At 55.9% G+C, this 97,490-nt stretch carries 82 protein-coding genes and 4 pseudogenes; 29 read left to right on the top strand and 57 right to left on the bottom strand.

Going from position 1 to position 97,490, the window contains the following annotated elements:
• The 5 genes from LI337_RS19805 to LI337_RS19785 all read left to right on the top strand — a co-directional run.
• A partial coding sequence (locus LI337_RS19805) for a hypothetical protein (protein ID WP_227231661.1) occupies nucleotides 1–3,165 on the top strand: 3,165 nt, incomplete at its 5' end.
• Complete coding sequence (locus LI337_RS19800; RefSeq protein ID WP_227231660.1) at nucleotides 3,162–3,788, top strand: BREX protein BrxB domain-containing protein; 627 nt, start codon at nucleotides 3,162–3,164, stop codon at nucleotides 3,786–3,788. The genes LI337_RS19805 and LI337_RS19800, both read left to right, overlap by 4 nt.
• Complete coding sequence (locus LI337_RS19795) at nucleotides 3,781–7,476, top strand: hypothetical protein (protein ID WP_227231659.1); 3,696 nt, start codon at nucleotides 3,781–3,783, stop codon at nucleotides 7,474–7,476. The genes LI337_RS19800 and LI337_RS19795 overlap by 8 nt, the downstream gene beginning before the upstream one ends.
• Nucleotides 7,473–9,599 carry a BREX-5 system phosphatase PglZ gene (pglZ, locus tag LI337_RS19790; protein ID WP_227231658.1) on the top strand — a complete coding sequence of 709 codons (2,127 nt, stop codon included), beginning with the start codon at nucleotides 7,473–7,475 and terminating at the stop codon, nucleotides 9,597–9,599. The genes LI337_RS19795 and pglZ overlap by 4 nt, the downstream gene beginning before the upstream one ends.
• Before the next feature lie 64 nt (nucleotides 9,600–9,663).
• On the top strand, nucleotides 9,664–10,539 hold the full coding sequence (locus tag LI337_RS19785; RefSeq protein WP_227231657.1) for a DUF8172 family protein: 876 nt from the start codon (nucleotides 9,664–9,666) through the stop codon (nucleotides 10,537–10,539).
• A gap of 325 nt (nucleotides 10,540–10,864) precedes the next feature.
• On the opposite strand, the gene LI337_RS19780 is transcribed toward LI337_RS19785, so the two are convergent.
• The 4 genes from LI337_RS19780 to LI337_RS19765 are packed head-to-tail and all read right to left on the bottom strand — an operon-like array spanning nucleotide 10,865 to nucleotide 19,221.
• A complete protein-coding gene (locus tag LI337_RS19780) occupies nucleotides 10,865–13,726 on the bottom strand; it encodes a UvrD-helicase domain-containing protein (protein ID WP_227231656.1) in 2,862 nt (953 codons plus the stop codon).
• Entirely contained in the window at nucleotides 13,723–16,311 is a 2,589-nt protein-coding gene (locus LI337_RS19775; RefSeq protein WP_227231655.1) for a PD-(D/E)XK nuclease family protein, read from the bottom strand. Before LI337_RS19775 ends, LI337_RS19780 begins: the two co-directional genes overlap by 4 nt.
• A gap of 51 nt (nucleotides 16,312–16,362) precedes the next feature.
• Nucleotides 16,363–18,195: an AI-2E family transporter gene (locus LI337_RS19770; protein ID WP_227231654.1), complete on the bottom strand. Its 1,833-nt coding sequence runs from the start codon at nucleotides 18,193–18,195 to the stop codon at nucleotides 16,363–16,365.
• A 9-nt stretch (nucleotides 18,196–18,204) separates the two neighbouring features.
• On the bottom strand, nucleotides 18,205–19,221 hold the full coding sequence (locus tag LI337_RS19765) for a hypothetical protein (RefSeq protein ID WP_227231653.1): 1,017 nt from the start codon (nucleotides 19,219–19,221) through the stop codon (nucleotides 18,205–18,207).
• 528 nt (nucleotides 19,222–19,749) lie between these two features.
• Between LI337_RS19765 and LI337_RS19760 the strand changes: the two genes are divergently transcribed.
• The 12 genes and pseudogenes from LI337_RS19760 to LI337_RS19700 all read left to right on the top strand — a co-directional run bounded on the left by LI337_RS19760 (nucleotide 19,750) and on the right by LI337_RS19700 (nucleotide 33,577).
• Nucleotides 19,750–20,322 (top strand): hypothetical protein, encoded by a 573-nt coding sequence (locus LI337_RS19760; RefSeq protein ID WP_227231652.1) that lies wholly within the window; start codon nucleotides 19,750–19,752, stop codon nucleotides 20,320–20,322.
• Nucleotides 20,323–20,778 (top strand): hypothetical protein, encoded by a 456-nt coding sequence (locus LI337_RS19755; protein ID WP_227231651.1) that lies wholly within the window; start codon nucleotides 20,323–20,325, stop codon nucleotides 20,776–20,778. It begins immediately after the preceding gene.
• A gap of 54 nt (nucleotides 20,779–20,832) precedes the next feature.
• Nucleotides 20,833–21,300 carry a hypothetical protein gene (locus tag LI337_RS19750; protein ID WP_227231650.1) on the top strand — a complete coding sequence of 156 codons (468 nt, stop codon included), beginning with the start codon at nucleotides 20,833–20,835 and terminating at the stop codon, nucleotides 21,298–21,300.
• 704 nt (nucleotides 21,301–22,004) lie between these two features.
• On the top strand, nucleotides 22,005–23,594 hold the full coding sequence (locus LI337_RS19745; protein ID WP_227231649.1) for a transposase: 1,590 nt from the start codon (nucleotides 22,005–22,007) through the stop codon (nucleotides 23,592–23,594).
• 443 nt (nucleotides 23,595–24,037) lie between these two features.
• Nucleotides 24,038–25,345: a tyrosine-type recombinase/integrase gene (locus LI337_RS19740; RefSeq protein WP_227231648.1), complete on the top strand. Its 1,308-nt coding sequence runs from the start codon at nucleotides 24,038–24,040 to the stop codon at nucleotides 25,343–25,345.
• A gap of 453 nt (nucleotides 25,346–25,798) precedes the next feature.
• The gene (locus LI337_RS19735; protein ID WP_227231647.1) at nucleotides 25,799–26,710 is read left to right on the top strand and encodes a ParA family protein; all 912 of its coding nucleotides are present in this window, start codon (nucleotides 25,799–25,801) and stop codon (nucleotides 26,708–26,710) included.
• A 14-nt stretch (nucleotides 26,711–26,724) separates the two neighbouring features.
• Nucleotides 26,725–27,165, top strand: coding sequence for a DUF8160 family protein (locus LI337_RS19730; protein WP_193569536.1), 441 nt, complete (start codon nucleotides 26,725–26,727; stop codon nucleotides 27,163–27,165).
• A 221-nt stretch (nucleotides 27,166–27,386) separates the two neighbouring features.
• Complete coding sequence (locus LI337_RS19725) at nucleotides 27,387–27,884, top strand: zinc ribbon domain-containing protein (protein WP_227231646.1); 498 nt, start codon at nucleotides 27,387–27,389, stop codon at nucleotides 27,882–27,884.
• A 182-nt stretch (nucleotides 27,885–28,066) separates the two neighbouring features.
• Nucleotides 28,067–30,001 (top strand): hypothetical protein, encoded by a 1,935-nt coding sequence (locus LI337_RS19720; protein ID WP_227231645.1) that lies wholly within the window; start codon nucleotides 28,067–28,069, stop codon nucleotides 29,999–30,001.
• A gap of 442 nt (nucleotides 30,002–30,443) precedes the next feature.
• Entirely contained in the window at nucleotides 30,444–30,818 is a 375-nt protein-coding gene (locus tag LI337_RS19715; protein WP_227231644.1) for a hypothetical protein, read from the top strand.
• A gap of 96 nt (nucleotides 30,819–30,914) precedes the next feature.
• A pseudogene (locus LI337_RS19705) lies at nucleotides 30,915–31,174 on the top strand (type B DNA-directed DNA polymerase); the annotation flags it as partial.
• 996 nt (nucleotides 31,175–32,170) lie between these two features.
• On the top strand, nucleotides 32,171–33,577 hold the full coding sequence (locus LI337_RS19700; RefSeq protein ID WP_345777783.1) for a Cdc6/Cdc18 family protein: 1,407 nt from the start codon (nucleotides 32,171–32,173) through the stop codon (nucleotides 33,575–33,577).
• A gap of 551 nt (nucleotides 33,578–34,128) precedes the next feature.
• On the opposite strand, the gene LI337_RS19695 is transcribed toward LI337_RS19700, so the two are convergent.
• A complete protein-coding gene (locus tag LI337_RS19695) occupies nucleotides 34,129–34,452 on the bottom strand; it encodes a DUF6788 family protein (protein WP_227231642.1) in 324 nt (107 codons plus the stop codon).
• A gap of 138 nt (nucleotides 34,453–34,590) precedes the next feature.
• Here LI337_RS19695 and LI337_RS19690 point away from each other — a divergent pair, with 138 nt between their 5' ends.
• Nucleotides 34,591–35,511: a MarR family transcriptional regulator gene (locus tag LI337_RS19690; protein ID WP_227231641.1), complete on the top strand. Its 921-nt coding sequence runs from the start codon at nucleotides 34,591–34,593 to the stop codon at nucleotides 35,509–35,511.
• Nucleotides 35,512–35,618: 107 nt separating this feature from the next.
• Here LI337_RS19690 and LI337_RS19685 read toward each other — a convergent pair whose 3' ends face one another.
• From LI337_RS19685 to LI337_RS19640, 10 genes are all read right to left on the bottom strand, one after another.
• Nucleotides 35,619–36,449, bottom strand: a complete 831-nt coding sequence (locus tag LI337_RS19685) for a hypothetical protein (protein ID WP_227231664.1) — start codon at nucleotides 36,447–36,449, stop codon at nucleotides 35,619–35,621.
• Nucleotides 36,450–36,555: 106 nt separating this feature from the next.
• Nucleotides 36,556–37,482 carry an ImmA/IrrE family metallo-endopeptidase gene (locus LI337_RS19680; RefSeq protein ID WP_227231640.1) on the bottom strand — a complete coding sequence of 309 codons (927 nt, stop codon included), beginning with the start codon at nucleotides 37,480–37,482 and terminating at the stop codon, nucleotides 36,556–36,558.
• A gap of 87 nt (nucleotides 37,483–37,569) precedes the next feature.
• Entirely contained in the window at nucleotides 37,570–37,917 is a 348-nt protein-coding gene (locus tag LI337_RS19675) for a DUF8013 domain-containing protein (RefSeq protein ID WP_227231639.1), read from the bottom strand.
• A gap of 71 nt (nucleotides 37,918–37,988) precedes the next feature.
• Nucleotides 37,989–38,990 carry a DUF6610 family protein gene (locus LI337_RS19670; protein WP_227231638.1) on the bottom strand — a complete coding sequence of 334 codons (1,002 nt, stop codon included), beginning with the start codon at nucleotides 38,988–38,990 and terminating at the stop codon, nucleotides 37,989–37,991.
• Nucleotides 38,991–39,167: 177 nt separating this feature from the next.
• Entirely contained in the window at nucleotides 39,168–39,587 is a 420-nt protein-coding gene (locus tag LI337_RS19665) for a hypothetical protein (RefSeq protein ID WP_227231637.1), read from the bottom strand.
• Between the two features lie 82 nt (nucleotides 39,588–39,669).
• Entirely contained in the window at nucleotides 39,670–41,085 is a 1,416-nt protein-coding gene (locus LI337_RS19660) for an ATP-binding protein (protein ID WP_227231636.1), read from the bottom strand.
• Nucleotides 41,086–41,238: 153 nt separating this feature from the next.
• Nucleotides 41,239–41,460 (bottom strand): DUF8129 domain-containing protein, encoded by a 222-nt coding sequence (locus LI337_RS19655; protein ID WP_227231635.1) that lies wholly within the window; start codon nucleotides 41,458–41,460, stop codon nucleotides 41,239–41,241.
• Nucleotides 41,461–41,545: 85 nt separating this feature from the next.
• The gene (locus LI337_RS19650) at nucleotides 41,546–42,205 is read right to left on the bottom strand and encodes a helix-turn-helix domain-containing protein (RefSeq protein ID WP_227231634.1); all 660 of its coding nucleotides are present in this window, start codon (nucleotides 42,203–42,205) and stop codon (nucleotides 41,546–41,548) included.
• Nucleotides 42,206–42,245: 40 nt separating this feature from the next.
• Nucleotides 42,246–42,524 (bottom strand): DUF7389 domain-containing protein, encoded by a 279-nt coding sequence (locus LI337_RS19645; protein WP_227231633.1) that lies wholly within the window; start codon nucleotides 42,522–42,524, stop codon nucleotides 42,246–42,248.
• Nucleotides 42,525–42,543: 19 nt separating this feature from the next.
• On the bottom strand, nucleotides 42,544–42,948 hold the full coding sequence (locus tag LI337_RS19640; protein ID WP_227231632.1) for a DUF6166 domain-containing protein: 405 nt from the start codon (nucleotides 42,946–42,948) through the stop codon (nucleotides 42,544–42,546).
• 122 nt (nucleotides 42,949–43,070) lie between these two features.
• Here LI337_RS19640 and LI337_RS19635 point away from each other — a divergent pair, with 122 nt between their 5' ends.
• Nucleotides 43,071–44,435, top strand: a complete 1,365-nt coding sequence (locus LI337_RS19635; RefSeq protein WP_227231631.1) for a restriction endonuclease — start codon at nucleotides 43,071–43,073, stop codon at nucleotides 44,433–44,435.
• Nucleotides 44,436–44,448: 13 nt separating this feature from the next.
• Here LI337_RS19635 and LI337_RS19630 read toward each other — a convergent pair.
• Nucleotides 44,449–45,020: pseudogene (locus LI337_RS19630) on the bottom strand (hypothetical protein).
• 207 nt (nucleotides 45,021–45,227) lie between these two features.
• Between LI337_RS19630 and LI337_RS19625 the strand changes: the two are divergent.
• Nucleotides 45,228–46,091, top strand: a complete 864-nt coding sequence (locus LI337_RS19625) for a hypothetical protein (RefSeq protein WP_227231629.1) — start codon at nucleotides 45,228–45,230, stop codon at nucleotides 46,089–46,091.
• A gap of 22 nt (nucleotides 46,092–46,113) precedes the next feature.
• Here the strand turns inward: LI337_RS19625 and LI337_RS19620 are convergent, their stop codons facing one another.
• The 4 genes from LI337_RS19620 to LI337_RS19605 form a co-directional block, all read right to left on the bottom strand.
• Nucleotides 46,114–46,509 (bottom strand): DUF7567 family protein, encoded by a 396-nt coding sequence (locus tag LI337_RS19620; protein ID WP_227231628.1) that lies wholly within the window; start codon nucleotides 46,507–46,509, stop codon nucleotides 46,114–46,116.
• 69 nt (nucleotides 46,510–46,578) lie between these two features.
• Entirely contained in the window at nucleotides 46,579–46,944 is a 366-nt protein-coding gene (locus tag LI337_RS19615; protein WP_227231627.1) for a DUF7568 family protein, read from the bottom strand.
• 3 nt (nucleotides 46,945–46,947) lie between these two features.
• Complete coding sequence (locus LI337_RS19610) at nucleotides 46,948–47,439, bottom strand: DUF7995 family protein (RefSeq protein ID WP_227231663.1); 492 nt, start codon at nucleotides 47,437–47,439, stop codon at nucleotides 46,948–46,950.
• Nucleotides 47,440–47,547: 108 nt separating this feature from the next.
• Nucleotides 47,548–47,964: a DUF8025 family protein gene (locus LI337_RS19605; RefSeq protein WP_227231626.1), complete on the bottom strand. Its 417-nt coding sequence runs from the start codon at nucleotides 47,962–47,964 to the stop codon at nucleotides 47,548–47,550.
• A gap of 406 nt (nucleotides 47,965–48,370) precedes the next feature.
• On the opposite strand from LI337_RS19605, the gene LI337_RS19600 reads away from it, so the two are divergent.
• Nucleotides 48,371–48,718 (top strand): helix-turn-helix domain-containing protein, encoded by a 348-nt coding sequence (locus tag LI337_RS19600; RefSeq protein WP_227231625.1) that lies wholly within the window; start codon nucleotides 48,371–48,373, stop codon nucleotides 48,716–48,718.
• Between the two features lie 165 nt (nucleotides 48,719–48,883).
• Here LI337_RS19600 and LI337_RS19595 read toward each other — a convergent pair whose 3' ends face one another.
• From LI337_RS19595 to LI337_RS20380, 4 genes and pseudogenes are all read right to left on the bottom strand, one after another.
• Entirely contained in the window at nucleotides 48,884–49,546 is a 663-nt protein-coding gene (locus LI337_RS19595) for a DUF6735 family protein (RefSeq protein WP_227231624.1), read from the bottom strand.
• A gap of 69 nt (nucleotides 49,547–49,615) precedes the next feature.
• Entirely contained in the window at nucleotides 49,616–49,996 is a 381-nt protein-coding gene (locus LI337_RS19590; RefSeq protein WP_227231623.1) for a hypothetical protein, read from the bottom strand.
• Nucleotides 49,997–50,083: 87 nt separating this feature from the next.
• Nucleotides 50,084–50,272, bottom strand: coding sequence for a DUF8012 family protein (locus LI337_RS19585; RefSeq protein ID WP_050048121.1), 189 nt, complete (start codon nucleotides 50,270–50,272; stop codon nucleotides 50,084–50,086).
• Nucleotides 50,273–50,322: 50 nt separating this feature from the next.
• Nucleotides 50,323–50,473: pseudogene (locus tag LI337_RS20380) on the bottom strand (biosurfactant protein 1); the annotation flags it as partial.
• A 136-nt stretch (nucleotides 50,474–50,609) separates the two neighbouring features.
• Here LI337_RS20380 and LI337_RS19580 point away from each other — a divergent pair.
• Both LI337_RS19580 and LI337_RS20265 read left to right on the top strand, forming a co-directional pair.
• Nucleotides 50,610–51,161, top strand: a complete 552-nt coding sequence (locus LI337_RS19580) for a DUF7342 family protein (protein WP_227231662.1) — start codon at nucleotides 50,610–50,612, stop codon at nucleotides 51,159–51,161.
• A gap of 17 nt (nucleotides 51,162–51,178) precedes the next feature.
• Nucleotides 51,179–51,667 carry a hypothetical protein gene (locus tag LI337_RS20265; protein WP_345777782.1) on the top strand — a complete coding sequence of 163 codons (489 nt, stop codon included), beginning with the start codon at nucleotides 51,179–51,181 and terminating at the stop codon, nucleotides 51,665–51,667.
• 250 nt (nucleotides 51,668–51,917) lie between these two features.
• On the opposite strand, the gene LI337_RS19570 is transcribed toward LI337_RS20265, so the two are convergent.
• The 7 genes from LI337_RS19570 to LI337_RS19540 all read right to left on the bottom strand — a co-directional run bounded on the left by LI337_RS19570 (nucleotide 51,918) and on the right by LI337_RS19540 (nucleotide 58,211).
• Nucleotides 51,918–52,787 carry a biosurfactant protein 1 gene (locus tag LI337_RS19570; RefSeq protein ID WP_227231621.1) on the bottom strand — a complete coding sequence of 290 codons (870 nt, stop codon included), beginning with the start codon at nucleotides 52,785–52,787 and terminating at the stop codon, nucleotides 51,918–51,920.
• Between the two features lie 263 nt (nucleotides 52,788–53,050).
• Entirely contained in the window at nucleotides 53,051–53,971 is a 921-nt protein-coding gene (locus LI337_RS19565) for a transcription initiation factor IIB (protein WP_227231620.1), read from the bottom strand.
• Between the two features lie 92 nt (nucleotides 53,972–54,063).
• Nucleotides 54,064–54,927: a hypothetical protein gene (locus LI337_RS19560; RefSeq protein WP_227231619.1), complete on the bottom strand. Its 864-nt coding sequence runs from the start codon at nucleotides 54,925–54,927 to the stop codon at nucleotides 54,064–54,066.
• Nucleotides 54,920–55,765, bottom strand: coding sequence for a hypothetical protein (locus tag LI337_RS19555; protein WP_227231618.1), 846 nt, complete (start codon nucleotides 55,763–55,765; stop codon nucleotides 54,920–54,922). Before LI337_RS19555 ends, LI337_RS19560 begins: the two co-directional genes overlap by 8 nt.
• A complete protein-coding gene (locus LI337_RS19550; RefSeq protein WP_227231617.1) occupies nucleotides 55,758–56,576 on the bottom strand; it encodes a hypothetical protein in 819 nt (272 codons plus the stop codon). The genes LI337_RS19555 and LI337_RS19550 overlap by 8 nt, the downstream gene beginning before the upstream one ends.
• Nucleotides 56,569–57,405 carry a hypothetical protein gene (locus tag LI337_RS19545; RefSeq protein ID WP_227231616.1) on the bottom strand — a complete coding sequence of 279 codons (837 nt, stop codon included), beginning with the start codon at nucleotides 57,403–57,405 and terminating at the stop codon, nucleotides 56,569–56,571. Before LI337_RS19545 ends, LI337_RS19550 begins: the two co-directional genes overlap by 8 nt.
• Nucleotides 57,402–58,211, bottom strand: a complete 810-nt coding sequence (locus tag LI337_RS19540; protein WP_227231615.1) for a hypothetical protein — start codon at nucleotides 58,209–58,211, stop codon at nucleotides 57,402–57,404. Before LI337_RS19540 ends, LI337_RS19545 begins: the two co-directional genes overlap by 4 nt.
• Nucleotides 58,212–58,493: 282 nt before the next feature.
• On the opposite strand from LI337_RS19540, the gene LI337_RS19535 reads away from it, so the two are divergent.
• Entirely contained in the window at nucleotides 58,494–60,179 is a 1,686-nt protein-coding gene (locus tag LI337_RS19535) for a DEAD/DEAH box helicase family protein (protein ID WP_227231614.1), read from the top strand.
• 121 nt (nucleotides 60,180–60,300) lie between these two features.
• On the opposite strand, the gene LI337_RS19530 is transcribed toward LI337_RS19535, so the two are convergent.
• Nucleotides 60,301–61,161, bottom strand: a complete 861-nt coding sequence (locus LI337_RS19530) for a DNA-binding protein (protein WP_227231613.1) — start codon at nucleotides 61,159–61,161, stop codon at nucleotides 60,301–60,303.
• A gap of 1,132 nt (nucleotides 61,162–62,293) precedes the next feature.
• On the opposite strand from LI337_RS19530, the gene LI337_RS19525 reads away from it, so the two are divergent.
• Entirely contained in the window at nucleotides 62,294–62,845 is a 552-nt protein-coding gene (locus LI337_RS19525; protein ID WP_345777781.1) for a DUF5518 domain-containing protein, read from the top strand.
• 232 nt (nucleotides 62,846–63,077) lie between these two features.
• Here the strand turns inward: LI337_RS19525 and LI337_RS19520 are convergent, their stop codons facing one another.
• The gene (locus tag LI337_RS19520) at nucleotides 63,078–63,389 is read right to left on the bottom strand and encodes a hypothetical protein (RefSeq protein WP_227231611.1); all 312 of its coding nucleotides are present in this window, start codon (nucleotides 63,387–63,389) and stop codon (nucleotides 63,078–63,080) included.
• A gap of 140 nt (nucleotides 63,390–63,529) precedes the next feature.
• Nucleotides 63,530–63,814, bottom strand: coding sequence for a hypothetical protein (locus LI337_RS19515; RefSeq protein WP_227231610.1), 285 nt, complete (start codon nucleotides 63,812–63,814; stop codon nucleotides 63,530–63,532).
• A 266-nt stretch (nucleotides 63,815–64,080) separates the two neighbouring features.
• Between LI337_RS19515 and LI337_RS19510 the strand changes: the two genes are divergently transcribed.
• Nucleotides 64,081–64,920 (top strand): hypothetical protein, encoded by an 840-nt coding sequence (locus LI337_RS19510; protein WP_227231609.1) that lies wholly within the window; start codon nucleotides 64,081–64,083, stop codon nucleotides 64,918–64,920.
• 237 nt (nucleotides 64,921–65,157) lie between these two features.
• A complete protein-coding gene (locus tag LI337_RS19505; RefSeq protein ID WP_227231608.1) occupies nucleotides 65,158–65,517 on the top strand; it encodes a hypothetical protein in 360 nt (119 codons plus the stop codon).
• A 490-nt stretch (nucleotides 65,518–66,007) separates the two neighbouring features.
• On the opposite strand, the gene LI337_RS19500 is transcribed toward LI337_RS19505, so the two are convergent.
• The 23 genes from LI337_RS19500 to pglX form a co-directional block, all read right to left on the bottom strand.
• Nucleotides 66,008–67,222 carry a transposase gene (locus tag LI337_RS19500; RefSeq protein WP_227231607.1) on the bottom strand — a complete coding sequence of 405 codons (1,215 nt, stop codon included), beginning with the start codon at nucleotides 67,220–67,222 and terminating at the stop codon, nucleotides 66,008–66,010.
• Nucleotides 67,223–67,307: 85 nt separating this feature from the next.
• Nucleotides 67,308–67,484 carry a hypothetical protein gene (locus tag LI337_RS19495; protein ID WP_170076559.1) on the bottom strand — a complete coding sequence of 59 codons (177 nt, stop codon included), beginning with the start codon at nucleotides 67,482–67,484 and terminating at the stop codon, nucleotides 67,308–67,310.
• Nucleotides 67,485–68,881: 1,397 nt separating this feature from the next.
• Complete coding sequence (locus LI337_RS19490) at nucleotides 68,882–69,391, bottom strand: PIN domain-containing protein (RefSeq protein ID WP_227231606.1); 510 nt, start codon at nucleotides 69,389–69,391, stop codon at nucleotides 68,882–68,884.
• Nucleotides 69,388–69,984 carry a DUF7437 domain-containing protein gene (locus tag LI337_RS19485; protein WP_227231605.1) on the bottom strand — a complete coding sequence of 199 codons (597 nt, stop codon included), beginning with the start codon at nucleotides 69,982–69,984 and terminating at the stop codon, nucleotides 69,388–69,390. Before LI337_RS19485 ends, LI337_RS19490 begins: the two co-directional genes overlap by 4 nt.
• Before the next feature lie 48 nt (nucleotides 69,985–70,032).
• Entirely contained in the window at nucleotides 70,033–70,368 is a 336-nt protein-coding gene (locus LI337_RS19480; protein ID WP_227231604.1) for a DUF7558 family protein, read from the bottom strand.
• The gene (locus LI337_RS19475) at nucleotides 70,368–70,658 is read right to left on the bottom strand and encodes a DUF8069 family protein (RefSeq protein ID WP_227231603.1); all 291 of its coding nucleotides are present in this window, start codon (nucleotides 70,656–70,658) and stop codon (nucleotides 70,368–70,370) included. Before LI337_RS19475 ends, LI337_RS19480 begins: the two co-directional genes overlap by 1 nt.
• A 78-nt stretch (nucleotides 70,659–70,736) precedes the next feature.
• Nucleotides 70,737–71,171, bottom strand: coding sequence for a toxin-antitoxin system TumE family protein (locus LI337_RS19470; RefSeq protein ID WP_227231602.1), 435 nt, complete (start codon nucleotides 71,169–71,171; stop codon nucleotides 70,737–70,739).
• An 8-nt stretch (nucleotides 71,172–71,179) separates the two neighbouring features.
• A complete protein-coding gene (locus LI337_RS19465; RefSeq protein ID WP_227231601.1) occupies nucleotides 71,180–71,713 on the bottom strand; it encodes a DUF7342 family protein in 534 nt (177 codons plus the stop codon).
• Between the two features lie 137 nt (nucleotides 71,714–71,850).
• Nucleotides 71,851–72,294, bottom strand: a complete 444-nt coding sequence (locus LI337_RS19460; RefSeq protein ID WP_227231600.1) for a DUF8030 family protein — start codon at nucleotides 72,292–72,294, stop codon at nucleotides 71,851–71,853.
• A gap of 546 nt (nucleotides 72,295–72,840) precedes the next feature.
• Nucleotides 72,841–74,352 (bottom strand): primase-associated protein, encoded by a 1,512-nt coding sequence (locus LI337_RS19455; RefSeq protein WP_227231599.1) that lies wholly within the window; start codon nucleotides 74,350–74,352, stop codon nucleotides 72,841–72,843.
• On the bottom strand, nucleotides 74,349–75,233 hold the full coding sequence (locus LI337_RS19450; protein ID WP_227231598.1) for a bifunctional DNA primase/polymerase: 885 nt from the start codon (nucleotides 75,231–75,233) through the stop codon (nucleotides 74,349–74,351). The genes LI337_RS19455 and LI337_RS19450 overlap by 4 nt, the downstream gene beginning before the upstream one ends.
• The gene (locus tag LI337_RS19445) at nucleotides 75,230–79,045 is read right to left on the bottom strand and encodes an ATP-binding protein (RefSeq protein WP_227231597.1); all 3,816 of its coding nucleotides are present in this window, start codon (nucleotides 79,043–79,045) and stop codon (nucleotides 75,230–75,232) included. The genes LI337_RS19450 and LI337_RS19445 overlap by 4 nt, the downstream gene beginning before the upstream one ends.
• Entirely contained in the window at nucleotides 79,038–81,254 is a 2,217-nt protein-coding gene (locus LI337_RS19440; RefSeq protein WP_303645312.1) for a VirB4 family type IV secretion system protein, read from the bottom strand. The genes LI337_RS19445 and LI337_RS19440 overlap by 8 nt, the downstream gene beginning before the upstream one ends.
• The gene (locus LI337_RS19435; protein WP_303645311.1) at nucleotides 81,238–82,359 is read right to left on the bottom strand and encodes a TraC-like domain-containing protein; all 1,122 of its coding nucleotides are present in this window, start codon (nucleotides 82,357–82,359) and stop codon (nucleotides 81,238–81,240) included. The genes LI337_RS19440 and LI337_RS19435 overlap by 17 nt, the downstream gene beginning before the upstream one ends.
• Nucleotides 82,360–82,361: 2 nt before the next feature.
• Nucleotides 82,362–83,477 carry a TrbL/VirB6 family protein gene (locus LI337_RS19430; RefSeq protein WP_227231594.1) on the bottom strand — a complete coding sequence of 372 codons (1,116 nt, stop codon included), beginning with the start codon at nucleotides 83,475–83,477 and terminating at the stop codon, nucleotides 82,362–82,364.
• 2 nt (nucleotides 83,478–83,479) lie between these two features.
• A complete protein-coding gene (locus tag LI337_RS19425; protein ID WP_227231593.1) occupies nucleotides 83,480–84,343 on the bottom strand; it encodes a hypothetical protein in 864 nt (287 codons plus the stop codon).
• Nucleotides 84,344–84,346: 3 nt separating this feature from the next.
• Nucleotides 84,347–86,083, bottom strand: coding sequence for a DUF8186 domain-containing protein (locus tag LI337_RS19420; protein ID WP_227231592.1), 1,737 nt, complete (start codon nucleotides 86,081–86,083; stop codon nucleotides 84,347–84,349).
• Between the two features lie 30 nt (nucleotides 86,084–86,113).
• A complete protein-coding gene (locus LI337_RS20135) occupies nucleotides 86,114–86,536 on the bottom strand; it encodes a DUF7985 family protein (protein ID WP_224338379.1) in 423 nt (140 codons plus the stop codon).
• 6 nt (nucleotides 86,537–86,542) lie between these two features.
• Nucleotides 86,543–86,791 (bottom strand): hypothetical protein, encoded by a 249-nt coding sequence (locus LI337_RS19410; RefSeq protein ID WP_227231590.1) that lies wholly within the window; start codon nucleotides 86,789–86,791, stop codon nucleotides 86,543–86,545.
• 290 nt (nucleotides 86,792–87,081) lie between these two features.
• Entirely contained in the window at nucleotides 87,082–88,041 is a 960-nt protein-coding gene (locus LI337_RS19405; RefSeq protein WP_227231589.1) for a Kiwa anti-phage protein KwaB-like domain-containing protein, read from the bottom strand.
• A gap of 4 nt (nucleotides 88,042–88,045) precedes the next feature.
• Nucleotides 88,046–88,630, bottom strand: coding sequence for a hypothetical protein (locus LI337_RS19400; RefSeq protein WP_227231588.1), 585 nt, complete (start codon nucleotides 88,628–88,630; stop codon nucleotides 88,046–88,048).
• A 77-nt stretch (nucleotides 88,631–88,707) separates the two neighbouring features.
• Nucleotides 88,708–91,617: a helicase-related protein gene (locus LI337_RS19395; RefSeq protein WP_227231587.1), complete on the bottom strand. Its 2,910-nt coding sequence runs from the start codon at nucleotides 91,615–91,617 to the stop codon at nucleotides 88,708–88,710.
• A gap of 15 nt (nucleotides 91,618–91,632) precedes the next feature.
• Nucleotides 91,633–95,868 carry a BREX-5 system adenine-specific DNA-methyltransferase PglX gene (gene pglX / locus LI337_RS19390; RefSeq protein ID WP_227231586.1) on the bottom strand — a complete coding sequence of 1,412 codons (4,236 nt, stop codon included), beginning with the start codon at nucleotides 95,866–95,868 and terminating at the stop codon, nucleotides 91,633–91,635.
• A 122-nt stretch (nucleotides 95,869–95,990) separates the two neighbouring features.
• On the opposite strand from pglX, the gene LI337_RS19385 reads away from it, so the two are divergent.
• Entirely contained in the window at nucleotides 95,991–96,830 is an 840-nt protein-coding gene (locus tag LI337_RS19385) for a BrxA family protein (protein WP_227231585.1), read from the top strand.
• Nucleotides 96,827–97,490 (top strand): annotated as a pseudogene (locus LI337_RS19380) (hypothetical protein); the annotation flags it as partial. The gene LI337_RS19385 and the pseudogene LI337_RS19380, both read left to right, overlap by 4 nt.

Genomic DNA, 97,490 nt, shown 5'->3' with positions numbered 1-97,490 from the left:
TGGTACCAGAATCAGGGAACGTGGGATCAGCGTGACGAACTCACGAAAGAGGTCCTCAGAGACGAAGGCGTTCCCAACGCGGATCAGTACTCGTGGGACGACGTCCAACAGTACCGAACCCTCTCTGATCTCGTCCTAGAGGAGCTCGTCGAACGAGAGACAGGAACTGCAGATGGGTTGGCGGACATCCAACGCCAGGATATCGGGCAGCGGATGGCTGTCGAAGCCGTCGAGTCGTATCGGCAAGACCTCGAGGCAGAGTCTGAGAAGCCGGTAAAGATCGTCCTCCTCGTCGACGAAGTGACACTCTTCATTGGTGGGGACTACCAGCGTCTCTCGGAACTCAACGCGCTCGCGGAGAGTATCGATACGATCGGCGAGGGGAACATCCAGATGGTCGCGACGGCACAGTCCCAAATCGAGGACGTCCGACCAGGACTTGCTGCGAAGCAACTCGACTTCGGGATTCTCAAAGACCGGTTCCCCCACCAGTACCACCTGCCAAGTCATCACGTCGGGGAAATCGTTCAGCGTCGCCTCCTCGAGAAGACCGAAGAAGGAACAGACTGGGTTGAGTCAGAAGCACTGACGGCGCGGGTACATCCAACATCTACGTTCGTCTACTCAGAGGTCGGGCAGAATACGGAGCCACCTCTCAATCGAGTCAAAGAAAAGGAGTTCGTACAGTTCTATCCGCTCCTGCCCTACCAGCCGGCGCTCTTTTTGGAGATACTCTCGAACCTTCGGAACGAGTTGGCCGACTCGACGAAGTCGATCTTCTCTGGGACAGCGAGAGCGATTCTCGCCATCGTTGCCGGACTCCGAGACCGATGGATGCGCGACGAAAGCAAAGACGAGCTGTCCCTCATCAGCCTTGTCGATTTCTATGACCTGATTCGGTACGAGCTCGAGGACATCATCCCCAACGAGATTGAGGTCCTGGAGGAGATCGAAGCCGACGAAGACACGACTGACTTCGATCTCAAGGTCGCAAAAGCGGTCTTGCTCCTCTCGTACGTGCCCGACTCAGTCCCACAGAACGACGCCAACATCGCGGTGGCGGTGATGGACGACCTTAACGGGCAGCCGCGGACGACCGTCCGAAACCAGGTCCAGAATTCACTGGAGAACCTCGACAAGTACATCAGGCCGAACACTGCTGAGGACGGTCCTCTCCTTCGAATCACGGATCGAGAGGAACGAGAGATCATCGAAGAGGCACGCAAGAACCACAAGAACCCAGATTGGGACGAGATTATCACCGCTTTCGACAATGAACTCTGGGCGGACATCAGCCCTCGTGTGAATCTCCCAACGTCGGTTCCCTACGGTGGGGACGGCGACAACTACCCCATCTCATACAACTTCTCCATCGATGGACAACCACTAGATGGGGCGGACGAACACGAGGGTGCCCTCGAAGCCACTGTGGTTATCCGGGGTGTGCGACCTGATGTCGACTCGAAGAAAGTCAACGAGGGAACGATCTACTGGTCGGTCAAGGAGGATGGGTTAGATGATCTCCGAAGCCAGCTCATCGAGTGGTGGTCGTTCCACGAAGCGACGGCCGAGACGGAAACACCCGATACGATAGCCCGCGACGTCGACGATGCAGCGGACAGGGTGAAAAGTAAGCTCGCGAGCGCGCTCAAAGATGGCTCGTACAAGGTTGAATCTCAGGAACCACGTGGTCTCGAGTCTGCGGTCAAAGAATGCATCAACCGTGCCTACCCCTCGTTCTTCCATCCCATCATGCTCGAGGTGGACCAGAGCTACCTCTCGGAGCTAAAGCGACTCAATGACGACGAGGAGTACCCGGAGTGGGCACAGAAAATCGATGTTCCAACGCCAGATGCGGAGGTGTCCACGATGGGGACGATTGCGAAAGAGATTCGAGGCGCCGTCGGTCGAACGCTGGTCGACCATGATAACGAGATGGGTCTGCCAGCGCTCTTCGAAAACATCACCGAGGAGACGCCGTTCTACGGAGAGGTCAAACCGGCAGTAACGGCGGTCCTGTGGGGACTGTGTCGCGCGGGAGAGTTCCGTCCCGTCGCAGAGGACGGAGAGGCTCTCTCCGCGGATGAACTGCTGACGCTCTCTCAGCAGATGGAGATCAAGCTGCGTACGGCAGCGTCGTCGACGTCTCTCAAGGAACAGTTCATCGATGCTGGAATCATCGATCCGATTCAAACGGTCGACGAGGGAATCGTCGCCCTCGAAGAGTTGAACGAGTCGGTCAAGAGGCAAGCGCGCACGCTTGCAGAGACGACAGAAGTCAGTACAGAGACGGAATTAGAGAGCGATGCACTCGTCTCTCTGGTTGCGTCATTCAGCAATGCGCTCTCTGAACTGGCGGATAGCGCAGAATCTCGCGCCGACGCAATCGCTGCTGACGATACGGACTGGGAAGAGATAATCGATCAAGTGGCGAGTGACGAAGAGTGGTTGACTGCGGTTGAGGATCGATGGGACTCCAGAGAATCCTACCTGTTACAACTCGACGGGCTACTGCGGTTCAGAGAGCTGGAGATTGACTGGCTTAGCCAATCGTTCTACGACGCACTGGACCAGCTAAGCCAACAGCTCGAAAACGAGTCTGGTCGGGAGTGGTGGACGCAGGAGGGCTGGCAGTCCTTCGATCAGTCACTGGATGCCCGGTTGACCGCAATCTCAGCGCTTGAAGAGGATTGGTCGGCTCAAGTGGCTGAAACCAACGCGAAATCACTAGTGACGGAACTCGAGGGACACCAATGGCTGATCCCGCCCCTACAGCTCCCTGAGCACAGCGTTCACGATGGATTCCAGTCCGGATATCTCCGCCCACTTCGGCACTTCAGAGATACCCACGAAAGCATCCAAGTCTGTATTAGTGCGTTAACAAACCGGGAACCAGGAACTCACGACGAGCGTACATTGAAACGAGCGCTCGGGACGGTATCCTCAACGACGGATTGGGACAGCCTCACTGAGGACCGAGTCGACACGTATCGAGAAAAGTACGAGACTGTAGAGCAGTTGGTCGGTGGGACTCAACCCGAGGAAATCGAAGGCGTAGGTGTGCTATTCGGCGATGAATCTGCACTCAAGGGCCAATTTGAGCGTCTCGTGAAGTCGAGGAAGCCGACGATCGAACAGATCAATGGAGGTGTGATTATCAAATGACGTCGACGCGAAACCCGCTCAAGAGATTCACCGAGGAATTGGTCGACTTTGCAAGTGGCGAACGGCGGGGAATTCGAAATCCCTTCGTCATGGTGCCAGTCGAACCATCTGTTGAACACCGAGTGACGGAACGGTTGGTTCAGTGGGCAGACCCCGAAACACCAGATACACTGACGAACTGGGCTGGTATCGAGAACCAGGCCGGCAACGAACTCACAGTCGAGTGTGTTCGGCTCGATCACCTGATGCCCGAGACGCGTGTTTTCGAAACCACACTCGATCTCGGGCCTCTTGAGCGGACCACCACGAACGCAGTAACGGAGACGCTCGAGACGAGTCTGGCTGACGAACTCATCGAGAAACTCGTCGAAGGACAACTCAAAGGCGAGAATGCGCAGCAGCATATCCTTCTGCTGGTGAACCTCGGAAGCCTCTATCCGTTCACCCGCGCATCAGAGTTGCTCGATGAGATGGACCGCCGAAACGTGAATACTACAATCGGAATCCCGTTCCCTGGTTCGATTAGAGGAGGGAAATTGAGCTTCTTCAACGAGGACGCACGCCACTACTACCCGACCCATCGAATTGACGAGAAAATCACTGAGGTGTATCTCGATGACTGATACGACACTTGAATCACTGTTTGCTCGCTCGCCGACGCGAGAACTCGAAGAAGTACAGAAAGTCAACGAAGTCGGCCAAGCCGAACGCGACATCGACGAGTTCTACGAGACTGATAGCGCTCGAAAGGTACTCACAGAACTTGGAGAAGTCGTCAACAGTACAGGATCACAGCCACGCTTCCGGTATGTCCATGCCACCTTCGGATCCGGGAAAACGCACCTTCTGAAGCTGATCGGAATCGCGACCGGCGAGATCGAGGGGCTCGAAACGGTCGCTCCGAAGCTGTCGAGCCAATTCTCTGGGTTCAAGGAATTTAGAGATCGACTCAATTCGTCCCACATCGATCACCTGGTCCCCCTGTTCATGAACCTCCTCGACCGGGACAAGGTTCGTGACTCAACGCTCTCGCTCCTGATCTACGAGGAGCTGGGGAATCAGCTCAACTACCCGACTGACCCACTCTGGTTACTCGAGTGGGCGTGGACCTTAGAGATCGAGCATGGGCTCTGGGAAGCCGTATGCTCTGTAGAATACGATGGAATGTCGATACAGGAGGCAGCACAAGACAAGCCTGCGCTCCGCCCATGGCTCTATGAAGCACTTCCCGAGATGGACGAGACTGACGGCACGCCTTATGCAACAAAAGATGGCGTCAGGGAATCAATCGAGCAAGCCACGGGACGGATCAGTACTGAGGCGTTCACACCCGATGAACTCGTAGAACGGCTGGACCGAACGAAGCGCTACTTACAGGAATCAGGCGAAACGTACGAGTTCCTCATCGGGCTCGACGAAGTCGCCATTTACGTCGGTGACCAGCAACACCGCTATCGAGAGTTTCTGGAGACGGTCGACACACTCATCGCCGACATTAACCCCCCAATTTTGGGAACAGGACAGTGGTCGCTGCGGGACATGCAGCAGGATTTCATGGGAGAGGTCGATCCTGAGGCGTGGTACACGAACGAAATTCCGCTCCGGGGTGCCGATACAGAGATCATAGTCAGAAAGCGGTGGCTCCGAAAGTCAGATTCCGGGGCGAACACGGTACACGACCTGCTCGAACGGGCTCCTGACTTCGAGTTAGAACTTGCCGACGCTTCAGAATACACCGACGTCGGAGAGCCCGTAGAGGCGTATCCCTTCCGTGAACACGACCTCTGGTTGCTCCGCGAGGTCATGCAGAGTCTCAAGAAAGAAGACTTGGAAGTGGACAGAGAGTATGTTCAGGGACGAGCGCTGCTGATTCTCGTTCGTTCTCTCTTCACCAGCTTTGATTGGTCCCAGAAAGAGCCTGGAGCGGTCGTTGCGTGGGATGAAATCTATGACTTGATTGAGCGCGAAACAACGGACATTCCGGGGTGGGCAAAGGACCAGATCCAGAAAGTCGAGAACACGACTGACGAGATGGGGGTGAGTGTCGCGAAAGTTCTCTATCTCCTTGGCCAGGTCGACGCCGTCCCAACAACGAAGGAGAACATCACACGGCTGCTGGTTAGCTCAGTAGATACTGACATCGATCAGCTCGAAAGCGATGTTGAGGAAGCCCTCAAAGCGCTGATGGAGGACAACTTCGTTCGAACCGACGAGAGTGTCCAACCGCAGACGTATAGAATCCTGTCGAAGGAGATTGTCGAGTTCTGGGATCAGATTCACCGGGAGGCAGCAGGGCTTCCTCAACATCAAGTTCGGTACAATATTGAGGACCTTCTTCGGGAGGCGGATCGTGGTCGGTTGACAGCGGATGATTCACTCCGAACGCGGAATATCGATGGGATCTCCGACGCCCCGTATACGTTCCGCTACACTGTATTAGACCAAGTCGACTCCTCACCGGAACCTCGTTTCGATGGTGTAGTTGCCAGGGTACTAGCGGCTGACCCGGATACAATAGAAGAGTCACGAACAAGATGGCAGGAGGCGAACGTTGGTGACCAAGGCGTTGAAGATGTCCTTATCGTTATTGAGCTTTCAGAGGGCCTTCGCGAGAGTATTCGGCATCTGATTGCGTTGGATAAGTTATTGGAGCCGGGGGCTAGCGCAGAACTCCGTATCGAGCAACAACAGGAGGAGGAGACCGTCGAAGACGAGATCGAGGAACTCCTCTATGGCGCGAAGCTCTATACGCCGGACCATAACACGACGCGAGGGACGTATCTAAGCAACATCGATAGTGTGCTCGCTGATGCTGTCAGAGAGAAATTCGAGAACAGGAAAACACTCGATACACGGCTGCAGGAGGTTGACGACGCTCGGACCCTCTTCGAGTTCTTCAACGGGAATGGTACGTGGCCGTTCTCAAGCGACGACGCAGAAATGCTCGGGGTCAAGACAGTTCCGAGAGAGATTAGTGACGGGTGGGCTGAAGAGTTCCTCAACGATTACGCTGGAGAGGAATTAGTGAGTGGAGAGACTGTCCTCGAAGAAATCGCTGGTCGACGGGGGAAATATCTCGGGACGCCACGCGAGGCACTGGCGGCGCTTCTGATCACGCTTGCCGCAGCAAACAAAATCGAGATCAGACGTGATGGGGTCCGTATCGAAGACCCGGGCGAAATCGGTCGCGTGATGCGACGTCTTTCCGATATCCGTGACATCGATATTGGATTCGATCCCGTGGACATTGAGGGAAGTAGCAATCTAAAAGCGGTCTATCAGTCTCTCCGAGGATTTGCTCCACAAGGGAACGATCCGACCGCTTGGCTCTCCAATCTCGCATCATGGGCAGAAAAGAATAGTTCGGGTATTCGGAACATCTGTGCTCGTGTGGGTCTCGAGTTTGACGAAGAAATCACACTGGATGCGCTCCGTGACGTATTAGAACCAGGGATGGCAGGTGGCGAACTTGACGATGCAGTACTGACAGAATCGCCAGTACCAACGCAGGCAGAGTGGTTCCACAAAGCTGAACCATTATTCGAGGGCGAGGAGCCGCTCTGGGATGAGTTCAACAGTACACTCGAGACGATGCGATCACTGTACCCAGATGCTGCGATTACCTACAAGATGGAGGACGCCGTCGATGGGTCGCGCATCCCATCCAAGGAGAGCCTGACTAAGCACCAGACAGAGGCTCAGGACTTCCGTACCTCACAGATTAGTGAACTCTACCACCTTCTCACGGGAACCGCACCTGAAGCGGATTCGATCTCGGAGCTCTGTTCAGCGGTCGAGCAAGCGTTACTGGATCAAGACATAATCGTGGAAATCGACACCGTCACCGAGACGATTCCAGGAGTGAATTTCGAGTCACTCAGAGAACTCGATGAGATCGCTGAATCCGCGGCTGACATCTCCGAATCCGATATCGCATCCGGGAACGCAGTCAGCGAAGCTAGCCAGCTTGAGGAGGCACGAGGACTACTTGAGGATCAACCAGATGGTCCACTCTACAACCAGCTCGAATCTCGGTACGAGGAACTCAACTCAGAACATTCTGAGGCGTTCATCACGAAGCAGGTGAAGCGTGCGCTAAGTGGACCAGACCTCGTCACACCGTCTCGAGCAGAAGCGTTGGTGAAACAGGCCGATGCAAAGCTCCAGTCAACGGACGATGATGACGACGATGATGAAGACGATGATGACCAAGATGACGACGGACCATCTGTCGACGAGCTCTGGGCAGATGTGACCGAACCAGGTGACGGTACTATTGTGGTTATCGATACAGAGGAGGGAGACCGATGAAATCGCAACCGACGACGACACTCGAAGACCAGGCGAAAGCTCATCTAGAAGATGAATTTCCTGACGACTACGCGACAGCTGTTCGAGTCGTCTGGTGGGACGACGGAGGACATCTCCGAGAGGTCGTCCGTGCTGCTGCAGACCGGATCGGCGTAGGGTTCTCGGAGGCAGAACAGTTCCCTCTCGAATTGAGAAGAAACGCAATCGACGAACCGGAGACTCCCCACGTCTGGTACATCCCGCAAGCGAAGGAGAATCGTGACTGGTTCAGAGACATCCGTGAAACTGGCGGTGAAATCGAACTCACGATCGAACAGCTAACTGCCGAGCTGTATGAGGTCAATCCCTGGGATATCTATGATGTTGAGCGAGGGACGGAGTCTGACCGCGAAACTGCGGCGAATGTAATCAAAACTCAGTTCGCAAGCGGTGGAATTCCACGCTACGGGGACCTGATCGGTGAGATAATCACAAAGGGAGAGGGCCAGATTTTAGAACACCTCCTCGAGGGTGGATGGCCAGAAATCGACAAGGATGATGAAACGATTGCCCGAGTGCAAAAGTCGCTAAAAGACAGGCACGTCGCTCCCGCAGACAATGCTGAAACACCAGAGGAGATCGAGGACGTCGTCTGGAAGTGGGCCGTTGCTCGCTGGCTCGTCGCTGAGGGATTGGATGTCGACGCCTTCCCCGAGGGATATGGAAACGTGGGTAGCACCCTTGGCGACATCAATCCACTCAAACGAATTGTCGATTCCCGACATAGCAAGCGGTTGGCAGAGCGCTATCTGAGTGAGAGCTACTGGGGGGACGTAATCGAATCATCCGACGATGCGTGGGAGCTCGCGGCCTGTCCGGTTGATGGGGCCCTTGATGCCGCTCTGTGGAATGCTTGGCTCGAATCATTAGAAGAGGGGAAGTACACGGAGTGTGTCGAAAGGGCGAACGAACGCCAAGAAGCTCTTGGAGTGTATCCGGACGATATTCCCTGGACGACGCTCTGGGAACAAGCCGAACAAGTAGCCGAGTTGGAATTGCGGTTTGCAGCCTGGGAAGAGCGGTCCCAGTCGTTCGACCCCTTCGACCAGTATGCCGATCAGGAAGACGGAACCTGGAAGATCGACTATGGGGTGTTGGAACTCGAGATCACAGGTGAACCCGAGCAAGATAGACTGCTCAACTCTCACCCGGCGACGGAATCGCTCCCTGAGATTCGCGCCGAGCTCTTAGAGACGCGGTATATGAACTATCTTGAGAAGATGAGCGAGGCAGTAGTCAGTTCGTTCAGTACTGGATCGCCTCTGGCGGGGAAAGACGCTGCCTACGAGTGGTGGACTGACAACGAGCAGGATCTCGCAACAGGAGAAACAGTCGCCCTATTTCTGATTGATGCGCTGCGATTAGACCTCGCTCGGGAGCTAGCCAACCGCCTTCGAGAAGACTATTCGATCGCCGAAGAGACCAGAGTTAGCACACTTCCATCGGAGACCAAGTTCGGGATGGCTGCACTCACACCGGGGCGAGCCCACAGGTTCCGTGTCAAACTCCGGAACGGGAAGCTCTCTGTCGAACGAGGTGGCCAGCGTCTCGACAACAAAGGAAACCGAGTGAAAGTCCTTGAACGAGAGGGATGGGACGTACCGAACGATCGCGATTCAGGGTGGCAACACCACCAAATCGCCTACTACGACAAGGACATCGACGACATCGGTGAGAATGAACTCGACAATCCAGAGAGTCACTTCACCAGTTACATCGACGAACTCTACGATCTGATTACAGAGAAGCTAGAGAACGAACACTGGGATCGAATCTACGTCGTGACGGATCACGGATTCGTCCTGCTCCCGAAGGGGACTACAATGGAATCGATTTCTAGCTACGACGGAGATGGGGAGGTCAAATATCGGCGAATCGCTGGAGACGACATCGAGGACGCCGGAACAGGCGTCCGAGTCACGGGTCAGACACCCGGGACAGAATATCTGAAAACGTCAGTTCGATTGCTTGCCAAACCCCGACAGTACAACAGCAAAAGCGGACTTACCGACGCCCGTTATTACCATGGTGGGATCCTCCCGCAGGAATGCATGCTGAACTTCCTCCGAGTCGAGAAAGAATAGTACACGGCGAGACAATCCGCTCGTGAACTTGATTAATAAGCGCAGATGAGTACTGTGTACGCAGATGGGCCACGTCTACTACCACCATCCCGGTGACAAGCAATTCTCTCTTGACTTCGTACATCCGGACCCTGTTGAAATCGTCTCGCAGATCGTCGGTTACGATGACGACGTCGCAGTGAAGGTCCAGGTATACGATATCGACGAAGAATTCTACGTCATCTATACGTCCCGCGTCGGCGGTGGGCCTGTTCGTGAGATCGATTTTAACCTGAATGAGTCACTCGCGAAGATGAGCGAGGACAACAGCACCATCGTCGTTCGTCTGCTCGAGATCTACCGCGCCCTCATCGCTCAGAACGAGGAGGAAGAAGGCGTTCCTGTCGAGGCATACAAGAAAATCGACGTCGAGGCGCTGCCGGACGTGCTTGATCGGACGTCGTGGGAGGGCTCAGCAACAGCCGTTGCAGGCCGACTCGCCTCGAACCTGATTCTGAAACACGCACTTCCGAACGCCAACCACCGGACGGCTGTCGCACTGATTCAGTTCTACCTCCGGCGTCTGAATCCGAACTTCTCCATGCCGGAAACGTCTATAGAAGTCGATTCAGAGACGTACGACTGGCGGGAGTGGGTTAATGAGTACATCAACGAATCGAAGCGGCTGTTGACCGTTCGACGGAAGAACGTCCTCTTCAAGCACCTGTACCGCTTCGGCGCGAGAACACTTGAGCGGAAACACGCGGTCGAAATCGACTTGACCGCATACGAGCTGGATATGTACCCGAGTGAGGCGAAGATCGTCTATGCGGAGCAGCACGAAGAACTCTGGATTGAGTTCGTCGAGGAGGCCGTCGAACGGGCAGGATATCCAGAGCTGAAGGAAACGCCAGGGCTATCGAAGACAGAGTTCGCTGAAAAGATTCGGAACCTCGAATAAGTGCCGCTGTTAGTCTTGGAGCGTGGCGACTGTTCGGCCCGTTTCTTCGGCCTCTTCGCTGCGCGACATATTGTACGTCGCGAGCGCTTCGTCAACCGCCTCATCAAGACTCATTGGTCAACCTAATCTTGGCTCTTCTACCGTATAAACGCTTGCATGGCTCCAGACAAGTATCAAACAGCCTTAGTTCACCTCGATCAGTGCTGAGTGCGCAGATGTTCTTCTCTACTCTGAAGAATCCGTTTTTGTCAAACAATTTGTCCCCGAACAAAGTCCAACCATGTTCGAAGACGTTGTGTAGAGGATATCTGAATTTGCGGTAAGACTACTCGACAACGCTGGCTTCCGAACGCTGTTCTTGTCCAATCAGTGCGGCTAGGTCCGCTTTCGTGAGTGGATCGATGTTAACGCGATCCCCTTCGGCGGTATAGAAGATACCTGCAGTCACGTCTCGGCCAGGGAACCATTCAGACAACACATGATAGTACACGCTGAGTTGCTTCCGATACTCATCCTCAGCGTGCCGTCCGAGGTCAGTCTTGAAGTCGATGATCTCGACGGTATCGGGACGAATGTGAACGAGGTCGACGATTCCTGAGATGGTGACCTGTTCGCCATCGACAGTGAGCGGGAGATAGGCGTCCTCCTCGACTCGGAGTTCTCCATCGAGGGAGTCCAGGAACGACTTGATGTGACGCTCGTCGTCGTTCGAGGATTCGACGTCCCCCTCAAGTACGTACCGCTCAGCGAATTCGTGGGTCTGCGTTCCGAACGCGGTCCCTCTTCCGTCGTCGACATCCTCGAACACATCGTCGCGCATGAGCGTGTGCGGCGAGTGTCCGACCGGGCCGTCCGGCGTCGGCACGGAAATCTGCAAGTGTGCCTGCGTCGTCTCGTCGATATCGTCTTCCTGAACGTTGGGTTCCAGCTCCTCGAGGTCGACCGGGAGCTCTTCAATAAACGTGTTCGGGCTCTCGCCTGCAGCGAACACGAGATGGCTCTCAGCCCGCGTCATCGCGACGTAGAGCAAGCGTCGCTCTTCGTCGTATCCACGCGGCAGACACTTCCGGAGGACGTCAGTCCGCCAGTTGTCGTGAATATGTGGATACCCGTGATCATCGGCGTAGAGCTTTCGCTGGCGTAGTCCAATCGGATCGTCGAACGTGATCGCGTTACTGTTCCCGCCTGACGGTGGGAAGCAATGGGAGTTCATGTTCGCGAGCACGACAATGGGGTGCTCGAGTCCCTTGGCCGCGTGGATGGTCTGAACCGTCACCGAATTCATACCGGCGCTCGCGTGGACCTCGTGGGTGCTTCCGTCCTCGATGCCGCGTTCGATGAATCGGATGAGGTCACCTCGTGTCAATGTCGTCGCGCTGTGGACGGACTGAATCGTCGTCAGCAGCACGTCGGCGTAGGCCCCGTCGTAGTCGTACTGGGAGAATACACGCTGGGCAACCCCACCGACCGTCTCCAGGGCCGCAAGCTCCGACTTGAACGCCTGCATGTTGGTGGGGTACTCCTCGCTATCGAGGACGTGTTTGACTTCGTCGAGCGTGTAGCCAGCTTCTTCAAGCACGACTGCCCATCCCCGCTCCGCGTCGGATTCGAGGATTCGCAGCCACGCCACGAGAAGCTTCGCCGGGTCAGACCGGAACAACTCGATGCCTCCTTCATATGCCATCGGCAACCCATACGCCTCGGCGACAGAGAGGAGTTCTCGGCCGAAGTCACGAGTCCGGGTGAGAACGGCGATGTCACCGTACTTTGGCAGACGAAGTTCCCCATCCTCCTCGACCTGATACGCATCGTTCCCGACGATCTCCTGAATCTTGGTCAGAACGGCTTCGTGTTCGTCTTCGTGTTGAATCGCCTCTATCTGTGAGTTCTCGTGCGATGCGTTCGATGAGAGTGACACAATTCTATCTCGCACGGCCGTCTCGTCGACGTCGTCTGTGCTCGCCGCGGGCGTCACTAGGCTGTGCTCGGAGAAGTCAAGAATGTCCTGCGTCGACCGGTAGTTCTCGACGAGTTCGATATCGATGATCGGGCGGGTCGCCCACGACACTCGCTCGTGGTCCTCATTGAGTTCGTCGACGAACCGATCCAGCCGGGATTCGAACTCAGTGATGTTCTCGACGGCAGCATACTGGAACGAGTAGATGCTCTGTTTCCAGTCGCCAACGACACAGACGTTGTTCGTGTTCGCGAGCAGGAGAGCGAGTTTGAACTGGATCTCACTAGAGTCCTGGAACTCGTCGATCATCACGTACTCGAACGCGACATCGTCGCGGAGTCGATGGTCGTCACAGAGCAGGACGAACGCGAACAGCTGCAGGAAGCTGAAGTTGAGGTAGTTCCGACTGAGTGCGAACTCAAGGTACTCGTGGTAGACGTCGTGAACGAAGTTCTTGAGTTCCTCTCGCTGTTCGTCAAACACTAGTCGTGCGACTGCCGCAGGAACCTGCTTCTCACCCCACCCGCCACGGATCTCGTCCTCCTCGGGCGCGTCTGGGAGATAGCACTTGTCGTCCCCGTAGCCTCCGAGTTTCGAGCGAAGCTTCGACTGCTTGTTCCCGTCGTTTCGGGGCAGGTTCAACTCGTCGAAGATCTCGCGGAACGCATCGAAATCACCGTCCAGATGCCGCTCGCCGTTCCGGTACCAGCCATCGGCCGTCGGGAAGACACCTTTCGCCGCGAGCTGATTTATCAAACCGAGGAGTTCGACTGGTTCCTCGATAGCGCGGAAGAAGTCGTCGTACTCGGAGTGGTCGTCGCTGAACCGACGGATGAACTCGCGGAACTGCGCCTTCTCGACGTTTTCGTCTTCGAGGACACGTGTGGACCCAGTGATGCGGTCGTCGATGCCGAGGAGCGTCGGTGCCTCGAAGCCGTGCTCCATGAGGATGTCGTGACAGAGGCTGTGGAACGTCTGGATCGGTGCGTCCGAGAGTTCACGCATCCCGTAGTCACAGTGGGCGACGATTCGGTCCTTCATCTCCGTCGCCGCGTTATTGGTGAACGTCACGAGGAGGACGTCCTCAGGCACCACGTCGTCTTGGTCGACGATTTCGGCGTAGCGTCGGGTGACGGTGAACGTCTTTCCAGTCCCTGCGCCGGCGTCGACGACGTGGATGCCCCGTTTGCTGTCGATCAGGTCTTGCTGTTGGTCGTTTGGTGCAGTCATCGCGACTCACCCTCCAGGATGCAATCGCGGTTGTCCACGTACCGATAGTTTGGATCGCCACCGAGTCCCTGAACTGGGAAGCGCTCGTCACCCGCACGGCGAGTGTTCAGTTCCGAAAGGCGCTCTCGAACGAACTGCTCGAATGCGTCCACGTCGCCGGTGAAGTAGTTCTGGTTGCGGATCCGTAGCAAGTGTCGCAGTGCCTGCTTACAGCCCTTTTTCACATACTTGTAGTTCCCGACATCAGCGATCAGTCGCTCGGTGAGTGCGTCGCCGAATTCCGAGTCGATGAGTTCGTCGCTGTCGCTGGTGTCCGGGAACTCGTACGCATCCAACACGGCCCGATAGATTTCGTACGTCGACTTCGAGAAGGTCTTGTTACAGTCGTTCGCGGCGTCTTCCTGCAGTTCGGTGAAGACAGCTTGGCTCGCGATGTATTCCTCGAAGGTGACTGGATAGTAGGTCACCGTAGTGAGGCAGTCTTCGAGAGAACCATCCCCAGTCACCACATCGTCAAGCGTTTCGAGGAAGTGGAAGAACGTGAATCGCAGTTCCTCATCCGGGTGCTCAGTCCGCTGGTGAGCGAGATACAGCAACGCCTGGAAGTTTGGTTTGTCGCTCGGTGGATCAAGCGCCGAATGCTTTACAATTGAGTATGCTGACTTCTTTGTGCCACTCTTGTAGTCGAGGAGTCGGGTCGGGCTGTGAACAAGGTCGATCTTGCCCTTCAACCCGAGATCAATGTTCTCGAACCAGCGTTCGGTGTGCGATGCATCGATGGGGCGGTCGTAATACTCGGCGAAGAAGTTCTCTCCCCGACCACCGTCAGGCGTCACCAGGCCGTCACCGTGAGGCGAGTCTGCATTCAGGAATTCAACGATGGTCTGGAGGCCGACACGGTACTTGGTGAGTCGGACTTCCCGGTCGACGCCCCGGAGGAACGGGTCGACTTCGTCGAGAATGGCTGCGGCTACATCGTCGAGTGTATCAGACGTGATGGCGTCCGGATGCGAGACATAGAACTCCGCGAAGTCGTGGAACAGGTTCCCTTCCCTAAAGTGGTCCTTGTCCGGGTTGTCGACGAGTCGGCTGAAGAAGTAATCGCGGGGTGAGTTGACGTAGGAGTTCAGGCTTGACTGGCTGAGTGCGGTGACGTCCTCGTGGGAGACATCGAGTGGTTCTTTTTCGAATCCGTCCTGTGTCGTTCGAGACGCCCGTGAATGCTGCAGTGAGTCCAAATCACTGAATCGGTCGAACTCCTCATCGAACAGTTCCTCGAAGTATAGACACGGGGTGACGGGCGTTCCACCGGCGGTGTCCTGCACGAGGTAGTACTGGTCGACGCCGTTCTGCAGGAGGAGTTGGAACTGCCGGATGTTCCGCTCGAACTCCTGATCTCGGTCGACCCACGGGCGACGAGGCGACGAATGTGTCCAACCTTCGTCAAGGGCGAGATAGAAGACGACGGCGCGGTCGACGTGAGCAGCCGATTTTGCATCTGCCAATAGGACACCTTCGTTCTCCCGATCCACAGGCACTTCGTACGACTGCAAGTAGAACTCAAGACGGTCAACTGCCGGTTCGGTGACGACGTCGTCAAGGAGACCGATCGTCGCGAGTTCCTCTCTGAAGGCGTCGATAGAGGCGTCCGTGACTGCTTCGTATTCGTTGATGGCCTCCTCGAATGTGCGGGAAGGAATCTCATTGCGGAACTCAAGGAGCCAGTCTACTTCCGGGTGGTCGAGGTCGTAGAGACGCTTCTCGTCGTGCTCGATGTCGACAGGCATCCCGAGTTGGGTGAGGAGTGGTCGAACGTCGCCTACTCGCGTATCCCGGCCAGCGTGGGCACTTCGAAGGAGCTGTAGGAATGCGCGGTGACGGGCATCGTCATTGAATCCTGGACCACCGTAATATGGAATCTCTGCAGCTTCCAGCGCCGACTCAACGAGCGAGGAATACTGACTAGCTGCATCGAGGACGACAGCCACGTCTCCGGCGTTTTCGGGGGTGACCGTGTCGAGGACAACGTCGACGATTGCGGCCGGTGAATCGAGAATTCGAAACGGTGGATGATCGAACGACTCTTCGGTGAACGGGTCGATCGTCTCGTAGCCTGGAGGAAGGATCGAGCGTTCGAGTTCAGTGAGCTGTTTGAACCCGACGACGGCGACCGACGTGTCGGCGTCGATGCTGTACTCGGTGAGGCGCTTGGACGTCGTGTCCATATCGGCGATGCAGTCGACAGCGGTGTGCGTTGCCGTCGTCGCGAACTGCTCGTAATCGAGAACAGCCTCAGCCGTCCCCTGGTACTCCCAGCACTGGAGGATGTTCCCGACCGCATAGGACGTCTCCTTCCAGTTGAGATCAGTCGTCTGAATGATTTCGAGGAACGCTAGTCGATCCTCGGCTTGTTCTCGGCGGCGAGCAGCCAGGCGCCGTGGTGTAATCGCGAACGGCCCGAAGTGTGGTTGGTCAAGACGCCTGTTCAGGGCACTCGCCATCGGCGCGTCCGGCACGAGCACAAGGTCGAAATCCTTGCATTCCTCGTAGAGAGAATCGATAGACTTCGCTCGTGTAATTGACACGGACTATCGGACTCAGGTGAGTTTCAAAAATGTGTCGTCGGTGCAGCCTAATCAGAAATTCAGGATCATTCCGATAAACAGCGGAAGGAGAGGATAAACGAATGAAAGGCCGATGATGACGAGAGTGACTATCGCCGCTGCTCTGCTAAAATACTCGTAGCCGCTGTGCCCGAACGGTCCATTAGTGGGAGCGAAAGAAAGAATTGCAAGCACGACACCAGAGACCGCTAACGCAAGTGACTGCGGTTGTCCGAACGAAAATGCGAACCCAGACCAGATTGCCAATCCACACCAGACGGTGAGTAGAGCGTAGAAGACTCTTCGAAGCTGGGTTTGTGCCCGCTGACGCTGCGTTTCAGCTAACCCCACGTATGCTGATTTCCGCTCTTCCAGATCACCAAACCGGAATAGATCCTTGTTGAACCGGCGGATGTGCTTCTCGTAGAATTCGTAGTCGTTCTTCACCTCTGTGATTGTGTCGTTCAGGTCCTCAATTCTCCCCTGAATGAGAGGGAGGTAGAACCCAACAATCACAATAAGAACAAAAATCGAAAACGGGGGCACCAGATCTCGGTCGCTCCATCGGAGTACCAAGAAGATGTTCGCGACGATTGCACCAAGGAGTGTGAACGTCAATCGTTGGATATCTTGAGAAGTTTCATTGGCTGCCGACGAAAGCCTCTCAGTCAATCCTGCCATCAAAGTCTGCGTGTCTTCAAGTACATCACTTAGAGCTTCGAAATTTTCTTCGACAGCAGATACCTGGAGATCCTGGTAACTCGATTTAACGTCCTCAATGACCTCTGGGAGCATCTCGATGCCACGCTCCGTACCTCGACAGTGTTCGGTTATCGCCAACTGCCAGAGATCTCGAAATGCGTCTTTTTTCTCTTCAGCTTCAAACGATTGATGAAGGTCACTAATCGCACAGATTCCATTCCTGCCCCACTCTGCACATTGCTCGGACAAGTCAATCCGGGGGTTGAATTCAGGTTCACTAGAGAATTGGAACTGCATCGTCTGACCGTCGCGGTCAACAGCTGCGGAGAGAACTCCTAAGAGAGAATATGCATAGAGAGGTGAGACTTGTTCACTGTCGCAGGTTTCCCAGAGGCCCTCAACTACCGAAGGGTGGATTGGTGAAAGATCTCCACGCCAGTGAGTGAATTTTCGGGAAGCAGACATCGAGTCAAAGTATTGGTCGGCAGCCTCCTCGACTTCCTCCTTTGGGAGTGTTTCAACGCTACTCGCAGTCCACATTGGAACGGGGAAGATCTCATCTGGAGCATTCTGAAGAAAGAGAAACACAGGGAAGGATTCGTATTCGAAGAGCTCAGCTGCAACCTCATGTGGGCTGTGACTTCCGATCCATTCGAAGAAATCCGATGGCGTCCACCAGAGGAGAGGGTTCAAATCAAAATCAAAAGTTAACTCATCGCCGAGAAGGTCGGAAGCAATCGTCCCCTTTTGAAGGCCTATCTCGATAGTGACGCGGGTACTCGCATCGTTGAGTTTTGATGCAAATTCATAAATCAAGCCAGCAGCGTTCCGAATCTCGTCTGGATAGTACCGGTCGAACCCATCACGATAATAATCGACATCGACGGCAGGGTCCAGATCGCGGTCAGCGAGCGCCTCTATCCCTTCGTCGTTTACGCTGAGTTCTCTCCCAGACAATTCGAACAATCGCTGATCATCAGCTATCAAGCGAAAGCCGCTAAAATACGCAGGAAACGAATCCCAAGCCTCGAATAGATTTTTGAATGTGTCCTCGGGCAGAGAGCTGGCCTCAGTATTGATCGAGAGATTAGAGAGGGCTTCATCATTGACTGATCCGGTACTCGAAACTGCGACTATCCTTTGAATGAACTCACGAGGCGTCATTTGAATAGGCTAGAACAGGTCTCGGATGTCAGGAACATTAGACAGGTCGTCGACCAACGAGCGCTTTCCATTCCCACTTCCGACTGTGAGTTCCGGCTGTAGGTCAGAAAGTAGCAGATAAAACTGATCACCGTCTCGTGCGAGTTGGACGTTATCACTGTCACGCAATTCGCTTATTGACACACGAATCGATTTCCCTGCAATTCGAACACTAACGTCCCCCTGATCGACGTTTACCTCTGTTCCGTCCTCATCATCCAGCGTGATTGGACCCCCATCAGTGAAGTCCTGATACGTTGAGAAAGCTGCCGAGGTTTCACTTTCGCTGGCACGTTGCTTGATTGCGGATTCAACTAGTTCGTCCGGGTGCGGCGCTGCTTTGAGATTCAGGAAGCCGTACCAATACTTGGCGTAGTGTTGTGCTCCTCCTTCCTGATACAGCTGTGCACTATCTTCGTCGATTACCTCCTCAAATTTGTCGTACTTGGGATAGACGACGCTCTTGTCGGTCTCTTCTTGAATAACGCGCTCGTTCTCGGTGAAGACTGCTTCTGTATCTTCGTGGTCGAGGTCGATTTCGTGAGCGCCTTCCAGATAGGGAGTTTTCAGAATCGCTGCGAATGTTTCGTCGTACTCGCTAAATTGAGTGTAGATGAGAAGGTCAGAGACAGAGCGTGCTTCATTAAGATAGAGCTGAGAAAGAGACTCTCCAGCGCTTTCGATATCACTCCCGTCCCGCACTTTTTCCAGTAATTCCACAGTCGTACGTCCCTCCCCCTCAAGATTTACCGATGCACTGCGAGCGGCATCGGTGAAGATGTGATTTCGGGCGTTCTTCGTGTCGTCACTATTGTAACGTCGTCCTAGCGTGTCCCGCAGCATACTTGCGACAATACGCTCGGCTTCTGCACCAGCATCAGTGACTAGATCGTCCCCGTCAAGTGTACCAACAAGATCTGGGGTCGGATTTTCGATTTCCTCACCCATTTCGCAACTGAATACGGCAACAGACTCGACATCCACCATATTTTGTAATCCAATAATAGCCGTGGTCAAATGTCTATCGGAGAGAATGACATATTGTAATCTCAAACTCCACAACCTCGGAGGATGGTTTTGATGCGTGCCTTCTATTCATAAGAAACTTTCTGAATAGAGAGTCAACAGTTGATTTCTCCCCTTTAGTCCTTTTTGCACCCGATGGGGACTACAAGAAACCGTCAGGCAGGAATTGTCGCTATAGTGTGATATAATCTAACAAGAATACTGAAACCACCCTCAACAATGGAAAACAGTCAGCGCTGCTCAGTGCCTGGCTGTTTCATACTGTGCTGTGTCTCGAGAACAGGATTTCAATAAAACTGTGCGGGCAGTACTGAATACCACCAGCGGTTAGCGTTTGAAACGACAGTATTACGACTGCATCGATCCGGCGACAACTTCGTTGTCAACCTACTCGTCGTATTTGATCTTGACACTGTCCAAGAGCATTCGAAAACCAACTGCGAATTTTGCGATGGCAAGTCATTCAAAATCTATTTATGGTAGGGAGATATGAAAGACAAATGGATGGATAAAGAAACCACGAATCCATCGATAAATCGGCGAACAGCCCTGCATGCGCTCGGTACGTCTGCAGTTGGTGTCCTTGTGAGCAGCCAATTTGCGGAGGCGTCCACCTCACCAGAGGGGGTGATTGAGATCCAGCGAGTGTCGTCCCCAAAGGGTGACAAAGAAGCGATTATCAGGAATAAAGACGGTGATATCAGCTTGGTAATAAAGACTGGGAACGCTGAACATGTTGCATATGCAGGCGACAGAATTCCCATGCATCCGACATGGAATGATAAAGGGAACCGCCTTGCTCTTTCTTTGTCGGGGTCTATCCACACATACAACCCAGGTGGGAAACTAATGAAGCAAACCGATTATGGGTTGGACTCATTTCCTCTGTTTGAGAATGGGAGAATTATTTTTCACCGACAGGATCGGCAACTAAGGATTTCTGATGGCACCTCGGAACCAGAGGAAATCCAGTTTGACCTCACCCGACTCCTCAACCACCCTGCGTTGAGTGAAACCGCGGCGGCGGCCGTGAAAAAATACGCTCAGAGTGGAGGAAAGTAGATGGGTGACATTATCAAGATGCTGACTAGCGGGGATTACAATATCCAGGTCAGGGCCGACAATCACCCGCTCCCCGGAGCACCCTGTATTCCGTATGGCGGAAATGTTGCCCACATGAATCTCGAACTGTACAAAAATGGGGATTCAATCTTTAATTTACACATCGGCGAATACAACGGTGGTTCGGGGAAGTGTTATATAGCTTGGGAGAGTGAAATTCCCGGGTTTGAGTTCTGTCTCAACAGCTGCCAAGACAGATACAATCCGAGCGGAGCATCGGATTGGGTATCGACTGCCCTCCACGAATTCAACGAAGAAGTTCAAGACTTCGCGGATGAAAGTGGGGACGCCGTTGCCCTTGCGGCGGTCGCGGGAATCTTGGCGTTCGGAATCAAGACACTAATTGACATCCTCATTGCTGCGTGGTTGATCCCGATTGTCCCGCCGCCGCCGTGAGGTAAGCCCTGCAGTTGGCGAACTTTTTTATGAGTGTGTGGGTTATTAAATAGCATGAAGAGGTATTTCATAGAAATCAGCAAAGACATCTCGAAAAACAAGCAGAACGAGATTGTACGCGACTATCTTCAGGCCGTTCTCCGGACAAACCCTTCTCTTGGCCAAGTTGAAATAAACGGGATGTACAGTCAGCTCTCTGAGCAAAACCCAGTCGCTGTTGATCTGTTGTTGAACTACTGCGAAGGTATCCAAATTGATCGAGAGGTCGATAATGTAATTACAGGTGAAACAAACGATGCAACTCCGGCGATTATCGCGTCACTACAGTTGATGACTCCTGCACTTATCGAGGTGGTACTAACAGATAACAACGGACGTGTTCTATTCGCCAGGCACGACCACACTCACCACTATATTGATATGTCTGCGGAAGAAAAAGAAAATGTTGTAGCAGAATTAGACTCCGAGGAGAATGGAGAATATTTGAAACTTTCATCGTATGACCCCGCGGAGAATAAGTAAATCAAATTTCATAAGAGAGTATTCGGACTCGATACTCTTGATCGGGGTACTACCTCAACAAACGCACCACCTACCGTGTTGAGCACGCAGCGAGTGAGTTTGAAGCGATCCGCGCCTGTTGGAACCGCGGGACGACCACCCCGCGTCAATAACCGCCGGTACGGCGGCCGAGGAGGCACGACACACCGCCTTCGGACTTAGCATCACGCTTAGTGAATACGACATTCTTCACGACTAAATTTTCCTGAACAAACACATCTAAAATATAAAAATAATACTACAGTACGCCGAGAACGACCTGTCGTTGCGGACAGGATGTCCTTTGGTCCGCCGGAGTCACGCGATGATTGTGACAGACTCCCGTGAATGAGGACTGTTTCGAACCTGCTCGTCGATGGGGGCTTTACGCTCGTTGACGTGGAACCAGTTAGTGATTCCGAGGGTGTCCTCGTTGCCACCGGAGCAAGTCGATAACCGACGGAAAAAGAAAACCTTCAGCCTCAGTACCCCGATATGGTGACGTAGCTTAGGACTTTGAGTTAGGTCTGTCAGCCCTGTCCGTTCGGATAACCGGGTGAGCGGCAAACATAGGTACTCTTGGGTATGTCTTTCCGGAAATCGATTTTTCGGAGGGCGTCGAATCCATAGGAAGTACAAAGGAAGAGCCAACACGGCTGCTAATGATTAATCTGCAAGACAAACCGATGGAACAGCGTGGCCGCCGATTGACCGATGCGTTTGTTGCCGCACTTGAATTCCGCAAACACCTCCGAGAGGGTACGGATTTCTACACTACTCTCGCCAATCTCAAATTTCAGATCGAGACGCTCGATGATGGGTATCCCGAGTGGCATCCCGCGTCGTACTCGTTTCGCGGTATGCTCAAACTCTTCTTCTATTTGGAAGTTACCGGAAACAGCTATCGGTCTCTTACACGTCACCCGGAACTTGCAGACGTATTCGGACTTGAACGAGTCCCAGACGAATCAGTTATCTCTCGGACGTGGCACAACCGCTTCGACGATGATGTTCGAGGGTATATCACCGCCAGCGCACACTTACTGGTCAGGGAGGTTTACAATGAAGACCTCGCTGTCCCAGAAGTACGACCGCTGGAGGAAGTGAGAAGATCACCCGAGGGTGATTCTGAAGCGTCTGAAGCCACCACCGAGTTCTCCGATGAGGAAATTTTCCGGACAACCCGGCTCGCTCGTGAGCATGGCTTCGGTCCGTTCGACTCCGGGAGAGCTCAGAACGCGACGTACGAGGACACGCGATTTTTTGAACTTCAGACATTCATCGGAATGGTCGGGTGCGGCACTCCACAGGGTGCGGCCCGGTTCAAGTTCCGACGAGGCAAAGAGTACGGTCCCCACGGAGACACCCACCTCCGAGCCGTCAAGCAATTCGACCCGGAGAGCCTACTCAAGGGATTTCGACAGGCGACAGACCGACTCCTCTCGATAATTCAATCGGAATCCTCGTTTCGCCGTCCAGTCACCGTCGCGATTGATATCACGACAATTCGTTACTTCGGTAACGTAGAGGGAATGCCGATGGTCAGTGGGACGAAAGACGGTGAGGGAAGAGCGTTCAAATTTGCTACGCTCTCGGTTGTCGGATGGAATATCCCGCTGATTCTTGCCGTCGAACCAATCCGCGAGAGTTCCTCGTGGGACCAGAACCCGCCGAATCGAGTTCATCGTGTAGTCCGACGGCTCGTTCGACGTGCACAGGAGCACGTCCCCATTGAGATGGTGCTGTGCGACCGAGAGTTTGACTCGAAAGCGGTGTACCAGACGCTCTCAAACCTTGACGTGAACTATCTCATTCCGAAGCGGGTTCACAGTACCGAACGCGAGATCATCGAGGCGATAGAGGAAGATGGACAACAGGTCGCCGTCGAATCGGCGACCGTCCATGTCGATCATGGGTCGCACGCGATGCAGTTCCTGTACGTTCCCTCGACGAAAGGAGAAGGCACAGCGGTCTTTGCGACGAACCTCTCGGTGGGTCCTGAGGAAGCTGAGACGTTCTGCCGCCGCTACAGCCGTCGCTGGCAGATCGAAAACGAATATAAGAGCATCAAGAACGACTTCTTAGCGAAGACGTCTTCCAAGGACTACCGCGTCCGGCTGTTCTACTTCGTGTTCGCGGTTCTGCTGCACAATATCTGGCGACTCACCGATTTCCTGTTGAAGGCGTATGTCGGCGGCAAGATGGACTACGCGCCGGTTCTGACGGCTGGTGAGTGTGTCGAGTTAGTTTGTTCAGCACTAATCCCACCGGATTAAGGCTTAACGCCGACTCGGGCCGCCCATCGTGAGTGGTGACACTCTGCGAGAGGTCAAATTTTAGGCTGTTTTCGCGCATTCGATGGTACCTCACCGAGAAAGATAGTTGATACGCCACCGATGTGGCCTGTCCTAGCCACGATATACCCCGAAAACACGCGAAAATATCTCATCCTCCGAAACTCTGAAACTCAATCCTCCCGAGAAGTCTATATCGCAATATACAGTTTATTCGCTTGGCGCATATTATCGTGGGTTTAGTCGTGGGTTACGCAGACTCTCCCGGTCAGCCGAACCCACAAACTGATAAGGAATCCGACTGAAACGCGGAGTAACCCGAATATGCCACTCATAGAATCGCCATACTGCAGCGCGATTGGGCTTCTAGCCAATTTCTGCAGAAACCCAGTTGCAACCGGTCGAGGCCTGCAGAGAACACGATCATGAGTCGGTCTGATGTCGAACAGGAGGGCGAGACCGACGCTGAGCAGGTGCCATCATTCGATGGTGTCCGATGGACCTCGTGTTCGCTCGAGGACTTCACGGAGCTGTACTGGGACGAGATCGCCCCCTGCCTCGAAGCAGAGGATATCGACCCGTCGAGCGAGAAACCCACCCATCAATGGTTTCGAGATCACGATGCCCGGTCATTCCTCGCGGCTCTCCGTCGCCATCACGGCCGTTCGTTCGGTGAGTTCTGGGCCGAGGACCTCGGGCTTGGTGACGGTGAAGAAGGCTACTCATGGGCAACAACGGACGATGCGACAATCGACGCCCTCGAAAAGTTCCTCAACCGACGGAAATCACGATACAGTCTTGCGACGTCGTCCGTCGACGCCCTCCGAACACGACTGAATCTCTACGTCCGTGCTTACCGAGAGGCAAACGGTACAGACGACCTCCTCACACCGATTCAACGAGACCAAGAGAATCCAGCCTACGAAGCCGTTGACGCGGTCTATGCAGCATTCGACTGGTTGAACGAGGGAGCTGAGCGAGAGTACAGTGCCCAGACGCTCCAGCGTGTGCGGCGCGTCGTCGACGCGTGGTATCAGCATCTGGTCGGTAGGCGGGTTGCCTCGATGAACCCTGCAAGCGGCCTCTACGACGAATTCAAGTGGGAAGTCGAAGATTCCCCGACACCGTCCCTTTCGGCAAGTCATATCCGAGAGCTGATGCAGGCGGCGGAGACAACGCGAGAACAGCTGCTCGTGGTGGCGTTAGCTGGCTGGGGACTACGAGCGAGTGAGGTCGCCGCACTCCATGTATCGCAGTTCCACCGTGACGTTCCCGAAGACGACATCCCCTTCATCACGTTCGAGAGCCGCAAGAACGGGCCCGGTGAGGTGTCTCTCCTGTACGGAATGGACGTGCTCGACTCCCGAATCGACGAGCTAGCGGAAGACGATACGTGGACTGGATACCTGTTCCCCTCCTCTCAGGGAGAAACGCCGTACGTGACCCGAGATACAATCCGGAACTGGTTCCAAAATCTTGCATTGGAAGCAGATCTCCCCGAGCGGATCGAGGGTGAACGACCGAGTCCACAGCTCTGTCGTCGATTCTGGTACGACACCTATACAGCAGTCCTCGAAGGCGTTCTCGAAGGTGTTGACGAAATCGCTGCAGAGCAAGGTAGTAGCGATCCTCAGGTAGTGATGCAAAATTACCTGTCTGATTCGCGTGCTCGTCGAGTCCGACGAGAGTTCATGCGAGACCAACTTAACGCAGCCTTCGGAGAGAGAACGTAACATCAACCCATCTGTCGAGCCATTCCAAATGTCTGTCCTCGGTTGATGACTGAATCAATGAGTCACAGAGTCACAGATTCAATGAAGTATTGATTTCTGGAAGTTAAGAATCAAAGAGTCCATGATCCATAGCGTCATTTGCCATCATGGAGAGAGTCAATTCACCGACTCAGAGATTCATTGAGTCACTGAATCAGTGAGCGCCTGAAGCATTGAATTGAGGACTCAGGAACAGCAGACCCGTATCACGAAATTATTGAATCGATGAATCAGTGAAATCCTGACGTTGTGAATCATTGAGTCTGTGAGTCAATGATTCGAAGACAGTGGTCGGGGAAGAGGTGATCATAACTCTCAGCCCCTCAAACGCCGATATCCGACAGAATCGCATTGAGAGAGATACAACTGAGTGTCTGACATGGATTTATGAGTCATTGATTCAATGATCGAACTATGACCGAATCACCTCGTGGATGGGGCGTCACACCATCGACTGGAATCCCCACGATCGCCTTCGGCAACCAGAAAGGCGGGACAGGAAAGACAACGGCGACGATCAACAGTGCCGCGGCGCTGGCCACTCGCGACCACGATGTTCTTGCAATCGATATGGACCCACAAGCCGACATGACGAAGGGGCTTGGACTGGGTCCGGGCGACGACAACGACCCATCAAGCCCGAAGAACGAACTCCCCAACACACTAGTCACCGATGACGAGAACTTACTCGACGTACTCGTCGACAATCCGCGCACGCACGATACTAGTCTTTCAGAGATCGTGATCGAAGCCGATGAGTACGACCATCTGAACTTCGACTTGATTCCCAGTCATAAGGACATGGGCCTTGCTCGAGATTGGATGGACGATGCGAATGCTCGTCTCTCGCTGAAACTCGCCCTCGAAGAGATGGTTGACGACGGATACAACTACGATTTTATCGTAGTCGATTGCCCTCCCGACCTCTCAGTCCTGACGGACGCGGCCTTCATCGCGGCTCAGAACGTCTTCCTGGCTGCACAGACCCAAGCAACATCACGGGATGCACTTGACGATCTGTGGGACCAACTGGAGTCCATCGAGGACAACCAGCAGATCGAGATCGCAATCGTTGGACTCCTGGCGAACATGTACCGGGACGACGGTCAGTCGCAAAAGTTCCTCAACTCCTTCGACGAGTCCTTCGCGTCGATGGCACCGATTTTCAAACTCCCGATGCGAGTAGCAATCCAGCGTGCGTGGGACAACGGACGAGATATTTTCGGATGGGAAGACGCGAACGACCAGCAAGTAGAGCGCGACCTCTTTCTGGAGGTTGCGGAGACGATGGAACGAGCGTTTGACAAAACGCAGGTGGAGGCGTAAGAATGCCCCGGGGAATGGACGAGCGGTTCGAGGATCCCTCAGACGAGGTGGATGAGGAGGACGCGGTCGCAGACGAGGAGACCACAGAGACGTCAGAGGAGTCGGAAGAACAGGGTCGTGAAACTGCGGCAGCAACCGAGGATCGATCAGATCAGCAGAGAACCGCATCCACGACCGATACTGATTCGTCGACCAGTGAGGCAGGAGAGACAGATGACGAACCGCTGAACATCCGCGAAGATTGGGATTCAGCCACGATATACGTTGAACCGGAGCAAAGCGAGGACATCGAGATCACGTTCACTCGCCTGAAAAAGCAGCTCAAACGCGAGGATATCACGCTGGAGAAAAACAAGCACTTCTACCGCGGTGTTTTCGAGGTGGCGTTCGGCGAGCACCAGGAGGAAACGAAGGAGAAGATTCGCGAACTCGCCAAGGAAGACGCCGATCAGTGAATCACTGATTCACAGAATCCCGAATGTTAAGAGGATGGCCCGGCATCGAACGAGGTTCTCAGAATCGACCCTCTCCTGTTATTTTGAAAGCCAAAATGAATCGTCATTCACTATACTATCGAGTCGTGGGTGGGAAAGGTCAGATCGGCCCCCTATCTATAATCCGTCCTGAAAAGAGATCCTTAGCAAAGTCTGTGTAGTCGCAAGTTGCAGTAGTCAGTATGCCTTACTGCCCGAATTGCGGAGACCAAGTCAAAGACATTCATCACTACTGCGGGTCATGTGGTCAGGCGCTTTCTGATATTGCAGAGTCAGAAAACGAGCCTCCGATGGCCGTCGATTGCGAGGGCTTCCTCTCGTTGCGCTCACTCTCGTACGTCAACGACCTACTGAACGGAGAGCAAGAGCTGGACAGAGACTCGGTTTCGTATACCCAATTGTCGCGAGAAGTGAGTGCTGCCTTCGCAGATTTCGCCCGTCTCGCGATGGTGAAGGAGTTAGATCTGCTCCGCCTCTGGGCAGCTGGTTCCAGCTCCGCCGCGTTGGACATGCCAGTTGCAGACATGAATAGCAATCAGTTCCGCGACTGGCTGGCCGCCATCGGCCTTTCTCGTACTCTACGGATGTACGACGAATCTCTCCATACCGAGTTCGAGGACGACTTCAACGAGCGACTCCAGAAGCTCCTCGAGATTGCCGGGGAGGAACTCGATAGTTAGGGGTGTACCCAGCGAGAATCCTCGTCTATGCACGCACTTGTATCGAGAGGTTACGTACGCGAACGTCCTGAATCGAACACTCTAACGCCGTACCTACATGCTCCACCCTCAAAGGGGTGATCAGTTTCTAACCAGTCGCTCAATCGAGACGATTAACTCGTCACCACCCTATGATCAGATAGATGGCTGGTGCTGATCCTGATGACTGCTGCCGGGGTGCTCACGCAGCTTCCCAACAGGGCGAGTTCACTCAAGCAACCGTCTGGGATGCGTGCCGAGATGGGATTCAAGAGGCAATCGAGACACAGCTCGACGACGAGCAGGCACCACCAGTAATTATCGACGGCCTCCCTACGATCGGGAAAACACGACATGCAACAGAGACCGCATTCGACCTAGACGTCCCAGCTGCAATCCTCACGCACCGGTACGAGACGCGAGACGTACACCTCAATCTCGCTGCCGAGCATCAGAAAGCGGTAGTTGAAGTTCCAACGCTCGACCGGGACTGTCCAACCCGGCGAGGAGATCACGGATCCGGTTGGGCCGAGCGAATCAACGACTATCGGTCGCGGGGCGCCTCACCGACGTATCTTCACTACTATCTGCAGGACGTGCTGCCCTGTATGCAAGACGGTGACTGTCCATACCTCGCACGCTGGGACGCGGTCGAGGCGGCAGACGTCATCGTCGGCGGGCCAGCCCACGCCGCCCTTGATCGCGTCGTAGACGACCGCGTCGTCATCTTCGACGAAGACCCAGGAACCGCCTATCGAACGGAGTTTGACGCAAATCAACTCTCAACAGCGATTTCAACCTTTCTCAGCAAGAACGACGACTTGCCGATAGACAATCACTTCGGGTTGATTGGAGCTGCAACAAATGAGGGGATGGAGGCGATACGAGATGCGATTCGTGACGAACTCTCAGATAACACCTCTATTGCCCGTCCAACGGAGGCAGTCGACGATGATGACGGTCATGCCGAGGCCCCGACTGCAGTGCTCGCTATGCTCGAACTTGGCGGACCGATTATTGGCGATACCGCACCGACGGAGTATGACTGGGACGATCAACTTCGGGAAGAAGCAGGACTTGATTATGTCGAGCTTCCAGACGGATCACAGGTTGTCTACGATCACGCCGAATCACGGGTCGTCATTCGACGGCCGCCGACTCTTGATGCTGCTCGAGCAGTAGTTGGACTGGACGGAACGCCGGTCGAAGAACTCTGGCGCGGACGGCTCGGTGTCGACAATATAGAGAGTTGGCGGATCCTCTGCGATGACTGTCGGGCCCGGTATCTCCGTGACGTCATCGGCTACGAGTTCGTACAAACGACCTCGCACGTCAAGCCATACAGCAGTGGTGAATACGTCAATCGACGGGGCGACTTTGGGGTGATCGAGGCGGTCGTAAATCGCCACGATACAACACCAGGCGTCATCACGACCAAGAGTGCAGCTGAGCGTCTCTTCGAGGAGCCACCCAGTGAGCCGTTTATCGACATCGAACGAGTGACTGACCGAATTGCGGACGTCAAACACTACGGCGCGCTCCGGAGTAGCAACGACTTCACAGGGACGGAGGTGGGGGTCGTACTCGGTTCCCCCCACCCGGGAGACCGTCCGCTTCAGATTACGGCCGCAATGGAAGGCTACACGGCGGTTAGAGGTGACGAGGGGAAGGGAACAGACCTCGACTACGGGATTCCTGAACGGCCGTTTCTCCGGCACTATCGCGAACACAAGATTGCCCAAGCTGTCCTCCGGTTCGGCCGAACGACGGCTGCGACGGTCTATATCCACACAGGGGTACTCCCTGAGTGGTTATCCGAGATGGTCACGGCCGGGCCAGAGGCTGTCACGATCGAAGAGCGCTCCGAGGGGCAACGAGGTGTGATTCGCGCGCTCCTAGACGAGGGCCCGGGGACAGCCGCCGAGATCGCGAATCGAGATGGAGTCTCAATCGGCGAGAAGCAAACCCGAGACTGGCTGAAGCGACTCCAGTCGGAAGGGTATGTTTCCCGTGATGACTCCCAGCCATACACGTGGGGTGCCAACGGCCTAGCTGACGCTCCGCATACCGCCCACGTGCGGCTGCCTGAACTCGAGTAGTGGGCGAAAGTATTATCACCCCCACCAATGCGCTGTCGGGGGATTTTCCGCGAAATCACAAGCAGCTCGCGACGGCCCGCCTCGCGTCGATTTCACACCATCCGAATCCCCATTTCTAACGCAGAATCCGACCTTCCTACGTCTGGACTAAGCTGACCTCCCTTCGCTAAACTGAGACACTACGTATAGAGTTCTATACGTCCTACCTCAGACTTCCTGACCTTCCCTCTCTTTTCAATCCGAACTGGTCCCAAGCGACTCACTGTGACCTGTCCCTTTCTGAACGATACCTGAACTTCCACCGTTGAATCGAGACATGCATCTCCTTCGTTGAATTTCCCTGGGTGATTGGGCCATCGCGAGGCGGGCCGGCGCGGGGGCGCGCCTCACCGAAGGTGGAGCGCGCCCGTCGCGAGGTTGCGACGGGGCGCGGCCACCGACTATGAGCTCGAAACGCAACGTCCGCTCGCCGGACACGACCGATGCACAGACGAACGAGCCGACGCCCCGGTTCGAACAACCACTCAGTGACGACCAGATCTGGACGATGCTCCAGACGGCCGCGAACAGCGCCCGGATCATGCCGATCGTGAAGGGTGACTGGGAGTCGTCAACGCGCTCGTACGAGACGTGTGAGGACGCAGCCCGCGCCCTGATCTTCGACCTGAGCTTCTACGCCGACTATCGGTTCAGCCAGGTTCGCCGGCTGTTCCAGCAGACCGCAATGCGGGACGTCCTCACCAAGGCAGAGATCGACGACATCGTCGAGGAGGCCTACTTCCAGCAGAACGGACGGAGCTATCCAACGTTCGCATAATGTGAGGGAGGCTAGTTACGAAGTGCTGCTCGCGGGGCAGAGCCTTCGGAGCGTCCCAGAAGTCCGGGACTGAAGCAGGATATTCGCTGACACCGAGAAAGCTACACGCAGAATACTCAGGACCTTGCCGTCCATCCCGGACAGGATATCGAGTACGTGATCGTCGACGACGAGAAATCCTCGCGGGACCGCGTCGTCCTCGCTCACGAAGAGATCGACACCTCGACGCATCTCCCTACGATACGCAGATGGTCCGAGCTGTCGAGAGTATACTGTCTCGCTTTGACTGGGACTATAACAACATCCGACGCGAGCTCAGTGGAACACGTGTAGTTGATATCACGGACTGGGCCTGACGAACCCCCTCCCCCCTTTTTCGAGTTGTAAACTCGTGACGAGGGGGAGGGGGTGAACAGGAAGAGGGGTTGCAAAACAGCCGATTATGGCAGATACACGCGATAGACGACCTGAAGACCCACTTCTCTAGCTTACAACTAAAAATGCGAAAGTTTATGTTATGCGTTATCTAACAGTATCCGTAATACAGACAAAAGAAAAAGATCTTCTAGCTCAGCTAGAAGATTGAGATCTCTGGGTACAGAGAATCTCCTAACCTGGCAGATGGTTCCAATCCCGAGAATCATCACGTTTCATCGCCTCTACGTCCTATTTTGCGAACTCTATTCTCACTCTATGGCATCTGGAGTGGTCTGCACCCGATGACTTACAACTCGAAAAAGGGGGGAGGGGGTAGAATGTTCGAGTACACCACACTAACCTCACCAACCATCGTGTTTGTAAACCGGTATTACTCTCACTCGCGAACTGCTCCTACGAGCGTTGCCCTTTCGCGACAATTCTGATGCTTACTACTCGAAAACGGGGGGTGTGGGATACACCGTTTCACCCTAAGCATCATTCGCAAAATTCAGACGATACAGATCTGCTCCTATACGCAGTGCGACTCACTGTTACTTACAACTCGAAAATGGGGCGGGTGGGAGAATCGAACCAGGTGTGATAACGCTCCTCGAAGTCTTACAACTCGAAAACGGGGGGTCTGGGTCATCGAGGGATTTTCGACGATAGAGATTCCTAGCGATCCCTTACAACTCGACAACGGAGGGTGATAGATGCCGAAGACGGTATCTACCTCATTTCGAGAATACACGGCTGTAGTTGTTAGATAGCCTGTTTTCACCCAGTTACAACTCCACAAGGGTCCACATTTTTATACCCAGAGTTCGAGGGGGTTCATAATGGGACGAAAGGGACGTAGAGCAGGTTCGAATCATCCAGAAGGTGAAAAGGATCGTGAAACCTCCTCTGCTGCTCCTGAGAATCCCGAGTCGATGGATGAGGAGATAGATGCTCCCGATACGTCACAGTCGACGTTCGAGGATGGCTCGGAACTCGCCGATTCTTCTCAAGACGCAACAAACGGTGACGGTGGTGGCATCTCAATCCGGGATCGACTCCAAACCGAGTCGTCCGGTGGGGTCTTCGCGAACAAAGATCTCGTTCGGTCAGATACCATCATCGACGAGGATCGTATCGTCGGTCGTGATGACCAGCTGGGACGTGTCGTCGACAACCTAAAACCGGTACTCCAGAACGAAGGCATCCCGGATATGCTTCTGAGTGGTCCCTCTGGAACTGGGAAGTCGCTCATCATTCATGCAGTCTGCAAACAGATCGTCGAACTGTGTGAATCTCAAGGCAAGACCTTCGGGGTCATTTCAATCAACTGCGAGGGGCCGAAGACTGCAGATCGGGCTGTCTATCGGTTAGTTAAAGCTGCTGCCGACGACCTCGGCGTTGATCCTGGTGTTCCCCAAACCGGCGTCTCAACGGATCAGAAACTGGAGCGACTGTACGAACTGATGCGCGAGTACTACGACGGTGTCATCTTCATTCTCGATGAAATCGATATGCTTGAGGGACCGTATCAGGAAGCAGAGTACAATTCTCTCATCTACCAGCTTTCACGGGCTCGAAAACTTGCTGATTTTGATGGGCCGATTTCACTCACGACTATCACGAACTACGCCGATTTCATGAAGGACCTCAACAGCCGCGCACAGAGTTCTTACAATCCTGATGATATCTTCTTCGACGATTACGATGCGAACCAACTCCGTAGTATTCTCCGCAACCGACGAGACGCCTTCAAGCCAGAATCACTCGCAGATGACGTCGTTCCGCTTGTTGCCGCGTTCGGATCCCAAACGCACGGAGATGCACGGAAAGCAATTGATCTCCTCAGATGGGCTGGTGAATTAGCCGAGCGGCGTGGAGCTGACACTGTTACCGAGACTGATGTCCGTGATGCTCAGGAGAAATACACCGAAAACCGCAAGCTCCGCCATATCAGCGGCATTTCGACTCAAAAGAAACTCTCCATCTACGCTGTGGCGGCCACTGCCCACTACGCAAGAGAACATCCTGAGTGGATACCTGCTGGACCTGCGTTCAAAACGTACCAATTCATTGCTGATACGATGGATTCGGATCAGTACAGTCGCGAGACGTTCGTAAATCACGTCACAGAGCAGAGTACGTACGGGGTATTGGACTTCGAGCGTCGAGGCAAGGGGCGAGGCAGAGGAGTACATATGTATTTCTCCCTCTCCGAGGATCCGGAAACGATCATGGAGACGATTCGCGAGGATTCCCGGTTCGAAGATCTAGCTCACGAAGAGGCGACTATCAGCGCGGTTGTCCGCGAACGGCTGAAGCAGTTCCGGAGTAAGAACTAATCTCGCTCAAATTCTCCCCGCACTTACTACTCGAAAACGGGGGGTGTTCGCGACCCGGGTGATGCTTACAGCTCGAAAATGGAGGGTGTCATTTGTCGGGGTGTCTCGTTACTACTCGAAAACGGGGGGAGGGTGACCTTAGAGATACGACGTTCTTTAGCATGTGCTGTGCTGTCTCCTTGCCCTCTCCGATTTACAGCTCGAAAATGGGGGGTGGATCCCACGATTTTTGATCGTCCTCAGTGTCGTCGATGAGGACGTTGTGGAGAAACCTCCTACCGTACGGGGACTTCTGCTGTTAAGAGCTTCTCAATCACGGCACCCCTGGTGGTAGACCATTCACACTGAGGGGTGTGGGAGTAATCGATTCATAATCCATCCACGAATTTCTACGTCTCCTATTGACGTAATGTAACGGTGAGGAAAGACGGTTGGCAGGCCATTCACACTGAGGGGTGTCGGTAAACCGATCCCATTCACACTCTGGGGGGTGTCGTCAACTACGGGTTCAATGGTGCTGAAACAAACCTTCGGCTCTGGTTCAATCTCGTCTACTCGTCGGGACTGACGGGGCCTTTATATTGAGATCGGATTTTTTCACCGTCTCGCCACTGCCAGTAGTAGTAGCGATTGTTGTTGATTTCCTTGATCGTGATCGTCGCCTTTGCAGGGACGTCGTCTGGAAGGTCTTCGGGACGATCATCGACGTTGTCCTTGTCCGATTCCGCCTCAAGACGGGTCTTCCGTTCTATGTGTTCGGCTAACTCCTCAGCGTAGCGGGATACCTCCCGGAGCTGTTCCGGCGGAGACTCGTTGAGAGTCTCGACTAATTCGGTCGGGAGGCCTGCAGGCGGGGTCGGTGGCTCGTAGGACATCGGCAGTTTCCTCCTATTAACCAACAATAACCAGTGACCCATAGTTTTGTTGGTTAAAACACTCTCGATTGACCGCTTCCGAATTTTGTAACACTACTCGAAACTTTATTATATACATGTTTCGTACTATGTTACATTGTGCTTCGGCGTATCGAACTTGAGGTCCTCGCCACCGTCGAACGGGGCGACACGATCTCTGACCTCGCGACGAAACTCGACCACAGCGAGAGTTATCTCTCCCGTGCCGTTGCGGACCTCAGGGAGACCGGGCTGGTGTACACGGAACGCGACGGGCGTCGAAAGCGGGTTGTTCCCTCTGACAGCCGAGCCGTCGAAGTCTACCAGGATCTCGTCCGCCAGCACTCCCACATTGATTTCCCCGAGCTGTTGACCGGTAAGTCCCTCGAGGTGCTGAACTATCTCGATCAGCCGCGAACCGTCGCCGAAATCGCCGACCTGAGCGACAACTACCGCAATACGGTCAACCGAGTTCTCAAGCGGTTCCGCGACCGTGGTCTCGTCGGCACGGACGACGGCCGCTACGATTTCAACGCCGACTTCGACCGACTACATGAGTTCGCACGCGAAGTGGTTCACCATCTCCATCGACAACGCCTCGAAGCGGTCGCGTCGAAGGGGACGATTCTCTGGGAGGACCACGACGAATTTCTCGCTCAGACCGAGACGGAAATCGACGTAAAGAACTTCCACGAAACTGGGCTCACTCTGTTCGCGGACTTCGATCTCCTGTTCCTACTGACTCGCCACCGCTACTACATTTACTCTGAGGATATGGAGGACCTTTCGCCGGCGGAGCTCTGCTGTCACACCTTGCTGATTGATAACGGCGCTCGCCACCGGTCGTACTGTCTTCTCCTGCTCAGCCGCATCGACGTCGACGAGAAAACGCTGCGGGACCGAGCGGCGAAGTACGGACTTGAAGACGAAATTGAAGTCCTGCTCCAGTATCTCAAGACTCACGGTGATGTCGACGATGATCGCTTCCCCGAGTGGGACGAGTTCCAGGAGCTCGCGGCTGAGTATGAAATCGACCAGTGATCGAGTGCTGATTACGAGCCGATTTCGAGGAGTTACGCGTCGTCCGGGCGAGGCACGTTCTTCCGTCCGAATCACCCAACATTAGCCAGGATCGATGGAACCGTTGGTTAAGAACGAACATCCAGCTCAGTAGGGAGCCGGCCGTCTGGTCGTGGAACTCGTCCCTGTTTGATCTCGTAGTCGACCCGGCGCATATGCTTGCAGCCGCCCTCGGGAGTCCGTTGTTGCCAGTCTGGACAGGTACACGACTTGCCGATGATATCGACGTCGTAGCGGTTCCCGGACGCGGACGCTACCTCGTACCGGCCGCCTTTCGCGAGCAGCGAGACGTTCATCGGTTCGTCGACAGCGCGTCTGGTTCGTGGCTCGAGAGCATCCTGTTGTGTCGCCTGCTCGGCAACGACCATCCGATCGCGGATATCGCCAGTCTGCCCACCGTCCGGAGCGACGGCACCGTCAGCGTGCTGAAGACGCTCTTGCAGAAGCTCTTCGACAGGATGATCGTCCGGCCAGAGATAATGGACTTCACGCCGCTCACAATGGTCGTAGGACCCACAGACGGCAGCATTCCCGTCCCAGACGCGCCATGCACCGAGGGCGGCCATTACATCGATGATGACTCGGGGGATCATTGTGCGGTCGTCTGGGTAGAACAGCCGAAATCGCGTACACTCCTCCCGTGGTGAGACCGTCTCCCACCACTCAACGTCGGAACCCCAGCTGTCGAACATCGATTTGTCCCGTCCATACCCGACCGTCACGCCGTCGACCTGCGGGAATCGTTCGGCTACCGCTTCCGACTGCCCTTCGAGAAGCCGGAGAACAGCATACTGGAGATACTCGTGTGTAGGGGACTCCGTGGATTGAGCGACCTGGTCGTAATTTTTAGCGACATGCTCCGCCTCTGTCAAAACAGCCGTGAGGTACCGATCAGACATGGTTCTGTGGAGGGTGGAATGCGCCTCCGCCCCCTCGCGGGCGCTGAAAAACTTAACCAACGGTCAGCGGATTCACGTATCGTATGTTGGTTAAACAGCCGAGAATTTAGTTCTCGAGGACCTTGATGATCTCTTCTGCTGTTCGACTGATTCGGCCGAGCCGATCGCGAACGACTTCGGGATCGTCCGATTCCCACGCCGCGAGGTAGAACGCCGAGCCACTCGTATCGAGCTCGCAGTACCGCCCGACCACGTACGCGACGGCTTCGGCCTCGACCTCGCGCTTCGAGCGCTCGGTATCGTCGTCGACGTCGAAGTGGAGTAAGGCGTGTGCGTACTCGTGAATCAGCGTCCGGGCGAGATCCGCATTGTTCTCGCGGTCGCGAGCCTCGACAAGGGGCTTGACGTCGACGAGACTCACCCGCTCACAGACACCTTTTGCCTCTCCATGCGACCATTCCTCCTCGGGGATAATTCGAACCGTCACCCCAAGGTCATCATCGGCGGCAGTCAACTGGGTGACGAGACCGTCGGCGTCGCCGGTCGCTTCTGTATCAAGTTCCGGAAGCGGCTCACCGTCGGTCTGGTCGATGTCGAACACCGGTGCGGGTCTGAACCCAACGAGCCCCTTCGACCACTCTTCAGGCGGAGTCTCGTCGTAGTCACAGTCACTACTCTCGTGGTAGCTCGGCGAGTTCTCGCACTCTGGGCATTGTTTCGTAATGATTGGTGCCCAGATCCAGATCGCGCTTTCCCCCTCCTGGACGTGCCGGTCAAAGTCTTCTTGCCATGTCCGATACCCCGCCACGCGGGTCGCCTCGGGACACTGGCGCTTGATCAGGAGCGTATTTCGGTAGGAATAGTCATGGAAACGGCTCTGGACATCGAGCCACTCCTGGAACTCCGTGCTGGATTGCGCCTCGTCGACGCCGGCGACGAGGTCGTTGATCCACTGTTCGATGGTGCTGTTCATCTCGTCCGATCGCGTGTCGGTCTCGTCGAAGGAGACCGACGAGTCGCTGGTCGTAGCCATAATTTCACTGAATCGAGTTCACCGCGACCGCGTCAGTTTAGAACGCGCCGCACCCCTCTGGGGCGCACAAACAACCTCCCCTGAGTGTCACCGGAGTTCGTGTGGTTCGTCCGCGAACCCGACTGTAACGAGGTACTCGAGATACTCGTCGAACCGCTCTACGTCGCTGGGCGTGTCTGTCGCGAGGTGCCGTGCCCACTCGATGGCCCACTGGAATGCGGGGTCGGTGCCACCCTTTCCGTGGATATACCACCAGCGGGCCGCTTTCAGCACAACGAGCGGATTCGTCGGCGGGTGCTCGCTTGCTAGCCCACAGGTGATCGATTGGATCTCCTCGGGAACGTCTGCTGGATCTACCTCGGACGTCTGGGTGCTCGGTAGGTTGATTGGAATCTGATCGATTGAGACGTCACTCGGGTTCTGTTTTTGACTCATGTAGAATCACTCTCTTGTACGCTCTCTTTCGAGCCCTCACCCCTTCCGGGGGCGAAAAAACGACTCGCTGCTCAAGCTGGCGGGAAGTAGACGCTTTGTTCGCCGACTAGCTCTTCGAGCTGGTTCCGATGCCGATGCGTGAAGTAGCAGTCGTAGCTACAGTACCCACAGATGTCTCCCGTATCGTACTCTGCTACGTAGGGCCCTCGTTCAGTCGTCCAAACGTTCACATCGCACTCAGTACACGCCGCACTCTCGATATCACTCGGTGACGGACCGCGATACTCGAACTCGACACCATCTTCCTTCGTTGTCGATTCGGGCCAAACGCCTCGTGCCTGCCAGAACTCCCGGACCTTTGCGAGACTGCACCGGACGGTTTTTCGGATCGTCATGTGCTCGGCGTCGCGACCGCTGTCGTCCCACCCACTAGCCGTCCAGAACTCGCCGAACTGTGCGCCACGGTGAAGCCCATTCCAGTCGATGCCGACGATATCTGCGGGTGGGTCACCCGTCAGCGTGGGACGGGTGAGCTGCTTAATGACGTCCAGTTGTTTCGGCGGACTCCCTCCGAGTATATGGACGCGACGACCACGCCAATCGCTCGGTTCTGAAAACTCGTGAGCGAGCCGGTCGGCGTATCCACGGGAGTACCCGACGACGAGGTCATCAGGGATCGCGCGAATCGCGGCACGGCATTTGGGGACGATGACGAGATCCGATTCTGGGTAGCTTCCTTGAATCTCGCGAGCAGCAGCGACGTATCGGTCTACTTCTTCGACTCCGTAGGCATCACCAATCACTCCGACCTGAGGCTCATATTCGAAAAAGTGTTCGACGTACCGATCAAGGTCTGGGTTTCGAAAATCGTTATCGAGCATCCCGACTGGCAACTCTAACGCTTTGAATTGTTGCTGTTGGTAGGTACAGTCTTCCCGAAACCCGGTGAGAAAACCGAGTCCGAGAGCGTCAAATGCAAACGGAACTCGATGAAGAAACGCCACGTGGTCTGCCTGCCGAGCAGCCGCAATTTCGCTGGCTGCGTTGCTGGTCGTCCTCGCTGTGAGTGCCATGATGAATCAACGCGGGAACTCGCCCCGCACCCCTCCTGGGGGAGAAAAACTGCGACCGGCGGCTAATCGTTAACCAACACCGATTGCTGTTGTACGGTTCCTGTTGGTTAATCGGGCTGGTTCCCTGTGGGGGCTGCTACGTTGTCGGCTCAGCAGGGATACCTCGCAGATCTCAGTTCAGTACGGGTGGTAGCTCGGAGCGATATCCCCGGTTAGTACGCTGCTCTCGAAGGCGTCGCTTTCGCTGCCCTCGAGGTCGATGATTCGATAGACTGCATCACCGCTCCAGTTACACTGATCGCTCGAACATACCGCGCTTGCTAGGGCTCCGTTCTCTGTATCCAGATGGACGCTTTGGAGATCGAGTGGCTCGCTACAGAGTGGGCACGTCGCCGGAACTTGCGCATATCGGTAGCCCGTACTGATGTCGATGTCGTCTTGCTCAGCGTCGATGCCACGAAGCCCTTCGACGAGATGGCCGACTCGTGAACGGAACTCGGTGAGAAGCGCGTTGCGGGCTTGCTGGTCGACGGGGAGCTCGGCGCTATCGAGAGTGATCGTTATTCGATACGCTGTCGTCTCGTTGGTTTCTTTCATTTGGTTCGCCTCTGGGGGTACGTTTGATTCCCCCGCACCCCTTTGGGGGAGAAAAACTTTCCCCAGCTGTTACCTTCCGGCGTTAATGGGTGGTTCCACTCTCGAGAATGGCAACGATATCGGAGAGATCGAATAGCCGGAGATCATCACGCTCGTCTGCAGCTTCCTCGACGGAGCGTTTGAACCCGGAGCGGCTGAACAAGGCGAATTCATACGTCGGCTCGCCACCTCCGGTGGGTGTCCAATCGATTTGCTCCACGTCGTCTTCGAGGTCCGCGAGCACGTCATAGCCGAGGGGGGTGTTGGTAAATTTCGCTTCGCCAGCGATCAGCGTTGACTCGTCAGTTGGTGCGACGACATCTACTTCCTGGCCCTTGTACCACCACTGGCTTGGCACCTGTGTGAGCTGGTAGTCTGCATAGAGCGCCGGCACCGCCTGGTGACAGAGCGATTCGAACGTTTCGCTGACGAAGTCGGGCAATTCCGGTTCGATGAGATCCGCGTAGGCGTTCTCGCCGTAGAGTTCGTACTGTCCTCCGCGGCCGTAGAGATACCGGAAGTAAAACCGGAATACGGGATCTCGAATCTTGTATCGAGTCCGCTTGCTGCGCGCCGGATCGGCGAGTGCCGGATGATGTTTCTCGATGATCTGGAGGGTTTCCAGCCGGTCGAAGTAGTACGACGTGTTGGTGCTCTCGATGCCGGCTCCCTGAGCGATCTCGTTTCGACTGCGGTTCCCGCTGGCCATCGACTCTAGAACCGAAAAATACGTGTTCACCTCGTTGAGTTCCATCTGGAGGACGGTTTCGGGCTCGTCGTGGAGTGGACCATCCGGGTCGCACAGCAGCCGCGTGATGTTCTCTCCGAGGCTCTGTGATGGATCGAGCGGGCTGAGATATCGGGGTGTGCCGCCGAAGACGCCATAGACGAACACCCGTTCTTCGGGATCGTACGTCGGCACGAACTCTTGGATGGAGCGAAACGGCAGCTGGGCGAGTTCGAGGCGGCCATTCGGTGTCTGGGACACCCGTCCGTAGAGTGGCGCACCGCCATCGAGGACGTGGGTATGGATCATGCCGATTGCAGAGCCTGTGAGGACGAGCGTCGCCTGACTCTCGTCGATAGCTGTATCCCACAGATGTTGAATGACCGAGGGAAGTCCCTCGTTCGATTCGATGAGGTACGGAAATTCGTCGATGACGATGACGGCGTCTCTGTCGGTGAGGTACGTTAAGAGCGGTTCCCACTCCTCTTTGACGGCCGTGATGTCGGGATAGGTCGACGCTGCTGCCTCGACGAATCGCCTGAGCTGTGTCGTCGCTGTCCCTTGGACTGCCTGATAGTACACGGCATCGTCGCGGTCGGCAATCGATTGGCGGACGAGTTCGCTCTTGCCGATCTGGCGGCGCCCATAAATGATTGCGAGTTCTGCAGTGCCACTCTCATAGAGGGTCTGCAACCGATCGAGTTCATCGATACGATTGACGAACTGGTCCATACCTCCCGGTCGTAGCGGGAGGTACATATGTGCTCCGAAGTTAGGAACCAGACTATAATAGTCTGAACTATAATATTCCAAACCCTAATACGGTGGGTCAATCATTCGATCCTTCATCTACTAAGGCTCCGACAGACATCCCCGAATGTTCCGTTAGTCGTCCTGTGAGCGGATTTCGCTGGCCCGCTGTTCAAGCCGGCGGAGGATTTGGACGCGCCCCTGATTCGCGTTCTCGTAGGCGACGCAGGCTCGGAGCGTCTCCATGTCGTGAATCGTCGCAATACCAGCGTTGATGAGTCGGGTATTTGGTGGTTCGAGACGCTGTTCCGGTGTGAGACCGTCTGATTCGACGGATAGATTCGACGAGTCGCTCATTTTTGTTCGCCTCCGCTCTCTCAAGGCGACAAAAACAGCTGCCAGGCCATACCTGGTCGAAGAAATTCCTAATCAGAACTCCAAGTCAGCTGGGACGGTAGTTCGCGTCAGTGTCGACGCTGTCGTACATGCGGCCGAGCATGTCGAGTGCTGACTGGAAGTGCGCGTAGTGCTCGTTTGCGAACGCTACGGTTTCTTGGAGGGAGATAACGGGCCGTCCGTCGACCATCTCTGCCTCGATCTGTGGCCGCGGTTTGAGTACCACCTGAATCGCACTATTGAGGTCGGCAGCGGGCAGGCGTTCTTCCGCAGTCGGGATTCCGAATCGATCGAAGAACGCCGTCCAGGCGTCGAGTTCGGATTTGTGGACCGCGATGAACAGCGGATAGTCCTCTGGGCCGCGAGCGACCTGGTAGCCACCGCGGGTCCAGACGTAGACCGCATCGATGCCAGTGTATGCATACTCCATCCCCGCGAACTGCGGGAGGACATACGCCTCCGTTATGGATGGCGGCGAGATGTTTGCTGACGCCGTCAGGAACTCGAGACCGGCGTCTCGGAGCGTCTGATCGACAAGCTGGAGGCCATCATCGTACGCGACGTATCCCGCCTCTTCGAGGCGGTTCACGACGCGACGTATCGTCTCGCGGTTCTCGTCGATCTTTCGCGCGACGCCTGAGATGGAATCGCCCGGGTCAAGCGCGAGGAGGACCTTGAGTTCCTTCTCACCGCACACTTCGTACATCCTGTGGTTACACAATTCTGTGCAATAGTCAAAAGAAGTACTATTCGTGTGGGTCGCCTGGCTGGATCTGGCGAGTGTCCTCAGCGAGGTCGTGGATATACTCGCGGAGGGTTTCCATATCCTCGCGGGCGTCTTCGAGCGTCTTGCCCTTCACTTTGGCCGTGATCTTGTCTTGATCGCGGGTTCCAGTACCGCGAGTGAGTTTGACGGTGAGCGAGACGCCGATATCGCTTCGCTCGACGTACTCGGTTGATGCCTGACGCTCACGGTTCTGCGGCGATTCTGCGCCCGTACGAGGCTGCTGGGTGTGTTCTGACATTGTTTCCTCTCTGTGATCGTTAGTTGACGGACCGTGCGACTGGCTCGTCGACTATCTCACGAAGGGCTGCATCTATATCGCGGCCGGTGAGTCGCCAGCAGCCGTCGGGTCCTGTACACTCTAGCTGGCTCACCACTTCGGTCTTGAACGCCTTGTACTCCCCAAGTGCCACCTCCTCATCGTCAGTGTAATCGAGCAGAAGGGCGAGTGCGAGTTGGGCCGGACCGCTGCCACTATATCCCCATTCGAAGCCCGAAGGACTGTGATTCACCAACTCCAGACTTTGCTCTGGCGTGAGCTGTTCTTGGTCCGATTGCTTCTCGACGATGGCGCGGCCTCGACGACGGTAACCGACGTAGATGACGTCGGGATCTGCCGAGGTCCGTGACTGTACGTGTGAGCGTGGGTTGCTGATTCCACTCATAGGTTGGTTCGCGGGAGGCTCGTTCGGTCACCCCCGCACCCCTCTCGGGGGTTCAAAAACAGGACGTAGCTGTGTTCGGCAACGTATTTGACAGTTGCAACGTACTGTCCAGGTATATCCGGATGGCTGTACTGGACGATCTCTCAGGGTTCGAGTTCGAGGACGTGATGGAGGACGTGTTCCGCAACCTCGGCTACGAGAACGTCCGTCAGGCCGAGCGAACCGCCGACGAGGGGCGGGACGTCATCATGGAGGAAGTCGTCGACGGCACCCGGCGCGCGATCATCGTGGAGTGCAAGCACACCGGGACGGTGGGGCGGCCGGTCGTCCAGAAGCTCCACTCGGCGATCGCGACGTTCGACTTCGACGGCCCGAAACGCGGCATGGTCGTGACGACCGGCCGGTTCACGAACCCTGCTCAGGAGTACGCCCAGCGTCTCCAGCAGAACGATGATCCCCATCCCATCGAGCTGCTCGACGGCGAGAGCCTCCGGGAGATCGCCGACGAGATCGGTCTCGATCTCTACAACGGCCGCATCGAGATCCTCTGTGACGAGACACTACGGCCGTACGACCCGGCCGCCGACGTCGACGCGGCCGTCGCGGAGGCGTTCCGCGACATCGAGAACATTGAGGCCACTGACCTCCCAGAACCACATTCGGCGGTGACGTTCCGCCCGGTGGTCGCGGTCACCGCCGACACGAACGCTGTCTTCGAGACGTCGGTGGGCGTCATCCACCGGATCAACGACCGGACTCGATTCGTCGCCCGCGCCGAACGCGGGCAGCCGCAGGTCGTCGACGAGGACGTCGCGACGTTGGTCACGGAGAACCTCCACGCGACGGTCGATCTCGACACCGAGCAATTCGCGGAGGTGTTCGACGACGTTGAGGAGAACCGGTTCGGCCAGACGCAGACCGAGTACAAAGAGTGGGCCGTCGAGCGGCTCCAGCAGCACCACACGACGACGGTCACCTACACCGGCGACAACAACGTCACCTACAACAAGACCTGCGAGCCGAACCGCTCGGATATCTCGGTCCAGTCGATCGAACCGGTGTACCTTCCCGAGGTTCGACAGACGACGGAACTCCAGGAGTACACCTACCCCTACGAGTACTACGCGGCAGGGCCGTCCAGAGTAACAGACGAGGACGGCATCCATCGGTGCGTCCACTGTGACACGAGCGGCGTCGATGGGACGTACACCTACTGTCCGAACTGCGGGGCCATCGCCTGCAACAGCCACACCAAAACGGAACGGTTGGAAGGCGAGCCGGTTTGTACTGGTTGTGCGGTCACCAAACGGTTCGCGCTGAAGACGAAGTACTTCTACGACGAGGACAACCTCGAGGCGTTCCGCGAGGAATACGCCGCAATGCCACTCCACGAGAAGGCGATGGAGAACAAGTTGCTCGCTGGAGGGTGTGTGGTCGCGACGCTGCTGCTCGTCGTCGGCCTGCTCGCCATCGGCGGCATCATTTAGACCGGTCGCGTTCTCACGTCGGCTTAGCGACCAGCTCTTCGAGCACGTGCTCTACGGGCCGTGGAACTGCCAGCTGGCCCGCTCGAAGGCGTCCTCGGTCGGACCATCCCACCGGGGGAACGCGGAATGACCACTCACCTTGACGGTCCACTCGGAGGGGTCCTCGAACGGGTTCCGGGTCGGGAGTTCAACGACGTAGAGGTACTCTTCGTCGCCGTGGATGCCGTCGGCTGGGTTCTCGACGCCGTGTCCGAGCAGGAACATCGGCTGGTCGAGGTGCTCCATATTGTCCGGGTCGAGGAGATCTGAGGGTTGGTCAGCGTGGATGCTCCGATCACGCCCTTCGTCCACGTAGAGGGTCATCGTCGAGAGCGTGTCGAGGAACAGGAACTGGGCAGCGGCGTATGCAGGCCCGCGCTCTGTCCGTGTCTCGTCGAGCAACTCCTTCAGCTGGACAAGGTCACGGAGGACGCTGTCAGGATAGCCGTCCGAGTGTCGGTAGATTTGTGCGATGCGGTCGGTTTCGGCCTGTTCGTCTGCGGACTCGCTCCGTTGGATGAATCGGAGTTGACTTCGTGTCGACATCGATCACCGCCGGCGCGTGTGCGCCGGCACCCATCGCCGGCGCAGAAACAACTTCTCCTGAATCGAGTGAGGTCTCTGGGATCTCGACGAATGGCTGTCACTGGACAACTTAAACCCGGTTAAAAACGGATTCCGAAATTCGCAAGAAGGCGGTCGGGTGGGGTCCTTGCTCGGAAACTGATGCTGTTCCAGCCCAAAGGTATGCGTATGTCATCGGAGTCTGAGAGGAGCTCACCGCTCCCCGATCCGGATGAGATTGCCAGGCGGGCCGAACGACAGCGTCGTCTGTACGAGGAGGCCGCCGAGAATCCGGGCCGGGTGGTGCCAGCGATGTTCATCGAAGACTGCGCCCGGTGCGAAACGCTCGCCGACAAGCGGCGTCGTGAGGGCTTCTATAAACACTTCTATCGGACACTCCCTGACCGAGAGACAGCGGAGCTATCCAGCGACGATCTCCCCGAGGAGATTCAGTCTGCTGCGCCCGTCCATCGTGCAATCGATGATACGACTCTCGAGGACGAAAGCGCGGACGTGGCCTCCGTTTCGGAGCTATGGGAGCAGATCGGTACGGGTGAACACCCGGGCAAGCTGTGTCAAGCTCCGCTGGTCCACTATATCGACCGTGAGGGCTGCTATATCCACGCAGAACCAACGCGGGTCGGCTTCAGCTATGGTCTCCCCGTATTCGTGTACAAACGCCGGCAATCGGACAACCACTACGGAGTCTTCTTCTCCAGTGAGAAGGCGTATCTGTGGCTCTGTGGGTGGATTCTTCACGCAAACGGATTCTTCGACCCGAACGAGTTCATCCCATCACTCTACTTCTTGAAGGCCTCGAACCCATCCACAGTTGCCCCTGAGCTGGTGTCGAAAACAGAAGATCTCGTGTTTCGTAACGGATTCCCCGGCGTAGACGCGCCCGAAATCACAGACCTGCCGGACGGGGTCAATCTGTACCAATTCCCGTACAGCAAGGACACGTATGCGGATCTGTTTGCTCGGTGGCGCCGTCTCTACTTCGACGAGCGAACGCCTCGTGGATGCGGGTCCTGCGACGTATGTCGGACGTAAATTCACCGCCCTAACGCGTGCTCTACGCTAGGTGCGACACCTCTGATGGTTCTTCGACGTCGTCGAACTCGCCGTGCTCGACAGGCTCCCAGTCCTCATCCGGTTCTGGACTCCACCAGTCGACCTCGTAGGCGCCCGGTGCGCCGAGGATCTTCACGCGCGCCGACCCATCAGGCAGGTCGCGGCGCAGTTTCTCGTCGACGTGGAGGTTCCAGGTCGTGGTGGTATCGAAGCAGGCGAGCACGGCCTCCTCGTAGCCACGTGTCTCTCGGGATTCCTGGAGTTCGACTTGGGTGTTGCAGTTCTTGCAGAATACCCCCTCGAAGGGGATGTGAGTGAAGACTTCCTGCCCGCAGACGGGGCACCAGAGGAACTCGAACAGCGCCTTACTGTGTCGGTCAAGTACTTCGAGACTCATTGGTTGACTAACCCGGTTGTCCCGGGCCACCACCTCGTGCCCGGCGGAAAAACAGCGTCCAGCACTCACTCACCGTTCGGCGCCGTAGACGATGCGTGAGGGGGCTTCGTACCCACAGTCGGGGCAGTCGTACCACCGCTGGACTTTCGCCCCGTCTGCCGCCTTCTCGCCGACGCGAACGTCGTTGTTCGGACACTCCGGGCAGCTGAGGTCCGGAGCCGGCCGCTCCCGGAGTTCGTCAAGGAACGCCGTCGCGTCTTTCGTCTCGTAGCCGCGCGACCAGATCGGGTAACCGTCGACGAGGATCGCCCCACGCCATTTGTACCGGTAGGAGTCCGGGGCTCGATGCAGGACGGCTCGCGCACCGGTCTCGGTGTTCCGATACGCAAGCGTCGGCGAGCGGCTCTCGCGTCGCCAATTGGTGATGCGGGGCATTGTTCAGAAGTGGACGTCAGCGGGCACGATCCAGAGCTCCTCACTCTCCTCGAGGAGTCGGTCCAGCTGTCCACGGTGGCGAATGCCGGTTCCGTGTTCGGTGTACAGGAAGATTGTCGGGCCATCGTACGCACCGACCTTGTGGAAGGCGTGCCGGGCGAGGTTCTCGTCGCGCATGATCTCCTCGGCGGAGAGTTCCTCGATGGCTTCCTTCACCCGCTCGAGGTTGCGCTCGAACTCTTCCTTCGTTGCCTCCCAGCCACGCTCGAGGAGATCCTGGCCGTCGTCGGAGTCGACCGGGGCTGCAGTCGGCAACTCTCCCCATCGCGCCTTCCCCGCAACGGACGTGTCCTCCTCGTCGAACGTGACGTAGTAGTCGAAGACGGCGCCGGCGTGTGGGTCCGCGCCGACCAAACGGTCGAACACCGACTTTCCGGTAGCCAGCGCGTCGTCGTACGTCGATTCCTCTACCAGTGCGTAAATCACCATATGCATCTTTAACACCTCGAAACGCCGACGCACCGGAGATCGTTGCTCGCTCTCCCCGACTGCGCCGGCACCCATCGCCGGCGCTCGAAAAACGCTCCTCGTGACGGCGGATTTTCAGGCGTCGTCCGCTCGTTCGACAGTGAGGGTCAGGTCGCCCGATTCGTAGTCGGCCACGAAGTCGACGGTGAACGCCTCCGACTCGTAGGCGGCGTGGTAGGCGCGGTGCCGTTCGAGCGAGCCAGTCGCCTTGAAGTGGAAGAATGCGGCCGCAGTGTAGGGCTTGCTCTGTGTTTCGATCTGCGACTCGACGGATGCGGGGAGCGCGATCTGGGGCGTCTCCGTGTCGATGCTCGCAGCGAACTCCTTCGCTTCCTTGACGGTTGCTTGCGAATGTGCTGGTGTCTCGCCGGTGAGGACGTTCACCGGGGTTTCTATCTCGTCGGCGAACAGGACGTCTTTGAAGGTGTGTGTTCCGAGGATCGCCTCGGGATCCAATTCGCAGTCGTGAAACGGATCGTCGTCTGAGGTCATCGAATCACGAGCCTATGGCGGGGCTCACCCATTCCGACCCCTGAAAAACAGGACCTGCCACGAAGCAGATCGAACAAGGGGGCTTTGTTGGAGCCTCCAGAACTTGCCAGATGTCGCGTGCTGAATAGAGAGGGTGTATGCAGCACCAGTCGTGGGATGATTTCACGGCGTGACCCGTGATATAGCCGGTATTGAGGGTGGCGAATGGTTTGTAGTGGTGGCACCAGCCTTATGTGTGTGCATCACGATTCTTAATCCACGGAGTACGCCATACACTGTGCGCTCGTCCTTCGAACGGGCCGCTTGAAACGGGGTCACCGTCGGCGTCGCATCCCAATTCTCTTCGCGTGATGGTCACGCGGGTCGCATCACACGATGCCCTATTCCGCAACAGCAGCGCCCAGCAATGACCAAAACACGCGATGGCCAGAGCCATACCGGAAGTTCACTGAGTGAGCAGTTCGACATCCTCAGTAGCCCGTATCGCCGTCGGATTCTCGTCGCGGTTGCGAACCGGAACCCGCGAGACGAAGACGAGCTTCGGTCGGAGGGGATCGCAGATGACGACGAGAACCTCGACGTGTTCGAACAGAAACTGTACCACAACCATCTGCCGAAACTCGACGCAGCCGGCTTCATCGACTGGAATCGGGAGACCGGGACGATTACCCGTGGCCCTCGGTTCGACGAGATACGACCCCTAATCAAACTGATGACCGAGCATCAAGACGAGTTACCAGCCGGCTGGCCGTGAACACGAGCCGGTCAGTACCTGCTCTCAGTTGGCCTATCGACTCACGCTCTGTATCGAACGATTCCGGTCGGCTTGTTTTCGGCCACCCGCTGGTGACCGAGACGCGCCCTGTATTTAGCACGGCCTCAGAATACCCTCAGATAATGGTCAATTTTACAGGGCCAACTAGGAGTGGTTCAGGCTCGCCTTCTCGAAGGGTGACTCTCCGGTCGGAATGAGCAGCTCCTGTCGGTCTCCAACTCGCTCGGCCAGCTTCCGTTTCAGGTACTGTCTCGCCGTCGACGGCGTGAAGACGCCCTTGTCGAGCATATCGCCGACGACGTCTTTGAGGGCCGCGAACTGTCCCTGCAGGTGGCCGTCGCCGACCGGCTCGCCGTCGTACCAGCGCACCGTCGCGAGCGCGCCGTTCCCGACCGTCTCTCCCTGTTCGACCGTCTCCGAGTCGTACTGGAGCCCGAACCACAGCGTCCGATACGCGGTCACCTCGAACGTCGTCGACACCACGAAGAACGCCTCGTGGTGGAGGTAGTCGAGATGGTCAGCGACGATCTCGTCGAGGGTGAGCCCGGTGGCGCGGGGCTTCGGCTCGACGACCGTCGACGGTCGATCCTCGTCAGCGAGGTAGCCGTCGACGGCTTCTGCCTCGAGGCCATCGGCAAGCTCTGCGAGGAGCTGTTTCGCCCACTTGGTGTCGGTGTCGTCGCCACCGAATGGCGACTCAGCCGAGATTCGGTGCTTGAGCTTCAGGTTGGCTGCGCCCCAATGGCTGTAGTGGAGCGTGTACTGTCCGTCTGTGCGTTCGTACGCAACGAGTGCGCGGTGTCCCATTTGAACACTCACCTCGCAGGGCGACCCACGACTGGATCGCCCCGCACCCCTCCCGGGGGATGAACAACGCTACTCGCCGATCGGCTCGGGGGAACTGAGGTCCGCGTGGAGGACTTCGCCGTCGCGAACGACGTACCGGCTCGCCAGCACTGGGAAGCGACACTTAGTGAACCCCGCTGTCTGAATGTCGAGTTCCTCGTCAGCTTCGAGGTGGTCGGCAAGTTCTCGCAAGAATTCGTGGGTCACGATGCCGCCCTCGTAGTCAGGGAGGCCATTCTCCCGCGCCTCGTACACTTCAAAGTCGTCGTAGCCCCAGATCATGAGTTCGCCTTCGTCGGTGACCTCCCAGCTGAGCGTTCCGAAGCAGTAGCTCTCACAGAGTTCGCGAACTGCCTGTGGGTCCGATACGATCGCGCCGGTTGACGTCGTCGCAGCTTGCAGTGTCGCCATGTCTGGACTCGCGGGGAAGCCCCGCACCCCTCTTCGGGGGCGATAAACCGACACTGGAGGTGCCCCTGGCGTCGACGGCGACGCTGATCAGTCATCTGTTGGGGCGTCTGGTCCGCTCCCGTCCTCTGGTCGCGTGAGTAGGCTCACTTCTTCCAGGAGGTCTCTTGCAGTCTCGACTCGCTCTCGATCCGCGTCGTCCAACTGGTCGACATCGAGCCGGCTGAGATTGCTGAGCACACAATGCATCCGGTAGCCTTGTTCGACTTGCTGATTCATCGGAAGCGCCTCACCACTCGCCGGCGCAGAAAGACTCCTTACGAGACTGTCGTCGGCGCATCAGCGTCGCCACCAGTGCTCGTCGCACCGCGTTGGCGCCAGGAGGTCACTCTCACACCCGTCGTCCAGCATCGTGTCCGGGATGTGGGATGCCTCGCCGGTAGGCCGTAGTTCCGCAAAGTCAGAATATCGGTCGTACATCGGTTGGCTCATAACTTCTATCGGTATCGCATTTCAACGTCCGGACGCCTTCACTCGCATCTCACTCTTGATTATGCGAGACAGTACAAACATATATGAGAGCGGGGCGCGAACACTTTCCCAAGAGGTGCCAACCATGACCGAATCCCTGCGAGATGGGGTCCAATCGTGGACTGAGTCGATGAGCGCCCGCGACCGCATTCGGGCGGTCGCCGAGTCACTTCGCGAACCCCGCTCAGTTAACTGGATCAGCGAGCAGGCCGACGCCGCCTGGAGCACGACCAACGAGGAACTTCAGGATCTCGTCGACCAGGGCCAGTTGCGTCGCGTCGAGGCCGGCGAGACCACGCGCTACCAGCCGGACTACACGCGACTGCTCTTCGAGGAGATCCGCACGCTCATCGAGGAAAACACCCGCGAGGAGCTGCGGAGTGAATTGGCCGCGATCACCGAGGAGATCGAGGAGTGGAAGGCGACCTACGACGTCGAGACGTGGGAAGAACTCGAACAGTCGCTCGCCGACGGCGACCTCGCAAGTGCGGAGCTCCGGGACCGCCGCGACGTCATCGCGTTCTGGCGTGAGAACGAGGAGGATCGCCGCCTCATCAAGCACGCACTGGAACTCTACTCCGACGTCGAAGCTGCCCGCGAGCAGATGACCGACGTGGCTGACCGCGCCACGAGCTAACCCTCCTCTCTCACAGAATGATCTTTCTTGCCGGTCGCGACCGCTATACACAGCGGACCCTCCTCCGCGACGTTCACGACCGATTGACGAACCAGCCAGGGTGTGAAGAGGTCCGCTATCGCCCGTCTCGACGCCGACCCCGCTACGTCATCGCGGATGTCGATCCGACGACGTTCCTGAGTGACTCTTACGATGCGGCGACAGCACGACTGGAGATTCGCTTCTGGTACCCCGCCGGCGTCGACCACGAATACTACCGCATAAACTGGGTCGAACCGGACCGAAATCTGATGCTCGGATTCCACCAAGATGCCGACCATCCGGACCTTGGGCCCTGTCATATCCAACTCAATCACGAAGACACGCCGGTTGATCGGCACAAGGCGACGTTTCTCGATGCCCATCCACTCGCCGTCCTCGATGACCGACTACAACAGTTCCCGCCCGCGCTAGATGCGATTCACTGGAAGAATGGAGCGCCCTCGCTCCCGACCTGGCCCGTCTAGACTGCGAGTTCATCGAGCCTCTGGTGATGCGTCCGTGCCGTGGTCGGCGTGACGTTCCGGACTCGTCGATGTCACGGTGCGTTACCCACTACCCCTGTTCGTGCCCCGATTTGTGGAGGCAAGCCGCTGCGAACCCTGCCGAATGAACGCCCGCCGTGACTGACGTCGGAATTGAGGATACTCACCGTATTAACCAACAGAAGCCATCTCTATCGGAGACCGTTGGTTAATCTACGGGATTTCTCCTGCCCTATTCGGGAGCAGGCCCGTAGCGACCTGTGCCACACACCTGGCACTCCCAGATTGGTTGGCCCGTCCAGGTCTCGTCAGGGAGCGACTCGCGTGTCCTGAACCGATGTTCTGTTTCTCTCGTACAGTGCTGGCACTCGAGGGCTGTCACGGTCGGAATTCCGGCTCCGGCACTGGTGGACTCCGTTTCGTGGGGTACTGTTTCAACAGCGATTGCTGGGACGATCCACAGCTGATCGCTGTCGTCGAGCGTGTGCTCGAGTGACGACTCAGCACGGATTCCCTGGCCACGCTCATCATAGACGCGTGGAATCTCCGTCTGAGAACGATCGCTCGTCTCGTCCCACGCTGTCCGCTCACGGGCCGCTGTTAGCAACGTGTCGCCAGCCGCTGCGGTCACCTCGGCAGCAGCGGGGAGCGTAGGCCAGCGCTCGGTTAGCTGGGGTGCGGGCACCTCGTCGAGATCGTAGATGAGCGTACAGTTGTCAATGGGCTCGTCGTGACCTGACGTGAGAAGTGTCGCTGCAGCTGCCCCTTTCGCGACAGCACCATAGAACGTCCCGGATTCGACGAGGAAGTGGATCACACCACGGAGTGATTGCTCGGAACTCGCAGCATCCGACGCTGAGGCGGCGTCGAGTTCGTGTTCGAGACAGAACCGGCATTTTCGTTGCGACGCCGGGATCGATGCGCCACAGGAGACACAGGCTCGGTCTGTGTCGGTTGTTCCATCCGGATACCCACCCGAATGCGAGGCTTCACGCTGGCGGCTTGGCTGGCCGTCTGCTGGCTGATCCAGCGCTGGGTCCGGCACCAGAGCGCCCTCCCCGACAGGTTGGAACGCCTCTCGGTCTGAGTTGTGGTCAGTCATCGATTCGCTCCGCGTTTCCCCCGGTTTGGTATTTAAACTCAAGGGTGAGAAAACGCGGGAACGGATTCGGTGACGACGGGATAAATCTGGTCGCCTGAGACCGAGTCAGTCTCGGAGCTCAGCGACCGCTCGACCGACCTCGCGAACGTGCTCACTCCGCTCGATATCGAGTTCTGTCGACAGATACTCGACAGTCTCTTCGAGGTCCATACTTCTTGGTAGACTCCCTGCCTGTATGTAGGTATTCCTCTACCGAAGGCGTCTCAGATCGCTTGGAGTTCGTCTCGCCGGCTTCGGAGCGTCACGACTGACACCTCTGCTGCCGACGCGACGGTAGATTGGGTAATCAACGCGCCCTGCTCCTGGGCGGCCAGATAGACGCAGGCGGCCGCGACGCCCGATGGCTGACAGCCGTTCGTGAGGGCTGTCCCCTCGGCGCATTCTGCGAGTTCGTTCGCGCGTCGGCGAATGTCGTGGTCTAACTCCAGCTCCGAGATCAGCCGCGGAACGAACGACGTCGGGCGCATTGGTGGTGCTGGGAGCTCTAATTCGCGATTCAGTGTTCGGTAGGCGTTGGTGACACGAGTGGACTCGACTCTGGCGGCGTCGACGACATCCTCGAGGAGGAGCGGGTGTTGGTTACATCGGCAGGTACCGTAGATGCTCGCTGCACCGATGGCTTCGATGGATCTGCCACGAAGCAGATCCTCGCTCTGAGCGCTCCGGAAGAGCTGACAGGCTTGGTCACGAATCGACTCGGAGAGTTCGAGCGTACTCGCCAGCCGGCGTACCTCGCCCAACCCGTGTGCGAGATTCCGTTCCGCTTTGGACCGCCACCGGCCACGGGTCTGTTCGCGCCGCATCCGGGCCAGCCGCCGGCGTTTCTGACCAGAGAGTTCGTTCCCGTGTGCATCGGTTCCGCGGCCCATCTCCGTTGAGAGACCCCGATCGTGACGGGCTGCAGTCAGTGGTGCGCCTGTTCGCTCGCGCTCGTCCGCATCGTACGCTCGCCACTCTGCCCCGTGATCGATACGTTGTTCCTCGATAACGAGGCCACAGTCCTCGCAGATCGTTTCGACCGCGTTCGTAGTGACGTGTCCGTCGCACTCGGGACACTGGTTTGCGTTCGACTCCGTTTGGACGTCTTCGTCGAAGCCAGTTTCGTAGATGTCTCTGGTTGCCATTGTTCTCACCAATTTCAGGACTCGCTTTGGCGACGAGCCCCTCACCTATTCAGGGGGGTAAGAAACCAACAATTCAGAGAGATTCCTCGAAATCAATCGTCTTGGAAATTGGTCAATTCAGAATCGGGTGAATCATCTTCTCCATTATCCTCTCTTTCCTCGGTGGAACTTTCCTCCGAATCCTCCTTGACGTCAGGACCGAACTCTTTCCAAACGTATTCACCGACGAGTGACAGCGCATAGCCATCATCCCCTCTGAAATAGGGGTGATACTGTCGATCCCTCATCTTTCCAAGAGCGTCACCGATATGCCTTCGGTCCCGATCCTCATCCTGGATTTCATCGGCAATCCCGCTCGGGCCCAGCAACTCAGCTGAGTCGAACAACACCTTCACGATCGGATATTGCCGGGTTCCATCGATGCTATCCCAGAGATTCGAGATACGTTCATCAGAGCTACTCGTGTGGCTGGCGACCGCCCGGATATTCCTTGATACGGCGAAGAGTGATTTATTATCTAATTCTGCACCTGGTAGACGGTATTCGTCTACTAAGATCTCTTCTCGTGCTTCGCCCAAGAGTTCGTGTGTGATTGCCTTGATTACGGATGTGTCGAGCCACTGGTCGCGTGCAACAAATTCTGAAGCGGTTCGTTCTACCAATTCCTGACGTATTTGCTCACGCCGCTTTTCGGTTTGATTGCGTTCTTCGATACGTCGTTTGAGGTTGTCCCGCTCCTCGACACCAATAGCATAGAGTTCATCATCTTCATCGAGGGATTCTAGTTCTCTGTTCCACTGCTCGACCTCTTCTTTTAGCTCCTCCAGATCCCGTTCATCTGATTCGGTGTCAGTTTCCTCGCCAACAATTAGGTCCAGATACTCCTCAGCGAGCTCTACAATATCCTCAGGTATTGCATCATCTTCTTTCGGGTGAGTCTGTTCTTCATCACTCATCGGAGTCACCCCCGTTACCTCCCAAATCGTTCAAACTTGCTTGCCCATCGTCACTGTCATCCCCTCCGTCTCCCTTTTCAGCGAGGCTTTCAGCAGACCCTGCATAGTGATGGGCGAAATATTTACCAGAGGTTGAAAGTCCGAATTCACCGTTGCCTGCCCGGTAGTATGGAACGAGGTCGTCCCAATTATAGAGAGGTCGTTCTAACCAATTTTTGGCATCTTTGCGATCTGCATCTTCGCTGAGGTTGGGGAGTACGTCATCAGGAGATGCAGTCCCCTCACGGGAGACAACTAAGAACGGTTTATGATACTTCGAGTCTGTAAGTCGATCCCAACGCTCGCTAACGGTATCTGTCTCCCCCAGGCGGTCTTCTACGAGCAGTAGGAATGTGTGCTCCATGTCCAACTGTGCGAGATCCTCAATTTCGTCCAGATCCCCCGGACCTTCGATTCGGGTCTGGTCCAGAATCAGGTGATCATCCTTCTCTGCATACATTGCGTGTGTTAGACCTTCTAAAACGGTCGTAGAAAGCCATTCTCGATTAAATTCAAGCCTGTCTTTGGCTGCCTTGAGTAGCTGAGTTCGAAGCTCGTCTACTTGCTGGGCCGACTCATTCAGATCATCTAGTTCGGCCTCAATATCCTCGATCTTCTGGTCTACACGCTGGACGATTCTGCTATCTTCGCCATGCTGTGAGACGTACTTTTCACGACGGTCTTGTAATTCCTCTTTGGTATCTTCTAATTCGTTACGTCGCTCTTCATCGATTTCTTGATCTATGGCCTCCAAATACTCCTTAGCGAGTGATTCCGGCTCCTGGCGATCCTCACTCATCGGAGCCACCCCCGTTATCGAGCTCATCTAAGCTGGATTGTTGATCCGTCTCTTCACTATCATGGCTACTCTCATCATCCTCTACATCATCCAACCCACGCGTTTGCCACGCGACTTCGCCAAGGAGAGAGAGTCTCCAATCCCCGTCTTCCCGGTAGTAAGGATAATATTCTGCAGAGTTGAGAACGTAACGGAGGTTGGCACCAGGATTATCAGTTCCGCCGTCGCCCAGCTGGGCGCTGATATCCCCACTACTGACTAATTCCTTCTCCTCAGCAAGGACTTTTGTAATGGGAGAGCGCTTATCGGTACTCATCATCTCCCAAACCTCGTCGAGAGAGCCATTCGATACGACGATTTCCTCAGCGACAGCATGGACATTTTTGGCCACCGTCACCATCTCACGTTTTGAAAGCTCATCCGCATCATTGGGTAACGAATAATCGCCAATCAGGATTCGATCCCGTTGCTGCCCGACGATTGCGTGCGTAAGAGCGGAAATCACCGTCTCATTCATCCAGTCTCCTTGAGGAGCGAATTCTGAGCTTGCACGCGTCAAAAGCTCGTCACGGAGCTCCGAACGCCGCTCATCTTGTTCAGAGATTTCATCGTACTTTTCTTGGTAGCTGTCTCGTTCCTCGACTGCCATCTCGTACATCGGCGTTCCTTCCTCGAACTCTTCGACCTGCTCTCGCCAGTACTCGAGATTTTCTTCTATCTCTGACTCGTCGTCAATGGTATCATCGCTGTCGTGGCTTTCGAGATAAGCCTTAGCTAGTTCCACGATTCCCTCAGGGAGATCATCAGTCATCATCATCACCTCCCTGCTCAGCGGTATTTTGTCCGAGAGTTGCCTGACTCTCGCCCTCCTGTTGAGCGCTTTCCTCGACATCTTCAGGAATCTCGGCGTATCTCTGCGCGAGGTGTCTTCCTGCTGTAGATAGCTGGTAGACCCCGTCTTCACGGAAATACGGATTAATTTGAAGCCTGGTGGCGTTTCTCAAACGATTACTGATGGTTTCACGGTCAACCTCATCGTCGTCCACACGCTCGACGACCTCGTCGGGAGTTGCTCGACCGAGCTGAGCGACGATCTCGAATGGTTCTTCCTTGGTGGTATCCGCTATCGATCCCCAGACTTCTTCGATCTCGTTCGTTCTCTCAAGTTTGTCCAGAGCGAGCTTGCGAACCACATCGATAATATCGAATCGAGTGATATCGTCGAGATCATCGACGTCATCTGGACCGGAAATTTCGATCTCCTCTATAACTAATGCGGAGTCATGCTCACCGATGAGGGCCAGATTCAACGCCTCGATGACATCCGGATCCAACCATTCCTCTGTAAGCATGAATCCCGTGGCTTCCTCTAGAATTTGCTCCTTGAGTTCCTCTGGGATGCGCTGTGCTTCCTCAAGTTCAGCAATTCGTTCCTCAGTCTCACTGATTCGGTCGGATAACTGCTGCGTTGCTGGGTCTGACTCTGCATAATCGTTCTCGAATCGTTCGTACCGTTCTTGAAGCTCTGTTAGATGCGCCTTTGCTTCCTCGAGATCCTCCGGATTTGTTTCCTGCTCCTGTGCAGAGAGATATTCCTCAGCAAGAGCCTCGATAGATCTCTCGGACGCGTTTTCGCTCATGCTTCCACCCCCTCAGGCAGATCCTCCGGAGACCCATGCTGCTCGATATAGGCCTCTATGACCCGTCGACCCATGTCACTTAGTGAGAACTCAGAGTCGGACTTCTTCAGATACGGATCGTTGTCTAAGACGTAGTAAAGAGTTCCCCGGAGATCCCCGGAGTCGACTCCAATTCGTTCCTCAATCTCTTTTTTACTGAGTGGGTTATCCGATTTGTAGAGGACGTATAGTGTCTTCACTATTTTTTCATCGCGACTGTTGATATCGTCGACATACTGTTCCACATCGACCATCATATTGGCTTTAGACCGAAGTTCCTGAATACGGCTCATGGCCTGATCCATTGCCCCATCAACATCGGCTGTTTCGACGCGGATTGCGTCTGTCTCAATTATGACCCCCTCCTTGCTGAGATCTTCCTCTAACACGGACTCAATCGCATCAATAACCTCCTGTGGGATCTCGTCAGAGTAGGGGAAAACGACTTCCTCATCCTCTACGTCGATTGTTTCATTCAACGGGAATTGGACATCAACTAGAAGCTCTTGGAGTTCCTCTCGTGTGGTTTCTAAGGTCTCCTCAAGCTCAGAGAGGTCTTGCCGAAGCTCGTCGATCTCCTGGGTTTTGGTAGACTGTTGCTCGCCTCCTCCGACGTCGGAGAAGAACTCACGAGCTTTCTTTTCTGTCTCCTCTGAACCCTCTCCGAACATCTCACTCTGGAGATCTCGAAGCTTGTTCTGTTTTTCTTGCTTAGTCTCTTGCAGGTCGATGTACTTCCTTGCCTTCTCGATGAGGTTGTCCTGCATATGCCACTTTATTATGCCCTGATACTAATAATTATGCCCTTCGTCTTATGCGTATGCTCCAACTCTATCTGCCTGCCCTATTTGTATAATGCCTGACCCCCGTCCTATCTGCAGCAGCATAATACGCTATATGACCTTGCTATAGCGTAGTCAGCAGGCCTTCCATTCGGGACGCGAATAGTGGATCCGATAGGTAGATTCTCTGGCGCGTCTCTCTCGCAATTTGCTATACCCAAACCCTTATTTTGCTATAGCCAAAAACGCGAGAATAGGCGGATTTCAATGAGCTCGCAAGATTCTGATTCCCCACCTGTAGAAGAACAAGTAACCCCTGAGGATGTAGTAGACCTCTTTGATGAACTAGAAATCCCCTTCGTGACGAGTAAAATGGTTGCTCGAGAGTACAACTGTACTGGTCAGACCGCTCGAAATAAGCTGAGTATTTTAGTAGATGAGGGGGATTTGGAGCGAATTGACCTCGGGGGTCGACAAGCAGTATGGTTCCAATCTGATTACGAAGCTGCGACAGAAATCGTAGATCAGCTCCGAGAGTATCTTGATCTAACTGAACTGAATACTGAACATCTGGCAGCGTTCGCTCGACAACCCTACAAGTTACTCCCTAAAGATGAAAACGAGTACTACGTTATCGTTCCTCGGTTTGTTCCATTCTCTGTTGGTCATCTTCGCGAACAGGACGATGCCTGGCAGACGTTTATCATCAACAAGTACGTCAACTGGATCGAGGATATACCCGATCTAATCCGAGATAAAATCGATTTGGGGCGTCGGTACGATCATGCTCTCGTTGAGGATGGGACCCTCGAACTTAGCGATCAGGAAGAGCGTGACCGAGCTTGGAGAGACCTCGGGGGTGAAGACGGTGGATTACACGAGAGAGTAGACGATAATAAAATCAAAATTCAACGCGGCAAAGAGTTCGATATCATTGCGAAACTCATCAAGAATGGAAATCTTCCTTTCGCTGCTCAGCCCATCGATGAGAGTGAGCTCCTTGAGGAGCCAGAGAACATAGAATTACGTTCATATCAGAGACGTGCTTGGGAGAAGTTCCGCGAGACAGGGCAGGTGGGTGTCTACTGGCCACCAGGGCTTGGGAAGACCTTCTTTGGTCTCTACGCTGGGGAACGAATTGATGGGAATAAACTCGTTGTTGTCCCGAGCTCTACTCTCGAAGCTCAGTGGGAAAGACGAATCCGCGAACACTGTGATAAATCGTGGAAGTGGGAAGTTCGGACGTATCAATACCTAACCCGGGAAGGAAATCTCCAGGACTATCAGGGGGAGGATTCTCCAAAACTAACGATCTTTGACGAGTGCCATACGCTTCCAGCGGATACCTACTCGTCCCTTTCCACTCTGGATACCGACTATCGAATTGGCTGTAGTGCCACCCCGTACCGGGAAGATGCACGAACAGACTACATCTTTGCTCTGACTGGCATTCCTGTAGGTATTGATTGGCGTGAAATGCTGGAATACGGTGATCTTGAATTTCCGGAAGTTGATGTCTTCCTCTATCAAACGGAAGAAGACAAGCGAGAAGACATCGTACAATTGGTAGACGAGGGGGTCGGGGAGACACTAATTTTCTGCGACGGGATTGAAGCTGGAAAGGCTCTCTCCGACAAACTGGATGTCCCGTTCGTATATGGAGATACACCCAAAGAAGAGCGTATGGAGATCTTTGAAGAAAACCGTGTAGTGATAGGCTCACGCGTTGCTGATGAAGGCGTATCTCTTGAGAATCTTGATCGGGTTATTGAGTACCAATTCCACGGTGGATCTCGCCGACAGGAGCTTCAGCGTGCAGGTCGTGTGATGCACGGCTCTGATGTTGGTGAGCACATCGTTCAGATGACCGACCAAGAGTATGAGAAATTCAGCCAGCGGTTATACAGTCTTGAAGAGAAAGGGATGGACATACGATTGGAGCGACGGGCTTGATTTTTATTGAGGTCGTGGCTGCGCGCGCAACGACCGAAGGGAGTGAGCACGGAGCGGTGGGCGGGGCGGCGGGGCTTGGGTTGGTCCGGCACTCACTAAAAAAAGAGGGCACTTGGTCCTCCTATTCTTCCCACCAGCGGCGGTCGCGCTCTGGGAAGACGATCATACTGTCGTAGGTCACGGCCAGGGAACAGCGCCCCTGATGCCAGTTCTTCTTGAGCGCGCGCATCCGGACCTTCTCACCTTCGCGGACGATCCGAGGCTCGGATTTCACCCAGCTGGTGAACTTGATTCGGTCAGTATCATCGGCGATGAGACCGACTTGTTCTATCTTCGGGCTACTGGGTTCCCAGAGGGTGATCACCTCACCTTCAATGCTCACCTCGTTGGTCTGCACGTCCGGGACGTCCTCGATTGGGCAGATGGCGCCGGGGGCGGCCTTGAGTGCGTCCATCGTGTCGAACACTGCTTTGGTGATGTCCTGCCCCTTGGCGACCCGCTTTGCGAGCGCCCGCGAGACGGCCGCCCGACTGTGACCGGTGGAAAGCCGCTGTGCCATCCGGTCTGCTTCCTGATTCACTTTCGCCAGCTCCATCCGGGAGAGGCGTTCGCGCGGATCCGTCCGCTCGGGGGTGCGTTCCTCCCGCTTGCGCTGCCGCCGTTCGGTGACGACCTCGCGAGTCCGCTTCGCCCGGCCCTCCTGGGTGCCCAGTTCCGCCTGGGCGCTGATGTGGGCCAGTTCGGCTTCCCGGGCGCGAATCTTCTCTTCCTGCGCGAGGGGCAGGTGCGAGAAGTCCTGGACGATGCCGTCTGGGTGGTTGGAATCCACCTTTGCCTGCGTTTCCTGCTGCACCGTCGCCCGGAACTCCGGCTTGTCGTCGACGACTTCGAAGCCGTTCTCATCGACGTCGGCGTCCTCGGTTCGTTCGAATGCCTGTTCATCCACCGTAACGACCTTGCGACTCGAGTTGTTACTAGACATCGGTATCACACCAAGGTACCACTGAAGGCGCTCACGCGCCGACACCGCGATGCTCCTACATCGCGGTTTTCCGACGACACCGACCGACAGAACCATCTGCGCGCTCTCGCTCGCGCCTTCGCGAGCGCCCTACCGGGCGCGAGCGAGAGCGCGCCTGCATGAGGTGGCCCCAACCAGCACCGCGCGCCGACCCGCCCGGAGCGAGCGGCCAGCTTTAAGCCGTTTCTCGTGTCCGGCCCGGACTGCGGGTCCGTGTCCAGGGCGACGGTCGTGAGCACGGCGAGTCGTGGTGTGACTCGCCGCGCGGAACGGCCCAAAGCGCTGGAACGCGAAAGCCCGCGAGGGGCGCAACCGAAAACGCGCTTAATGCTGGCGTCGAGACCAGATTCATTTTAGCCCGGAACGCGGTCGAGTGACGAAGGAACGAGACCGCGACAGCCCGGAATGGTCGGTCGCGAGCGATGCGGAGGGCGGAATGCGGCGAGCGGTGCGTGCCGTAACGAATCAAGAACAGAGGGCTCATTTGAAACCCTCAGACCTATACAGGAAGTGTGTGCAGCATACAGAGAGTGTAGGCACCGTTGCTGAGCAGTTTTTTCAGTCCATTATTTATATAGCCTAACACGGTCACGCTTTCACAGAGGCTATGTCAAGGAAGCCAGCGAGTAAGTCCTCCAGTTCACGATGGTGGTATGGCGTCGCGTTCTTTATCGGAGTTTTAGGAGTAGTGTGGGTTTCGCATGGTATTCTTCACTTAGTGAGCGAACCACAGGCCGGTTCTCCACCAACCCTCGTGCCCTCCGGTCCAGAGACTGGCTTGGTGTTCTTATTTTCCATACTCACAGTAGCAGCGACAGTTCTAATCGGGAGCCTCCTAGCTCCACTGTACTCGTTGTGCCTCTATCTCGATGTCAGAGCACTTCGTCAGAACAACAGCAATTGGATACCAAACCGAGTGCTGTGGGGTGCCGTTGCCATACTGCACTTGGGTTCGTTTGTGTTTTCGGCTGTACAACTGATCACGATCCCGGCAGGTGTAGTATATCTATACAAGCGTCACAAGGAGATCGGGCTCGGATGACCACGCGACCACGTTTTATCGGCGGTGACCAACTCGCGCCCTCTGTTCAGCATGACCGCAGAGCCCTCACTGAACGCTGTCAGAAGATGCGTGCAACATACAGAGGATGCATTCTGCGATAGGGGCCCTCATGTTTGTTCTCGGTCCTACAAAAGCTATATCATCGTTCCAATAGGTTTCTTGACACGAATGTCCTCGTCGTCTCTTCCTGCAGTATGGCGATTCGCGATAGTCGGCACACTCGCTTCGCTACCCATCACTGTCGTTGTGAACTGGCTACCAGATTCGGAGGCGGCTATCGGTAGAGGTATCATGATATTCGGCGCGTTCATTGCGGGTATTGTCGCTGAGACCCGCTCAGCGAACCCGGGGGCTGCGGGACTTCGCGCAGGTGTTCTTGCTGGTGTCGTCGCCGGGCTCACGCTGCTTGTGGAAGTCGCCAGTACCACACAACTATCGATGTTGAGTGTCGCTTTCGTGGTCTTGGCCAGTGGACTGGCACTAATCGTTGCACCGGCCTTTGGTCTCGTGTTTGGTCGGATTGGTGGGTGGACGATGAACACCGTTACCTCGCGATTGCGACCTAATGCGAATATGCCTTGACTGAGATTTTAGGGCACAGGATTTGGAATCAGTCGGACGGGTTTTCCAGATAGCAGGTGGCTAGTACCCGACTCGTGCTCTGAACTCAGCACAACCACAGAAACCTCACCGAACAATGTCAGAAGTCGCGTGGCATAGACAGAGGGTGAATCTATCGGCTCTGTTGAAATCCTCAGCAAGTGATATTTACTCCCCCTCAATCACTCAGTACAGCATGAACTGTCAATGCTCGTTAGCGGGAATTGTACCTGTGAATTTCTTGTGACAATTTCTCTAAGAAAACGCCCTCATTTGCGAGGTCTTTCCCCCAATTCATGAGCGAGAATCTTGGTTTCGATGACACGGTCACGACGGTGCTACCACCCTTGGTGGACACTTGGATCTCAATTTTATCGCCAAAAGACTTCCAAGAAAGCGGTGTGAGAGCCTTCAGAGTCAATTCCTCATCGTCAACATCGGCTGTCTTCCATCCAACGTATCCGACCACTTCCCTACAAGCGTCAAACACGACGTCGGTATCTTGAGCAAAGTCTTTTGTTCGCATACTCTATGCTTGAGGCAAACTGAAAAGAATGTTGGGTACAACGGTGGAGTCATATCCCCTGCTCGGGACACAGTCGTTAGCGACCGATCTTTCCGTGAAAGAATATATTTGAATAATAGGATTTCAACAGAGCCAATCTATCAAACTTGATCGATGGCTTCGGATGTGTCATCTGCTGCTTGACGGAACCAATGAAAGTAGAACCCAATGATGATAACCACAGCACTGACCGGCTCTATCCACGGAATGAACATCGATTCTGGTGCGAGGAAGTCGTCTAAGAGCAACGCGGCGGTCACTCCAAGAAGAAAAATTGCCGCTCCTGCCTTCTGGTTGAATCCCCAATTACCTCTCCACGCTTGGTAGAATGCACTGACGTAAGCGGCAGCAAGAAACACTAACGGGAGGAGGTTGAACCAATCCATACAAAAGGTTACCACCGAGTCAAATTAGTTCTGTCGCCGTATTTCGATCCACTGTTCAGCACAACCACAGAAACCTCACCGAACGCTGTCGATAGCGACGTGCAACTCTCAGCGGTTGTATCGGCCATGGTCAACTCATCCGAGTACTAGGAAATTTGTTCGAACCACCATAGAATATATTTTCACCGGCGCGGTAGACTCGGTTCTCCTATGCCCCTCCTCCACAGCAACGAACCTCGGTTAACAGGATTGGTGATTGAGTAGCAATGTTCTCTGACCCAGTCAATGCTGTTGACCCGACACACAGGCTCGTTACTCGGAATCTTTCCGGAGTTAAAGACTGGGACGAAGCCGGAGGGGTAACCGTTGAGAATCAAGCCATAGCGATTTTGTTGGAATATGGCACTACCGTCCACCTTTGTCTTGACCCAAAGCACAGTCAATTCAAGACTGTTCAAAACAAATTCACACGGGTTCCAGAGCTGGAGCGAACCATCATTGGGTCTGATCAGGAGTATCTGGTGTCGATTCCAGAAAACCGTGCGCTCGTCGAATCCTTACTGGCAATTTCTGCTTGTGAGACCGATGAATGGGTTGACCGCACCTTCTACCTAACCGAATTTGCGATTCTGAACGGGCGGTCGTGGGTGTACCGTTCAGTTCCACATGAGACTCACATCCGAGAAATAAACGCCACAGAGCACGATGGGGTGATACAGAAACTGAACGAGGCGCTGGAACAAGTGAGAGGCTCGGCTGTTGTGCCATTCGATGGACTCGTCTCGTGGACAGCTGAAGCAAAAGACTACAAGCTAGATTGGAACGCTCTCTACCGGCACACTGGAAAGGATGCTTACGTTGGGTATGACTTGGAGCGATTGCAACACGTTGTCGTTCAATTCTCGGAAAATTCCCTTCACCTCGATTGGAGATCGACGTCTGAAGAATCACTAGTTCGTCGAACAATCTGGCGGGTTCTCGATTCCGAAGCAACTACTCCACCGGATCAAATTGGACTGCCTCGCGGTGAGCAAGAGAAAAAAGTAGTTTCTGCACTTCACTGGCTACGTGCTAACCTCAATTATTCATACGACATCGAGGAATAGTTCTCCAGCGTGCAGCTATCTTGGTGAAAAAAATTATATCTTCATCGAAAGGATAACATCCGAGATTCGACGGAACAGTGGACCGGTGACACTGACAGACTCGCGCGCTGTATTCAGTACGACTACAGAGGCCTCGCCGAACACAGCCAGTAGCGACGTGCAACACTCAGAGGGTGAGTTCAGCAGAGGACTTGATGCCGCGCAACTTTCACAACAGTTGGGAGTCATTATCCTATAATGTCCGCAGAGTTGTATCGTCCGCTTGCACTCGTTGGATACCCTACCATCGGGTTTCTCGTCCTGCTTCAAATATTCTCCCCAGAAACAGTAGCCGGTCTTCCCGCTTCAACAGCGGTTGGAACAGCTATGACCGTCTTTCTCGCATGGGGGACTCTTGTCGCGGTTGTCTACAAATCCCGATGGACGGCGACTGGGTTTGCAGTTATGACTGCTGGATTCGCCGTCCAAACTCTCTCTGGTCAGGGTATCCAGAACCGGGTGATGATTTACTCTCTCGTTGGTCTCGCTGTTCTACTTATTCTAATCGGTGGAAAACGGGACAGCCCAATGTCTCCGTTGGATGCTCATTTCGACTGATTTTGGATTCGTCTTGTGCTACACGTGTGCGCTGTATTCAGTGTGAAAACTGTCATCTGATCGGCAGTTGCAACGACCACTGTATAAATGGTCGGTCGGTAGCGAACGGCGAGCGGGGCGTGCTGTCCGAACTCCATCTAATCGAGGAGTGCCCGCATACCCGGAGTGATATCCCACGTTCCGAGACGGAACGATATTCTCCACAGGAGAATGTGAACGGGTTTCGATCCAGATGCGCCAGAAACGTCAACCACGAGGGTTTCTCGCTCGGCTCCTGGTGGATCGTGGCACTATCACGAGTGCACCCACCCCGCGACGAGTCATCGCCTCTCAGTTTTCAAGACAGGCTCTCTCATCACAGGTCATTGATTCGATATGTGTTGACTGCCTACCTACGGCCGTAGGCAGCCCACCCGGAGTGACATCCTCGCCTCATGGCCCCCCACACAGGAGGGGAGTATCGAGGTTTCAGGACTGAACCCTTGATGCGTCATCGCTGTGACGAGCTCTGCTTACGAGGTCCTGTGGCACTGTCACGGGTGCGCCCATTCCGTAGCGTGTCATCGCTGCCCGGTTCCCAGGGGCAGCTCCCACCCCACGGATTGAGGCGACCAGCGATGTTGGCCGCCGCGTTGATATCGGCCTGATAGACCGACACCCAGCAGTCGTCGTTGGGACAGCGGAACTCCGCTTGCTTGGGACGGGTTCCAATCTCCCCGCACGCATGGCAGATCTGGGACGTGTACGCCGGATCGACGTACCGAACAGGAATCCCGGCGTCGGCAGCCTTGTCCGCGAGTCGCGTTTGCAGCTGGTCGAAAGCCCACGCATGGAGTCGCCGATTCATATGTGGGCCGAAGTCGAGGTCGTCTTGGATTGACGTCAGCTGTTCTAGGACGATTACCGGCTGATCGAACCCGGCGGCATACTCCACAGCGTTTCGCGTCGCCGTCTCGATCTCGTCCCGAAGCGCGTTCCGGAAGTACGCCGCCTGCTCGTCAATTCGCCACTCTGCGGCCTCGCGTTCCTGGAGCCGTTGGAGTGTTGTCTGCAACGTCTGATTGAGGTGTCGGGCTCTGCCACCACCCACGAGCAACGGATCGACTGGTCGCCCGTCCAGGAGCGCACAGCCGGTCAAGAGAATCGCTTCGCCGACGTCGAAGCCGACCGGCGTGCAGGTCTCGCAATCGACCTCAGGTTCCGCTGTTGGGAGTTTGAGTGGAACGTGCAGTTCCCAGTGGGCCTGTCGCGGCCGGGTGATCAGCTGTAACTGCCCGGCAGTAGCCTCGCCGTCAAGCAACTGGAGCCACCACTTGCGTTGGTCTGGATTGATTGCGAGCGGAATCCAGAAGTTGGTGCCGCGACCAGGTTGGGGAACTTCCCAGCAGAATGCGTGCGTCCGGTCAGTGGAATGATCGAACACCGCCGCTCGGTTGGTAAACCGAATCGGTTGGGTCTCGCTGAGTTCTGCTGACCCGCTCTTGAGGAGGCCTGGAACATGGCGCTTCAACGCGTCCTTCGCTTGGTACGGGAGGTCGTAGGGCGTTACAATATCGTTGACCGCCGTCATCGTCGTTGCGTTGGCGTCGAACGCCTCACAGAGGGCTTCCCGATAGGTCGACTGCAGGTTCTGAAGCTTCTGCTCTTTATGGGTCGTCGGCTCGACGAGCGACGCAACGACCGTTCGGATTCGTTCGTCTGGCATGGTTGTCGAGGCACGCTCTGCACTTCCGCGCGCCTCCGCCCATCGCGGGCACGAAAAAACAACGGCGAGTCGAACGGGATTCACATCACTGCTTGCTGTTGCCCCACGTCCGTGGAACGTAGCCAAGGTCCTCGACGTCGTCCGCGTAGTCACGGAGGAGATTGACGAGGACGAGTTCGGGAACACCGGATGCTGCCTGTTCGACTAACCACTCTTCGAGGTCGACCTCTGCCTGTTCGATCTCGTTGAGGTCAACCGACATTGATCGGGTTCACCTCACGTCGTTGGATACGCTGGTTCATTTTGCGTCACTGAAGTTACGTCACAGGCCTGTTGAGACGCCTGTACCCCTGACTGGCGAAAAACAACTCTCTATCGGCGAGATTGGAGTAAGGGGTTCTGTTGATAATCCTCAAATTATGACAAGAATCTCGTGCTGAATATAGAGGGTGCATCGCTCACTCAACAGCAAGGGGGTTCAGTCTCCGGAAGCAGCTTCCTGAACAAGGCATATGTATCGAACAGGGTAGTTCCATACGTGCACGATTGGGTCAGACTCGGATTGGTCGCCGTCGTCGTATTTATCGCTCTCGCAGGTGGTGGCGCACTGTTGTTGCCACCCGATGTGATTTCGACGTTTCCGCTGAGTGTCGTACCGCTGCTCATCTGCTGGCCTGTTGCATACTGGTTCGTCTATTATCGAGAAGGAAAGACCCCGTTCCAGTCTGATGACTAAGCGCGCTCTATTCAGCACGACCGGAGAAACCTCCCCAGTCACTGTCAGTAGCGGTATGCAACACTCAGAGGGTCTATTCAGCAAAGGATGTCGTCCGTCTCACTCGTTCTGTTGTGGAGCGACGTAGGCATACGAATTTATCACTGTGGTCTGGAAGATGTGGGAGTATACTGATTACGAAGTTCAGAAACTAATCCAACAAGCCCTGCGAGTATGAACAGCCCCGCGAGAAGGAACCAGTCACTGTCAAGATACTGAAGGACGCCGATTGCAATGAAACTGCCATACACGAGCGGTTGGTAGAGAGGATGACTTCGAACACCGTACACTGTCGTGGAGAACAACAGTGGAACGACAATTATCCAGAGAACAACCGAATACAGACTTGGTGGCCCCAAATATACGAACTCAACGAAGGTCGCTCCCCCAACAAGCAGTATCATTAACAACAACGCTCTCGGACGGATTCGATCTCGAAGGGAGGGACTGGAGCTCATGAACTGTCTTGTCTCTGTATTGGCATCATACTTCTGCTTATAATTCGATGGCCAGAAGACGGCCTATACCGAACATCAAGACCGGCAGGGTTGAGTGACCGACTTGCGCGCTGTATTCAGCACGGCTGTGAAAAACTGTCGCCAACTTGGCGATTACATCGAACCCTCTACGACTGGTCGGTCGCGAGCGACGCGGAGGGCGGCAGCGGCGAGCGGGGCGGGCCGTGACGGACACACCTGTTCAACCGGCTACGTCGCTCGGTGAGGCATCTACCGTCCTGGCGGACTCAGAAAGGGCGAGGCCGCCTCGGCCGTCCCCCGACCCCGCAAGCACCGCAGGTACGAGGCGCGCAGCGGCGGTCGCGGGACGTCGAGCGGCCAAGGGCTTTCGAGGGTCCTCTCCCACTGAATCAGACTAGCAATCAGTCAGCTGTTACCGGCGATCAGGTCCTCGATGAACCGGAACCCGTTCACGTACGTCACTGAGTCTCCGTATCCTTCACTCGCGAGCGCGGTTTCGGCCCCCTCGCCGGCCGCGATATCGGTCGTGTAGATGTACACGCTAGTCGCCGACCCCGCACTGAGATGCTGGGCAGCGAGGGCGGCGAGCGCGGCGTCGGCACGCTCGACCTCGTCGGCAGGGCGGTCGTCGGCGTTCGCGATGTACCGCTGGACCCCGTCCATCACCCGTGAGACGACCGGCTCGGAGAACTCCAGCGGCGCAGCAACCGTCGCCCAGCCCTCGTCGATCGCGGTGTCGACGGGCGGGTTGTCGACATCCGGATCGTCGACGATCAGCTCCTCGTACACCCGTTCGGGCAGGACGAAAGTAACGTTATTCCGGCGAGCGAACCGCCGAACAGCTTGGTAGCGACTGTTCGAGGGCTGTCCCATCGCGACGAACAGGCCGGTGTCGGCGATGTGGAGCCGGCTCACGCGTCGTCAGCCGCGTCGCCGTCGATGTCCAACTCGTCGAGTCCCGCTCCTGACTCCTCGATCTCGTAATGTTCGTGGACGACGGGGCGGAGTGCCTGGAGGATCATCTCCGCAGCCAGCGGCGAGACGTCCAGATCCTCGGCCATCAGGCGGTGGGTCACCTCGCCACGCTCCCGCGCAACCGCGTAGGTGAGCGCGGTCGCGAGGCCGGCGACGCCGTGGCGGTCGATGTAGGTGTCGATGTCGGCGTCCGTCTCGCGGCGGCCGACGGCGTCGATCAGCGCCGGCGTGATCGTGTACTCGCGGTCGCCGGCAGCCGTCGTCACGGTCAGGTCGATCTCGCGGGCGGCGTACCGCCGAGGCTGCTCGTCGTGGGTGACCTCGACGACGCCGGCGTCGACAAGCCGGTTGACGTTGCTGTAGGCCGTCCCCTGCCCGAGCTCGAGGTCGTCTATCATGTCCTGGACGGTCGCCTCGTATTCGTGAACGAGGTACGCGTACAGTTGGGCAAGCTGCGACTCCTTGAGGAGGTCCGCGACCGAGAGGAAGTCGCGGATGATGTCGCCATCAGTACGATTCGAGGTGCGTGACACGGGTCTTCCTAATTGCCGTTTCCAGCGAAACAGTAGAGAGTGTTTGGGTCACTCCGCCGGCGCCGCGACAAGGTGCTCCTCGAGGTCGCGCGTCCAGTAGGTAGCTGGCCCACCGGGACTACACCGGACGCAGAGTTGGAGCGGGCCTTCTAGGTGGCCGAGTTCCACTCGGAACCGCGTCAGCGCCGCGTTCGTGTCGACGACGAGGCCACAGCTGTCGCAGGCGTGGTGATCGCGCTCATCGGGATCCGGCCGCGTCTGGGTAGCGCAGCCGACACAGATCGGGTGGGTGACCCGCTCGTCCTGGCCCCAGGTGTGCGCCTCGCCAGTCTCGGTGCCAGGCGGGGCGTCGCAGAAGGCACAGCCAACGAGCGTTTGCTGCATCACTCGTCCTCCTCGCCGACGTCGCTTGCGGCCGTCCAGCCACGATGGTAGACGGCTAGCTGCGTTGGTGAGTCGAATGCGGTGCTGCTCGGCTCGTGAACCAGAACGCGGTCCTCGGGAACTGGAGTGACGAGGTCCGCGTCGACGAGATCGTCGACCAGGCTACGGGCCATCGTGTCGTCGATGTCCGCCGTGCCGACCCTGGCGGCGTCGCGGTCCTGGGCGAGCAACTCTTTCTCGAACTGTTCGTAGTCGGCACTCGTGTCGTCGTTCGGATCGGGATCAGCCATAGTGAGTCACGCCGCGCACGCTGTCGCGCGCTGCACGCCTTTCGGCGCCGATAAACACTCCACGCGAGACCGTAGCCCTTACTCGCTCCAGAGGGCCGTGATCCGGTCTTCGATCTCGTCGAGGACGAGCGCAACGACGTCACGATGGTCGTCTGGCCACGATGCGTCCTCGCCGGGCGTCGGGGCGGTGGGCGGGGGGTGGAAATGGTCCCGTGTATTGTGCGGATTCGGGTGCCGGTCCCACCGGCACTCCCAGGTATGGTCCGAGTGTTGCTCTCGATAGTGGAGTTTGAAGTCGTCGTTCGTGTACCAACGGACCGTCAACTGTGCCTCGTCGACGGCTGCTGGGTAGTACGACGGGGCAAAGACAACGTGGAGTTCCAGATGGCCGCTGGCGTCGGTGACGGTCGCTCGGGAGATCTGCCTCGTCGCTTGGAGCCGCGTCTGGAGGAACTTGAGGATGGGACGATCGATGGGGGCAGGGCTTCCGCCATCGCCTGTCGGTGGCACCATCGAGCGGGCTACCCGGACGCCTGTTCGCGCTCGCCACCCGTGCGTTGCTGGCGGGCGCGTTCGTAGCGGTCCCGATCCTGGCGGGCGGTCGCCCAGTCACCGAGGTCACTGTACACATCGTCGATGGTCCGCTCGTCGCTGCCCTCCGCAGCGGCGACGGCGTCGACGGCGGCCGGTGACGCGGCGTCGTACGTCTCCTCATACTCGGTGATGCGCGTCGTCAGCTCACGAACGCGATCCTGCAGGTCCTCGACGGAGTGGTCGGCTGCGAGCTGGTTGATGCGTCGCCACTCGAAGTACGCGTCGTTGCGCTCGTAGGTGGCTGGATGGCCGTCGTGCCGGGTGACGATGCCGAGGTCGTCGAACCAGCCCAGATATTTCCGGGCGGTCTTGGGGTCACAGTCGGCGCTGTCGGCGATCGCGCTCGCCGTTGTCGGCTCGCGAGTCTGCAGGATGGTACCGTAGATGCGTTGTTCGACGTCATCGCTGCTGAACGCGTCCTCGAAGGGGGGCGGCCCATCGGTGGCGTCTGGTTCGGACATACTCGGAATTGCAGGCCGAAGGATATAGTTCTTACCTCAGGGAATAATTTCCCGAAGTTGGTTGGGCGGGGATCCACCGGTTGACAACACCTTAACCAACAGTGGGGGATCTACTGGTCTTGATGTTGGTTAAAACATCACTCCTGAAATCGAAGTTCTCGAGCTGGTTTTACGCAGAATCTATCTTGAGCGCCGTCAACGTCATTCTGACCTACCTCACTGCCCAGTGACGACTGGTGTGTGAGTCGGCTGACCAGCTCGTCACGAACCGTTTTACGACTGACTGTCGTTTCCTGCCGGCCGAGCCGCTCGTCGAAATATCGCTTCTGGAACCGTTGGCCGACGTCGTCGGTGGCGATGTACTGTGTCCGCTTCACTCCCGCAACGCTCGTCGAAACGAACTCGGCTCCGACGTCTTCGTGGGTGAGTTCGACGAGCGCGCACTCGACGAGTGAGACGACGGCAGTCGGACTTCTGTTGTGGGGAATCGCCAGTTCGAGATCTGTCCACGGTTCGCCGCTCGGTTGCTCAGTTTGCTCGCCGTGAAGTCGTGATCGCTGTTGCTCGTGTTCTGAAGACATGGTTGTTGAGTGGGCGCTTACGACAACCCCTCGCTCCTTTCGGGGGCGACAAACTCCACTGCGAATCGCATCACTATTCATTGAGTGAATTCTGATATATTGGCTATAGACGATCGTCGTTTGATGGCCCTTCGGCCCGAGAGAGCCAGCGGCGCTTGCACCGTTGTACCCTAGCCTTCCTTTGGACAAATCTGGAGGTACAGAATGGGATGAAACAACTTTAGATTTAGCAAGAGGGCCGTCGGGCAGTTCTCAGCCGTTATTGATGTCCTCGACGAGTTCTAAGATACGATGGTTGGGTGAAATTGTGCTCGACGGAGTGGTGAGGACCTCGAATTCGAGAGAATCGGATTCACATTGTAATTGAGACTTGGCATAACTGACTGACGGCAAATGATGGGCTACGTGATGTTGCTTCTAGTGACCCACCCGTTCTTGTCCAAATTGGTCGATACAAGGCCTGAAAAGTGGATGACGAGATTTTAATATCCGTCACACTCCCGTCTTCTGAATAATGGTGTGATTCCAGATAATTGACTGTCTGCGTTAGAACTCGTTTCCCTTACCCTCGGTTTCACTTATCCGATCGTACATCTCATCCGGGAAGGGGAGACTCCCCCAGATCGAGTATGGACACTCATCCTGTCCGATGCAGTACCGCTGCATATCGTCGTTGTCGCAGTTCATCGGAAGCGGGGTGTCGCCTCCAATCGTGTTCGAGAACTCGTAGCGAATCTGGTAGTCGGTGACCTGTTCATCGTACCACGGCCACCGCGAGAAGACGTCCTTGAGATCTGTGACAATGGTCTCGAGGTCGCTGTCCTGATACTGTGGCAGCCACATCACCATCCGGGCGAAGTTGTACAGGTCCTTTCGGACTGGTTTCTTCTCGTGGAGGCGTTCGGCCATGTTCGCCATGCAGGGGAGTTCAAACAGGTCCTCGATTGATTCGACGGTGAGGGGCTGGACGCCACGCGTAGATTCCTGGATCCGATAGCGGTTCGTATTTTCGTGCTGTCGGATAGTGAGGCTCCGGTGGTCGCGCTGGGATGCGAGAAGATTCCCGAGACTCCGTGGACTCGAGATGCGATTACACACGTCTCGCTTCCAGCCCGCTTCCGGATCGTACGCCTCCACTGCTTCAAACAGCTCCTTCGCTGAGTAGAAATTCCCCAGCGTGGTGACTTCGTCTGGAGCGTTTCGAATCGCGTCCCGAAGCACACGGATAGTCCGTTCACCAGGGTTCCAGTCTCGCCAGATCCGTTCGTGGTGTCCCGTCTCGATGAATCGGTCGATGCGGTCTGTGATGGCCGACTCATTCGTCGTTAGCCACGTGAGCTGGTCTTCGGAGAGGTTCTCCTCCTGGACTTGCAGGAGCTTCTTGAACGCGCGTCTGGCGTACTCGCGATATTTCGTATCGAAATCACCGACCGGCACGTAGAGACGGTTGTCCTTAACGTGAGTGAGCAGTTCTCCGGCCTCTCCTGTCTCGGTGTCGGCGTGGACGAGGCAATCTCTCGATGCTGCAGCCATTGGGATTTCGAGATACAATCCCTCACCGAACTCGGGCATCTCCTTGATCCCTGTACAAACGCGGCCGGGGTGCGGGCCGTCCTCTCCGGGACCTTTCGCGTACAGTACCTCTGCGATATCTTGTTGAAGACTCCCATCACCGAATTCTTGAAGGAGGGAAGCGAGATTGTTGACGTACAGCTCGCGAATATCGTAGAGAACCTGTACCTTCCGCGGCGGAGCGTGCTCGAACTTCGGGTGTGCCTTGACGCAGATCGCGCTCAACGTCGCGAGGACGGCGAGTGTTCCGGGTTCGTCGACAAAGGGGTCCTCTGCAGCATTGGCCCTGACATCTTCTTTGAACGCCGCCGTCCCGAACCGCTCGAGGTCGTTCAACAGGTCTTCTGGTTGGTCTTCACCGTCGACGATGTAGCGATTGTAGCCCCGCGTGAACAGCTGGTTAATGCGTGTCGTGCCGTATTCAAGCGGGAGAGTCGCAACGCGATAGGCGGTACGCTCGTCCTCAACTGGAGTCGACTGACTCATGACTGGATGACCTCCGGTGTTGCAGACCGAACGTCGAAGTTCGGGCTCTCTATCGGCGTGACGATACTGCAGACGTCAGCGTGCAACGAGTAGGGGAGTCGGGCAACTCGACGACGGTCGGCGGTAACCACTGGATCGATGGGAATCTCGTAGGTGTCTTGCAGAAGGTCGTTCAGCACTTCTCGACTCTTGGCGTCATATCGATGGGCAGGGTCGGTATCGAGGAGATAAACGTGAGCGCCCTGGCCGCTGTACACCACCATCGTCTCCTCGGCGCTGAAGTCGTCCTCGAAGATCTCTCGCACCTCGAAGCCGTACTCGATGGCCTGTTCGATATCCTCGAAGGAATACGGGTAGCCTGCCGGGTCCGCTTCGAGAACTCCCACAGCATCGAGTAGTTGCTCGCTGTCTCCCGAAACATCCTCGTCCGGTACTGCTTGCGCTGCTCGCTCCCGAGCTATCGTTTTCGCGTCGATATCAACGAGAAGCACCCACGGCCGTTCCCAATGATCGAGGGCGTAGTACACTGCATCGGGACGTGGATCTGGTTTCTCGAGCAGATCGGGATCTGCGAGCGCGAAGTCGCTCCGTCCGAGCGGGTCATTCCGTGCTGGGTGGCGGATGAACTCGAGGACGTCGTCGAAGTCGTGGAATGCTGCTGAGCTCCGATCACCAGCGGCGTTCGTCTGCCAGGTATCCCGTCTGATGAAGTCCTTGTCTGGGACTCCGTCTTTCCGTACCGGGTGGGGTTCTCGAAACGCGAGCGCGTACTGCTTTGGTCCCTTCGCGGTGATGAACGACGGGAATTCGTCGATGTACGAGGGGAACTCCTCCGTGTAGTACCTGTAAATCTCCTCGCACGTAGCTTGTCGCCAACTCATGGATTGAACTCCTCATCGAGCTTGTTGAAGCTCCGAATCGTCGTCATCCCTTCTGCGTCGAACGATTCGACGGCTTCCCGAATATCCGAGAATCGACGGGCTGCACGCCCACTCACACTGCTTTCTATCCGGTCGGCCTCTGCGAGTCGATCCAGCACCTCGACAGCTGTCTCGCGTCTGTTGAACGCCCAGACAACGTTTGCGTCCACCGCACTCTGCTTGTCGTAGTCGTCGACAGGCGCGTGTTTGTTATTACTCGGGAATTCCGCTTCACCGACCCACACGAGTTCTCCGTCAGCGTCGAAGGCGGCGACGTCGAACACCGTCTCCTCGTCGTATTCGTAGTAGGGTTCGACCTGTACGACCTCGTCGCGCGCTTCTAACCATAGTTCGAGCAGCTTCACACCGACCTTGTGCGGCGTTTTCTCGCCGATATCACCCTGACCAGGGCCGACCTTGAGCTTCTGGCCGAGGAGTTCACGCCCTGCCGGAAGGGCGGTGTAGTACTTCCGACTGCAGGCTCGTCCTTCTTCCAGCAGGTCCTGGTCGATGAGCCGCTGTACGTCTAGGTCATCAAAGTCGTCCTTGAACACACTCATTGAATCCATGAGTCCATGATTCGGTGCGTCCCTGTTCATCACGTCGAGGACGCGAGTCAAGAACCGGATGTCGTCGTGAGTGAGTCCGCGCCGTCGGAGTTCGTCATCGGAGACGGTCACGCCACCTGCCTGTACTGGCGAAGGTCCGTTTTCGTCGACGGCGTTCGTCTCCTCTTCTGTGGCCGACTCTTCTGACTCTACGGATCCCATATTCCCAAACAGGGAATCAATGGTGTCCGCGTCTTTCTCCTTCTCTTCGTCGGCTACTGAACCACTGGTTGCCTGTCCGATGAACGACGACTCCGTCGAGCCTCCAGAGCTAGTCGATTCTGCAGATGCGGACTGTCCAGCGTTCGGTCTACTCCCCCATCCCTCATCGTCGGCTGTCTCCGATTCGCTTAGGGCCTCAGCAAGTCCGTACTGGGTCTGTGTACGCTCCGACAGCCGTGGAAGAGCTACGGACTCGAAGTGGTCCTCCTGCTCGACAGAGAGCGCCTCATCGCTTTCTGGATGGCCCGCTGCTATCGGGAGCGGCTTCACCGAGAACGGAGCAGGCCCTGTCTTCCCAAACGAGGGGCTCGGGAGTTGAGCAATCCACTCTCCACTGGGGAGCGTATTGACCCGATTTCGAAGGTCAGTCGGACTCAGGTCTTCGTGAGCCAACGACTCGGCGAGGTCGCGCTCGATAGAGATGTTCCCAATGAGCTTCGTCTTGATGTTGTTGAGGAGCTCGTCGTAGGCGCGCTCGTTTCGATTTCGAACTTGGCCGGGGAACTGCATCACCAGTCCCATGCTCAGGCCGAATGACCGTCCCTGTGGAAGCAGTTGCTCGGAGACGAGTTTTGTCGAGGCCACGGGGGCGGCCTCCTCGATGATGAGATTGGTGAGGTTCTCGTAGTCTGTCTTTCCATCACGTCGGCGTACCTGGACGGCGTCCCAGAGATTACTCAACAGGAGGAGTGTGATTGCCCGTTGTGCCTCGGGACGTAGATCGCCCAAGTCGAACAGAACCGTGGCGTCTTCGTCGAGGAACTCGCGGAAGTCGAAGCGATTGTCGACGTATTTGCCGTTATCGTCTTGCTCGGGAACGTGACTGAAGATCCGTCGCAGGTGCGCGTCTTCTCTGAGTTTGTCCAGACGGTTTCCGACGGCGTCCATAGACACCTGGAACCGGTGGTCGTCCTTCGCGAAGTGCCGCGTGAGTGACTCCTCGACGTTCCTGTTGTCCGCCGAAACCGGTGGGACAGTTCGCTCTCGTTGCATCCGGAGAGCTGCCGCGAAAAGGTCGTTCAAACCGAAGACGTCGCTCCCGTACTCCTCGTCGAAGAGTGCCTTGATGAGGTAGCTGAGGATCTCGTTCGCGACAAACGCCTGGCCGTACTGCTCGCGGCCCATAATCATCCGCAGGATGTCATGGAAATGGTCGACCTTGTCCTGAATCGCGTCTTCACGGGGTCGACCGGCTTCAAGTGCAGGACGAATGTCGAAGAAGGAGAACGCTGGGACAGTCTCTGGGACGCGGAACTGGTAGACGTCGTCCAATCCGTTGAAACGTTCGTAGTGGCAGCGAAGGTAGTTCGCACACATCCCATCGCCTTTCGGATCGACGATCACGACGGGTCCGCCGGTCGTCTCGCGGAGCGAGAGCGCGTCGTTGATGATCGCTTTCGATTTTCCGCCGCCAGTCGATGCGAACCGGCCGTAGTGCGTCGTCAGCAAATCCGGCGGGACCCGGATCGGGTCCGGTCGCGGCTCGCCGTTCTCGTCGAGCGCGTAGCCGATAGCCATGCCCTCTTGGAACTGCTGAACCAAATCTGGATTGGGCCACGGGAGCGGGTTCCGGCTCTGCTGCTCAGCTCGAGTTCCTCGCGTCCCCTCAACGGTGAGTTGCTCGGAGGATGGCACGAGCACGAAGTTCGCGAGTTCCGTCCCACTGAGGACGAAATCCGGTCGGGTCTTCCCTCGGCCGGTCGTAATCTCTCGATCTAGCAACTGTCGGAGGGCTGTCTGGGCGTTCTTCTCCTTCGTCTTTTCACGAAAACCGTCTGCCCGGAGTCGTTTTCCTTCGACTTCGTAATAGGGCCCGTCCACTGGGTCGAACACAGGGCGAAGTGAGTCCATCTGGGCCGCGAGTTCGTCGCGAGCCTCATCCCCTGTCGGAACGCCGACTGCTCGGATGTTAGCAGTGAACGACCGCTTGGGATTCTTCGCGTCGATATACTCAATGCGTTTTTCGACTGACTCGCTGAGCTGCTTCTCGTCATGATCGCTCCGCTGGTCTTCAACCTCGAGGAAGGACCCAACGACTTCCTGGAAGAAGGTGTCCCGCCCGTCGACGAGATCCTCTTTTCGGACCTCAGCGTCGGACTGCCAGCTCGCCCGTCGCTGGAACACAACCTGAAACGCCACAGGTGAAGCCGCCTCCATCAAGTGGTCGACGAGTGACGCGAGCGTCGCGCCGGGCTGGTCGACAGCCACTAAGGCGTCGTCGCCATCGCCAGAGGCGAAGGGCGTCAATGACGTCATCCAGTCGTTCTTCCGGGTGGTCGAACCGGACCAGCGCACCCCAACTGGCGAGATTGCGTCGATGGTTGGCCGAGCGAGTATCGTTCCCTCGTCCGTCTCGGTTGGCTTTTCGAGCGTCGTCAGTGGCTGCTCGTCCGGTATTTCGCTCGGTGGTGCCAGCTCAAGGGCGGTATCACCAACCTCAACGAAGTGACAAGCAGATGACTCGACCGCTGCGCCGCCATCTGCAAAGGGGGATGCTTCGGCCGCTGGTGTCTGGTCTTGGCTACGGTCTTCATCGACAAGCTCGTGCTGTTCGTCAGGACCAAACTCGTACTGTAGTTGCCCCGCCTCGTAGTGTTCGAGGAACTCTGCTCGTGTGAATTCGACTGGCTGGATGAGCCGAGCGGCGACGTCGACGTCGACACGCTCGATGTCGAACGTCTCGGGATAGATCGAACGGAGCCGCTTTTCCAGTGTATCTCGATGCTCGTCGACGCCGTAGAAGAACTCGACAGGGTCGTCTGCTCCCTCACTCAGTGCGAGAAACTCGAACCTCGGCGGTGTCTTACTGTGGAGCGGGTTCAGCTTCTGCGCGAGTCCCGTCGACTCTGCCGTCGTCAGTTTGTGCAGGCTTTCGAGGACTCGAGGGATTCCCTCGGGTTCAAGCTCCTCGGATGTCGGCGTGACTCGGAGATATTCACGCATCGTCCTCCCCCTCCATCGCCCCGCCATCAGGTTTCGCAGAGGCGGGTTCGGCTTCTTTCGACTGTCCGTTCGTGGCCTGCTGTTCCAGCTCCTCACGGAACTGCTGTACGTCCGTATCGATTGCCTCCTCGCCAGCGCCGGGGAGTGAAGATCGTACCTGCGTGGTTGGCTCGAAGTCGATGACTTGCTTCTCCTTGGGCATCGCTTTGACCTTGATCCCCCGCCACTCACCGTCAACACCGACGAGCGCCTCGGAGAAGCCAGCGTCCTCGTTACCGGGGACTGCGTCCTGAACGTAGCGCATCTGGGCGTAATTCAGCCCGAACTCGTTGGCCCATTCCTCGTCCATCCCGTCCAAACGATGGAACTGCTTGACGGCACACTGATCGAGGATGGCCTCGGATTCGGCGTGCTCGAAGAACTCGTCGACGGTCTGCGTAACGAGCCGAATCGAGAGGTCGTGATGGCGGTGATGGCGGAACACCGTCTCGAGGAACGCCAGACTCGCGGCGTCTTGCATGATGTACCGCGCCTCGTCGATGACGAACACGACCTCCTTGTCAGTCTCTTTCGCCCGCTCGTACACGAGCGAGATGAGCAACTGCATCGTCAGCGCCGTGCTGCTGTCGACGCTGCCCTCCTGTTGTGCAAGGTCGAGGTAGATGACCTTCTCGTCACGGATATCGAACTCCGAGGACTTCCCGAGATTGGCGTGGCGACCCTCCTCCTCGAAGGGGCGAAGCTGGTCGAGAAGCCACGTCGCGTCTTCGCGGATCTTCCCGGCCTCCTCGTCGGACCGAACCACGAACGACTCTGGATCGCCGACCATGTCCTCGAAGACGTCCATCATGTCCCGGATGGTCGGACTGGGGTTGCTGTGCGTTGAGATGTCGTCGGTGATGTCGTTGCGCTTGTAGGCGCGTTTGAGGCCGAGTTCGAGCGTTGTCCGGCGGTCACCGAGTGAGATACCGCGCAGTGCGAAGAAGTTCGTTAGGAAGCTCATGGCGTCGTCGAGCTTCTCGTTGAACGGGCTCGCGTCCTCGCCCATCGCTCGCTGGACGTGGTCAGGTGTCTGGCGAATCTCCAGGGGATTCAGCCCGAGTGTCCCACCGACGGTGATGCGTTTCGCTCCGAGTGCTTCAGAAACGCCTGCCCAGTTGTTTAGTGGTTCGAGGATGATGCCGATGCGGTCCTTGCTCTGCTCGATAGAGCGGATGAAGTTCTGTTTCGAGCCGAACGACTTCCCAGACCCAGTATCGCCGACAGTGAACATCGCGTACCCGTTGTCACGAGCGAACGGGTCGATGACGACGGGACTCTGGTTGTCCTTGTGGATACCGAACTCGACACCGCCTTCCTCGAGAATCGTTGCGTTGTGCGGGGAGGAGAGTAAGGCTCCGACGGCACCCCCAAGGGCGATCGACTCGCGACCGAATTCGTTGTCGCCAATGGGTGCGGCGGACTGTAGGGCAAGGTCTTGCCGACAAATCGCGGTCTTCGGCGTGAGGTTTGCTGGGTCGTCGCGGAGGGCGCTCTTGACCTTCTGGACTGCGTCCCTGAGGTCCTCCTTGTCGTCGGCGCGAACCGTGACGAACATCCCCTGGTCGAAGACGTTCGCTCCGCTCTCGACGGCCTTGTAGGTCGCAGCGGCCTCGTTTGCTCGCTCTTGGAGGTACGCACTGCGGACACTCTGTTCAAGATCGGCGTCGACCTGGAGGTCGTCAGCGATGTCCTGTAGTTCGTTCCGCGCTCGCTGCTGGTTCTTTGGGGTGATGTGCGCTGTAAGGTCGAACTCGACGTCGGTCAACTCGAAGAGATCGCTCAGATACCCGTCGTTCGGGTAATCGGCGTAGTCCGCGATGTACAGCGTCGTCGTCCACTGATCGCCGACGCGTGCGGCTCGTGTCTCCCACTCGATGGCTGCTGGCGCAGTCACCGTTTTGTGGGACTCAGAGATGTCGTCGAGGAGCTGGCCTTCTGCGTGACCCTCTTCGAGCGTCTCCTCGTCGAGGACGTCCGAGAAATCGACTTCAGGTTCGTCGTCGGCGGTGTGCCGGTCCCAGAGGAGTTTCCCGACGACTCCGAGGACTACAACCAACAGAAGGTAAATCGCCGCACCCTCGGGTGACGTTGGGTTCCGTAGCCACTCTGTGAGTTGGGTGGAGATCCCGCCACCCGCCTGGAGGACGACGTTATGCATTGGTCTCATCCTCCCGACGCGAGTGGCCGATGATCGGTTGTTCGCGAACAACACGCTCTGCTTCGTCGTAGTCGTGCTCGCGACCGTTCCAGAAGTCCATATTCAGAACGAACAGTTCGACCGTACTGAGCCGGCGAGCAGACCACCCGGACGCCTGCTGGATGAACTCGGCGCGAACGTCGTTGACGCGGCTGTCCAGCTTTTCGAACATCTGGGCGCGGCGCTCGACATCTGTGAGGTCCTCACGACGAGTCACGAATGGGTTGAACAGGAACCCAATGACGGGGAACTGCGTCAGTTTCTCGGCGGGTGTCCCTTCGTCTCGGTATCTATCGTAGACTTCGAGCGGCGTGACCTCGACGCCGATGTAGTAGCGGACCTGCTGGATGCCCCGGTCACGCATCTCTTTGGGACGCGTCTCGCGGTACTCCTCGAGGAGTTCCCGAAAGATCGGGTTCTGTTTGACGTCCTCGTCGTTGAGCCGTTCCTCAATAGTCTCGGTGATTTGCTCTACCGGAAATGACCGGGTTGTCGCGTGGAGTTTGAGCTTTGAATCGAGTTCCTTGTTGGCGAACTCTTCGCCCGCCTCCTGGAGCTGGGCCCAGTCATCGGACATGGCGAAGTCCATGTTCCCCGGGTCGATCTCGATGAACGCTTCCATCGTTCCATCCGCTCGTTGAATCGCTCCAGCACCGGGCCATGCTCGCTTGACGTTCGTGAGGTCCTGCGTTCGCTCGTCCGGTTTGAACGGCGTGTAGTTCGCGAGACCGCCCTCGGTTCGCTCTGTCTCGTTCGTGGTACTGTCGGGCTCCTCTGGGGCACTGAACGTAACTCGCGGTCGCCTGGCGTATCGATAGACGTCTTTCGTCCACGTCCACGCGTTCAGGTGATCGGGAGAGACGTAGATGACGGCAACGCCAAACCCGAATCCTCCTGCTACGAACGGGAGTGCGAGTGATTCGATCCCGGTGAGGCCAGCGACGAATAGGCCGATGATCGGGAAGGCGATGAGTACGCCGACGTCTCCCTCCTCGATGTTGAGGTAGGGTATGCGACTCTCTTCGCCGAACTGGTCCATGATTCGTCGTGCGGCTGCGTCTTGATCCATCGACATTGTTAGTGGATTCCTCGATCAAACTCCATTCCACGATCAGTACTCGATGCCTCTGTCGTTGCTCCGCTTGGATCGTTCTCAGTCCGGCGGTATGATGGAGGGGCGCTGTCCCCGCCGCTGTGACCCCCTCGAGCAGCTGCTTTCTGTGCGACAGCGTGACCAGCAGCGGCTTTTGGCCCCCACCGTGCAGCCGTCGTCGCGACGCCAGCACCGCCGACATATGCACCGGCTGCGACACCACCGATAAGGGCAGCCCCTTTCGTCGCGCCACCTACGACCTTGGCGGTTAGTGGAGTTGCGTACTTGAACGTCTTCCAAGTGAGATATAGCGCGATCAGGGGGAGGGACGCAGCTACAAGGTATTTCAGGAACGCGCTACCCGGAGCAAGCGCGCCTTCAGAGTAGAGTAGGTCGTATCCTTTGAAGACTACTGCTGCGGGGAGGGGAAGAACTGCGAGTGGAACAAACCGCTTGATGAATCCCATCGCAATATCGGAGAGGACAGGAATATTACCGTAGCCCAAGGCGAACGCTATCGGCATTCCATACACGTAGACGTAGAGGAGAATTTCTCGAATATAGTAGAGGGCCTCGAGTGCCCACATTGAGAGCCCACCAACTAGAGCAAATACGAATGCGAGTGCTGGATTAGTCAAAGAGACTTCTAAGAAATTGAGCATTGCGTCTCCTAACGAACTAAGACTCGGCATCAGAGCAATCGTGAACCCGTCGACGATGTAGAGACATAGGATGCTAACCCAGTACCACGTGATGATGAGGAATGCTCCGACCCAGGCGGTTTTCTTCGTCCGCCTCGCTTCGTATGCGCTGCCGATGTTGAAAATACGGATTGTGTGCCGTCCTTGAACACACATCAGCAACAGGAGTAACGAGATTAGCATAATCTCGCCGCCAACCAGGGCGTCTTGTATCGCAGCCCACGGAGCATTGGATGGAGTTCCGAATACAAACGTCCCATCCGTCTGTGGCGTCGGGGTTCCGAACATTTCCTCCGTGAGGGTGTCATATCCGGTCTGCAGACCTTCCATGAAGAGGCCGATCAACCAGTCGACGACCTCTTTGAACCCCTCAAGGACAACATCGATTAGATCAACCATAGTTACGTATCACTAATCGTTATTTCACAGTTGTCTGCCTCTGTTGAGGCGGAATACTGTATGCTGTAGTTCTTGGTTAGCTGAGCTTCCCCAACTTGTGTTTCGAGGATGAGTTCGAACTCGCCACTCTGTTGTTCATCTTTACACGAAGTGCCTGAGCCGGGAACGAACGCAAAGGGAGATCGAGAACTGTAAATCGTGATTCGATCCCCTGCTGTAACGATTACTTCGTTTACTTCGGAATCAGACTGAGGATCGTAAATTCCGCTAACATCCTCGTTGTTGGCATAATTTGTTCCTTCCTCGTCAGAGGGATACGGGACGTCTCCGATGAAGAGAAGTTTCGTAATTGCATCTGGGCCGCTACCCTGGTTCTCAACGGTCACGAATGCCTCTTCAGTAATTTCGTCACCCGAACCGTCCCACATCTTCTCGGGCTGATTCCTTCCAATACCCATCTCTACAATGCTGAGGCTCGGTTGTATGGGAAGAGAAGTCTCCACCACACTCTCCTCACCTTTCAGTGCGATCACGCGGTAGTCACCGGGCTCGTACACGGTTCCGATCTCGAACGAGATCTGTTGGACCCCTGCGGCCACGTCACGCTTTCCGAACAGCTCTCCATTAGGTTGGATGAGGTTGACCTGGTCGACGTCGGCTTCGGGCGAGAGCTCGACGACGAGTGTCGTCCCGTCGACAGCGACTCGCTTGAGTGGCCCCTTGCTCTCTGAATCGGTTGTCCCGTCACCGGGAGTCCCGGAGCTATCACCGTTGTTCAGACAGCCAGCCACGCTCGCAAGCGCGGCGCCTGCGACTGTTCGGAGGGCGTTTCGCCTACTACTGATGTGTGGGTAATTCTGTGTCATGGGCTATGGATCTTGTTGGAAGATGTCTTCTGGGCCGAACATCCGGAGGAGACGGCGTCCCGCGTAGAACATTACGAAGAAGGGAATGAACTGCCAGCCGACCTCGAAGATGAACGCGAACCAGCCGTCGATGGTTCCGAGTGGATGCCACCGGGCGGTTGCCGTATCACTCACGTAGGCTGGATTGTGTCCAAGCCACGACCCCGGATGATACCGAGCGGTGTAGATACCGGGTTCAGTGATCGTCACGATGGCTACGCCAGAGGCGTTGGTCTCGACCTCCCGATTGGCGATGGTGATGTAGCCATCACGTGAGATGCCACCGATAGGATACCGGCGGGCGCTATCGTTGAGGACGATCGGTGCGCCAGTCTTGTTGTCACGTAGCTCAATCCGAAGCGTCGCCTGTGATTCGTTTTGCTGGAGAACCTCGACTGAGAGGTTGCTACGACGAAGCTGCCGCTCGGAACCGGCGTCGGGCTCGACGATAGACGCGTTCACACCGCGAACGATGCCTGCGACATGGAGTGCCTCTCTGTCGACGTTCTCGGCGCGGACGGCGACACCGTACGTCGTCTCGTAGGACTGATTTACGATCTCGACGTTGACGTTCTCGCCGATAGTCTCCAGCGGGGAGGGGCGTTCCGTTCCCCATGTGTCGATGATTTTGGGGCCGTCCCGGACGGGTTCGGCACGCGGTCCGATTCGGGAGGGATACGCGTGGACGTACACGGGGATCGCATCGGACTCGACTTCGGCGCTGTCAGTTCGGTTCGACCTGACGAGCGTATCCCAGTTGGTGTTGCGGGCCGTGTAGAACCGCCAGACACCACGTACGCTCGCGTTCCCCTCGTCGGTGAGAGTGTACCCTTGCCACGGACGAGACTGGAAGATAGCGACGCCAGCATCGCCGTTAGGATACTCGGCGTAGTAGGGATACGCAGAGAGGTCATATATCTCGACATCAACTGAGTCCGAGACGTTTCGCGTCTCTTCACGGTAGACGACGTCGACGTTGGTTCCGCCGCCCACGTCGGTCCGTATCGTCTTCTTCAGCCGGACGTGAATCTCTGCTTCGAGGGCGAGGGTTGCACTCCAGTCGTCGGTGATCTGGTAGTCGATGGCCGGCGTGTGCGACCCATCAGTCCTCGCGATGGTCTCCCCGTCTTTCTGCAGCCGAACTTCTTCGATCTCGTGTTCCGTAAGCGACCACTCGATGGTCCTGTTCCCGGAGGAACTCTCGTTTGGAACACGGACCCGGTAATCGACGAACCCACGCATCGTCCCATTCGGTGCGATGTAGAGTGGGGTATCACCGGACTCGAGGTGACCACGAGTCGACGGCTGAACCGCAAACACTGTCGCATGGGCGTCTTCGATGAACACACCGTCTTCGAGGGATGCGTGAGGCGGATGAACTGACGTATCTGACCCACCGGCTTCGAGGTCGCCGAAATCGTTTCGAGTCCACGTTGCAGCGGTTGCAGGCGGCCGCTTGAACGTGATGTCTGTCCCATTCGCGAGCTGGTGGACGGACGTGCGGTCCTCTCCGTAGCGCTGGCGGTACTCTTCTTGACTGATATAGTTATCCGCATCGCGAGACCAGACCGTCGCTGACTCGTTCTCAGAAAGGCCGTTCCCCTCAGTACCCGGGCGTGGTGGATCGGCTGCGACGATACCCGTGACTAGGCTCGTCACGAACAGGGCGGCCATGAGCACGGAGAGCTCTCGTTGTTCCATGGGGGCTCGCGACGGGGATGGTAGAGTAACTTACCAGGGGACGAGGTCGACGCACTGTGCCAGCGGCAGCCCCATCATCGACCCCGCAACGGTGTACAGTGGGCCGAGAACTACGAGGACGACTGCGGACTTCATCGCCGAGCGCTTGTGGCGCTTGAGGCCCTTCTTTTGCTCAGGGTTCAGGGTGAACATCTCGATGAGGGAGTCGGCCTGCCAGACCACGGCAAGGCCGACGATGCCGAGTCCGGTGGTCAGCTGGAAGAACCCCTCAATCATGCTCGGTAGGTTGTCCGCGCTGCAAACGGCGCTGGTTTGTGCTGCGACAGGCTGGACAGCGAACAGACTCAACAGCGCAACTGTAAGGACGGCTTGTCTGGAGACTTTGCTCACTGCCGTGGACTGACTGTCAGTACGATTCTCAGACGTCTCGGAGGGTGTACTGTCCTGTGACATTGCGGGTTATTCCTCTGCGTCTTCGACGAGTGCCTTCAGATCGGCGTACCGATTGGTCTCGTCGACGATTTCTTCTTTCGTGTAGCCCTGCTCGCGAGCCCGTTCGAGGAGGTCACGGAGGTCGTCGGGATCGACGTCGCGGACTTCCATTTCCTTGCGAAGGGCGCGGCGATAGAGGGCGGAAGCGTTGATGTGGTCGTTCCACATCAGGTACAGGTCATCGATGTCTTCGATGGTGACTGACCGAGTTATCATACGTGCGAGTATGGGTATGCACCAACGGAGTCGTGGTACACATTGTCGGAAAATTCGGGTGAGAATAAATATTTTCTGGATATGGAGAATGTTACTAATCTGTGAATAGATCGCGGGAATTTGGCCCGAAGACGACACCGAATCCATCTTAACCAACAGTACAGATGAGACGTCGAGATTCGTTGGTTAAGTCTTCTTGAGCGGACTTGTCATTCTGACAATCAGTAATCTCCAATCGAGGGTAATACCGTCGGTTCTAGAAGGAGTGGACGAATTGAGTGAGACTGAATTTAATCCAGCATCCGCTTGTTTGGCGCATTGTACTGATTCTCGGTCATATCCGATCTCAGATAACTATCGCTCAGAAGATCGAGCAGCTTCCAACGTTTCGACCCATCTTCAATGTCAAGCACCAATGAGCCATTTCGCTGTTCCGCAATGACGGGGACATCGTACTCATCTACGACATCTATGACGGCGCTCGGTTCAAGGGTCTCGTGAATATTGTGTCGTTTGATCTCGTGGATGCGTCGCAGACACCGAATGTCGTTTTTGAATGTATCGACGATAGAGAGATCGGCGATTTCGATGTCTTGCCCAGCAAGCCCATCGATCACATCATCGGTGTGTTGTTGGTACTGTCCCCGGACATCATACATCCGCTCAAAAGCCTTCGGCGTGTAGATGTAGACAAATCCGTCGAAGCACACTGCGTTGACTTTCGACGGGATCGTTAACAGACTATCTTCGACGACGTCGTACTGCTGCTCGCCGCGAGAGAACAAGATTGGTTTGCTACTCCCCACCACCTGGTGGTTCGTAAACTCTTGTAGTCCAAGAAGTGGCGTACCACTAGGTTCCTTGATGCGGATGATTTGCAATCCAGGGTTCGGCCAATCATCGTACGTTTTCTCACTGAGGTTTGGATCGGTGAGGAGATAGTCCAATCGTGCACCTTCTGGGAGATCGTCGACGGGAAGATACTGAATGGGAGTAATGTTCCGATTCGTGTTTGCGATGGAGAACTCGGTAACGTCTTTCGGGCCTTCGGTCACACTCGAAACCATTTTCTCCAGGGTATCCTCCAGAATTATCTCGGCCTTATCTAGGATTGGCGACGAGAGAGGGGCGATGCCGAACTCGTAGTCGTCGTCCTCCTGTTGAGCGAGAAGGTACTGCGAAGTACGGCGATCGTTTCGGAGAAAGCCGAGTGCGCGTTCGAGTCTGTCAACGTGTTCCTCTGAACTCATCCAGTCACACCGTAATATATACTCCATTGCCAAGTTCAGCCATTTCAAGGTATCGTTCGGCTGATGCGTAATCGGGGTCGCCGTCTGAGTCGTCCGGTGGGACGAGTTGCTCCTCCAATTCTCGTTTGCTGACGACGAGACGAACCCCTCGCTCCATCTTTACTTCGTAGACATCATATCCTGCAAGCGCGAGCAGTGGATTGACGTGAAGTTGCTCGGAGCGCAGCTGGATGATCGCGACGACACTGAAGAAGATCAGAAACGAAAGCCAGCTCACTAAATCGGCGTAATTGAGCCCGAGGTAAGTGAAAACGTATACTAAGAGGTAGCTAGTCACCAAATCATTTCGCTGTCTGAATTCCTCGACCGGTTCGTAGTCGGTGGTTCCAGTAGAGCGAACCTGCATAATGTGAAATGGGAGCGGGAGTGGAATGATACAGAGAGCAAGAAACACTCCCGTAACCCAGGGTATGGCGAATCCATAGAGAGTAAGCTGAATAGGATACGACATAGCTGCCAGAATCAGGAATAATGGGATGTAGGAGCTCGCGAAGAGCATAACCCTCACCCCTCGTCGTAGCTCTGGCATATCGCTAACTCCTTCCTCCTCTCAAGTAAACCTTCGTAGAATCTACAGGACCTCGTAGGCATCGAAATCATCCCGGCCTACACCGGAAGCGTTAGACAGTACGCCTCAATGTCTGGCGCAAGGGATATCACCTGTTCTCGCTTCTGTAGCTCTGCCTTTCGTGACTCTATCCGGGTTTCCAGCTGCTCAAGACGTTGTTTTTGGTTCCGGATCGCGATGCGCATATCCGATCCCGTTGTTGCTTTTTGTTCGTACGAATCGATGAACGACTGGATCCGATCTCGTTCTGCTTGCTCATAGGCTTCCAAGTCAGAGAGTTCTTTCTGAACGTCCTGCTGACGGTTTTCGAGCAGATCTTCCCGGATGTCGGCGACCATACTACTGATGTACCTCTCGGCAGCGTCCTCGAGGTCGCCTCGTTGCTTGAGTAGCCGAGAGACCGTACTCTCATCCGGACGAGCGTGAACCGTCTCTGCATCAAGGACGCGCTGGCCGAGTGAACGCTGAGCGTCAAGCCCAGCGAGGTCGACGTAGACGGGAATGAGTTGCTCACGAATCGTCTTGCCGGTTGCATCTTCGAAGGCGACTTTGTAGACAAATGTAATGCCGGGTTGGTCGACGAACGGCAGCAGCTTCATTCCGGTCTTCCCTGCGTGTTGTCCGTGCTGGAGAACCAGATCACGGAGGGCCTGCAGGACATCTGCATCAGGGGAGAGGTACTCGATTCCGTCGTGATCGAGGGCGAAATCTCGACTGAAGGTGAACGGACCCAGCGTCTCAGGCTGACCGCTGTCAGTCACTTCTGGTGGGACTTCCGCCTCGTACAACTGGTTTCCGCGTTTCTCGACAGAGCCCTCGAACGCCTCGATCGCTCGAGTGAAGAACTCCCGGATCTCCTGTTCACTTCCGAAGACGTCCTCTGAGTCGTCGACGATCGACTGAATCTCTTGTCGACTCTCGGCGTCGAACGTACTGCAGTCGATGAGGCTCCGTTCGTACCACTCGAGGAGTGTCTGTTCACGCTCTTCCATCAACTCCTCAAGTTCCTCTTTCGTGGCCGAGGCTGGCTCCTGGCTCTGGACGGATTTCATCAGGAGGGAGTCGATGTTGACGTCGTCCAGCATCCCGAGGACGTCTGCCGTCGCACCGACCTTCGACCGGATTTCCTCAACCTTGTCTTGGAGTAGATCGAAAATTTCGGATTCCCGAGTGCCATCGAACTGGAAGTTCCACACCTTGACCTCCTTGTCCTGGCCGTAGCGATGGATCCGACCGATACGCTGTTCGAGGCGGTTCGGGTTCCACGGGAGTTCGTAGTTGACCATGATGTGGCAGCTGTGCTGGAGGTCGATCCCCTCGCTGGCCGCATCGGTCGCCATCAGTAATCGCGACTTCCCGTAGTTGAATTCGTCTTCGATCTGGGTTCGCTCGTCTTTACTCACATCTCCGTGGATGGTCAGAATCTCGTCTGCCCACGGTTCGTCGGCGAAGAGATCGAGGAGATAGTCTAACGTATCGCGGTACTCAGTGAACAGAATGAGCTTCTCGTCCGGATGCTCCTCAAAGAGTTGCTCGATGTAACGCTTGACTTTCCGCGCTTTGGTGTCGACCGGAAGATCCTCGGCCATCGCGACGAGTTCCTGCAGCGTGTCGATCTCCTTCTGGAGCGCCTCATCACCCTGGGCGACCGTGAGGCGTTCGAGTTCCTGCTCCGCCTGTTCACGGTCAGAGTCCTCCAAATCCTCGCCTTCGAGGTAGGCCGTCGCATCGGTCGAGAGGCCCTGCTCGTCGGGTTCGAGCAGTCCGTGAAGGCGACGCCGGAGTGTCTCTCGAATCGCGCCTACGCTGCTCACAAGCCGCTTTTGCATGAGCGCCATCGCAAAGCCGACAGCGGGCTCGTTCAATTGGTCAGATCGGTTGTAGACCTCGCGGACGTACTCGGTCACGCGCTCGTACAGTTGTTCCTCGGCAGGAGACATCGAGACGGTGGCCGTCTGGACATCTCGTTCGGGGAAGATGCGCTCGCCGTTATCGTCGTAAATGGTCTCCTTCCCGCGCCGAATCATGACGCGGTTCACCGTCTCTCGAGTGAGGTCCTGGTCCTCGGCGACGAGGAATGGATCGATATAGCTGATGAGGGACCGGAATGCCTCCCCCTTGCCGTCGTGCGGTGTCGCACTCAGCAACAGCAGGGATTCACAGTGGTTGGCAACACGTTCGGCCATAAGCGAGGTTTTGCTGGGGGACTCGCCCCGCTTGCTGGCCTTGTGCGCTTCGTCGATGACGGCGACGTCCCAGAAGGCGTTCTCGATCTCGGGCTGGAACTCGTCTTGTCGGAGGAACGCCATGCTGGTGACTAGACGCTGGCCCTCCTGGTCCCAGATGTTCGCCTCCTCGCCGAGTCGTCGACGCTCGGCGTCGACCCACTGGCGGTCCGCAACCGTGAGGTCGATGTCGAAGAAGCGCTCCATATCCCGGATCCACTTCTTCTGGAGGTGTGCGGGAACGAGGAAGAGGACGCTGTTAGCTCGGTTTCGGGCTTCGAGTTCTTTGAGGATGAGGCCTGCCTCGATGGTCTTCCCGAGACCGACGTCGTCGGCGATAAGCGCTCGCTGGCGGAGCTTCTGCATCACCTGATTCACGCAGGCGAGCTGGTATGGTTCGAGGCGAACGAGCGAGTTCGAGATGCTCAGGAGCTGCCCCTGCTCGTGGGCCATCTTGAGGTGGAGGGCCTCGGTTCGGAGGTCGAACCACTCTGACGAAACTGCTTCGTGTCGGGGGTGGAGGTCTGCTACTTGATCCTCGAGGGTATCGAGTGCATCACTGCTTGGTTCGACGGAGACGTGGTCAAGACACACCGTCTTTGCACCATCCCCCTCGACGTAGACCCGGAGGTACGGGAGGTTCCCGACCTCGTAGGTGCGGATAACTTCTGCTGGGTCGCCGTTGAGCCTGATGCGGTCGCCAGATTTGAAGTCGATACTCATAGAGCTGGAAGTTGACTAGTTGACGACCTTGTCTTCCACAACTTCGGGGACGATCTTCTTTTCGGCAAGAGGTTGGATGTTGATAGCTACGCCGTGCTTTTTGACCGGGTCGTAACCCGCAGTAAGCACCTCAGAGAGTGCACGTTCTTCCCAATTGGAGGGCAATGCCTTTCTAAGGTCCTTACATCTATCTTTAATCTCATTCCCCAATTCTACGTCTTCGTCAGTTTCCGAGGCTAGCTCTGCGAGTAGTCGGATCTCGCCTTCAAGCCCGTCTCGAGGATCACCATTTTCGAGGTACTCCTCTCCCTTACTGAAGTAATAGTTCATAAAGAAGATCCCATTGCTACCGTAATGAGTAGAGCCTACAAGGTCCTCAAAGTAGGGGAAAAGATCGTATAGATGTGCTGCAACAGGTTCAGAGGAGTCTCTGCTATATGCAGCACATGCAGATTCAAGGTCAATTAGTGCGTCAATCCACTCAGTTCGATTGTCATTCACTCTTTCAAGGAAGGTCGGACTAAATAGATCTTCAATCTCATCAGGGTCCATCTCTTCGACAAGTTGATCAAGCGTTTCAAGTCGCTGTTGTGTGCGTTCTCTAAATTTAGACACAAGAGTCTGCAATTCTAAGGCAAGAGATTGAATGTCGTCGGTCTTCTCTCGTGAGTGAACAGAACCAAGTTCTAAAAGTGCAGATTGAAATTCGTTTATTTGTGCTAAAGCACTCTCACAATACCGATATTCTTCAGATGCGTTAGCTTGTTCCGTTGTAGAAAGCGTAGAATCAGCGCGACGCTGATCCGCTGTATTCCTACGGTCACGAAGCTCCGATTTCACGGGCTCAATGTACCTAGACTCTAGACGGTCGAACAGACTCGCATCAAGCTGATGGTAATCAACGAAGCATCCGAATCCTTCGCCATGAGAGTCAGAAACCAAACGTTCAGTTGATAGTCTCCAAACAATGGGCACATTCTCGAATTGGCGAAGATGATATTCAAACAGATCATCCTCAATCCAAGACTGTAGGTTTGGATATGCTCCTGCGTCAGGTTTCTGATCCCCAAGAAGCTGATCAACTTCGGCTAAACGGTCTTCTGAGTGTTGGCCAAATATTTGTTGGAACTCTCCCTCAATTCGTTTGAGCAGCGGCAGTTCTTCATCGCCTTCAAAATTAATAGGGACGATTCCGTCCGGATCATCTTGAACTATTTTTAGCGTCAGGTGGAGAATTAGATCCTTAGCGAGGTTATCGAAGTTGCTGGAAGGCTCTGTGATCTTCTCGGGAGAATACTCCGATTGTTGTCGAGGGTCTTCGTTCGTCCTGATGGCAATTTCTTGAAGGATTTCCTTTTGCCTTTCAGCACCAATGTCAAAGTGATCGAATAAAAGTTGGTCAATCTCAGCTGCCTTCTCTTGCAGCTGAGATTTGATCCGGGCCTTGTATTTTGCTGCTGCAATTCCTAATTCTTCAAGAGAAGCTTCTTTATCATACGTCGTCTCTGGTTCTTTAAGATTAACGTCAGATAGTAACGCCCTGTGAGGATGGTTTGATGCATACAATGAGTCCGTTGTCCCTATGAGATTGAGAATCAGCGGTCCATTATAGTACGGAGATATGAAGTCGTGTTGACGTGTGCTCATGAGCAACCCAATAATTTCTTTAGCGATTTGACCTAGTCTATCCGAATTCTCCAAGTCAACATCCCAGGGGACCTTAGAGACTTCGCCAACCTGCCAATGACGGCCGGTAGTAAGTGCGAGCACTAAGTATGTTACCAGATTGCTATTTGCATAAGCTAAGACTTCCCAAACTGCCCGATCAGGCAATAAGGCTTGCCCAGCAGTTCCAAAGATAGAAGATCCATGCAAATATCCAAACCGTTTACCGCCTTCTTTGATGTTCGTATACGTAAGTGCTTCACTGAAATAATATTGTTCGCTTCGAGGATAAGAGCCCTCGTACCGTTTTACATCCGCACCATTCTGTTCCCACCACACCATTCGAGTAATTCGGGGGAGAATCCAAGCATCACTTCCCCCCTTTGCAAAGGGCACCCATCCTTCACCGCTTTCCTCCCAGAATCGCCGGATGTATCGATTATTATCTCCGGTTTGAAGTCCTGCCTTTACAGTACCTAGCGTCTTCTTGTCTGCATTCACATTTCCTGCATCGAAGCAAGTATCCAAGTTGTATAACGAACGAATATCGAGGGGCACCCAATAAGAGATCGGTGCTCCAGGGATGATTGAAAACTCTGAGATGTCTCGACGGAATCTCCTTTGAATCCCAGAATTATCCTTGTCATTCGAATATGCAGAGTTTATGAATTTTTCTTCTTTTTCCCCCTTTTCAATGTCATGGAGACGGTAGAAGTCTGCGGAGTTGTTTTGCGATTGATCGACTCTAACTACCGTTCCAGCTGTTCGTACAGTTGCCTTATCCAGTACACCGAGCCCATATTCGGCTAAGAAATCAAAAGACCCTTTCCCACCAATGAAATCCTCTCTGAAATCTTCGAATGTACGCTTGAACATAAATGTTCTCGGTACAATCATCCCAATCCTTCCGTTTGATTTCACTAGATTTTCGCAAACCTCAAAGAAATTGATATAAAATTCGGGTTTGTACTTATAGTGTTCAGAAACGTAATCTTGAACAGAATCCGGCATCCGATTTCCAGAACCGTATGGGGGATTCATTAGCGCGACATCATAATCTTGGGATAATATTACGAGTGTCCTTAGGAAGCTTTTCAGATCCTGGGCTAAGAAGGATTCGCCATTTCGCTTTTCGGCAACTTCTTGGTGGAGATTTTCAAGAAAGGTGGATAAACTACCGGGACCGTTAATACTCTCTGTTAGCGTAGGCTGCTCATCCATTGAAAACTTCTCTTCCAATGTTCCTCTAACATCAAGCAGAGAGCCCAATCCGTGTACATCCTCAAACGCGCTAAGAATATCTTCTAATGCAGATCTAACCTCTGGTTGACCTCCAGCCACTTCATCGAAGACTTCGTTTGTAGATTCGAGATTTGCAATGTTCGCATCTGCACAAACAATGCCAACTTCTGGCATCTGGAAATCAGAATGGCCCTCCTCTTCTGCACGTCCCCGTGCTTTGAGGTATAAATTAAATGCCGCAAGTTGACAGGCTCGCAAATCTAAATCTACCCCAAATAGATTATATCTTAGAATTTTTTCTGGGATTTCAGCTCTATCCATCTCTGGATATTCCAGACGCCATATCCGGTCCAATACATCGAATGCGTATAGTAGAAAATGACCACTTCCACAAGCAGGATCGATTACCCTGATTTCTTCGGGATCTTTCATATCCGGTTTGTCTTCAGGGCTTTCGGATGGAACAAGATATGTGCTAAAATCAGAAATCGTTGGCGTTTCGGATGGTGATGAACTGCGCGATTTTCGATTTCCTAGCGTTAATTCTTTTTGGCGACCAAGTGTGTTCTGAAGCTCCCCTTTGGACTCTAGATACATCTTTGTGAGACTGTTATCTGTGAGCATTCTCACAACCCAATGGGGAGTATAGAATTGATTCGCTGCAGGAACATCTTCCGGAGATAGACCCTCATAGTCTCCTTTCCTTCGTAGTTCTTCTAGCTTCGACGAATTGTAGTACTCATATACCCAACCGAGTACGTCATCAGCTCGCCAGATTTCGCTTGAAACATCATCGAGCTTTCGACATAGCTCTTCAAATACCTCAACATCCGGATCAACGATGCTGTAGGGAGAATCCAAATCAAATAGGATCTCTATTTCGTCAGTGAGCCTTCGACAGACGTCATTGTATGCTTTTATTTTTGCTTCATCTGGCGCAAGATACTGCTCATTTTCAAGTTTTTCTGCTGCGGGGGTAGTTCCCGACTCACTGAATTGTGTGACTGGGCGGTCGATGAATCCACGAACTTCCATGCACCGAAGAGCAGTAAGACGATTTACAATCGTATATCCGACGCCCATCACATATCGATCGAACTTTTCTTCCCAAGATTCGTCATCATCTTCACGTTCAACCGCTTTAGCAAGCTCAGCACGGGTATCTACCTCCTCCCCGTGGAGATTAGCTCCGCCGTCTTCGTAGCTCAGCTCATATGTGTGCTCAAGTTGATATTTTATGTCGGCTTCTACCGTTTCACGAAGGTCAGCGACGACATCTTCGAGGTGTTCGCGCTCTGCTTTGTCCAATTGCGCTTCCGTCTCAAGAGAAGATTGTCCTGACATTATGTACCGCTCTTGTCTCCTACCTCATAATGGACCTACATCAAAGTTCCCTTGAGGTCCATCGATTTACCCTCGACATCGTCACAAGAACTTCTAAGTAGATACCACGGTCTCGTCATAGTATGGCTACAGGTCGAAACGGGGAGTTGGACTCATGGCTTCCATCTCTCGTTGGGAGACTCCCCGAATCGAAGATCACTACGGATTTGACTCATTGCGGGCTCCAAGCCGAGAGAACGCATGATATCGCATCTCTCTACGCGGACGAGCTCGATTGGACGTCGGTCAAAGAGATCTGGTACGACGAACGGGTCGCGAACCGAAGCAGTCGGAACAGCGCTGAAAAGCCACTTATCGCAATTCGGGCACGGCTTCAGTCTGCTGGGGAAGGACTTCCATCGGTCCCGGTGCTTCCAGAGATCTTGGACCAATGTCGAAACGAACGCGATCAGGCACAGGTCCTCTTCCTCTATCTCGTCAACCACGACGGGCTGGCTCGCTATGTCGTCCACGAATACCTCCGCCGGCTGATGAAACAAGGACCCTCCGCACTCGACTTCGAGACGGATACTGTTCTCAACATCCTCGACGAGTTTCGCGACAAAGCTGGCGAGCCGCTAGAGTACTCGGAATCAACACAGAAGCGATGGATACAGGGACTCAGGTCTGCCCTTCGTGATATCGGTGTGCTCGAAGGGAAGACCGAGACCGCCGGTCAACCTCCAAAAGTCGGCGACGTTCCCCTCCAAGTTGCGGCCTACTACTCCTGGGCTCAGAACGGCGACGAGTGGCTCACGAAGCCGATTGGCTGGCTTTACCTGTTCCAGTCCGAAGAGTACTGGGAACCGCAGAGCAAGCGTCTGGCTGGATATGAGGGGTGGACACACCACGAAGCCCGGAGTCGCGTCTGGTTCGAACCCGTCGACGACTTCTACACGATGCTCGCGGAGGGGTCGGCATGACTTCCATGGACGACCTGTTCGAGAAGCAGGATGCAACCTTCGAGGAGTCGATTCGTATCGACCGGAAGTTCGACGAGGACGAAGACAGAGCCGCTCATCGCGATCAGCTCTACCGCCACTACCTCGACACCTACCACATTACAGATGCCTCAGAGAACTTCCTTCGGGACTTCTTCACTCGAATTCACGGCCACGACGAGGAGATGCGGAAAGGAGCCAATCACTGGCTCTACGGGTACTACGGTAGCGGGAAGAGCCACCTGCTGACCGTCCTCAACCTCCTCACCGCGTCTGCAGATCTCGAAGAGGAAGACAGAAAGGAGGTCTGGAATCGGTTGGATTCAGATAGCGCCTACAGCGACCTCTACGAGACATGGTCCTCGATGCTCGACGAGTACCGTCTCGTCCCCCTCCCGATCAACCTCCTGAAGTACCAGAGCGTCCGGGAACAAAGCTTCAGTGAGATTATCCTCCAAGCAGTCTATCAGGCGCGAGGCCTCTCGAACCGACTCGACGTCGCATTCTTCGAGGAATGGTACCAGAATCAGGGAACGTGGGATCAGCGTGACGAACTCACGAAAGAGGTCCTCAGAGACGAAGGCGTTCCCAACGCGGATCAGTACTCGTGGGACGACGTCCAACAGTACCGAACCCTCTCTG

The organism is Salinirubrum litoreum (assembly GCF_020567425.1).
In the GTDB taxonomy this organism is placed as follows: domain Archaea; phylum Halobacteriota; class Halobacteria; order Halobacteriales; family Haloferacaceae; genus Salinirubrum; species Salinirubrum litoreum.
Note: the sequence above shows the minus strand (reverse complement) of the source record. Positions and strands in the feature narration are given on the sequence as shown.

Excerpts from the sequence above, each read along its gene's own strand:
- LI337_RS19800 (WP_227231660.1), top strand. The coding sequence starts at position 3,162 with ATGACGTCGACGCGAAACCCGCTCAAGAGATTCACCGAGGAATTGGTC.
- LI337_RS19795 (WP_227231659.1), top strand. The coding sequence starts at position 3,781 with ATGACTGATACGACACTTGAATCACTGTTTGCTCGCTCGCCGACGCGA.
- pglZ (WP_227231658.1), top strand. The coding sequence starts at position 7,473 with ATGAAATCGCAACCGACGACGACACTCGAAGACCAGGCGAAAGCTCAT.
- LI337_RS19785 (WP_227231657.1), top strand. The coding sequence starts at position 9,664 with ATGGGCCACGTCTACTACCACCATCCCGGTGACAAGCAATTCTCTCTT.
- LI337_RS19780 (WP_227231656.1), bottom strand. The coding sequence starts at position 13,726 with ATGACTGCACCAAACGACCAACAGCAAGACCTGATCGACAGCAAACGG.
- LI337_RS19770 (WP_227231654.1), bottom strand. The coding sequence starts at position 18,195 with ATGACGCCTCGTGAGTTCATTCAAAGGATAGTCGCAGTTTCGAGTACC.
- LI337_RS19765 (WP_227231653.1), bottom strand. The coding sequence starts at position 19,221 with ATGGTGGATGTCGAGTCTGTTGCCGTATTCAGTTGCGAAATGGGTGAG.
- LI337_RS19760 (WP_227231652.1), top strand. The coding sequence starts at position 19,750 with ATGAAAGACAAATGGATGGATAAAGAAACCACGAATCCATCGATAAAT.
- LI337_RS19755 (WP_227231651.1), top strand. The coding sequence starts at position 20,323 with ATGGGTGACATTATCAAGATGCTGACTAGCGGGGATTACAATATCCAG.
- LI337_RS19750 (WP_227231650.1), top strand. The coding sequence starts at position 20,833 with ATGAAGAGGTATTTCATAGAAATCAGCAAAGACATCTCGAAAAACAAG.
- LI337_RS19745 (WP_227231649.1), top strand. The coding sequence starts at position 22,005 with ATGGAACAGCGTGGCCGCCGATTGACCGATGCGTTTGTTGCCGCACTT.
- LI337_RS19740 (WP_227231648.1), top strand. The coding sequence starts at position 24,038 with ATGAGTCGGTCTGATGTCGAACAGGAGGGCGAGACCGACGCTGAGCAG.
- LI337_RS19735 (WP_227231647.1), top strand. The coding sequence starts at position 25,799 with ATGACCGAATCACCTCGTGGATGGGGCGTCACACCATCGACTGGAATC.
- LI337_RS19730 (WP_193569536.1), top strand. The coding sequence starts at position 26,725 with ATGGACGAGCGGTTCGAGGATCCCTCAGACGAGGTGGATGAGGAGGAC.
- LI337_RS19725 (WP_227231646.1), top strand. The coding sequence starts at position 27,387 with ATGCCTTACTGCCCGAATTGCGGAGACCAAGTCAAAGACATTCATCAC.
- LI337_RS19720 (WP_227231645.1), top strand. The coding sequence starts at position 28,067 with ATGGCTGGTGCTGATCCTGATGACTGCTGCCGGGGTGCTCACGCAGCT.
- LI337_RS19715 (WP_227231644.1), top strand. The coding sequence starts at position 30,444 with ATGAGCTCGAAACGCAACGTCCGCTCGCCGGACACGACCGATGCACAG.
- LI337_RS19700 (WP_345777783.1), top strand. The coding sequence starts at position 32,171 with ATGGATGAGGAGATAGATGCTCCCGATACGTCACAGTCGACGTTCGAG.
- LI337_RS19695 (WP_227231642.1), bottom strand. The coding sequence starts at position 34,452 with ATGTCCTACGAGCCACCGACCCCGCCTGCAGGCCTCCCGACCGAATTA.
- LI337_RS19685 (WP_227231664.1), bottom strand. The coding sequence starts at position 36,449 with ATGTCTGATCGGTACCTCACGGCTGTTTTGACAGAGGCGGAGCATGTC.
- LI337_RS19680 (WP_227231640.1), bottom strand. The coding sequence starts at position 37,482 with ATGGCTACGACCAGCGACTCGTCGGTCTCCTTCGACGAGACCGACACG.
- LI337_RS19675 (WP_227231639.1), bottom strand. The coding sequence starts at position 37,917 with ATGAGTCAAAAACAGAACCCGAGTGACGTCTCAATCGATCAGATTCCA.
- LI337_RS19670 (WP_227231638.1), bottom strand. The coding sequence starts at position 38,990 with ATGGCACTCACAGCGAGGACGACCAGCAACGCAGCCAGCGAAATTGCG.
- LI337_RS19665 (WP_227231637.1), bottom strand. The coding sequence starts at position 39,587 with ATGAAAGAAACCAACGAGACGACAGCGTATCGAATAACGATCACTCTC.
- LI337_RS19660 (WP_227231636.1), bottom strand. The coding sequence starts at position 41,085 with ATGGACCAGTTCGTCAATCGTATCGATGAACTCGATCGGTTGCAGACC.
- LI337_RS19655 (WP_227231635.1), bottom strand. The coding sequence starts at position 41,460 with ATGAGCGACTCGTCGAATCTATCCGTCGAATCAGACGGTCTCACACCG.
- LI337_RS19650 (WP_227231634.1), bottom strand. The coding sequence starts at position 42,205 with ATGTACGAAGTGTGCGGTGAGAAGGAACTCAAGGTCCTCCTCGCGCTT.
- LI337_RS19645 (WP_227231633.1), bottom strand. The coding sequence starts at position 42,524 with ATGTCAGAACACACCCAGCAGCCTCGTACGGGCGCAGAATCGCCGCAG.
- LI337_RS19640 (WP_227231632.1), bottom strand. The coding sequence starts at position 42,948 with ATGAGTGGAATCAGCAACCCACGCTCACACGTACAGTCACGGACCTCG.
- LI337_RS19635 (WP_227231631.1), top strand. The coding sequence starts at position 43,071 with ATGGCTGTACTGGACGATCTCTCAGGGTTCGAGTTCGAGGACGTGATG.
- LI337_RS19625 (WP_227231629.1), top strand. The coding sequence starts at position 45,228 with ATGTCATCGGAGTCTGAGAGGAGCTCACCGCTCCCCGATCCGGATGAG.
- LI337_RS19620 (WP_227231628.1), bottom strand. The coding sequence starts at position 46,509 with ATGAGTCTCGAAGTACTTGACCGACACAGTAAGGCGCTGTTCGAGTTC.
- LI337_RS19615 (WP_227231627.1), bottom strand. The coding sequence starts at position 46,944 with ATGCCCCGCATCACCAATTGGCGACGCGAGAGCCGCTCGCCGACGCTT.
- LI337_RS19610 (WP_227231663.1), bottom strand. The coding sequence starts at position 47,439 with ATGCATATGGTGATTTACGCACTGGTAGAGGAATCGACGTACGACGAC.
- LI337_RS19605 (WP_227231626.1), bottom strand. The coding sequence starts at position 47,964 with ATGACCTCAGACGACGATCCGTTTCACGACTGCGAATTGGATCCCGAG.
- LI337_RS19600 (WP_227231625.1), top strand. The coding sequence starts at position 48,371 with ATGACCAAAACACGCGATGGCCAGAGCCATACCGGAAGTTCACTGAGT.
- LI337_RS19595 (WP_227231624.1), bottom strand. The coding sequence starts at position 49,546 with ATGGGACACCGCGCACTCGTTGCGTACGAACGCACAGACGGACAGTAC.
- LI337_RS19590 (WP_227231623.1), bottom strand. The coding sequence starts at position 49,996 with ATGGCGACACTGCAAGCTGCGACGACGTCAACCGGCGCGATCGTATCG.
- LI337_RS19585 (WP_050048121.1), bottom strand. The coding sequence starts at position 50,272 with ATGAATCAGCAAGTCGAACAAGGCTACCGGATGCATTGTGTGCTCAGC.
- LI337_RS19580 (WP_227231662.1), top strand. The coding sequence starts at position 50,610 with ATGACCGAATCCCTGCGAGATGGGGTCCAATCGTGGACTGAGTCGATG.
- LI337_RS20265 (WP_345777782.1), top strand. The coding sequence starts at position 51,179 with ATGATCTTTCTTGCCGGTCGCGACCGCTATACACAGCGGACCCTCCTC.
- LI337_RS19570 (WP_227231621.1), bottom strand. The coding sequence starts at position 52,787 with ATGACTGACCACAACTCAGACCGAGAGGCGTTCCAACCTGTCGGGGAG.
- LI337_RS19565 (WP_227231620.1), bottom strand. The coding sequence starts at position 53,971 with ATGGCAACCAGAGACATCTACGAAACTGGCTTCGACGAAGACGTCCAA.
- LI337_RS19560 (WP_227231619.1), bottom strand. The coding sequence starts at position 54,927 with ATGAGTGATGAAGAACAGACTCACCCGAAAGAAGATGATGCAATACCT.
- LI337_RS19555 (WP_227231618.1), bottom strand. The coding sequence starts at position 55,765 with ATGAGTGAGGATCGCCAGGAGCCGGAATCACTCGCTAAGGAGTATTTG.
- LI337_RS19550 (WP_227231617.1), bottom strand. The coding sequence starts at position 56,576 with ATGACTGATGATCTCCCTGAGGGAATCGTGGAACTAGCTAAGGCTTAT.
- LI337_RS19545 (WP_227231616.1), bottom strand. The coding sequence starts at position 57,405 with ATGAGCGAAAACGCGTCCGAGAGATCTATCGAGGCTCTTGCTGAGGAA.
- LI337_RS19540 (WP_227231615.1), bottom strand. The coding sequence starts at position 58,211 with ATGCAGGACAACCTCATCGAGAAGGCAAGGAAGTACATCGACCTGCAA.
- LI337_RS19535 (WP_227231614.1), top strand. The coding sequence starts at position 58,494 with ATGAGCTCGCAAGATTCTGATTCCCCACCTGTAGAAGAACAAGTAACC.
- LI337_RS19530 (WP_227231613.1), bottom strand. The coding sequence starts at position 61,161 with ATGTCTAGTAACAACTCGAGTCGCAAGGTCGTTACGGTGGATGAACAG.
- LI337_RS19525 (WP_345777781.1), top strand. The coding sequence starts at position 62,294 with ATGACCGCAGAGCCCTCACTGAACGCTGTCAGAAGATGCGTGCAACAT.
- LI337_RS19520 (WP_227231611.1), bottom strand. The coding sequence starts at position 63,389 with ATGCGAACAAAAGACTTTGCTCAAGATACCGACGTCGTGTTTGACGCT.
- LI337_RS19515 (WP_227231610.1), bottom strand. The coding sequence starts at position 63,814 with ATGGATTGGTTCAACCTCCTCCCGTTAGTGTTTCTTGCTGCCGCTTAC.
- LI337_RS19510 (WP_227231609.1), top strand. The coding sequence starts at position 64,081 with ATGTTCTCTGACCCAGTCAATGCTGTTGACCCGACACACAGGCTCGTT.
- LI337_RS19505 (WP_227231608.1), top strand. The coding sequence starts at position 65,158 with ATGTCCGCAGAGTTGTATCGTCCGCTTGCACTCGTTGGATACCCTACC.
- LI337_RS19500 (WP_227231607.1), bottom strand. The coding sequence starts at position 67,222 with ATGCCAGACGAACGAATCCGAACGGTCGTTGCGTCGCTCGTCGAGCCG.
- LI337_RS19495 (WP_170076559.1), bottom strand. The coding sequence starts at position 67,484 with ATGTCGGTTGACCTCAACGAGATCGAACAGGCAGAGGTCGACCTCGAA.
- LI337_RS19480 (WP_227231604.1), bottom strand. The coding sequence starts at position 70,368 with ATGCAGCAAACGCTCGTTGGCTGTGCCTTCTGCGACGCCCCGCCTGGC.
- LI337_RS19475 (WP_227231603.1), bottom strand. The coding sequence starts at position 70,658 with ATGGCTGATCCCGATCCGAACGACGACACGAGTGCCGACTACGAACAG.
- LI337_RS19470 (WP_227231602.1), bottom strand. The coding sequence starts at position 71,171 with ATGGTGCCACCGACAGGCGATGGCGGAAGCCCTGCCCCCATCGATCGT.
- LI337_RS19465 (WP_227231601.1), bottom strand. The coding sequence starts at position 71,713 with ATGTCCGAACCAGACGCCACCGATGGGCCGCCCCCCTTCGAGGACGCG.
- LI337_RS19460 (WP_227231600.1), bottom strand. The coding sequence starts at position 72,294 with ATGTCTTCAGAACACGAGCAACAGCGATCACGACTTCACGGCGAGCAA.
- LI337_RS19455 (WP_227231599.1), bottom strand. The coding sequence starts at position 74,352 with ATGAGTCAGTCGACTCCAGTTGAGGACGAGCGTACCGCCTATCGCGTT.
- LI337_RS19450 (WP_227231598.1), bottom strand. The coding sequence starts at position 75,233 with ATGAGTTGGCGACAAGCTACGTGCGAGGAGATTTACAGGTACTACACG.
- LI337_RS19445 (WP_227231597.1), bottom strand. The coding sequence starts at position 79,045 with ATGCGTGAATATCTCCGAGTCACGCCGACATCCGAGGAGCTTGAACCC.
- LI337_RS19440 (WP_303645312.1), bottom strand. The coding sequence starts at position 81,254 with ATGAGACCAATGCATAACGTCGTCCTCCAGGCGGGTGGCGGGATCTCC.
- LI337_RS19435 (WP_303645311.1), bottom strand. The coding sequence starts at position 82,359 with ATGTCGATGGATCAAGACGCAGCCGCACGACGAATCATGGACCAGTTC.
- LI337_RS19430 (WP_227231594.1), bottom strand. The coding sequence starts at position 83,477 with ATGGTTGATCTAATCGATGTTGTCCTTGAGGGGTTCAAAGAGGTCGTC.
- LI337_RS19425 (WP_227231593.1), bottom strand. The coding sequence starts at position 84,343 with ATGACACAGAATTACCCACACATCAGTAGTAGGCGAAACGCCCTCCGA.
- LI337_RS19420 (WP_227231592.1), bottom strand. The coding sequence starts at position 86,083 with ATGGAACAACGAGAGCTCTCCGTGCTCATGGCCGCCCTGTTCGTGACG.
- LI337_RS20135 (WP_224338379.1), bottom strand. The coding sequence starts at position 86,536 with ATGTCACAGGACAGTACACCCTCCGAGACGTCTGAGAATCGTACTGAC.
- LI337_RS19410 (WP_227231590.1), bottom strand. The coding sequence starts at position 86,791 with ATGATAACTCGGTCAGTCACCATCGAAGACATCGATGACCTGTACCTG.
- LI337_RS19405 (WP_227231589.1), bottom strand. The coding sequence starts at position 88,041 with ATGAGTTCAGAGGAACACGTTGACAGACTCGAACGCGCACTCGGCTTT.
- LI337_RS19400 (WP_227231588.1), bottom strand. The coding sequence starts at position 88,630 with ATGCCAGAGCTACGACGAGGGGTGAGGGTTATGCTCTTCGCGAGCTCC.
- LI337_RS19395 (WP_227231587.1), bottom strand. The coding sequence starts at position 91,617 with ATGAGTATCGACTTCAAATCTGGCGACCGCATCAGGCTCAACGGCGAC.
- pglX (WP_227231586.1), bottom strand. The coding sequence starts at position 95,868 with ATGTCAGGACAATCTTCTCTTGAGACGGAAGCGCAATTGGACAAAGCA.
- LI337_RS19385 (WP_227231585.1), top strand. The coding sequence starts at position 95,991 with ATGGCTACAGGTCGAAACGGGGAGTTGGACTCATGGCTTCCATCTCTC.